Source organism: Burkholderia sp. Bp8984, assembly GCF_003853755.1.
Classification (GTDB): domain Bacteria; phylum Pseudomonadota; class Gammaproteobacteria; order Burkholderiales; family Burkholderiaceae; genus Burkholderia.
Genome location: NZ_QTQN01000028.1, coordinates 1 through 100,604, shown reverse-complemented (window position 1 = coordinate 100,604; position 100,604 = coordinate 1). Strand labels below are relative to the sequence as shown.

Below are 100,604 nucleotides of genomic sequence, written 5' to 3'. Positions count from 1 at the left end.
CCGAGATCTACCCGGTACATCCTTCTCCAGATCACACCAATCCGCCGTCTGTCAGCACCAGTCAATGTCGCGGCGTATGACGATGACGTCATACTGGCCGACGATGCGTGACGTTGGTCCGCAATTGTCTGGAAATGCCACTTTGCAGCGGAATCCCCCGGCTTGATCCATCCGTCCCTCGAAGTGTCACGTCGACCTGCTTGTGTGCACCATTCGGCCAACGCGGCGCAATATCGTCATAAAAATCTATGCGCATAAAGTCCATTCGCGCGACATGCCCGACAGAGCGGAAAATCAATCCTTCAGGGTAATATCGCCACTCGTCCCGATTACCGGCCTCGTCTGCACCTGCCGGAACTCGGCATCCTCGCATTCCGTCTCCTGTACCGTTCATGACTGACAGCCCTGCCCAAGGTGGTCGGACGACCGACTTCCTGCCGTACCTCGTCGCGGCAACGTTCTTCATGGAGTATCTCGACACGACCGTGATCGCGACCGCGTTGCCGCAGATGGCGCGCTCGTTCGGCGTCGGGCCGAACGCGTTGAGCCTCGGGATGACAGCCTACATGCTGGCGCTCGCGGTGTTCATCCCGATCAGCGGCTGGATCGCGGATCGCTATGGCTCGCGTACGGTGTTCGCCACGGCCATCTTCGTCTTTACCGGTGCGTCGGTGCTGTGCGGGCTGTCCGAGGGCGTGGTGACGTTCACGGCCGCGCGACTGCTGCAGGGTGTCGGCGGGGCGATGATGGTGCCGGTCGGACGGATGATCGTCGTGCGCAGCACTGAGAAGGCCAGGCTGATGCGTGCGATCGCGACGATTACGTGGCCGGGCATCGTCGCGCCGGTCGTCGGGCCGCCGATCGGTGGCTTCATCACGACCTACGCGTCATGGCGATGGATCTTCCTGTTGAATGTCCCGTTCGGCATCGCTGCGCTCGTCTGTACCTGGCTGATCGTCCGGAATACACGGGCCGATGAGCAACGGCCGCTTGACTGGGTCGGGTTCGTGCTGGCCGGCGGAGCGTTGACCTGTCTGCTGATCGGTACCGAAGCGGCCGGCCAGCAGGACGTCGACTTCACGCGCGCGGGCATTCTGGTGGGGGCGAGCGTGCTGTTCGGCATCGCCGCGTGGATGCACGCGCAACGCTGCGCGCACCCGCTGCTCGATTTCACGACGCTGAAGGTGCCGACGTTCTCGGTGACGGTGATCACCGGCTCGATCACGCGGATGGCGATCAACGCCGTGCCTTATCTGCTGCCGCTGCTGTTCCAGATCGGTTTCGGGCTGTCGCCGTTCCAGTCCGGCCTGCTGCTGCTCGCGAGCGCGCTCGGCAATCTCGGGATGAAGGCGGGAACGTCGTGGATCCTCGACCGCTTCGGTTTCCGGCGCGTTGCGCTCGTCGACGTGACGATCGTCGGAATCTTCACGATCGCGTGCGGCTGGCTGACCGCGTCGACGCCGCTGGCGATCACGCTGTTCGTCGTATTCGTCTACGGGCTCACGCGGTCGATGCAGTTCACGACGCTCGCGACGCTGGCGTATGCGGATATCCCGGCCCGGCAGACGAGCGCGGCCAGCACGCTGTGGAGCGCCGCGCAGCAGATGACGATCGGGATGGGGATCGCATTCGGTGCGTTGTCGCTGCGGCTCGCGGCGTTGGTACGTGGCGACGCGGCCGGCATGCACTACGTACTCGACGATTTTCGCTGGGCGTTCGTTGCGGCGGGCGTGCTCGCGCTGCTGACGCTGCCGGGCTATGCGCGGCTGGCTTCCGATGCTGGCGACCGCCTGCGGGCAAATGTGGCCCGAGGGTAGGCCGGATCTCGCGTTGCCTTGGCGTCGCGACAGGTGAGGGCGGCGGCTTTTCGTTGCTCACCTGAAACATCGATCGGTCGAGGCGACGATGGTCCGACGGGCGGCACAACCCGTTATCCGTTACCACGGCCGATGAGCGGACCGTACGGCGACGCCAGGGTACAACGAGCATCGAGCACCGACGTGCGGTGCCGGTTGCACGACCCTGCCCGCGTGCCGAATGGCGCGACAGCGTCATGTTTGTTCCGCGGGCCGTCACTGTGCGTCATGGAAGATGATGCCGACCGTGTGGCGGTGGCCGCTTCGAATTCTGCTCACACCATGGCGCAAGTTGACGCGGTAGACGCCGCGCGTTCCCTGCACGGGCCTGCCGTGCACGGCGAAGATCACCGCGTCGCCTTGCATGAGCGGCACCACTTCCGCGCGTGACTGCATGCGTGGCCGCTGTTCCGTCAGCACGAACTCGCCGCCCGTGAAATCCCGCCCGGGTGCCGACAACAGGATCGCGACCTGGAGCGGAAAGACATGCTCGCCATACAGGTCTTGATGGAGACAGTTGTAGTCGTCCGGCCCGTATTGCAGGATCAGCGGCGTCGGGCGTGTCTGCCCCGCCGCGTGGCAGCGATCGAGGAAGGTCCGGTGCTCTTTCGGATAGCGGACGTCGCTCCCGAGTGCCTGGTTCCAGCGATTCGCGATCGGCGCGAGATGCGGATAGAGCGTCGCACGCAACTCGGCGACGACCGCGGGCAGCGGGTACGCGAAGTATTTGTATTCGCCGCGCCCGAACCCGTGCCGTGCCATCACGACGCGTGAACGGTAGAGTGCATCCCGCGCATAGAGCGAGGCGAGCGCATCGCACTCGCTTGTGGAGATCAGGCCTGGTACCCGCGCACATCCGTAGCGATCGAGCTCGACATCGACGGTCGACCAGTCGATTGCGTCGACGCGTTGCGCGATGTCCGGCGATTCGACGGCAGGTTGCAGATCGGCGATATTCACGGGCATCCCTCGGTTCGTCAGCAGTGTGGCGCCGTACGGTCGCGCGAAATACTCGCCAGCGTCGCGTGCACGGTTGAAGCCACGATGAAAGTCGATGAACCCAGTCTAGCGGCGTCCGCGTGCTGGCGCGCTCCAGATCTTGCGCTTCAATTCGGAAGGGGGAGGGAAAGGTTGGGAATGCGGCACGGGCACATCGGTTGCCGCGATGTGTCGGAGCGCAGAAGCGCAGAAGCGCAGAAGCGCAGAAGCGGAGAAGCGACTGAGGAACCTTCCACGGCAGGCGACCGGTTTTCACCGGCCACGCGCCGCTTCCCCGATCAAGCCACCGACCGGAACAACCAGTAGAGCCCGCCAGCCAGTACGATCGACGCGGGCAGCGTCAGCACCCACGCGAGCGCGAGGCTGCGCACCGTGCTCCACTGCAACCCGGATCCGTTCGCCGCCATCGTGCCCGCGACACCCGACGACAGCACGTGCGTCGTCGACACGGGCAGCCCGTACACGTCGGCGGCGCCGATCGTCAGCATCGCGACGACTTCGGCCGACGCGCCCTGCCCATACGTCAAATGCTGCTTGCCGATTTTCTCGCCGACGGTCACGACGATCCGTTTCCAGCCGACCATCGTGCCGAGGCCCAGTGCGATCGCGACAGCCACCTTCACCCAGGTCGGAATGAACTTGGTCGCGTGGTCGAGCTGCTTGCGATAGTTGTCGATCGCGAGCTTGTCGTCGGCGGCGAACGCGGGCTGCCCCGACTTCTCGATCAGGCGAATGGCTTCGGACACCAGATACATCGTGTTGCGCACGTTGTCGACGTCGCGTTGCGGCACCGCCGCCATCGACCCCGACGCGCCGACCGCGTTCGCGAGCGACGCGGACAACTGCTGCACGGCCGGCAGCACCGCGGGCGTCAGTTCACGATGCTGCACGTAGTGTTCGACGTCGGCACGCGGGTTCGCGGACGGCGCGACGCCGTTCGTGTACTTCCCGAACGTCGCGGCAGCCTGGTTCGCGACGGCGACGAAGGTCTGCGTTTCGGCCGGCGTGACGGCCTTGTTCAGCGCATACGCGGTCGGCACCGTGCCGATCAGTATCAGCATGATGAGGCCCATCCCTTTCTGCCCGTCGTTCGACCCGTGCGCGAACGACACGCCCGTGCAGGTCAGGATCAGCAGGCAGCGAATCCAGAACGGCGGCGGCTGATCCTTCGGCGGCTCCTTGTACAACTCCGGAACCCGCACGAGCGCCTTCAGCACGAGCAGCAGCAGTGCCGCGCACAGGAAGCCGACGATCGGCGAGAACAGCAGCGACTTGCCGACGCCGAGCGCCTGGGCCCAGTCGACACCGCTCGTGCCCGACGGCCCGTGCATCAGCTGGTTCATCAGACCGACGCCGATGATCGACCCGATCAGCGTATGCGAGCTCGACGACGGCAATCCGAAATACCAGGTCGCGAGGTTCCACACGATCGCGGCGATCAGCAGCGCGAACACCATCGCGAAGCCTGCGCCGCTGCCGACCTGCAGGATCAGCTCGACCGGCAGCAACTGCAGGATGCCGAACGCGACGGCGCCGCTCGAGACCATCACGCCGAGGAAGTTCCACATGCCGGACCAGATCACCGCGACGTTCGGCGTCAGCGAGTGCGTATAGATCACGGTGGCGACCGCGTTTGCAGTGTCGTGGAAGCCGTTGACGAATTCGAAGCCGAGCGCGATCAGCAGCGCGGCGCCGAGCATCAGGTACGGAAACAGCGAGCCTTCGCGGACCGGCGACAGGTCGGCGATCAGGTGCGTGGCGATATAGAGGGCGCCGAACGCGAGCACCAGTAGAAAGACGGCATAGCCGACCTGCCTGGTGCGTTCGACGGAACCCGAATTGTTCGGTGCAGACGAAGCAGGTTGATTCATGACGGTATCTCGTAAGGGAACCGCGTCCGATCCTAGCTTTCGCTACCAGTCAGTTTGATGACAGTCGGGATGTCGAATCATCGTCTTACGGATGTGTAAGGGGAGGGTGCCGTGACGTCGAATTGCGACATGTCGTGCCGGCTCGCGTCGTCATCCATATCGTGAACAGGCCCGCGCACCGGCATGCGGGCCGCGGGAAGCGCGCACGGCGCGAGCGCCGCTAGCGCAGCATGCGCGGCGCGCTCCATGTCGATTCACGCGCCAGCGCGACGAATGCGGCCAGATAGTCGATCGACGCATCCGCCTCGCGGATGCCGAGGAAGATCTGTTTCGCGATCCCTTTCTTGCCGAGCTTGACCGGCACGACCGGCATCCGGTCCGCGTATTCATCTGCAAGCCATCTTGGCAGCGCGGCCACGCCGCGCCCGCTCGCCACCATCTGCAGCATGATGTCGGTCGTTTCGATCGACTTGTGACGCCGCGGCACGATGCCGGCCGGCGTCAGGAACTGGTTGTAGATGTCGAGCCGGTCGGTCTCGACCGGGTAGGTGATCAGGATCTCGTCGGTCAGCTGCTCGGGCGTCACGTAGTCGGCGTTCGCGAAACGGTGCGCGTCCGCGACCACCAGCACCTGTTCGTAATCGAACACGGGATCGAAGCGCAGGCCCGGCTTGTTCAGCGGGTCGGGCGTCACGAGCACGTCGATGTCATGGCCGAACAGCGCTCCGATGCCGCCGAACTGGAAGCGCTGCTTCACGTCGACGTCGACGTCCGGCCAGCGCGACAGGTACGGCGACACGACCTTCAGCAGCCACTGGTAGCACGGATGGCACTCCATCCCGATGCGCAGCGTGCCGCGCTCGCCCTTCGCGTACTGCTTCATGCGCTCCTCGGCGAGCTCGAACTGCGGCAGCAGCCGGTTCGCCAGCCTCAGCAGATACTGCCCGCCCTGCGTGAGCCGCAGGCCGCGGCCTTCGCGGTCCCAGATCGGCGTGCCGAGTTGCTGCTCGATTTTCCGGACGGTATGGCTGAGCGCCGATTGCGTGAGATGCAGCGCGTTGGCGGCCGCGGTCAACGAGCCCTGGCGCTCGACTTCGCGGATCACGACGAGATGGAATCGTTCCAGCATGGGTATCGCTTGCCCGACAGATACATGAACAGATTTAATGGATGAATGAAATAATGCCATTTTATTTCATGGGATGAAATCCCTATGATGGCTGCCGGATCGACTATTTCTTCAGGACGGCAGCTTCATGGTTACGACCCACAACCTCGGTTTTCCGCGCATCGGCGCGAAGCGCGAACTCAAATTCGGTCTCGAACGCTACTGGAAGGGCGAGTCGTCGCGCGACGCGCTGAAGGCACTCGGCGCCGAACTTCGCCAGCGCCACTGGAACGACCAGCGCGACCTCGATCTCGTGCCGATCGGCGATTTCGCGTTCTACGACCAGGTGCTCGACATGAGCTTCACGCTCGGCAACCTGCCGAAACGCGTGCAGGACTTCCATGGCGATGCGCTCGACAACTATTTCCGCGTCGCGCGCGGCCGCTCGGCGCAGTCGGCGGAAGAACACGCGGCATGCTGCGGCGGAGTCGCGGCCGGTGAAATGACGAAGTGGTTCGACACGAACTATCACTACATCGTCCCGGAATTCCATGCGGATACGAACTTCTCGCTCGATCCGTCGCGCCTGCTCCAGCAACTGGCGGAAGCGCAGGCGCAGGGCGTCGCCGCGAAGCCGGTGATCCTAGGCCCCGTCACGTATCTGTGGCTCGGCAAGGCGAAGGACGATTCCGATCGTCTCGCGCTGCTGCCGAAGCTGCTGCCGGTATATGGCGCGCTGCTCGACACGCTGACCGCGCAAGGCGTCGAATGGGTGCAGATCGACGAGCCGATCCTCGTGACCGAGCTCGACGCCGCCTGGCGCCAGGCGCTGCGCACGGCATACGACGCGCTCGAGACGCGCCGCATCAAGCTGCTGCTCGCGACGTATTTCGGCCAGCTGCAGGACAACCTGGCGCTCGCGGCCTCGCTGCCGGTCGACGGCCTGCATGTCGACGCGATCCACGCCCGCGACGAAATCGACGCACTCGTGCGCGAACTGCCGGCCGGGCGCGTGCTGTCGGTCGGCGCGATCAACGGACGCAACATCTGGAAGACGGACCTGAACGCGGCGCTCGACTGGCTCGAGCCGCTCGCGAAGCAACTGGGCGAGCGCCTGTGGCTCGCACCATCGTGCTCGCTGCTGCACGTGCCGGTCGATCTCGCGAGCGAGCAGACGCTCGACGAGGAGATCCGCTCGTGGCTCGCATTCGCGCTGCAGAAGCTCGACGAACTGAAGCTGCTCGCGACCGCGCTGAACGAAGGCCGCGACGAGGTGGCCGACGCGCTCGCCGCGAACGCGGCCGCGATCGGCTCGCGCCGTCGCTCGCCGCGCGTGAACAACCCGGCGGTGAAGGCCGCGATCGCGCGCATCGACGCGCAGCTCGGCAACCGTGCGAGCCCGTACCCGCAGCGTGCGCCGAAGCAGTCGGCGCGCCTGAACCTGCCGGCCTTCCCGACGACGACGATCGGCTCGTTCCCGCAGACTGCCGAGATCCGCCAGGCGCGCAGCCGGTTCAAGGCCGGCGCGCTGGATGAAGCCGGCTACCGCGCGGCGATGCAGGCGGAAATCGCGCGCAGCGTACGCGAACAGGAATCGCTCGAGCTCGACGTGCTCGTGCACGGCGAAGCCGAACGCAACGACATGGTCGAATACTTCGGCGAGCAGCTCGACGGCTACGCATTCAGCCAGTTCGGCTGGGTGCAGTCGTACGGTTCGCGCTGCGTGAAGCCGCCGATCCTGTTCGGCGACATCAGCCGCCCGAAGGCGATGACGGTCGAATGGATCACGTACGCGCAGTCGCTGACGAACAAGCCGATGAAGGGCATGCTGACCGGCCCGGTGACGATCCTGAACTGGTCGTTCGTGCGCGACGACCAGCCGCGTTCGGTGTCGTGCCATCAGCTCGCGCTCGCGATCCGGGACGAAGTGCTGGATCTCGAGCAGGCCGGCGTGCGCGTGATCCAGATCGACGAGGCCGCGCTGCGCGAAGGGCTGCCGCTGCGTCGCGCGCAATGGGGCGCGTACCTGAAGTGGGCGGTCGAGTCGTTCCGCATCGCCGCGAACGGTGTGCGGGACGATACGCAGATTCATACGCACATGTGCTATTCGGAGTTCAACGACATCATCGCGTCGATCGCCGACATGGATGCGGACGTGATCACGATCGAGACGTCGCGCTCGGACATGGAGCTGCTCGACGCGTTCGACAGCTTCAGGTATCCGAACGAGATCGGGCCGGGCGTGTACGACATCCATTCGCCGAACATCCCGACGCAGGATCACATCGTCGGCCTGATGAAGAAGGCGGCGGAGCGGATTCCGGCGGAGCGCCTGTGGGTGAACCCGGACTGCGGGCTGAAGACGCGTCAGTGGGCGGAAGTGCTTCCGGCGCTGACGAACATGGTCGCCGCGGCGAAGACGCTGCGCAGCAAGGTGCAATGACGCGCGAACGCTGCGCGCCGGCCGTCCCGATCGACGATCGGGCAGCAAACAAGCGGCCCGCATGTGCGGGCCGTTTGTCGCAATGAATGTTCGGGGCGAGGCGGGGGTAGCGGCGTATCGCCCGACGCCCGATGCAAACGGGCAGGCGATGTTGCCTGCCTCGTTTGCGTGAGGTTACGCGGTACGCGCACCGCGCGGCAGCGCTTCGTCCGCCCTGCCGGGCGCGCCGGCATCGTCGATGCTGACGCGGCGCGAGATCAGCCACACGCACACCGACGACAGCACGGCGGCGCTCGTGTACTGGATCGCGAGCGGCCACCATTGCGGCGCGGTGTTCTGCGCGATCAGCGTGGCGACGAGTGGCGTGAGACCGCCGGCGAGCGCGCCGCACACCTGGTACGCGATCGAAATCGCCGTGTAGCGGATGCGCGCGATGAAGATCCCGCTGACGAAACCCGCGACCACCGAGTAGTAGCCCGATTCCGCGAGCGTCGCGAGGCCGACGCCGACCGTGATCGACAGCGGCGTGCCCAGGTGCACGAGCGGCAGCATCACGAACGGCACGATTGCGGCCCATGCGCCGGTGATCAGCAGCACGCGCGTCGTGCCGAAGCGCTGCGCGAGGAACGCGGCGGCGAGCTGCACGACGAACTGCAGCACCGCGACGATCGTCATGCAATGCAGCACCATCGACCGGTCGAGCGACAGGAATTGCGTTGCATAGCTGATCATGAAGATGTTGCTGAAATACACGCCGGCGATGCCGTACACGTTCGCGCCGATCGCGAGCAGCAGCAGCGGCCAGTACTTGAGCGCTTCACGCAGCGGCTTTTGCGCGATGTTGCCGCTCTTCCTGACTTCCTCGAACTCGGGCGACTCGGACACGCTCGCGCGGATCACGAAGCCGACCGCCAGCAGCACGGCGCTCGCAAGGAACGGCACGCGCCAACCCCAGCTCATCATGTCGTCCTTCGACAGCGTGCTGATCGCCCCGAACGCGAGCATCGACAGGATCAGGCCGCTCGCGCTGCCGAGCTGCGCGAACGACGCGAAGAACGTGCGCTTGCCTTCGGGCGCATGCTCGCCGGCGAGCAGCACCGCGCCGCCCCATTCGCCGCCGACGGCGATGCCTTGCAGCACGCGCATCAGCACCAGCAGGATCGGCGCGATCACACCGGCCTGCGCATGGGTCGGCAGCAGGCCGATCGCGACCGTCGACACGGCCATCAGCATCAGCGTCGCGAGCAGCGAGCGCTTGCGGCCGAAGCGGTCGCCGAGATAGCCGAACATCACGCCGCCGAGCGGCCGCGCGAAGAAGCCGACCGCGAACGAGCCGAACGACGCGAGCAGGCTGACGAAACGGCTTTCACCGGGGAAGAACAGCGGCCCGAACACGATGGCGGCGGCGGTCGCGTAGCTATAGAAGTCGTACCACTCGATCGTGGTGCCGACGAACGAAGCGAGCGCCGCCCGCTTCGGTTGCTTGATGGCAGTCCCCATCTGTTATGTGCTCCTCTGTAATTCTCTGATTTGGAATGGGTCGCGTGCCGGGATCAGTCGCGATAGGCGACGCCGGGCAGCACGCACAGCAGCTCGTACGCGAGGTTCGCGCCGAGCAGGGCCGTGGTGCCGAACGGGTCGTACGGCGGCGCCACTTCGACGAGATCGCAGCCGACGATGTTCAGCCCCTTCGCGCCGCGGATGATCTCGAGCGCCTGCGGCACCGTGAGGCCCGCGATTTCCGGCGTGCCGGTGCCCGGTGCGTAGGCCGGGTCGATGCCGTCGATGTCGAAGCTGATGTAGACGGGCGTGTCGCCGATGCGCGCGCGCACTTCCTCCATCAGCGGCGCGAGCGACTTGTTCCAGCATTCCTCGGCCTGGACCACGCGGAAGCCCTGCTCGCGGCACCAGTCGAAATCCTCGGCCGCGTAGCCGGTGCCGCGCAGGCCGATTTGAGTGACCTTGTCGCCGTGCAGCAGGCCTTCCTCGACCGCGCGGCGGAACGGCGTGCCGTGCGCGATCTTTTCGCCCATCATCGTGTCGTTCACGTCGGCGTGTGCATCGACGTGGATCAATGCGACCTTGCCGTGCTTGCGGTGGATCGCGCGCAGGATCGGCAGCGCGATCGTATGGTCGCCGCCGAGTGTGACCGGCTTGCAGTCGTGCTCGAGAATCGCGTCGTATGCAGCCTCGATGCGCGCGATCGAATCGTGCAGGTTGTACGGGTTGATCGCGACGTCGCCGATATCGGCAACCTGCAGCGAATCGAAGGGCGCGGCGCGCGTGGCCATGTTGTACGGGCGCAGCAGCACGGATTCCGTGCGGATCTGGCGCGGGCCGAAGCGCGCGCCGGTGCGGTTGGAGGTGCCGAGGTCGAACGGCACGCCAACGAAACAGGCGTCGAGGCCGGCTGCGCTCGCCACGTGCGGCAGGCGCATCATCGTCGCGATGCCGCCGCTGCGCGGCATTTCATTGCCGCCGAGCGGCTGGAAATGGGTGTGGTCGTTCATGGGCTTGTCTCTTCCGATGTGGGGTTGCCGTATCATTCGACGCGGCCTGGCACATAGTTTTACGCGTCCGGCCGGAAAGAAGAATGCGAAGATATCGACGTAAACATCGATTTTCATCGATGTATGGAAGGGGAACAAAAGGGGAATAGCGTGCTGGGGAATCTGTCGACCCTCGATCTGCGGTTGATCCGCGTGTTTCTCGCGGTCACGGACGCGGGCGGCGTGTCGGCCGCGCAAGCGATCCTGAACGTCGGCCAGTCGACGATCAGCGCGCAGCTGTCGTCGCTCGAGACACGGCTCGGCTACCGGCTCTGCGAGCGCGGCCGCAGCGGCTTCCGGCTCACGCCGAAAGGCGAGCGGTTCCACGCGATGAGCCGCAAGCTGCTCGCCGCGCTCGACGAATTCGGGATCGCGGCGCGGCACATGGACCGCCAGCTGGTCGGCACGTTGCACATCGGCCTGATCGGCCATACGCCGGTCAGCCAGAACGCACGGATCGCCGAGGCGATCGCCGCGTTCCGCACGCGCGACGAGGCCGTGCGCTTCTCGATCTCGGTGCGCGCGCCGGGCGATCTCGAGGAAAAGCTGCTGAGCAACGAGATCCAGATCGCGGTCGGCTATTTCTGGCACCGCGTGCCGTCGCTGCACTACACGCCGCTGTTCATCGAGCGGCAGGTGGCGTACTGCGGGCGCGGCCATCCGCTGTTCGAACGCGCCGGCGCGCTGACGCCGGCCGACGTCGCGGGATTCGAATGGGCGTGGCGCTCGTATCCGCTGCCGGAGGCGCAGATGTCGACGACGCCCGATCGCGTGACGGCAACCGCCGACAACATGGAGGCCGTCGCGCTGCTGATCCTGTCAGGCCATCACCTCGGCTACCTGCCGCAGCACTTTGCGGCGCCGTATGTCGCGCAGGGGCTGCTTGCGCCGCTCAATCCGGACCAACTGCACTACGACGTCACGTTCCACATGGTCGTGGCGCGCGACGGGCGCGGCGATCCGCTCGTCGAAGCGTTTCTCGAGGATCTCGAGCGCGCGCATCAAAAGCCCGATGTCGTGTGAGGTCGCGTGAGGTCGCCTGAGGGCGGCAACGTGAACGAATGTCACGCCGGAGCGATCCACTGCCCGCATCACGGCACCGGCAACCCCGCATCGTGCTTCACCTCCCGCAACGACAACGCCGATTCGATCGACGTGACGCCCGGCAGCATCCGCAGCGAGTCGCGCAGGAACGTACCGTAGTCGTCGAGATCGCGCGCGACCACCTGCAGCAGGTAGTCGGCCGTGCCCGCGACGTTGTGGCACGCGAGGATCCGCTCGATGCCGAGCACTTCCCGTTCGAACCGGTCGGCGACCTTGCGGTCGTGCGTCGCGAACCGCACGAGCACGAATGCGACGACGCCGAAGCCGAGCGCCTGGCGCGACAGCTGCGCGCGGTAGCGCTCGATGTAGCCGTCGTTTTCGAGACGCTTCAGGCGCCGTGCGCAGGGCGTCTCGGACAGGCCGACGGAATCGGCGAGACGCGCGATCGGCAGGCGGCCGTCGCGCTGCACCGCGGCGAGGATCGCGCGATCGGTTTTGTCGAGTTCGGTCATGTTGGCGGAATCCTTGTCTAAATTCCGTGATTTTGGCGGATTCCGCTATGTATCGCCAATTTCGAGCCAAAGATGGCCAATAATCGCTCTCCCTTCAGCGGCAACATATCGTCACTGAAGAACGGGGGCAGACCATGATTTCCACGCATTTGCTGTTGATTTATCTCGCCGCGCTGGCGGCCATCTACGCGGTGCCCGGGCCCGACATGGCGCTCGTGCTGCAGACCAGCATCGGCCGCGGCGTGCGCCCGGGCATGGCGGCGGCGGCCGGCCTGTCGCTGTCGCGCACCGCGCACGTGACGCTGTCCGCCTGCGGCGTCGCGGCGCTGATCCGCAGCGCACCGTGGCTGTATGAAGTGATCCGCTACGGCGGCGCGCTTTATCTCGCTTACGTCGCGATCCAGGTGTTCCGCTCGCCGGTGTTCGCGCTCGGCGACGGCGATGGGGCGGCGCCGGGCGAACTGCGGCAGTCGTTCTTCAAGGGGCTGCTGACGAACCTGCTGAATCCGAAGGCACTGCTGTTCTGCTCGGTGCTGCTGCCGCAGTTCGTGCGCCCCGAGGCAGGGCCCGTCGTGTGGCAGATGTTCGAGCTCGGCGCGCTGCTCGTCGCCGCCGGCGTGTGTTTCGACCTCGCATGCGTGTTCGGCGCGTCGCGCATCGCGGCGTGGATGCGCGCGCATCCGCTCGCGCAGACGGTCCAGCGCTGGACGTTTTCCGCGGCGCTGATCGGGTTCGCGTTGCGCCTGTCGATGGATTGAGCTGCTGCATTGCATCACGGCCGCGCGGCTCGACTTGCCGCGCGGCCGCGATGCGCTGCCGAACGCGGGCCGCGCGCCATGCCGGGCTTCGCGCGCATGCGTTGGGGTGGAAGGGCGTGCGCGTAAATCGTCTGACTGATCTAAACTCCCTTCAGCTTCGCGCTTTCGCGAACCGACTGACCGAACGGAACCGACTTCCGCCGGCTATGTCCGATTTCCTGGCTGTTCCGTGCAACGCGGTACCAAGGAGGGTCTGAACATGGCAAGGCATCTTCACGCCGACCGTGAACCCCGAATCGTCGCCGAGTCGAAGTGTCTCGGCCCCTGCGATCCGGCAGAACGTATCCACGTCACGATCATGTTGCGGCGGCAGGAAGAAGGGCAACTCGACACGTTGGTCCAGCAGCTCGCCACCGGCGACGCACAGGCGAAACCGCTGTCGCGCGAAGCGTTCGCGCAGCGTTTCTCCGCCAATCCCGACGACATTCGCAAGACCGAGGACTTCGCGCGCCGTCACCAGCTCACGGTCGATCGCGTCGATCCGGTCGAAAGCGTCGTCGTGCTGTCCGGCTCGATCCAGCAGTTCGAAGCGGCATTCAGCGTGAAGCTCGAGCGTTTCGAGCATCGTTCGATCGGCCAGTACCGCGGCCGCTCGGGCCCGATCGCGCTGCCGGACGAGCTCGGCGATGCCGTCACGGCCGTGCTCGGCCTCGACAGCCGTCCGCAGGCGCGGCCGCATTTCCGGCTGCGTCCGCCGTTCCAGCCCGCGCGCGGCGCGCCCGCCGTCACGTTCACGCCGATCCAGCTCGCGTCGCTGTACGGCTTTCCGGCCGGCGACGGTGCAGGGCAATGCATCGCGATCGTCGAACTCGGCGGCGGCTATCGCGCAGCCGATATCCAGCAGTATTTCCGCGGGCTCGGCATCAAGACGCCGCCGACGCTCGTCGACGTGAACGTCGGCACCGGCCGCAATGCGCCGACCGGCGAGGCGAACGGCCCGGACGGCGAAGTCGCGCTCGACATCGAGATAGCCGGTGCGATCGCGCCCGCCGCGAAGCTCGCCGTCTATTTCGCGCCGAACAGCGACGCGGGCTTCATCCAGGCCGTCAACGCGGCCGTCACCGACAAGACCAACCGGCCGTCGGTGATCTCGATCAGCTGGGGCGGCCCGGAAGCGATCTGGCAGGCGCAGTCGGCGCATGCGTTCAACCGCGTGCTGCAGGCGGCCGCCGCGCAGGGGATCACGGTATGCGCGGCGTCGGGCGACAGCGGCTCGGGCGACGGGCTGCAGGACGGCACGGATCATGTCGACTTCCCGGCGTCGAGTCCGTACGTGCTCGGCTGCGGCGGCACGCAGCTCGATGCGCTGCCGGGGCAGGGCATTCGCAGCGAAGTCGCGTGGAACGACGAGGCGGCCGGCGGCGGCGCGGGCGGCGGCGGTGTCAGCACGCTGTTCGACCTGCCGGCGTGGCAGCAGGGATTGACCGTCACGCTCGCCGACGGCAGCACCACGCCGCTCACGAAGCGCGGCGTGCCGGACGTCGCCGCCGATGCATCGCCGCAGACGGGCTACGAGGTGTCGGTCGCCGGCACGGTCGCGGTGATGGGCGGCACGAGCGCGGTCGCGCCGTTGTGGGCCGCGCTGATCGCACGGATCAATGCGGCGGCGAGTGCGGCGGCCGGTGCGGCGGCGAGTGCATCGGCCGGCTGGATCAACCCGGCGCTGTACAAGAATCCTGGCGCGTTGCGTGACATCACGAAAGGCTCGAACGGCACGTATGCCGCCGCGTCCGGCTGGGATGCGTGCACGGGCCTCGGCAGCCCCGACGGCGCGAAACTCGCGGCGATCCTCGCGCGCAAGCCGTCGAGCTGACGCGCCGGCACCGGCCTTTCCAAGCGACGCGGGTTTCCTGCCCGCGTCTTTTTTCACCTCGAGGAGCAGCACGATGGGCATCGATTCCGCATCTTCCGGCGGCGTGTATCCGCTGCATCACGGCGACCACAATTCGCATGGCGTGCCGCCGACCATCAGTCCGGTCGCGCTGAGCCACGGCCGCGACCAGCCGTTCTTCGATCCGGTCGCGTACGGCAACGGTCCCGACGACTCGGTGACCGACACGACCGAAGCGGCCGCGATCACGCATCACACGATCCTGATCGATGGCAAGCGCATCGCGTACACGGCGACGGCCGGCCACCTCGTGACGGTCGACCCGAGCAGCTCGCTGCCGGCCGCGAAGCTCTTCTACGTCGCGTTCACGGCCGACGGCGCGAAGGAGGAAACGCGGCCCGTCACGTTCTTCTACAACGGCGGACCCGGGTCGTCGTCGGTGTTCGTGCTGCTCGGCTCGTTCGCGCCGAAGCGCATCAGGACGTCGATGCCGGGGTTCACGCCGCCCGCGCCGTATCAGATGGAAGACAATCCGGACAGCATGATCGACCACAGCGACCTGGTGTTCATCAACCCGGTCGGCACCGGTTATTCGGCGGCCGTCGCGCCGAACAAGAACCGCGATTTCTGGGGCGTCGACCAGGATGCGGATTCGCTGAAGCAGTTCATCAAGCGCTACCTGACGAAGAACAACCGCTGGAATTCGCCGAAGTACCTGTTCGGCGAGTCGTACGGCACCGCGCGCAGCTGCGTGCTCGCGTACAAGCTGCACGAGGACGGCGTCGACCTGAACGGCGTCACGCTGCAGTCGTCGATCCTCGACTACCGGCAGGCCGGCAACCCGGTCGGCGCGCTGCCGACCGCGGCGGCCGACGCGTGGTATCACAAGAAGCTCGGCGTCACGCCCGCGCCGACCGATCTCGGCGCGTTCGTCGAGGAAGTCGCGCAATTCGCGCGCACCGACTACCTGAAGGCGCTGCGCACGGTTCCGCATGCGGACCCGGCCGCCGTGCAGAAGCTGTCGCGATACACGGGTATCGATACGGCGACGCTGCAGTCGTGGAGCCTCGACATCGCGGGCTACGACACGCGCGGCAATTCGCTGTTCCTGACGACGCTGCTGCACGCGCAGGGGCTCGCGCTCGGGTCGTACGACGGCCGCGTGACCGGGATCTCGTCGGGCATCGCCGGCAAGATCGACCCGAACTCGGGCGGCAACGATCCGACGATGACGGCCGTGACGGGCGTCTACACGGCGATGTGGAACAGCTACCTGAACGAGCAGCTGAAGTTCACGTCGAATTCCGCGTTCACGGACCTGAACGACCAGGCGTTCCGGAACTGGGACTTCAGCCACATCGACCCGACCGGCGCGCAGCAGGGCATCGATGCGAAGGGGAACCTGATCCTCTACACGGCGGGCGATCTCGCCGCGGTGATGGCGCTGAACGTCGACCTGAAGGTGCTGTCGGCGAACGGCCTCTACGACTTCGTCACGCCGTTCTACCAGACCGTGATCGACCTGCAGCAGATGCCGCTCGAGGATCCGAAGGTGCGGCAGAACCTGTCCGCGCGTTTCTATCCGTCCGGGCACATGGTGTATCTCGACGGCGGTTCGCGCACCGCGCTCAAGCGCGATCTCGCGACGATGTACGACGCGACGGTCAGCGATACGGGCGCGCGGCTGCGGATTCGCGCGCTGCAGGCGAAGAAGGCGGGCGGGCACGCGTAGCGCTGCCCGTCGCGCAGGCGCCGCGCGTAACCGCCAGGGTTCGCGCGGCGCGGTGTTGCGGCTGAACGAGCCGGCTTACGCGGCCGGCCAGTCGAACGGCGTGTACGGCAGCGCGCGCTTGTGGCGCGAACCGTCGTAGAAGCGCAGCACCGTTTCGTACACGTTGTCGGCGACGGGTTTGCCTTCGAGGAAATCGTCGATTTCGTCGTAGGTGACGCCGTAGGCGTGCTCGTCGGGGCGCAGCGGACGCAGTTCCTCGAGGTCGGCCGTCGGCACCTTCATCACGATCAGTTCGTCGCCGCCGAGCGCGCGGGCGACCGCACGCACGCGGCGCTTGCTCAGGCCGGCGAGCGGCAGCACGTCCGCGCCGCCGTCGCCGAATTTCGTGAAGAAGCCCATCAGCGATTCGGCCGCGTGGTCGGTGCCGATCACGATGCCGCGCCGCGCGCCGGCCACCGCGTATTGCGCGATCATGCGCTCGCGCGCCTTGATGTTGCCGTGCACGAAGTCCTGCTGGGCCGGGTTTTCGAATGCGTGGCCGGACGCGACGAGCGATGCGAGCATCGCGTCGGCGGCGGGCTTGACGTCGACCGTGAACGTTTCGTCCGCGCGCACGAACGCGAGCGCGCGTTGCGCGTCGGCTTCGTCGTTCTGCACGCCGTTCGGCAAGCGCATCGCGATGAAGCGGGCGTCGTAGCCGCCGGCGCGCAGCTGTTCGACCGCCAGCTGCGCGAGCCGTCCGGCCGTCGACGAATCGACGCCGCCGCTGATGCCGAGCACGTAGGTCCGCAGGCCGGTCGAACGAAGGTACTGCGCGAGGAAATCGACGCGGCGGGCGATTTCGGCGTCGGCGTCGAAGTGCGGCGTGACGTTCAGTTCGGCAATGATCGCGCGTTGGCGGCTGGCGTAATCGGCGGATGTCATGAAGGTGGTTCCGGAACGAAATGCAAGGCGCCCATCATAAGCGCAATCGCGGCCCGGCGCCGCGCCGGGCATGCGATCCGGCGGCCGCGCGTTGCATCGGCGAGACGCGATGCATCGTCATGGTGCGGCGCGCGGGGCGGCGTCCCCCGGCGTGCGCGCGGATGCTTCGTTTCGAGGCATGGCGGGGCGCGCCACGACGAACCACGAGGCGCGGCGCCCGGCGGCGGGGCGACGCCGCGCATGGCGGGGCGCGGTGACGAACCCGCGCGCTCGCCCGCGTCAGCGCCGCGCGAGCACGACGCCCGCCAGCGCGAGCGCGAAGCCGGCGAGCTGGACGGTCGCGAGCGTTTCGCCGAACAGCAGGTAGCCCTGCAGCGCGGCGAGCGGCGGCGCGAGGAACAGCAACGACGTCGCGCGCGCGGCGTTGCCTCGCCGCAGCATCCACATCAGCATCGTGACCGCGCCGCCGGACAGGAACACGACGCCCCACACGAGCGAGATCCACAGCGCCGGTGCGCCGATCCAGCGCGTTTCGTGCAGCAGCACGACGAAGACGGCCGCGACGATCGCCGCGCCGAGGTTCTGCACGGCGACGGCCGTACGCAGGTCGTTCTGCGCGAGCTTGCCCTTCTGGTACAGCGAGCCCGCGGTGATCGAGCCGACCGACAGGATCGACACGGTCACGACGAACCACGCGGGCGCGGCGCCCGCCGGCGGCGCGACGCCGCCCGCGACCTTCGGTGCGAGGACGAGCGCGACGCCGGCGAGCCCGAGCGCCATCCCGAGCCAGCCGCGCGCGGGCAGCCGCTCGTTGAACAGCGGCACCGCGAGCACGGCGGTGGCAAGCGGCTGCAATGCGCCGAGCAGCGCCATCACGCCGGCGTTCAGCCCTTGCGCGACGGCCCAGTAGCTGGCGCCGAGATAGACGCCCTGCAGCAGCGCGCCCGCGATCAGGTGGCGCGGCCATTCGCGGCGCGCCGGCCACGGCGCGCGCGCGGCGAGCGCCACCGCGCCGAACAGCACGGCCGTGCCCGCGAAACGCGCGAGCAGGAACAGGTTCGGGTCGGCGTAGGGCTTGATTGCCCGGGCGACGATGAAGCCGGTGGACCACAGCGCGACGAAAGCCGCGGCGACGAGCGAGGTAAACATGCGTGGCGGGCCGCGATACGGCCGGACGAATCGTGAGCCGGCCAGTATCGGGTGAAGCGGCGTGGCCGTCTTGTCGGATTCTGCATTCGCGCGTGGCGCGTGCGGAACGCATGCAGCAGCGGTGCGCGGCACGTTGGCCGCGGGCGTGATCCGCCACGAGCACGGCAGCACGCCGGCCGTCCGGTTAGCGGCCGTCCGGGCGAAGGCGCCGCGGCATGAAAGCGCGCCGTGGCGCGCGCAGAGGAGCGGGGATCAGTCGAGCGAGAACGTGTCGAGCGGCTGGTTCGCGCGCGCATCGGTCGCGAAGCGTGCGGCGAGCTGTTCGTACAGCCGGCGGGCCTCGTCGAGCGTCAGGTCGATCCAGTACGGATCGCCGGCCCCGTCGTTGAGCCGTTCCGGCGAAAACTGGATTTCGAGCACACTGCCTTTGCGGTACATGACGCAAGCCCCTTGATGGTCTGTCGTTCGGCGAAACGCAGAGTGTAGCAACCGCTTGCCACGCCGATTCGCGCGCATCGGGCAATACAGAATTTCGCTTTCGTGAAACGTGGCCGCGGCCGGACGCACCGCCGTCAAATGGCGGTCAAACGGCCGTAATACAATGGTCGGCCTACCCATTACCAGTCGCCTCGGGCGCATTGCGATGCTGGCGGAACAACGTCATCAATACATTCTGTCGGAGCTCGGACGATCGGGCGCGCTGTCGGTCGCCGAACTCGTGCGCTCGCTCGACGTGTCGCGCGAGACGGTACGGCGCGACCTGAACGCGCTCGCGGCGCGCGGCCTGCTCGTGATGACGCACGGCGGCGCGCTGGCGGCGGATCGCCGCGAGCCGAGCCTGTCCGAGCGTGAGGCGGCGAATGCCGAAGCGAAGCGCACGATCGGGCGACGCGCGGCCGAATTCGTGCCCGACGACGCCTCGGTGCTGATCGACTCGGGCAGCACGCCGCATGCGGTCGCGCTCGCGCTGGCCGACCGGCACCGGCTGTCGATCTACACGAACGACTGGCGCACCGCGTTCGTGCTCGCGCGGCGCAACGGCAATCGCGTGACGCTGCTCGGCGGCGAACTGTCCGACGACGAGGATGCGACGTTCGGGCTCGATACGATCCAGCAGCTCGCGCAATACCACGTCGATTTCGCGTTCGTCGGCGCGGGCGGCATCACGGCCGATGGCGACTGCACCGACTACTCGCGGCTCGCCGCCGAAGTGCGCAGCCGGATGATCGCGGCGGCCGGCACCGCGATCATCGTCGCCGACCATTCGAAGTTCGGCCGCGTGACGCCGGTGCGGATCAACGGCGCCTCGGCCGCGCGCTATCTCGTCACCGAACGCGCGCCGGACAAGGCCGTGCGTCGCGCGCTGACCGCGCGCGGCATCGAGCTGCTCGTGTGCGACTGACGCGGCTTCGACATACAAGGTTCATCGAACGGTCATCGCACGGGAAGATGCGCCTTCGACACTGACTCATTCCTTTCGACCGGCCGCCGCGGCAGGAGCAAAGAATGACCGTCAGCGTACGCAGCTATCTTTCCCCGACCCTGGTTCTCCTCGCTTTCGACTGGCCCGACGCGGCCTCGCGCACCGACTTCCTCGGCTTCGCGATCCGACGCACGCCGGGCTTCTGGTCGGCCGACGGCAAGACGCGCGCGCCGAACAGCTGGCTGCCGAACCGGCTCACGTTCGACGGCCCGGCCGCCGGCACGCAGGGCGACGCGCCGACCGACCAGGCACCGATCCAGAAATTCATGTGGTGGGACGCGCGCATCGATCCGCAGGATCGCGATGCGTCGTTCCGCTATGACGTCTATCCGGTCGTCGGCACGCCGGAGAACCTGAAGGTGCTCGATGCGCAGGCCGGCGTGTGCGATGTCGTGCTGCCCGCGCACATCGTGGACGGCGTCGGCACGTGGTTCAATCGCGCGGTGGTCAGCTCGCAGGCGTTCGCGAAGCAGGTCGCGGCGCTGGGTCTCGCGCCGCATGCGGCGCCGAGCGCGGACCAGGCGTTGAAGCTGCGCACGTGGCTCGCGAACGACATGGAACAGGTGTTCGCGGAGATGCTCGACCCCGCGTCGCGCGCGGTCTCGGCCGTCTATCACCTGACGGACACGCTGTGGGCGTTGCCCGCATTCGAGGCGTTCGGACGGCAGCACGGCGAAGCGTCGCTCGCGATCGTCTACGACGCGCACCTGACCGCCCGCAAGGGCAAGCCGCCGCTGCCGTCGCCGAACCAGCCGGCCGTCGACGCGCTTCAGGGCCTCGCGACGCGCGCGCCGCGCGACAGGACGCACATCATGCACGACAAATTCATCGTGACCGACGCACCGGCGAACGGGACGACTGCGCCGACGCCGGCGCGCGTGCTGACCGGTTCAGCGAACTTCACGACCGAAGGGCTGACGGAGCAGGCGAACGTGCTGCACGCATTCGATTCGCCGGCGCTCGCGGCGCTGTACAACGCGCGTGCGCAGGCGCTGGCCGCGAATCCGACGATCGCGGAGACGGCGAAGTTGTCGCCGGGCTGGTCCGAGCCGCTGACGATCGGCAGCGCGCAGGTGCGCGTCGCGTTTTCGCCGGAGCCGGCGGGGCAGCGCACCGAGATCGATACGATCGTCGCCGCGATCGCGGCCGCGCAGCATTCGGTGTCGTTCTGCCTGTTCATGCCGACCGACGCGGCGCTGCGCGACGCATGCTTTGCCGCCGGCGACCGCGGCCTGATGATGTTCGGTCTGGTGAACCGCATCAACGCCGGCAGCGCGACGCAGGCCGATGCCGCGCAGCACGACGGCCGGCCGCTCGATGCGGCGACGCTCGCGAATCTCGAGCTTTACCATCGCCGGCGCGATCATCGCGACGTGATCGACGCCGCGTATTTTTCACCGGCGACGGTGCCGCAGGGTTTCGAGCCGGAACTGCGCCTCTTTCCGGGCGAGCCGGCGCCGGCCTATCCGCCGGTCGTGATCCACCACAAGTTCATCGTGATCGATGCGGAAGGCGCGAACCCGATCGTCTACACGGGTTCGGCGAACATGAGCCGCAATTCCGAGCAGTACAACGACGAGAACCTGCTGGAGATTCGCGACGCGCGGATCGCGGCGATCTATCTCGCGGAATTCCTGCGGCTCTACGAGCACTACCGCGCGCGGGCGCTGTCGATCGAGTCGCAACGGCAGGGCGCCGGTGCGCAACGGCACCTCGCGCTCGCACCGGATTCGAGCTGGGCGAAGAAGTATTACGTGGCGGGCAGCCCGGAAGAGAAGGCGCGGATCGCATTGGCGTCGGCGCCGACGGACTGGCGTGAGGCGGAAGTTCGGCCTGAGGCGGCCTGAGCGGCGCGAGCGGCTTGAAGGGACCCGCCGCGTGAATCCGGCTCATGCCGGTTGCAAGCGTCGTAGTGCCGGTCGGGAGAGGGCCGGGCGGCGGGTTCAGCGCTCGTCGCCGGCCTTCGGATGAAACCGCGCGATGCGCTTACGCGGCGACGTAGCGCAGCACGGAATCGGCGATCGTCTCGCGATGCCGCGCGCGCAGCCGCGGCGCCGACGGATCGCGGCCGAACGCGGCGCCGAACGTATAGCGGTTCGACACGCGGTGGAAGCAGAACGAGCTGATCAGCAGATGCAGGTCGAACGCGTCGATGTCCTTGCGGAACGCGCCGCTCGCCGCGCCGCGCTCGAGCAGTTCCTCGAGCGTCTTGATGATGCTGACGTTGCGGTTCTTGAACGACTTCAGCTGTTCGAGATACTTCGCGCCGTGGATGTTCTCGATCGACACGAGGCGGACGAAGTCGCGATGCTTGTCGTGATAGTCGAACGTGAATTCGACGAGCCGGCGCATGCCTTCGCGCGGCTCCATGTCGCCGACGTGCAGTTCCTGCTCGAGCGCGCGGATGTCGCCGTATACCTTCTCCAGCACGGCCTCGTACAGGCCTTCCTTGCTTTCGAAGTAGTAGTAGAGCATCCGCTTCGTCGTGTTGGTACGCTCGGCGATCGCGTCGACGCGCGCGCCGGCGAGGCCCATCGCGGAAAACTCCTGCGTGGCGACGTCGAGGATGTTGCGCTTGGTTTGCTCGGGATCGTATTTGCGCCGCGCATCGGTCGCAAGCGCGCGGCTTTCGGACGTGGCGGCCTTGCTTCCAGCTTTCATGTGACTTTGTTGTGGGTTCGCGGCGGCATGAAGAAATCATTCTAGCATGCGGGAAATCGCCGCCCGGCCGACCTTCTGCTCTAATCGGCCGCGCGGTTTCGGCGGCCGTCGCCGCTCAGCGCCGGCACGACGCGAGCGCGTCGCGGGCCTGGTACGCGGTGTACGTGAGCTGCGCGGCCGCGAGGCCGGCGAGACCGAACGTGCGCGTGAGCCCGAACGCGGCGAAGCCTTCCGGCACCGGCTGCTCCCCGGCCAGCGCGGCGGCGAGCGCTTCGCCGGCGACGGTGGTGGGCGCCATCCCGTGACCGCCGAATGCGATCGCGTGCCACACGCCGTCCGCATCGCGGCCGATCTGCGGCATCTTGTGCCGCGCGTAGCTCATCAGCCCGCCCCATGCGTACTCGACCTTCACGCCGTCGAGTTGCGGATACACGCGCAGCAGGTCGCGCCGCAGCAGCCGCGCGATCGCGTCGGGGCCGCGGTCGAGCACCGAGATCCGGCCGCCCCACAGAATCCGCGTGTCCTTCAGCGGCCGGTAGTAGTCGAACGCGAAACGCGTGTCGTAGATCGCGTACGGCGCGTCGATCGCGTCCGGCAGCCGCGTGCCGAGCGGCTCGGTCGCGATCACGTAGGTCGCGATCGGCAGCACCGCGCGCTCGATGCGCGGCGACACGCCGCGCGCGTAGCCGCCGCCGGCGAACACGACGTCCTTCGCGCGCACCGTGCCCTGCGCCGTGCGCACGACGTAGCCGGCGCCCTCGCGCGCGATGCCGAGCGCGGCCGAGCGTTCGTACACGCGTGCGCCGCCGCGCGAGGCGGCCGCCGCGACGCCGAGCACGTACTTGAGCGGATGGAAGTGGAACGCGTTCGGCTCGAACAGGCCGCCGTAATAGCGCTGGGTCTTCAGCCGCGCGCGCAGCGCGTCGGTCGCGACCGGTTCCCAGTCGACGTCGAATTCCTGCTTCATCAGCGTGCGCACGCCATCGAGCCGCGACGGATCGTCGAACCAGTTGGCGAGCATCACGCCCTCGTCGACGATGTCGCAGTCGATGCCGTAGCGGGCAATCCGCGCGCGGATCAGGTCGACCGCATCGACGGTGAGCCGGTACAGGCGGCGGCCTTCGTCGCGGCCGAGCGTGCGCAGCAGGTCCGCGTTGTCGAGGCTGTAGCCGCCGAACACGAAGCCGCCGTTGCGGCCGGACGCGCCGAAGCCGACCCGTTCGCCGTCGAGCACGACGACATCCCGCACGCCGCGCTCGACGAGGCCGAGCGCCGTGCACAGGCCGGCGAGGCCGCCGCCGACGATACAGACCTGCGTGTCGATCGTGCCGGTCAGTTGCGGGTAGGGCTGGCGGGTAACGGTGGCTTCGTAGAAGTTCTGCATGCGTTTTCGATGACTCGTGACGACGGAAAAACGGACGGCGCGCGTCGATCTTGCCTGAACGCGCGCGCCGCGTCGAATGGGGTGTTCAGCGCACCGGCCGCCGCGGTCGGGCGGCGGCCGGTGCGCGGCCGGGCATCATGCGCCCGGCGTCGGGTTGACCGGAGCGGCGATGTAGGCCGGATAGCCGGCGTCGGTCTTGACCGTGGCGTCGGGCGCCGCGTTGCGCTCGATCCACGGCGCGATCTCCATGTCCTCGTAGCGGACGAGGCGGCATTTGCGCACCAGCGCGTAGCCGAGCCAGATCGCGAGGAAGAACGGCAGGCCGATGTAGGTCGCGGCGATGCCGGCCCAGTCGATCCTGTCGGCGAGGAACGCCTGGTAGTCCTGGCCGAGCGCGACGATCGCGCACAGCGCGAACGCGAACAGCGGCCCGAACGGGAACCACTTCGACCGGTACGGCAGCTGGTCGAGCCGGTAGCCCTGCTTCAGGAAGCCCTTGCGGAACCGGTAGTGGCTGACCGCGATGCCGAGCCAGGTGATGAAGCCGGCCATGCCCGACGTGTTCAGCAGCCACAGGTAGACGGTCTTATCGCCATACAGCGACGTGAGGAAGCACAGCGCGCCGACGGCGGTCGTCGCGTACAGCGCGTTGCGCGGCACGCCGCCCGGCGACAGCTTCGCGAACAGCTTCGGCGCGCGGCCCTCGACCGCGAGGTTGTAGAGCATCCGGGTCGACTCGTACATGCCCGAGTTGCCGGCCGACAGCACGGCCGTCAGGATCACCGCGTTCATCACGCCGGCCGCGAACGCGAGGCCCGCGTGGCGGAACACGAGCGTAAACGGGCTCACGCCGACGTCGGTCACGTCGCTCTTCAGCAGGCTCGGGTCGGTGTACGGAATCAGCACGCCGATCACGAAGATCGCGAACACGTAGAAGAGCAGGATGCGCCAGAAGATCTGGCTGACCGCGCGCGGGATCGTCGTGCGCGGGTTCTCCGATTCGCCGGCCGCGACGCCGATCATTTCGGTGCCCTGGAACGAGAAGCCCGCGATCATCGCGACGCCGAGCATCGTGGCCCAGCCGCCCGCGAACGGCGCGTCGCCGATCGTGAAGTTGCCCCAGCCCGCGCTCGGGCCGCCCTGCATGATCCCGAAGATCATCAGCAGGCCGACGCCGACGAACGCGAGCACCGTCAGCACCTTGATCAGCGCGAACCAGTATTCGGCTTCGCCGAAGCCGCGCACCGACAGCGCGTTGAGCGCGAAGATCAAGGTGAGGAAGATCGCGCTCCACCAGACGCCCGGCACGTGCGGGAACCAGTAGTGCATCACGAGCTGCGCGGCGACGAGTTCCACCGCGAGCGTCACGGCCCAGCTGTACCAGTAGTTCCAGCCGAGTGCGAAGCCGAAGCCTTCGTCGACGAATTTCGCGCCGTAGGTCGCGAACGAGCCCGACACCGGCATGAACGCGGCCATTTCGCCGAGGCTCGTCATCAGGAAATAGACCATCAGGCCGATCAGCATGTACGCGACCAGCGCGCCGCCGGGGCCGGCCTGCGAGATCGAAGCGCCGGACGCGACGAACAGGCCGGTGCCGATCGAGCCGCCGATCGCGATCATCCGCAGATGGCGCGCCTGCAGGCTGCGGTGGAGGGACGGCTGCGCGGGCGGCGAGCCGGACGGACGGGGCGAGTCGGGGCGGGCATCTGAATGCATGGCGGGTGCTGGGCGCTGTCTCCGGGATTGTTTTTTGGTTACGAAGGGCGGCGCGTTGCCGGCCGCCGGCCGGGCGGCGGCACTGCTTCGCGGGGCTGGTCCGGATCGACCGGGACCGCCGGGCCGCGACGCGTGTTGCCTTCGTCTGTCGTCGGCCGCCCGTTGGGCGGCCGTCGGCGCGCCGGGTGCGGTGCACCTCGACGCCGCCCCGATTGTGGGTGCCGGCCGCAAGCGCCGCAAACGATATTTCCGCACAGGGTGATGCAACTTTGTCATCAACTTGCCGCGCATCGGGACCGCCGCGGCGGCCCGGCCATCGGCCTTGGATACGTCCCATGCCGGTGCCGAAACGGGCGGATTCGTCCTGCTGGGTTGTTGCGTTTTGGGAATGAAGTCGTGAGTTAATATCAATAGCGGCCGGACTTGTGGCCATCGACAATGTGTCTCATGGATCGTGCCTCGCGAGGCGGGGGCGCGCCGCCCGGCCGGGTTTCCGGCGGCGGCGCTGCGCGATGCGCCGTGCGGCGCACCGGGCCTGCCGAGCTGCGCATCCGCTTGCACAGGGCGCACGAACGCGCTCCAATCGAATCACGCGGGCGGCGTCGCCGCCGCACCGATCAATCTGTCCCTGAAGAGGAAGTGATGCAATTCAACGACATTCTTGCTGCGCTCGACATCGATCTCGCCCAGTGGAAAGGCAATGCGCTGACCGCGCGTTCGCCGCTCGACGGCGCGACGCTCGCGACGCTGGCGGTCGACTCGCCCGCCGACGCCGAGCGCAAGATCGACGCCGCGCACGACGCATTCCTCAAGTGGCGCACGGTGCCGGCGCCGGTGCGCGGCGAGCTCGTGCGCGTGTTCGGCAACGTGCTGCGCGAGCACAAGGCCGAGCTCGGCCGCCTCGTCACGCTCGAGGCCGGCAAGATCACGTCGGAAGGCCTTGGCGAAGTGCAGGAAATGATCGACATCTGCGATTTCGCGGTCGGCCTGTCGCGCCAGCTTTACGGCCTGACGATCGCGTCCGAGCGCCCGGGCCACCGGATGATGGAAACGTGGCACCCGATCGGCGTGTGCGGCGTGATCTCGGCGTTCAACTTCCCGGTCGCGGTGTGGGCGTGGAATGCGGCGCTCGCATTCGTATGCGGCGATTCGGTCGTGTGGAAGCCGTCCGAGAAGACGCCACTCACGGCAATCGCGTGCCACGTGCTGCTCCAGAAGGCGATCCGCGAATTCGACAAGACGCATCCGGGTGTCGCGCCGGCGGAGCTGAGCCAGCTGGTGCTCGGCATGCGCGATGTCGGCGAGGTGCTGACGGCGTCGAAGAAGGTGCCGGTCGTCAGCGCGACGGGCAGCGTGCGGATGGGCCAGGAAGTCGCGAAGGTGCTGAGCCAGCGTCTCGCGCGCGGCATCCTCGAACTCGGCGGCAACAACGGGATGATCGTCGCGCCGAGCGCGGATCTGGATCTCGTCGTGCGTGCAGTTACGTTCGCGGCGGTCGGCACGGCCGGCCAGCGCTGCACGACGCTGCGCCGCCTGATCGTGCATCGCAGCCTGGTCGAGCAATTGCTGCCGCGCATCGAGAAGGCCTACGCGTCGGTGAAGGTCGGCAACCCGCTTGAAGAAGGCACGCTGGTCGGCCCGCTGGTCGATCGCGCGTCGTTCGATGCGATGCAGAAGGCGCTGGGCGACGCACGCGAGCAGGGCGGCGAGGTGAAGGGCGGCGAGCGCGTCGACGTCGGTCACGCGGATGCGTACTACGTGCGCCCGGCCATCGTACGGATGCCGAAGCAATCGGCCGTGGTCGAGCGCGAGACGTTCGCGCCGATCCTGTACGTGATGGTCTACGACAACTTCGACGATGCGATCGAACTGCACAACGCGGTGCCGCAAGGCCTGTCGTCGGCGATCTTCACGAACGACATGCGCGAGGCCGAGCAGTTCATGTCGGCAGCGGGCAGCGACTGCGGGATCGTCAACGTGAACATCGGCACGAGCGGCGCGGAGATCGGCGGCGCGTTCGGCGGCGAGAAGGAAACGGGCGGCGGCCGCGAGTCGGGTTCGGATGCGTGGAAGGCGTATATGCGCCGGGCGACGAACACGATCAACTACAGCCGTCAGTTGCCGCTGGCGCAGGGCGTGAAGTTCGACGTCTGACGGAGCGCGTCCGGGAGGGCGCCGCGACGGTCGAATCGATCGAATGACAAGGGCCGGTTGCCGCGAAAGCGGTAACCGGCCCTTGTCGCTTGCGGCGATGCGTGCGCGCCGATGCCCGATCGGCGCATGCCCGCTCGATCGCTTACTCGTGCGGGGCGGAAGCGTCGCTTGCCGGCATGTTCTGCACGACCAGCATCTGCGGCGTCGACAGCGTGATCTGCGCCGCCCGCAACTGCTTGAGGATCTCGAACAGCAGGTCGCTCTTCGTCGAGCTGGCGATCCGCGGGCTCGCCACGTAGCCCGTGACGCTCAGCGTGATCCCGTCCGGCGCGAGCTGGCTGAACGTGACCGACGGCGCCGGCTTGTCGAGAATCGCCGGGTGCTCGCGATACGCGTCGAGCAGCAGGTCGCGCACCTGCTCGGGGTCGGTGTTCAGCGGGAACGTGAGCATCAGCGTCGCGACGCCCTGCGTGCTGTTGCCCATCGTCACGTTGCGCACGTTCTGCGAGATCAGTTGCGAGTTCGGCACGATGACGGTCGAGCGGTCGCTGAGCTGGATCTCGGTCGCGCGCACGTTGATGCGGCGGATGTCGCCTTCGACGCCCGCGATGCTGACCATGTCGCCCACCTTCACCGGCCGCTCGGTCAGCAGGATCAGCCCCGACACGAAGTTCTTCACGATCTCCTGCAGGCCGAAACCGATACCGACCGACAGCGCGCTGACGATCCACGCGAGGTTGCTCCACCTGACGCCGAGCAGCCCCAGCGTCATCAGCACGAGCAGCACGTAGCCGACGTTGGTGAACAGCGTGATCAGCGACACGCGCATCCCCGCGTCCATGCCGAGCGCCGGCATGAACTCGCCGTCGAGCCAGCGGCGCACCGAGCGCAGCAGGTAGAAGCCGATCGCGAACCCGATCACCGCGTTGAGGATCCGGTCGGGCATGATGTTCAGGCTCTGCAGCCGCTGGCCGCCGATCATCGCGACCGCGCTGTCGAGCAGGTCGCTCGGCGTCGTGCCGAAGCCGCCCGTCAGCAGCGCGATCGCCGCGATCAGCATCAGCAGGCTCGTGCCGAGGCCGGACACGACGGTGTGGGCCTGGTCGAGATGCCGGTCGTCGAGCGCGAACAGGTGCTTGATCTGCTTGCCGGTCGACAGGTTCGCGGAGAACAGGCTTTCGCTCGCGTCGCGCGTCAGCTGCGTCAGGATGTAGACGCTGCACACCACGATCTCGAACCAGACGAGCTCGTACGTGATGAAGCGCGCGACCGTGATGTAGCCGATCAGCAGCGCGACCAGCGACACGACGATCGCCAGCGTGACGCCGGCGTGAATCAGCCCGGCGAGCGTCGAGCGTTGCTCGGGCGCCTCGCCGGATGCCGCCAGCGCGGTGCGGACGCGATTCGCGCGCAGGATCGACGCGCCGACGGTCAGCGCGACGACGAGCGAGACGATGCCGCGGCCGAACAGCGTGACGGACAGGCTGGTATCGACGATCCGGTTGATCGACTCGAGCGTGCCGGACATCAGCAGCAGCGCGGCCAGCACGCCGGGGAACGGCTTCATCGCGAGCGCGACGGGATCGGCGAGCGCCGGCAGCCGCCATGACGGATGCTTCGTGCAGAGCAGCGCGCGGCCGAGGCCGGCGATCAGCGCGCAGGTCACGGCGAGCTTCGCGAACTGGTCCCACAGATCGGTCATCGAAGACGTGAGTTCGGAGTGGCGGGCGAGCGCGAGATAGAGGATCTGTACGGCGACCGCGGTCGCGAGCAGTGTCGAGAACGCCGTCGCCAGCGCCAGCGCGCTGCGGCGCAGCCGGGTGGGCGGCAGGCGGTTCAGGCAGAACCACGCGAGCCCGCGTTCGACGACGCGGCGGCCGCCGAGCCAGGCAGCGAGCGCGGCGATCAGCAGCAGCGTGGTGATGGCGCGCTGGCCGGGTGTCCAGGACGAGCGCAGCATGTCGCGCAGTTCGTCGTTGAAGTCCTCGAGCCGCTGGACGTCGTCCGGCGACAGGTGGAACAGCGGCAGCCAGAACTGCGCGCCGAAGATGCTGCCCGAACGGAACGCGAGCTGGTTCTTCAGCAGGCTGCGGTGCAGCTTCGCGAACTGGTCGTTCAGGTTCGCGAGGTTGGTCTTCTGGTCGGCGGCCTGTTTCAGCGCCGCGTCGATCTGCGCCTTGCGCGCGTTCAGCGTCTCCCGCTGCTGTTCGACGGCAGGTGTTTCGGGCGATGCGCCCGGCGCCGGCGGCGGGCCGAGGACGTCGAGCTGCGCCTGGACTTGCGTGCGCTGCGGCGCGAGCTGGCTCTGCAGCTTGTCGACGTCGGCGCTCAGTTCCTGGGTCGCGTCGCCGAGCTCGTCGAGCTCCTTGCTGTTGGTCGCGTTCGATGTCTGCTGCTTGATGCGGTCCTGTTGCACCTGCATCTGCTTGAGCCGCGCAACCGCGTCGTTCAGCGAAATGGTCGGCACGGGGACGCCGACGCCGCTCGCGCCCGGTGCGGACGCAGCCGTCGGAAACGCCGACGCGGTCGCGATCGCCGCGAACTGCAGCAGTGCGAACAGCGCGATCCGGCGTGCGTACGTGGAGAGTCGTTGTATGAACATGGAATGCTTACGTTTTGCCGACAATGCCGGGTGCCGAAAGGCGCCCGGAAGCCGGGAGTTGGCCCGGTAGCATGTTACCGGGGCGTGGCGGCGGCGGCGCTGCCGGTTGCGCACGTTGCCTGGCGTGTCTCGCGGTGCCGGCGCGAGCGCGCGACGGCCCGGCAGCCCCTTGCAGACGGGGCCGTGCCGGTTTCGGATGCGCGCGAGTGGCAGACGATCGCGATGCCTTCGAACCTTACGGATTCGACAGACGGTTACGCAAGTTACACATGGTCCGGCGCGAAAGTGGGGTGTCGGAACCGGTTCGCCACGCGACGCGGCGCGCGCGGCGTGCCGGTACAATGCGACGAATCGCCCGACGGCGGCCGGGCCGATCGGCCGCCGGACAACAACACACGACACGATCAGGAGACACGACCCAGATGGTCTCAACGGACAGCTTTCCCCAGGCAGCCACCTCGTCCTCTTCCATCGACGCCGGCTCGATTTCAGCCCGCCTCGACCGCCTGCCGCCGACCCGCAGCGTCTGGAAGCTCGTCGTGCTGCTGAGCCTCGGCTTCTTCTTCGAACTCTACGATCTGCTGTACAGCGGCTACGTTGCGCCGGGCCTCGTGAAAAGCGGGATCCTGTCCGCGACGACGCACGGCCTGTTCGGCACCACGGGCGTCGCGAGTTTCATCGCCGCGCTGTTCTCCGGCCTCTTCATCGGCACGATCGCATGCGGCTTCCTCGCGGACCGCTTCGGCCGCCGCGCGATCTTCACGTGGTCGCTGCTGTGGTACACGGCCGCCAACGTCGTGATGGCGTTCCAGGACACGGCAGGCGGGCTGAACTTCTGGCGTTTCGTCGTCGGCCTAGGGCTCGGCGTCGAGATGGTGACGATCGGCACGTACATCTCCGAACTCGTGCCGAAGCAGATCCGCGGCCGCGCGTTCGCGTGCGAGCAGGCGGTCGGCTTCGTCGCGGTGCCGGTGGTCGCGTTCCTCGCGTACCTGCTCGTGCCGCACGCACCGTTCGGCCTCGACGGCTGGCGCTGGGTCGTGCTGATCGGCGCGCACGGCGCGCTGTTCGTGTGGTGGATTCGCCGCGCGCTGCCGGAGAGCCCGCGCTGGCTCGCGCAGCAGGGCCGCGTCGACGAAGCCGACCGCATCATGCGCGCGCTCGAGGCGAAGGTCGAAGCCGAATACGGCCGGCCGCTGCCGCCGCCCGCGCCCTCCGAGCCGGTGCCGCCGCGCGGCAGCTTCCGCGACATGTGGGTGCCGCCGTATCGCAGCCGCACGATCATGATGACGATCTTCAACGTGTTCCAGACGGTCGGCTTCTATGGCTTCGCGAACTGGGTGCCGACGCTGCTGATCAAGCAGGGCATCACGATCACGTCGAGTCTCATGTATTCGAGCGTGATCGCGCTCGCGGCGCCACTCGGCCCACTGATCGGCCTCGTGATCGCCGACCGCTTCGAGCGCAAGTCGGTGATCGTCGCGATGGCGGCGGCGATCGTCGTCTGCGGGCTGCTGTTCAGCCAGACGACGGTGGGCGCGTTCCTGATCGTGCTCGGCATCGGCCTCACGCTCGCGAGCAACATCATGTCGTACAGCTTCCACGCGTATCAGGCCGAGCTGTTCCCGACGTCGATCCGCGCGCGCGCGGTGGGCTTCGTCTACTCGTGGAGCCGCTTCTCGGCGATCTTCTCGTCGTTCGTGATCGCGGCCGTGCTGAAGGGTTTCGGCACGTTCGGCGTGTTCGCGTTCATCGCCGGCGCGATGGTGATCGTGATGGCCGCGATCGGGTTCATGGGGCCGCGTACCAGGGGCATCGCGCTCGAAACCATTTCGAAGTAGTCGGGGGTTGCGCGTTCGCGTGTCGTATGCCGCATGCGCGTGAATTTCCGGGCGTTTCGGTTTTGTCTTGCCGGACACGCCCGGCGAAGCAACCTGCCGTGCAGCGGCGCATCAAGCGGCAATGAGTTGAAACAAAGTGTGACGAAGCGCAAAACCGCGGCGAAACCGGGGAAGCGGCCCTGCCGATTCGTGTCCGCGCGGGTAGAATGAAAGACCTGACGACTCATTAGCCGCCATTGGACCGAACGCGTTGTACTGCGAACGACTCCACCGCGAAGAGGCGTCGGCGCCGGGCACATGCGTGCGGCCGGCGTGTCGATGGCTCGCGCGGGAGATGCGCCGTTCGCAACGTGCGGCGGCCGGTTCGGCCGATGGTTTCGATCGCATGATGCTCTCCGACCTGACGCGGCGGTTGTACAAGCCGCGTTGCCGTACTCTCGCGGTCGCCACCCATGTGTGGCTCGCGGCCGTTCTCCCGATCTCCGTGCTTGTCGCGCGGCCCGCCTTTGCCGCGTCCGACGTGCCGTCGGCAACTGCTACGTCATCCTCATCAACGGCTTCGGCCGCGCATTCGGCTTCGCCGGCGCATGTGTCGTCGGGCGTCGCGTCGTCATCCGCGGCTTCGGCCGCGCATTCGGCTTCGCCGGCGCATGTGTCGTCCGGAGTCGCGCCGTCATCCGCGGCATCCGCCGCGCATCATGCGTCGCCCGCCAGCGGGGCATCCCCGGCTTCCGCCGCATCGGCAGCATCGGAGGCATCGCCTACATCGGCAGCATCCGGCACGCCGGCAAGCGAAGCCGAAGCACCCGCACCGACGCCGCCGCGCCGGCACCCGCCGCTGTCGGCCGACGAAGCGAAGAGCGCAACCGCGCGTGCGATCGACATGCGCAAGCGCTTCACGCAGGAAGTCACGCGACGCCTGAACGTGCCCGCGAGCGAGCAGCGCGCGTATGGCGTCCGCCTTCAGCAGGCGCTCGCCGATGCAGACCTCGGCGACCTGGCCGGCGAATACGTCGCGATCGTCGACCGCGCGCCGAACGTGCAGGCGCTGTTCATCTACTTCCGCGCGACGCCGACCAATGCGTGGCTGATGATCGGCGCGTCGCCGGTCGGCACCGGCTGGCCCGGCAAATACGATCACTTCCTGACGCCGCTCGGCGTGTTCCACCACTCGCCCGACAACATGGACTTCCGCGCGGAAGGCACGACGAACGACAACGGTATTCGCGGCTACGGCAAGCGCGACATGCGCATCTACGACTTCGGCTGGGTGGACGGCGAGCGCGGCTGGGGCAAGGGCGGCAAGTCGCCGATGCGCTTCCAGATGCACGCGACCGATCCCGATCGCCTCGAGCCGCTGCTCGGCATCCGGCACTCGAAAGGCTGCGTGCGGATTCCTGCTTCGCTGAACGCGTTCATCGACCAGCACGGCATCCTCGACGACGACTACGAGGCGCGCGTCGAGGACGGCAAGTCGTTGTGGGTGCTGCGCCGCGATCGCGACGTCACGCCGATCGCCGGGCGCTACCTGGTCGTGATCGACAGCGCGCGCAAGACACGTCCGGCATGGTCGCCGGCGCCGGGACGCAACGCATGGTCGAAGCTGCCGAAGAGCGGCGACACGGCGGACTGACGACAGCCGGTCCGCCGGCGCGACGAAGGCCGCGCGGCGTGGGCGCCGCAGTTCGACGCACTGGCCGCGACGCTCGCGGCGGCCTGAGCGCGTTGCCGGCCGTGTTCGCCGGCCGGCGCGTCAAGCGGCCGGCGCATCGTTCAGGTGGCGACGCAGGTCGCCCGCGAAATCGAACAGCGTGTAGTCGCGGAACGCGAAACGCCATGCGCCGTCGACGCGCTCGAACGCGTCGTGATAGCGGCCCGCCGCGATCGGCTGCAGCGCAAGGCCGTCGACGGCCTGCAGCACCGTGTAGTACGAGCGAGCCGTCGCGCGATGCGCGGCTTCGTCGATCTCGATGAGCGGATTCGTGATTACATGCTTCGTGCGCGGCGTGCCGCACGCGTAGCGCTTCACGCGCGCGTCGAACAGCGCGAGCAATTCATCGGCGCCGATCGTCGGCGCCGCTTCCTCGACCTTGATCTGCGCATGCCGGAACAGCGCCGCCATCCCCGGCAGGTCACCGGCGTCGAGCAGCTCCGCGTACCGGTACAGCAGGTTCGCGATTTGGACGGCGCTGTGGGTCATGCGGCCTCCGGCATCGATGGACGGGTTGCGTCGATGATGCGCGGTGCGGGCCGGGATCGCTTCGTCCGGGTGGACGAAGCGTCTTAGTCGTGCCGCGCTCAGCGGAAAATCTTCAGCCAGTCGAACAGGCCCGGATGCGGACGCCGCCTCGGTGCCGGCGCTGGCGCGCTGCGCGGCCGGAAGTCGGGCGAGAACTGCACATGCGGGTCGATCGCACGCGCACGCAGCGCCGCATCGTAGAACGAGCCGACGATCGGCAGCGCGCTGTGCGCGCCCGCGCCCCAGTAGTCGCTGCGCAGCGTCACGTTGCCGTCGTCGAAGCCGACCCACGCGCCGGCCACCAGTTGCGGATGCATCAGGATGAACCAGCCGTCCGTGTTGTCCTGCGTCGTGCCGGTCTTGCCCGCGACGTCGATGCGAATCCCGTAGCGCGAGCGGATGTCGGCACCGGTTCCGTAATCGACGACGCCACGCATCACGTCGACCAGCGTCTGTGCCGCGGCCACCGGCATCGCGCGTTCGGGCGGCGCGCTGCCGAACGCGGCGAGCACCTTGCCATCGCGATCCTCGATGCGCGTGATCATCTGCGGCGCGACGTACACGCCGCGGTTCGCGATCGTCCCGTACGCGGACACCATTTCCTTCAGCGTGACGGGGCTCGTACCGAGCGCGAGCGACGGCACCGCGTCGAGCGGGCTTTCGCGCACGCCCATCGCACGTGCGAGCTGTGCGACCCTGGCCGCGCCTTCGCGCTGCATCACCTGCGCGGTGATGCGATTGCGCGACAGGGCGAGCGCGTCGCGCAGCGTCATCGGCGCGTCCGTCGGCGGTTCGGCATCGGTCGGGCGCCACACCGCGTGCGCGCCGATCGGGATCGCCACCGGGCGATCGACGAACGTATCGTCCGGCCGCATGCCGTCCGCGAACGCGGCGCCATAGACGAACGGCTTGAATGTCGAGCCCGGCTGGCGCCGCGCCTGCACGACGTGATCGAACGGCTCGCTGCCGAAATCGGGGCTGCCGACCCACGCGCGAATCGCGCCGTTGCGCGGATCGAGCGCGACGAAGCCGGCCTGTACCTGCGTCTTGCGCTCGCATAACGCGCGCACGAACGCGCGATTCGCGCCGAGCTGCTTCAGCGCCGCCGCGTCGGCGAGCCCGGCGGCGCGCGCGTCGCGATAGTCGGGCGTCTGCCGGATGAAGCCGCGGAACAGGTCGTTGCGCAGCCCGCAGCCGGACGGGTTGTGCCACGCGTCATCGGCGATCGCCTGCAGGCGATCGGTTTGCTGCGTCAGCGCTCGCGTCGCCATCTCCTGCAATTGCGCATCGAGCGTCGTGCGCACGACGAGGCCGTCCGAGTAGAGGTCGTAGTTGTTGCGGTCGGCCCAGGCGATCAGCCACTTGCGCAGCTGCACCGCGAAGTGCGGGGCGGGGCCGGGTTGCGCGGTTTGCGGCTCGAAGTCGACGCGCAGCGGGCGGCGCTGCAGTTGCGCGAGCTGCCGCGGCGACAGCATGCCCATCGCGGCCATCCGCGCGAGCACGATGTTGCGGCGCTGGACCGCGCGCTCCGGATTCAGCACCGGGTTGTAGTAGCTGTTGCCCTTCAGCATCCCGACGAGCGTCGCGCTTTCGACGATGTCGAGCTGGTCCGCCGATTTGCCGAAATAGGTGCGCGCAGCCATTTCGACGCCGTACGCGTTGTACAGGAACGGCACGGTGTTCAGGTAAGTCTCGAGAATCTCGTCCTTGCTGTACACCGCCTCGATCTTGAACGCGGTGATCAGCTCCTTCACCTTGCGCGTGAGCGTCGGCGCGCGGCCGACTTCGTCCGGATACAGGTTGCGGGCGAGCTGCTGCGTGATCGTCGAGCCGCCCTGGCGGCTGCCCGAGAATGTATGCAGCCCCGCCGCGAGCGTGCGGCGCCAGTCGATGCCGTGATGCGCGTAGAAACGATGGTCCTCGGTCGCGATCAGTGCGTCGACCATGTGCGGCGAGATCTGCTTGAGCGGCACCCATTCGCGGTTCACGGGCCGGAACTCGGCGATCAGCTGGCCGTCGGCCGACAGCACGCGCGCGGGACGGTCGATGCGCGCCTTACGGATGTCGCCGATGCTCGGCGTGAACGGCACGAACGCGAGCAGGACCAGCAGGCCGAGCACGGGGATCGCGGCGAGCGTCAGCGCGACGCCGCGGCGCGTCGGATGGCGCAGGCGATGCCACGCGCCGGCGCCGAGCGCGCGGGCGCCGGTACGGCAGCGAAGCCACAGATCTCGAAGATACGGCACGAAGCGATTCACGGCGGCAGGAGCGCGAGCGGAAAAGGCGCGATCCTAGCAAACCGCGCAGCGTCACCTGTGGCCAAAACGCCGGTTTTCCTGCAGGCGTTACAGACGATTACGTTTGTTGCCCGCGGACAACTTTTCGTCGCATGCGTCGCCGCGATTCCTCCGACGAATCGACGCCGGCGGCTTCGCCGACCACGTCCGCGAGCCGCTGCGCGGCCGCTTCCATCCGTGCGCGATCGAACCCGCCGAAGCCGAGCACGAGGCCCGGACGCGCGGTGCCCGGCGCGAACATCGGCGACACCGCGCGCACCGCCACGCCTGCCTGCGCGGCGCGCGCCACCACGTCGAGATCGTCGATCCCGTCCGCGAGCCACAGCACGACGTGCATCCCCTGATCGCCCGGCTGCACCCAGGCGCGCTCGCGCGGCAGCCGCGCGCCGAGCGTGTCGATCAGCAGCGCGCGCTGTTCCGCGTAGACGCCGCGCACGCGGCGGATGTGGCGGTCGAGATGGCCTTCCGCGATGAAGGCGGCGAGCACGTGCTGATCGGCGGTCGGCGCGTGGCGATCCATCAGCACGCGCGCGCCGCAGAACGCGGGCACGAGCTCGGCGGGCGCGACCACGTAGCCGAGCCGCAGCGACGGGAACAGGATCTTGCTGAACGTGCCGAGATAGATCACGTGTTCCGGATCCAGGCCTTGCAGCGACGGGAACGGATAGCCTTCGTAGCGCAGCTCGCTGTCGTAGTCGTCCTCGACCACCCATGCGCGATGCGCGCGCGCCCAGCCGAGTAGCGCGTTGCGGCGTGCCATGCTCATCGGCATCCCGAGCGGATACTGGTGCGACGGCGTGACGAACGCCGCGCGCGCGTCCGGCGCGAGACGGATGCCGGCCTCGACCTCGATGCCGTCCGCGTCGACCGGCACGCGGACCATCGCGTCGCGCCGCCCGGTGCTCTCGAGCAGCGCGGTGATGCCGCGATAGGCGGGATTCTCGACCCACGCGCGATCGTTCGGGCCGAGCAGGATCTGGCTCGCGAGGTGCAGCCCCTGTTGCGTGCCGCTCGTGATGACGACCTGCTCGGCGCTGCAGCGCACCGAGCGCGAGCGGCGCACGTAATCGGCGATCGCTTCGCGCAGCGGCAGCGCGCCTTGCGGATCCGCATAACCGGACGGCGCGCCGGCGCCGCGGGCGCGCAGGCGGTTGCCGAGCCGGCGCCAGATGTCGTCGGGCGCGGTGAGCCCGACCGGCACCGAGATCGCGAACGGCACGGCCGGCAGCGGGCGGAATTCGCGGGCGATCCGCGCAAACGTCGCGGCCGGTTCGGGCAGGCCGGCGTGGGTGGCACGCTCGCGGGCGCCGGGCCGTGCGCCAGCCGGCGGCGACGGCTCGGCCAGCGCGTTCGCGACCCGCGTGCCGGCGCCGCCGCGCGACTCCAGGAAGCCTTCGGCGACGAGTTGCGCATACGCGTCGACGACGGTGCCGCGCGCGACCTGCAGCGATGCCGCGAGCAGCCGCGTGGACGGCAGCGTGTCGCCGGGCCGCACGTCGCCGCGGCGCACTGCGTCCCGCAACGCCTGCGCGAGCTGGCGGCTCAGGTCGCCGGCCGCGCGGTCGAGCGCGCCGAGCGACGGGATTTCGACGATCCGGGCGGTCCTGGCCATGATTCTGGTCTGCTGAAAATGTTCTAAACCGGCTCTACAGCATAAACCAGTTAGCGATCACAATCGGGGCATGACGGGCCGGTTCCGACCCGTTCCCTCCCAACCCTGTCTGACCGTGGAGCCGCCATGTATGTCCCCGCCGATTTCGCCGAATCCCGTCCCGACGTGCTGCGCGAACTGATCGTCCAGCATCCGTTCGGCACCCTGGTCACGCGCGGGAACAGCGGGCTCGACGCGAACCACCTTCCGTTCGAACTGCTGCCGGGCGACGGCGGCCTCGGCGAACTGCATGCGCACGTCGCGCGCGCGAATCCGGTCTGGCAGGACGTCGCGGATGGCGACGAGGTGCTCGTGATCTTCCGCGCCGGCGACGCGTACATCTCGCCGAACTGGTACCCGAGCAAGCACGTCGCGCATCGGCAGGTGCCGACGTGGAACTACGTGGTCGTGCATGCGCACGGCCGCATCACCGTGCGCGACGACGAGAAGTTCGTGCGCGGCGTGGTCGCGCGGCTGACGCGCACGCACGAGGCGTCGCAGCCGGCGCCGTGGAAGATGGCCGACGCGCCGAAGGACTATCTCGACACGATGCTGCAGTCGATCGTCGGGCTGCAGATCGAGATCACGCGGCTCGTCGGCAAGCGCAAGCTCGGGCAGAACAAGGCGGTCGACGACATTCGCGGCGCGGGCGACGCGCTGATCGCGGACGGGAATCTCGCGATCGGGGAGGCGATGCTGGCGGAAGCCGACGCGAAGCGCGGGTGAGTCACGGTGAATCGCACGGGGGCGCATGTGGCACCCCCGCCGGCGCACGCTACTGCGTACGCGTCGCGCCCTTCGTTCCCATTGTCCCTTCTGCCGCCTGCGCCAGCGCCCCCCGAATCGCCGCTTCCGTCTTGTCATACCCGCCCTCGCCATACCGCGTATAGACGACCTTGCCGTTCGCGTCGATCAGGTACAGCGCGGGCCAGTACTGGTTGCCGTACGCGCGCCACGTGTCGTAACGGTTGTCCTGCGCGACCGGATACTGGATGCCGAAGCGCTTGACCGCATCGGCGACGTTCTTCGCATCGCGTTCGAACGGATACTCGGGCGTATGAACGCCGACCACGACGAGCCCCTGGTCGCGATACTTCCGGTACCAGTCGTTCACGTACGGAATCGTATGAATGCAGTTGATGCACGAGTACGTCCAGAAATCGACCAGCACGACCTTGCCGCGCAGCTGGTCGAGCTTGAGCGGCGCGCTGTTGTGCCATTGCTCGATGCCGGTGAAGTCGGGCGCCGGCGTGCCGGCCAGCGAGGCGGGCATGCCCGCGTCGTCGCGGGTGCCGGCGAACGCGGCGAGCCCGGCCGTGGCGGCGAGGGCGATCACGAGGGCGGCGGTCTTGAGTCTGGTCGGCATGGCGGTTCTCCGGTTCGGCCGGCCGCCGCGCGGGGGCGGCGGCCGGACAGGTTTCGACAGCCCTCATTGGGCCGCGCCGACGTATCTGCGATGTGTCCGGCAAGCCGCGTGTGTGCAATGTTGTGTGTCGTCACGGCGGCGCGATACATTGGGATACAAACGGGTGCCCGCGGTGGGGTATAAAAGCGGACATCGCCAGCCGGAACATCACGCCAACGACACCGCCCATGGACAAGATCGACCACGTACTGATCGTCGACGACGATCGCGCGATCCGCGAACTGATCGCGGACTACCTGGAGAAGAACGGCATGCGCGTGTCGCTCGCCGCGAACGGCCGCGAGATGCGCAACGCGCTCGACGACGGCGCGCCCGACCTGATCGTGCTCGACCTGATGATGCCCGGCGAGGACGGCCTCACGCTGTGCCGCGATCTGCGCGCGGGCAAGTTCCGGACGGTGCCGGTGCTGATGCTGACCGCGCGTGGCGAGGAAACCGACCGCATCATCGGTCTGGAGATGGGCGCCGACGACTATCTCGCGAAGCCGTTCGCGGTGCGCGAGCTACTCGCGCGGATCCGCTCGGTGCTGCGCCGCGCGCGCATGCTGCCGCCCGGCATGCAGGTGACGGAGTCGGCCGCGATGCTCGCGTTCGGCGAATGGCGGCTCGACACGACGGGGCGTCACCTGCTCGACGCCGAAGGCACGCTGGTCGCGTTGAGCGGCGCCGAATACCGGCTGTTGCGCGTGTTCCTCGACAATCCGCAGCGCGTGCTGACGCGCGACCAGCTGCTCAACCTCACGCAGGGCCGGCAGTCCGATCCGTTCGACCGGTCGATCGACCTGCTCGTGAGCCGGCTGCGCCAGCGCCTGCGCGACGGCGCGCGCGAGCCGCGCTACATCAAGACGCTGCGCAACGAGGGCTACGTGTTCTCGTCGGCGGTGACCGCGGTCGAAGGCGACGCATGAGCGCGCGCACCCCGTGGCACTGGCCGCGCTCGCTGTTCGCGCGGCTCGCGCTGATCCTGTGCGTGGGCCTCGCGCTCGCGCAGACGCTGTCGTTCTGGCTCACCGTCACCGAGCGCGACCAGGCGACCACCAACCTGATGATGGGCTACATCGAACGCGAGGTCGCGAGTTCGGTCGCGCTGCTCGATCACCTGCCGCCCGACCAGCGTGCCGCGTGGCTGCCGCGTCTCGCACGGCGCAGCTACGCGTTCATCCTCGGGCCCGGCGAGACGGGCACGCCGCCGGAGGCGCGGCTCTCGGCGCGCGTCGAGCGCTCGATCTCGGACGGCATCGGCGGCGACTATCCGCTGACGGCGAACGCGATCCCCGGCGATCGCGAACATCTGCAGGTGCATCTGCGCCTGACCGACGGCTCGCCGCTGACGATCGACATCCACCCGATGTCGACGGTGCCGCTGTCGGGCTGGCTGCCCGTCGTGCTCGCGCTGCAGCTCGCGGTGCTGGCCGGGTGCTGCTGGCTCGCGGTGCGGCTCGCGACGCGGCCGCTGAAGCAGCTCGCGCAGGCGGCCGACGCGCTCGGCCCCGACCTGAAAGGCGAACGCCTGAACGAGGACGGGCCGTCCGAAGTCGCGCGTGCCGCGCGGGCGTTCAACGCGATGCAGGACCGCATCGCGCAATACATGGCCGAGCGCATGCAGATCCTCGCGTCGATCTCGCACGACCTGCAGACGCCGATCACGCGGATGCGGCTGCGCGTCGACGTGATGGACGACGACGCGCAGGGCGCGAAGCTGCGCCAGGACCTGCTCGAGATGGAGCATCTGGTGAAGGAAGGCGTCGCGTATGCGCGCACGCTGCACGGCACGGAAGAGGCCGCGCGCCGGATCGATCTCGATGCGCTGCTCGACAGCATCGTGTGCGACTACACGGATGCGGGGCAGGACGTCGCGCTGCATGGCGGCGGCCCGCTCGCGCTCGTCACGCGGCCGAAGGCGCTGCGCCGGATCGTCGGCAACCTCGTCGACAACGCGCTGAAGTTCGCGGGCGCGGCCGAGATCGACGTGCAGGCGGCGCCGGGCGGCGGCGCGGTCATTGCGGTGCTCGACCGCGGGCCGGGCATTCCGGACGATCAGCTCGATGCGGTGTTCGAACCGTTCCGGCGCGTGGAGACGTCGCGCAATCGCGAGACGGGCGGCACGGGGCTCGGCCTCGCGATCGCGCGGCAGCTTGCGCTCGCGATGAGCGGCACGCTCACGTTGCGCAACCGGCCGGACGGCGGCGGACTCGAAGCGCGGTTGACGCTGGTGAACGCGACCTGACGGGGCGCCCCGAGATGCGGCGTCGAGCGCGTCGCGGGCTTCTGGGTCGAAGCGGGCTGCGTCACACGCGCTGCAGATGCGCGTCGACGAGCGGCGCGAGCGTTTCGGCATGCACGGCCGCGAGATCGTGCCGGCCGCCCGGCACCACGTGCAGCCGTGCATCGGGCAGCCGTTCGAGCAGGCGTTTGCCGGCCGCGACCGGGCTGATCGGATCGTCGTCGCCCCACAGCAGCAGCGTCGGCTGCGCGATGCGGCCGATGCCCTGCGACAGGTCGGCGCGCAACGTCAGGAACCAGTCGGGCAATTGCGGGTTCGCTTGCGCGAAGCCGGCGCGCCAGTCCTGCGCGCCGAGCCCCTGCATGTCGAGGCCGCCCGACGTGACCGTCAGCACCAGGTGCGTGACGAGCGGTGCACGTTCGAGTGCCGCGCGCATCGCGATCACGCCGCCCATCGATTGCGCGATCACGGCGGTCGGCCGGTCGATCGCGCTCAGCACATGGCGCACGAGACCGTCGAAGTCGTCGACGGCCGGATCGCGCGGCGTGTCGCCGAAGCCCGGATAGCCGACGATCCGACGCTCGGCCGGATGCGCGAGGCGGCTCGCGAGCGGTTGCCAGAAGGCGGTGCTGCCCGACGCGCCGGGCAGGAACAGCAGTTGTGACGGAACGGGCATGACGGATCGGCTTTCTGGTGAACGAAGCGGGTGAATGGAAGGCGGCGATGCGTCAGCACCGGCCGGTGCGCAGCGCGACGGTCCAGTCGTCGCGGCCGCGCGATGCCGCGGTGGCGGCGGCCGTATGCCAGTCGTATTCGACCGCATGGAATTCGGCGTGCCAGCCGGCCGGCGTGCGCGACACCATCGCGTAGCGCGCATGCGGCGAACCCGTTTCGATCCGGTGCGGGTGCGGTAGATCGTCCGCGTACGCTTGCAGCCCGACACTGCCGGGGTTGACGATCAGCCGGCCGTCGTCGAGTTTCGCGAGGCGCGGCACATGCGTATGGCCGCACAGAATCAGCGAGGCCGTCTCGTCGCCCGCGCGCTGCGCGATTTCATCGGGCGTCGCCGCACGGCAGCCGTCGGGCGTGACCGTTTCGAGGAAGTAGACGAGGTCGCTGGCGGGCGTGCCGTGCACCATCAGTACATCGTCGCCGAGCGTCAGGCGCTCGGGCAGCGCGGCGATCCATGCGCGATGGTCGTCGCGCAGCGTGTCGTGCGCCCAGCGGTCGGACAGCCGCATCGTGTCGCGATCGCCGGTCAGCAGTTGCCGTTCGTGATTGCCCTTGATGGTCGGCAGGTCGAGCGCGATCAGGCGGTCGGCCGTTGCGGCAGGATGGAGCGCGCCCGACACGATGTCGCCGAGGTTGACGATCACGTCGGCGCCGCGGCGGCGCACGTCGTCGAGCACCGCGTCGAGCGCGGCGAGGTTGCCGTGGATGTCGGACAGCGCGGCGATTTTCATGGCGAAGGAGTCGAGGCGGGGAACGGCGATTGTCGCGAATTCGCCGCGGGTCGTCCATTCGCGTCGACGGCGTGCGGATCGGCGCGTCGCGCGTCGCGTCGACCCGTCAGTCGGTCGCGAGGCGCGCGTACAGCGCGAAATCGCCCGGCATGCCGCGCACCATCCGGTATGCGCGCAGCAATCCTTCGTACCGGTAGCCGCATTTCTGCAGCACGCGCGCGGAGCCGGCATTGCTGGTCAGCACGACGCCCTGGATCCGCATGAAGCCGCCTTCGGCGAACGCCCATGCGGTGACGCTCGCGCACAGCGCGCTCGCGATGCCGCGCCCCCAGTGCGACGGCGCGAGGTCGTACGCGATCTCGGCCGAGCGGTTCGCGGTGGATACCGTATGCAGCCCGATGGTCCCGGCGAGCGCGCCCGACGCGTCGTCGACGATCGCGAGGCGGCGGATCGAATCCGGATGAGCCGATTCGATGCCGTCGAACAGCGGCAGCAGATCGTCGCGCGCATGCAGGTTCCAGCTCGTGTGGCGGACGACGTCGGGATTCGACAGGTATGCGTACCACGTGTCGAGATCCGCGCGGTCGAGCTGGCGCAGCGACAGGCCGGGGAAACCGGAGCGGGGCGGGACGTCGATTCTCATCGCGAGCCCGTTGAGAACGTTGCGGGTAATGCGACCCGCGCGAACGGCGCGCCTGAAGCGCTCGAAGCGCCCGAAGCACCGCGCATGCCGATGCTCCTACGCAGCATGCCGCCGATACAGCGCGAGCGATCCCGCCAGCGCGAGCAGCATCGCGCCGCACGTGCGTTCGAGCCACAGCGCGCCCGAGCGCTTCAGCAGCCGCATAGCGCGCGCGCCGAGCAGCGCGTAGCCGAACATCACGGCGCCGTCGAGCAGCGCGAACGTGACCGCGAGCGCAACGTATTGCGGTGCCAGCGGGGCGGCCGGATCGAGGAACTGCGGCAGGAACGCGGAGAAGAACAGATAGCCCTTCGGATTCGTCACCGCGGTCAGGAAGCTCTTCGCGAAGATCGACGCGTTGCGTTCGTACGCCGCGCCGCCATGCGCGACGGCGACGTCGAGCGAGCCCTTCGACGTGAGCAGCCGGATGCCGACGTACGCGAGATAGGCGGCGCCGAGCCATTTCACCACCGAGAACCAGAACGCCGAGGCCATCAGCAGCGCGCCGAGGCCGAGCGCGACCGCGACGATCAGCACGAAGTCGGACAGCATCGCGCCGGCGAAGCCGTAGGCCGCGCGGCGCGCGCCGTAGCGCGAGCCGTTGGTCAGTGCGAGCAGCACGGTCGGGCCGGGCGTCGCGATCCCGACGAACGCGACGGCGGCGAAGATCAGCAGGGTCGATTGATGCATGCCGAAGACTCCCGGTGGAAGGCGGGTGCCCGATTATCGGGCGCGCGGCCTCGCGCTGTACAGGGACGTCCGCCGCGCGGCTGATTATCTCGATTTTGGCAAGAAGCTGTTTTCATTATTGCGCTATCGACCGGAACCGGTTCCAACTACCATGGCGGCCGCGGCGGGCATGCTGGCCGCGACGTCGCGCGCGCGTTTCGCATGCGCGCGTTCCCGTGTGCGGACGCTGCCGGCCTCGCCATGCCGGCGGATCTCGCCGACCGCACGCGCTACTCGCATAGAACAACGGGCTCACCGCCCGGAGACGCTAAAAAATCATGAACAAGCAACTGATCGCAGCACCGCTGCTGCTCTCGCTCGCGGGCATCGCCTCCGCGCAAAGCTCCGTCACGCTGTACGGCATCGTCGATGCGGGCGTGACCTATCGCAGCAACGAACGGGTCGGCTCGCCGGGCGCCTATACGGGGCGCTCGGACGTCGCCCTGACTACCGGCAACCTGTCCGGCAGCCGCTGGGGCATCAAGGGCGCCGAGGATCTCGGCGGCGGGATGCGCGCGCTGTTCGTGCTCGAGAACGGCTTCGACATCACCAACGGCACGTCGGGCCAGGGCGGCCGCCAGTTCGGCCGGCAGGCGTTCGTCGGCGTCGGCAGCGACCGCTACGGCACGGTCACGCTCGGCCGCCAGTACACGTCGCTCGACGACTTCGTGAGCCCGGTCGGCCCGTCGTCGTTCATCGGCGGCTTCGGCGCGCATCCGGGCGACATCGACGACCTCGACCAGACCGCGCGCGTCGACAGCTCGATCAAGTACACGAGCGCGAACTACGCGGGCTTCACGTTCGGCGCGCTGTACGGCTTCGGCAGCCAGCCGGGCAGCATGAAGCAGCGCAACACGTGGAGCGTCGGCGCGGCGTACGCGGCAGGGCCGCTGCGTGTGGGCGTCGGCTACGAGCATTCGGACAACAGCAAGACGGGCGCGACCGACCCGACCGCCGGCAAATGGCGGAGCACCGACGACGGCCTGTTCAACTCGTCGATCAACGAAGGCTATGCGAGCGCGCAGTCGCAGCAGATCATCGCGACCGGCGCGACGTACGACTTCGGCCCGGCCGTGGTCGGCGTGAACTACAGCAACGTGCAGTACCGCAGCGGTGCCCAGTCGCTGTTCAGCGGCCATGCGACGTTCAACGTCGCGGGCGTGTTCACGCGCTGGAACGTGCAGCCGCAGACGCAACTGTTCGCGGGCTACAGCTACACGCGCGGCAGCGAAGTCGACGGCATCGACAACCGTGCGCAGTATCACAACGTCACGCTCGGTGCGGTCTACGACCTGTCGAAGCGCACCAGCGTGTACCTGCTCGGTGCGTACCAGCATGCGTCGGGCACGACGCTCGACGCGCTCGGCCGGCCGGTGGCGGCGACCGCGTCGGTGTCGGACAAGGCGAACGGCCACTCGTCCGACTCGCGATCGCAGGCGATCGTCAGCCTCGGGCTGCGTCAGAAGTTCTGATGGCATGCGCATGACCGGGGGCTCGCGTTCGATGCGGGCCGCCGGTTGCGTGGATGCATCTGTTCCACCGGCAGCGCGTGATTGACGTCGTCGATGCGCTGCCCAAGTACCTCGACGGCCGGGACGGCCCGACGCTCGACAGCGCGAGCTGACCTTAACCGGCCGCCACCCGCCGGCGTGCGGCCGTGCTCATTCACCGCCGCCCACTTCCCTTCGCCGCACGCGCGGTACATCCCGGACCTCGTCCGCATCTTCATCGGCAACGGCATTCCGCCGCACACTGCCTTATTTCATATATTCACGATTTACCCGGCAAGGCTGCGTGCGCCGGATAATATTTTTTCTCTTTCATTTTTATTTCGATTTGTAATAATCGAATCGGTTTCCTGGAAATGAAAATCAATGCTCGCATGTCAGAAAAAATGACGTGCGAGCATTAGGAAATCCGGAACAAAGTGCCGGTAATGACGGATCGCAACGGCGTTGGTTGACGGGTTTCACGGTGGTGACCCCGGCATGCCCCATCGCTGGTCAATTCGCGTCGTGCGGTAAGGGAACGTAATGAATCGCTTGCACGGTAATTGAACCGGTTCTTGAAAAAATCACCGATATTTCATACGCGGCGAATTAGAGTGTCGAAAAACGATCGTCCGGGAGCATCATTCATGTTATCGAAACAAATTCGCGCGGCATTGCTTGGATTGTGCATGGCAATGCTGGCGCCGGTCAGTCACGCACAAGCGCAATACACGACGGACTGGCTCGCGAACACGTTCGGCACGCTCGCCGCGCACGTCGGCAACGGCGCGCGCTCGCTGTGGGTCGCCCCCGAGGGCGTGATCTATACGGCTTCGCGCTGGGACGAGAACGCGGGCGGCGTCGCGATCTACCAGAACGGGCAGACGCTCGGCACGATCGGCATCCACGACGAATTCCAGGGCGGCGCGATCACCGGCAATGCGAACGCGCTGTTCGTCGCGCTCGGCTACAACCGCACGTTCGGCAGCGGCTCGGTCGGCCGCTACAACCGCAGCACGAACCAGCGCGACCTGCGCATTCCGGTCAGCACGTGGACGGGCATCCAGTACGCGGACGTGATCACGGGCCTCGCGACGGCCGGCAACCTGCTGTACGCGAGCGACTTCTATGGCAATCGCGTGCGCGTCTACACGACGGACGGCGTGTGGCAGCGCGACATCGGCGTATCGGGGCCCGGCGCGCTGGCGCTCGACGCGGCCGGCAACCTGTGGGTCGCGCGCAAGAGTGCGGGCGTCGTCGCGCAGTTCAGCCCGACGGGCACGGCGATGAGCACGATCCAGATGGCGGCCCGTGCGCGGCCGGCATCGCTGTATTTCGATGCGCCGCGCGGGCAGTTGCTGGTGGGCGACGAAGGCCCCGACATGAACATCAAGATCTACGCGCTCGTGGGCCAGCCCGTGCAGCTCGGCACGTTCGGCGTGCAGGGCGGCTATCTCGACACGACGTCGGGCATCAAGGGGCAGGTCGGCGACAAGCGCTTCACGCGCGTCGCAGGCATCGGCAAGGACGCGGCCGGCAACCTGTACGTGCTGAACAACGCGTGGGGCGGCGGCTGGGATCTCGGGCGCAACGGCAGCACCGACCTGCATTCGTACAACCCGACGGGCGCGCTGCAATGGAAGCTGCAGGCGCTGAACTTCGAGGGTGCCGCCGCGCCCGATCCGGCGACCGACGGCGCGTTCTTCTACAGCGGCAACAACGTGTACACCGGCACCGCGGGCGGCACGTTCGTCGCGAACACGATCGATCCGTTCAGCTATCCGAAGGACCCGCGCCTCGACATGAACGACTACCAGCGCGGCCAGCATTTCGGCCAGCTGGCGCTGGTAAAGGGCACCCGGATGCTCGTCGCGACCGGGCAGAACCCGGGCAACTACAACCTCTATCACTTCAACGGCGCGAGCGGCTACATCGCGATTCCGGACGGCTCGATTCCCGGCAAGCCGTTCAACACGACGCTGCAGGTAACGGCAGGTTTCTCGCTCGACGACAACGGCGACGTGTGGGCCGGGCTCGATCGCACCAACAACATCTCCCACTATCCGATGACGGGTTTCGACGCGGCCGGGAAGCCGACATGGGGCAAGCCGGTGCAGATTCCGATTCCGCGCACCGTGCTGCCGCTCACGCGGATCATCTACCAGGCCGACAGCGACACGATGATCCTCGCGCAGGGCATCTCGGGCAGCTGGGACTGGACCGCGATGAACGGGCACATCGAGGTCTATCGCGGCTGGATGGCCGGCAACACGAGCACGCCGAACGTGGCGATCAACCTGACGAGCGCGAATCCGAAATCGATGGCTGCGGCCGGCCACTACCTGTTCGTCGGCTACGTGCACACGGTGCCGAACGTCGACGTGTTCGACCTGAACACCGGCAGCCTCGTCACCACGCTGACGAACTCGAACACGTCGGCGATGGACGTCGGCAACGACGTCGACTCGATGTACGGCATCCGTGCGTACCTGCGCTCGACCGGCGAATACGTGATCACGAAGGACAACTACAACGGGTCGAGCCTCGTCGTGTATCGCTGGCGTCCGTGATGGTGCAAGCGGCGCCGCCCGGGCCGGCCAGGTCTCATGGCGCGCCGGGCACGCGGCCGTTCACCTCGCGTCCGTACATCGAGTCGGGCGTGTCGTGGAATTTCGCGCGGGTGTCCTGCACCGAGCCGGTGAAGCGCGGGTCCTGCGGGCGTTCGTGGCTGTCCATGAAGGTCGCGACGTCCCACGCTTCCTGATCGGTCAGCGTGCCGCCGAGCCCGAGCGGCATGTTGGCCTTCACGAAGCCGGCCGCGTTGCGGATGTCGCCCATCCCCGCGCCCCAGTTGAACGAGCGTGCGCCCCAGAGCGCCGGAAAGACCGGCTTGCCGCCGCTCGATTGTCCCTGGCCGTCCGCGCCGTGACACAGCGCGCAGTGCTGCGTGTAGACGGCGGCGCCGCGCGCGTAGTCGGCTTTTTGTGCGGGCGGCGGCAGTTTCGGGAAACCCTGGCCGGGCAGTTTCGTGCCGACTGGCGCGCCCTTCGCGAGCCAGTACGAATAGGTTTCGAGCGCAACGAGAATCGGATCGCCGGCCGGCGGCGCCTTGCCGTTCATGCTGTATCTGAAGCAACCCTGCAGGCGTTCGGCGAACGTGTTCACGTGGCCGTTCTTGATGCGGTAGGCCGGGTACAGCAGGTAGGCGGCCCACATTGGGCTCGAATCGGGCCGGCGGCCCGCGTCGAGGTGGCAGCTCGCGCAGGTCAGCTTGTTGCCGACGTACTTGCCCGCGAGCTCGGGTGTGTGCAGGAAGATCTGCTCGCCGAGCTTCACGGTCTTGCCGAAGTCGTCGGCGGGTATCGCGGATTCGGGCGGCGGCGTGAACGGCTTCGCCGTCGTCGTCGTCGCGGGAACGGTGGCTGTGGCGGAGGCGGAAGCGGCGGAGGCGGAAGCGGAAGCGGCGGCCGGGGCGTCCTGCGGCGCGGCCGCGCACGCGAGCGCGGGCAGCCAGGCCGTACCGAGCAGCGCGGCACGCGCGCCGCGGACCACCACCGAGCGGTCGATCATCGTTGTTCTCCGTTCGCGGCGCCGCCGCGCGCATAGTAGGCGGCCACCGCGTCGATATCGGCGTCGGACAGCTTGCCGGCAATCATCGGCATCAGCGCCATCGGGCCGGGCGCGCGCGTGCCGCGCTTCCAGCCGTTCAGCTGGCTCGCGATGTACGCGGCCGGCTGGCCGGCGAGCGGCGGAAACGCGGTGCCTACGCCGAGGCCGCCCGCGCCGTGGCATTGCGCACAGGCGGGCAGGCCCTGCGACCAGCGTCCGCGCGTCGCGAGCCACGCGCCGGTGTTCGCCGGGTCGATCGACGCGGCGTCGGAAGCGGCAATGGCGGGCGGCACGGGCAGGCTCGCGAAGTACGCGGAGACCGCGTCGCGATCGCGCGGCGACAGCAGTTTCGCGAGCGGCTGCATGACCGGATTCTGGCGGCTGCCGTCGGCGAACGCGGCGAGTTGAGCCGAAAGATAGGCGGCATGTGTGCCGGCGAGCCGCGGAAAGCCGGCGGCCGCGTTGCCTTCGCCCTGGGCACCGTGGCAGCCGATGCATGCAGCCACGCCCGTCGTCGTGCCCCGGGTGGCGATGGTCTTGCCGAGCGCGACGTCGTCCGCGCGCGCGTTGCCGGCCAGGAGCGCTGCCGCGGCGAGCAGCAGCGGCGCGAACCGGCGTCGCGGTGTGTCGCCCGAATCGTTCACGGGTCCCCTCCTCATTGTCTGTCTTGTGGCGTGCGCAATTGCGCGATCAACCCGCGTCGGGCCGGTCCTGCCGTGGCGCAAGCTGCGGTGTCGGTGCCGTCGCGTCATATTGCCCGAAGCCGTAGCGCGCGAAAATCCGGAACGCCTCGGGCGACTGGATGTACGCGAGCCACGCGCGTGCGGCGTCCGGATGCGGCGCGTGCTTCACCATCGCGCCTGCATAGATCGCCGTCGTATTGTGCGCGGCCGGAATGTCGATGTGCATCAGCGGATGCCCGACCTGTTCCTGGAACGCCGCTTCCGATTGCCACAGCACGCCGGCGTCGGCGCGTCCCTGCATCAGGAACAGCGCGGTTTCCCGATGATGAATGTGCGTGAGTTCGGTCGTGCCGGCGCGCGCCTTGTCGTCGTAGACGGTGCGCGCGAGCGTATCGCCGCCGCCGGCTTTCACGAGCGATGCGCGGATCTGCCGCGCGACGCCTTCGAACGCCGGGTTCGGCATCGCGAGCTTCACGTCGGGCCGCGCGAGATCGCTCAGCGACGCGATGTGCTTCGGATTGCCCGCGCGCACCATGATCGTCAACTGGTTGGTCACGTAGGGTACGGCCGGACCGTCGGGCGTGCCGTCCGCGATCAGTTCGTCGATCTTGCCGAGCCCGGCGAAATACGCTTCGGGCTCGACCGTCCACGTCATGTTGCCGACGGTGATCGTACCGCCCGCGTGAATCTGCTTCACGAGCAGGCCGGGCGGGGTCGTTTCCGAGTAGATGCGGCCGCGGTATTCCGGAATCAACTTTTGGAATGGAGTTCAATCACGTCGCCGGGGCAGGGCGGCGACACATGACGAAATTTGCGTGACCAGTAATTTCTGACAGTTGCTTATTTTTCGCCGTTATATTTTTCGAAAAATTGAATAACTCAACGCGATTGTGCGGAGGTCCATTTGGTGCGCATTTTTTAGAATGTGAGCGCCCTCACGCCATGAAGGACGATACGCGCGGGAACTGTTCGCTTTTATCACAGATGGTACTGGGCGATTGCTGTACGTTGGGGTGATGTAAAAAATACCAATGCTCCCGAGGAGAGAGATTGCGGTGCATTGACTCGGAAAATATTGCAGGCTTGCTGTTTTTACGTTTGTTATCAAATCGGGAAGGTCGTTGTGTCAAAATCTCGTCTGACCTTTTGTCCTTTCGATTTATGTGCATGTTAATTTCCCGAGGAGATATTCGATATGGGTAGGTTGCCCAACGCGTTGATGCTCGACGCGGGTATCGAGCAGACGAACCGGACGCTCATCCTGGACACTCCTCTCGGGGCAAGAGTGCTTTTGCCGCAGCGCGTTATCGGTGAATCTCGCGTGGGCCGGGATTTCGAGCTCACAGTCGACGTCGTTTCCCGGGAGCAAGCGCTCCAGTTGAAGAACCTGATGGCGCAACCTGTCACGTTATGGGTGCGTCAAGCCGACGAGTCTTACCTGCCCTGGCACGGCTACGTTTATGCCACGCGACGCCTCGGCGCGGACGGGGGACTCGTTTACTACCAGCTTTCCTTTTCATCGTGGATGCGCTTTCTGCAGTACCGCAAGGATGCGCGCATCTTCCAGGACCTGACGACTGCCGACATCCTGACTGAAGTGTTCAGCGGCCACATGCAGGCAAAGGGCCACTTCCGTGTTGACACGAAAGACCCGGGCGCAGTGCGGTCTTATTGCACCCAGTACGAAACCGACCACAATTTCGTCCATCGGCTGATGGAGTCAGAGGGGTGGTTCACGTACGTGGAGTATGCCGAGGACGGTAAGTCCCATACGGTTGTCGTGACCGACGACCTCTTCAATTGCAAGGCGCTCGCTACCCAGCGAGTACCGTTCTACCGCGGCGACCAAGACGGTCAGGCCGGCACACTCGTCGAATGGAGCGGCGAGCGTACGACGCAAAGCGTCGGATATGCGTTCAGCACGGCGGATTACAAACGTCCAACGCGCGCTTTGCAGCGGGCGGACCGGTCTACGGTCGACCAAGGCGATATCCCGCAGCAGTTGGAAGTCTACGAATACGCGGGCCACTATAGCTTTCCGGTTACCGGCGAGTCCTACGACCGTGGCGAGCGCGCTATGCGAATTCGACTTGAAGAGATGGCCTCGCGCAGCAAACGGTTTTTCGGGGTGGGCAGTGTGCCGTGCATGGACGCCGGTCGATGGTTCACGCTCGAAGACCATCCCGAGCACGAAGCAGACAAGCCTGAGGACCGCGAGTTCGCGATTCTCGGCGTGCGTTGGGCTATCCAGAACAATCTGCCGCTGGGCAACAGCCGTCCCTTCCCGGGTAGCCTGCAGCGGCGCCTGTCGCGTCTGCGTGCCGAATACAAGGACCGGCAGGCCGCATTCGTGTCCAAAGACCCGTTAGGTAATGAAAGCTTCGTGCTGGCCGAAATCGAGGTCCAGCGCCGCTCGGTGCCATTCCGCAGCCCGTTCGAGCACAGAAAGCCGGTCATGCACATGCAGACGGCCACTATCGTGGGACCGGCGGGTGAGGAGGTGTACACGGACGAGTTGAACCGGGTGAAGGCGCAGATGCACTGGGACCGTCTGGGTAGCAATAACGAGACGTCATCGTGCTGGATGCGGGTGATACTGCCGCACGCCGGCAAAGGGTTCGGCGGTGTGTTTGTTCCGCGAATCGGGCAGGAAGTGGCCGTCAATTACCTCGACGGGGATTGCGACCGCCCGGTCGTCAGCGGAGTGCTCTTTCACGCTGTCAACACGCCACATTGGCATTCGAACGGCCTGCTGTCCGGTTTCAAGTCGCAGGAGTACAGCGGGCAGGGTTTCAATCAACTCGTCTTCGACGATTCCACGTCGCAGAACCGGGCGCAGCTTTTCAGCTCGACGGCGAATTCGTATCTGCACATCGGCTATCTCATCGACCACAGCGGCAATACGCGCGGCAACTACCTTGGAGCGGGATTCGAACTGAAGACCGAGGCGTCAGGCGCACTGCGGGCCGGACGCGGGCTCTACGTGTCGACCTACGCCCGCGGCGGTACGTCGAGTCAGCCGCTGGATGTGAAGGAAGCCACGCAACACCTTATCGATTCGAGCGGCGTGATTCAGCATCGCTCACTCGCGGCAGCTGACGGCAAGGCCGAGACCCTGGACGACGCACAGGACGCCATCAAGGACTTCGCTGCGACGACGCAGAGCGATGCGCAGGGCTCTATGGCGGGCGGCAGGACAGCGGGTGGCGGCACCGGAAGCGCCAACGCATTTTCGCAACCCGTCATGCTGCTCGCGAGCCCGGCTGACATGGGACTGTCGACGCAGAAATCACTCCACGCAGCAGCCACCCAGCACGTCAATCTGGTCAGCGGCGAGAGCACCTATGTGTCGGCGGCCAAGTCATGGATTGCCAGCATTGGCGAGAAACTGAGCTTCTTTGTGCAGAACGCCGGTATCAAGCTGTTTGCCGGCAAAGGCAAGGTCGAAGTGCAGGCGCAGTCGGACAACATCGAACTTACGGCAGACAAAACCGTGAAGGTCGTGTCCACGTCCGATTCGGTGAATGTTACGGCCCAGAAGGAAATCACCCTCACCGCCGGCGGCGCAACGATTCGCATCGCCGACGGCAAAATCTTCATCCATGCGCCGGGATTGGTCGAGGTCAAGGGCAGTCCACTCGTCTTCGATGGCCCGGGGGGCGATAACGCATCGGCGCAGCTTGCGCCTTCAAAGTCGTGCGCCCAGCAGTTCGCAGCCGCAGCGCAGGCCGGCTCGGCACTCGTGTAGGGCGGTCAGCATGGTTCACTACGTTATCGTTGAAGTCGTCAACGGGAAGCTCGAGCTGCTTGGCGTGCCGCCGGTCTATGAAGTCGGTGAGTTGGTTCCCGCGGCTCGTCCCGAGCTCGAGGGCGTGGCTCCCGTGCTGTACTGCGCCGAGCATCCCGAACTGCAATTGCCAGCGTTGAGAGAGCGCGCCGAATCGGACCTGGAGAATGGCTTGCCGCCGGTCGTTTGCGCCATTGTCGAATGCGGCAAGGCGACGGGCCGGCTACAGCACCATCTGGCGGACCGGTTGATACTGCGGGCGCCAACTTCGGGCGATGCGGTCTTCCGCTACTACGACCCGCGCGTGTTTCCGCACTTGGGTCGCATCTTGAAGGCTGAGCAGATGGGTGCTCTTCTGGGGCCGGTTGCATCGTGGACGTACCTCGACCCCATGAGCGGTTGGACGGTGGTCAACGGCGCCGCCGAACTGGACGCAGCCTTCGCTGTTACGGCGGACCAGCACGCACGAATCGCGCGCATCGAGCTGGTTCAGCGCGCGCTTGACTTGCTCCGGCGCAATGGTACGGCGCCGCGTCCCGAAATTCCGGCACTGCTCGATGCGCAGCTTGCAAAAGGCGAAGCTCATGGACTCGCTGGCGGGGACCTGCTTGCTTTTGCACTTCACGGCACACTCGTCTCCCCGTACTTCGACCGTCACCCGCGTGTTCGGGCCGTTCTGCAGGCGCCGCGGAAAGGCCCGTATGCTGAAGCGGTGGCGAACTGGAGCGCAGCAGACTGGGAAGCGATTGCGCGCGAGAGCATCCAATATCAATAAGCCCGAGTGGGGGCACGAGAGAGATACAGAATGGCACTCGACACGAACTTTGCGAGTATTTCCCAGCTCACGCAGTCCGCGATGCAGACAAGCTCGCGCGCGCCCAATTCATGCAATATGTGCAAGAAGAAGGGATTGCCGATTCTGCCCGTCCGCTACGGGGCCGTGGCCAACTCGAAGGCCCACAGCTCTGCTGGCGCGATGTCGCTCATGGGCGGCAAGTTTGGCGACGGCGTTGTCAGCATTGCGCTCAAGAAGGCAAAGTACACGCTGCGCACTTTGCGCTATGGCTACGTGTATATCTTCTATCCGAAAACACAGCGGTGGCAGATATATGCCGTTACGGCGGAAGGATACTTGTACGACTATCCGGTCGGCATCAAGCTCGACCGTAGTTTCGAGAAGCCGTTCAGCTGTCATCAACCCGGGCATGCGCAACTGGCCCAATGCATCACCATTGAAGACGCTGAACATGCCGGAGCCGTGTATCTGGCGTTCAGCGATGAGCTTTGGACGCAGAAGGTCCGCGACACCTATGCGAAGAATTTCATGGGCTGTCGTGACAAGCGGATGCAGAAGTTCGATGCGACCGCCTGGTATAACGGCAGCATGAACCAGCCGCACGCGGATAGCCTGGACCATCTCGAGGGGCTGCTGAGCGAATACCAGGGCGGCCGTCCCGATGCGCTCGTTACCGGTTGCTTTCCGTACCATGACCGTGCCGGGCAGCAGCCGGCCCTGAAAAAGGCGATGGATACCATCCTGCCGGACAAGGGGCTGTTCTTCGCATTGTGGGACCCGGTCGGTATCACGCAGGAGCTCAACTTCGAGCAGCGCGTCGCTTTCGGCGCTGCGCTTGCACCGTATGAACACGGCATCTGGGCCGCCAGCGCAATCGGTGCGCTGCAAAAAGCGGTCGCGGTATCGGCGAAAGAGGACGTTGAACGTGGCGCCAGTATGTTAGAAGCCAATGCCTATGAGGGTATGAGCCTCGGAGCGCTGTTCGATGGTGGCAAGGCGCTTGAGAAGCAACTCAAAAGCATTGAGGCGAAGAAGACGGCGGAGCTTGCAACGGCCGGACCGGAGGCATGGAAGCCCTATACGACCCACTATCGGCAGCAGGCCATCGTCGACTTTCGGCAAAAGATGGCAAACGACATGAGGCAGGAGCAAACTAGTACGCTTGTGCCGCTATCGCAAGACCATCAGGTATGGCTTTCCAGTCCCGCGCTTCTCAATGTGTTCGAATTCGACTACGAGTCGGGAAGCTGGCGTTGCGGGCTGAACTATACCAACACATTTACTCGGTGCATCGAAGGCTCGGCGGACCGCAAAGAAACCATTGACGTGCTCGTCAAGTGGGCCCAAGGAAGCGTATCCGATACCCGCAACCCGCTGCTGCGCGCGTTCGTCTTAAATAGCCCGGTGCTGGCCGAGAAGGTCAAGGAAGCGTCCAGTTACCCGTACATGGAACTGAGGGAGTTTGTGGCGAAGCTCATCGAGTCCTACAGCAAGATAGAGCAGGTGGAGGATTCGAAGGACAAGGGCATTAAGGTTGCCGTCGCGAAATCCCTGGCGCGACTGTTGCACGAGACCGGTGGGCCAGTCGTTCAAGCGGTCAGTACGGGCGTGGAGACTGCGGCGGCGAAGACGTTGTATGTCACGTTGTGCATGCGGACGAAACAGCTGTTCGAGTTTAAGGCCGTATACGGGTCGGTAAACCAGTGGGTGAATTACGTCGCCCGCCAGATGCAGGAAATGATGCCGGGTCGGCAGAAAATTAGCGTGCAGGACCTGAAGAAACAGCTTCAGGACAAGGCCACCGTAGGAGGAAGTGCCGAGCCGGAAATTAAGGCGAAGCAATTCGTGCTAGTCGAAAGCCCTGCGACGGAGGCCGCCGCCCTGGCAAACGTTAAGGCCAAACCCGGCTTCGAGAAGTTGGCCGGTGCGACGCTGACGTCTGAAGTGGTCGAGACGATTTACATGCCGAAGTTCCGGCTTATGACGAAGGGAGAACCCGGGTTTGCGGGTATTGGTGCGATATTCGGTGCAATCAATCTTCGTTTCGCTCGTGAGGAGTTGAAGAAAGCGAATCGGTTCAATCAGACGGAAGCTGGCATCAAGTTCGACAATGCAGTCGGTGGGCTCGTAGCGGGCGTCGCACAATATGGTTCATCCGCGCTTGAGCAGATGGAGAAGGTGGGCGTCAAGCTTTCCGAGAGCTTGGCCAAGGTTGGGCGGTTCCTAGCCATCGTGGGCAGGTTCGGTGGGGCTATAGTCGGGTTAGTATCGGCGGCTATCGATGCATACCATGCCTACGACGAACTGGAGCACGGAAATATTCTTATGTTTGCGCTCTACACCACGTCGGCACTTATCGGAGGAGCCTTGGTCGTTGCCGCGTTTTTGGGAAGTGTTCTGACGTTGCCGTTGCTCCTTCTCGCTGCTCTTATCGGTGTATTGATTAATTATTTCAAAAGTCGCGAAGTGGACGATTGGCTAGAGCAATGCTATTTCGGTATCAAGGCGACTAGTGAAAGATTTGAGCGCCTTGAAGAAGATCGGAAGGCGTTTACAGCAATTTTTTCTTGAATGGAACCAGTATGGCTTTCGACGGACACTCCCGGTACAAACTAAATCGACCGGTAACGGATACGGAGTCATCAGCACGACTGTATGTCAACGAACGGTGCACTGATAGTGCAAAGAGTGTTGGGACGGCCTTCAAAGCAACCGATTCCTACCTTGAGGTGTGTGATGGCCTTTATCGTGAAAAAGGCTGGGGGTTACTGGCATTCTCTACCGCTGGTCTCCTCTTCTTGTGCCTAGTCGCGATGTTTATGTGGATAGCGACACACATGCCAATCGCTGTCCGGGAAAAAGGGCAGGAGGGTATTGTTTACTTCCTGCTGACCATTTTCACATTGGCTGGCATTGGAGGGCTCGCAATAACAGTGCGAGCGCTTCTCGTCGATTGCTTTAATTACACTCGCAAGCCGATACGGTTTAACCGCCTGGACCGCACGATATACGCCTTCCGTCACAATGGGCCAGGCGGCGTCTTCTCAGTTCCGTGGGATAGCGCATTTTTGTATATTGAACGCAAGCCAAAAGCTGGGCTCGCGGCAACCGCGCCTCGTGTGGTCCGTTGCCTTGTGCTTAACGACAAGGGGGTGGTTGTCGGGACGTTCTCCGTCGGAAAATACGTAGAGCTGGCATTTGACGAGAACAGCCCGGCTGGACAGCAGGCGATGGAAGAACTCTATCAAGACTTTGAATACTATCGGCGTTTCATGGAAGAGGGGCCATCTGCCGTACCTCCGGTAGCCGAGTTTCTCAGTACGGAAGTCTCGTTTCGAAATTCGCTAAAGTTGCAGTTCGACGGCGCATCGGACCTGTTGAAGTCGGGGAGTCTGGTTATGTCTCTGATGACGGTTATTGCAGCGGTACCGACACTCGCCCTGGCTGTTGCCTACTACATCGCGCAACTGACCTGTCGCGAACCGGTGTGGCCCGAGGAAGTCGAGCGGGCGTGCAACGCTGTGACGCCATCCAACGGGCTTACAGCATGAGCCGACGGTTCATTCGTCAGAGCGATAAGACCGACCGGAGTGGGGCTGTGATTGACGGTATCGCAGGGACCTCGTTTCAAGGTCAACCTTTCTCATATCTGGGCGCCACACGTTCAGTGTCCGGCCTGCGGCACAACTACTTCAAAGGAAAGAAAGTGGATGAGTAGCTCGAACGATGTTTTATAAGTTGAAAGAGGCGAAAGACCGGTTTCCGACTCTGGCCGAAGACCAAAAGGCATTTGCGGCAATGCTTTCGTGATGGAGAAAAGAGATGGCATTTGATGGACTCTCGTGGTACCGCCTGAATCGGCCGGTCAGCGAGGAAGAACAGGGTGCTCGTCTCGCAATCGGACAGCCTGCATCTGACACGCCCAAGGACGACCGTTCCGTATTCTCGATGAGCGATACCTGTCTTGAGGTCCGCGATGGAACCTACTCGGAGAAGGGCTGGGGGGTTTTTGCCTTTATGCTGCCAGGGCTCGGTTCGTTGGCATTCACGGCGGCCCTACTTTGGATGCTGACTCATGTACCTCCAATCTACGAGCAGCGAGGACAACAGGGCTTCATGTACGGTGCGCTGGGCTTTTTCCTGTTTGTCGGGCTTTGCTTCTCGGGGATTGGCATTTGGGCATTGACGCGCGACTGTTTCAACTACATCAGCAAACCCGTCCGTTTTGACCGGCGCAACCGGATGATTTATGCGTTCAGGCACAATGGCCCTGGCGGGGTTGTGTCAGTACCTTGGGATAGTGCTTTCCTGTACGTTGAACGCAAACCCAGACAGGGCCTCGCGCGTACCACGCCGCGTATGGTTCGCTGCCTTGTTCTTGACGACAAGGGACTGGTTAGGGACACTTTTTCGATAGGAACACGAGTCGTCATGGCATTCGATGAGAGCAGTGTGGGAGGCCGGGAGGTCATGAAAATCCTTTACCAAGACTTCGAGTTTTATCGGCGGTTTATGGAGGAAGGTCCCGCTTCCGTGCCGCCCGTGACAGAGTTTCTGCCGAGGGGAGCCTCCCTGCGCAATTCGCTTAGGTTGAATTTTGAAGGCTGGTCTGCCCTGACTAACTCGCGCAATCCGATGGTGTGGCTGGTAATGGGTATTGGCGCACTTCCAGCATTCATTTTCTCCCTGATGCAGTGGTTCGCCCAACTGACTTGCCGCGAACCGGTGTGGCCCGCAAATATCGAACGTGCGTGCAATGCCGAGGCTTCGTCCACGGGGCTTCCGGTATGAGCCGACGGTTCATTCGTCAGGGCGATAAGACTGACCGCAACGGTGTCGTGGTTGACGGTATCGCTGGGACCTCGTTGCAAGGCCAACCTTTCGCTTATCTGGGCGCCCCTGTTCAGTGCCCCGCCTGTGGTACGACGGGCGTCATCATAAGCGGCGGCTCACCGCGCACGATGACGATGATGGGTAAGCAGGTCGCATTGGAGAACGATTTGTGCCAATGCAAATGTGAGCCACTGCCGAAGCTGGTGGCGTCACAGACTCTTGGCTCAATAAAGGCATGACGGGGCGTCGCTGCCTGTTGCAGGACAACGGGCGTGGTCGTTGAAACGTCTCAACGACGGGCCCGTTGCCGCTCGCGATGAGCTTTACGGTCATTTCCTATCAGCGTGCGAACGACTGAGGGGTTGGCTTGAGAAAGATGTTCGATTTCCGCGCGATAGCCATATAGCTGGTGGAGCGCCAAGGCGATGGTACATGAACGCGAGCAACCTCCTTCGCAGTGGACGACCACCGACACGACTTCGTCAGGCAGGGCCTCGACGAACGCGCGAATCGTCTGAGCCTGCTCTGCGGTGAACGCCTCCCCCAGCTTTTCCCGCGCCTTCTCCGAGAGACTCGGACTCAGGAAATCGACGTCCGCGAAGCTCAGGCGAAGCAGATGGGCGAAGCCATCGAGGCTGGCGGGCGGGCGCTCCGGTGCGGTGACCGAGATGATGGCAACCGACGGTAGCCGCGGCAGTTTCTCGGCGTCGCGGCGCGACAGCGCAAACACCTGGCGTGCACCGTCCGCCGGTGGCTTGTACAGCTTGCCCACCACCTCCTGCAGTCGCTGGACCATCGGCTGGATGCTAGGAACTCAAGGGTGGATGCACTTCGACCAGCCACTCCCGGATGCGCTGCTGGACTTGCGCGTCGCCAATTCCGCGCTGGGCGTCGAGCAAGACCAGGTGCGGACTCAGGTCGAGGAAATCGGTGCTCAGGTGATATGCACCGTAGACTGAGTCGTCAATCGCCAGTCAATTTTTCAGGCGTTTCGCGAACACGTAAAACCTGATGATATAGGTCCGTGCCGACCCGTCCATCAGATACCCAAAGCGCGCTTTGATGCCGCAAGTTGTGCCCACGACCCGTCTGGCAAGCGCAGCCGGCAGGTACGAGACGACCTGGTCGAGCGGTAGTGTGTCGAGCCAAGACGTTGTCAGGACAATCTGTACGTCCGGGTACGGCTCGAGCATTTCCGCCAGCAAAGGAGCAAATTCGAACAGCGGATGTCCCGAATCCAGTAACACATCGCCGTTCTGGTCGAGAGCGGCGTGTCCCCGGTGGAGCGTGCCGTCATAGTCGACGAAGAGGGTAGGTGTCGGCTGGTCGAGCACGAGCACGGTGTACCTACTATCACTCACCATAATTGTCGTTCCCGCTATGGCTAGGAAGATTCGAGTCTGGTTCGAGGGATTTGTCGCCGGCTGTGGCGGTCGACAGCAACATGCGGGTACGGTCGACGGTCCAGCACTTGGACGGCGCAGATGTACAACATACCGCACATGCTGGTTTAGCAAGCGAGTTTACGCGCGAATGCGCGCCCAGATATCCGTGCGGCGAGCGCCGGCTGGATGTTATTGAGCTATGTAGCTGGTGTGAGGTTTTGGACATTACAGCCAGCCAGTTCGTCGCTGAACTTGAGCAGAAGTTTTGACCGATTGAGTGCGCTCCTCGAGAACGAGCAGCATCATCTGTAACAATGGCCGTTGTCATGATGACGGTGCACTGCAAGGTCCCCGTATGCACAACTCTGCTGCCCACACCACAAGGGTGTGGACAGCCGCCCTGCGGGCGGTACCACAGTTGCACACACTCGAACGTCTGACGCGCCGGCTTTGGCAACTCGCCCCTATCTGTAAAAAGAGGAATGGAAAACCCGAGAGGGTTGCTGTCGGTCGATTCGGATCTGTTGCCTAACGCTCGTAGGCTGGGCCGGGACCGCCGTTACTCGTCTGTCACAAAGACATACGCTCGCGGCCGACGTCCATACGCTTCCGATTCCGGGGTGAACGTCCATACCTGCTTATGTGCGGGTGAGCTACAGACTTCAATCTATGGTCTTTAACCTGTCTGTATAACGAAGAAGTAGTTGCCGCCGACGTACAGCACGAGCTTCGGCGCGGTGAGGTCGCCGTGGAAATCGGCGAGCACGTCGACCTGCGGCACCGTGAATTCGAGGCCGCGGTTCGTCGCGTCGTTGTTGCGGCCGTCCTGCCACGGCGGAAAGACGCTGTTTGAAGCATCGGCCGGGGCAGCGAGCGACAGCGCCGACGTGCAGCAGAGCGCGGCCAGCGTGGCGGACAGCGCCGTGAGCCACCGGCGTCGCCACGGAGAACGCGTGCGGATCGATGTCATCGGGCGCCTCACTTCGCGTAAGTGAAACCGGCGTGCTGCAGCTCGGGCAGCGTACCGACCACGCCCGGCGTGACGATCGCCGACGGAATCACGTGGTTGGTCAGGTCGGCGGCGAGCGCGTCGAGCGGGAGCTTGTCCGGATTTGCATTCGCGCGGTCGAGCCGTTCCGCGAGCTCCCAGATCGCGTTGTGGCATGCCAGGAACACGACGCCGCGCTGCTGCAGCGCGGCGATGCTGTTGTCGTGCGACGAGAACGCGCCATCAGGTAGTTCGTGATCCTGCGCGTCTTTCGACTGCGCGGGTTCCGCGGCGAGCAGCGTGTTGGTCGCGAACGCGGCGCCGGCGAATGTCGCGAGGCCGTATTTGTCCCACGCGGCCGGGTCGAACAGCGCGAGATGCGCGGCGCCGTGCGTGGCCGACACGACGAGGAAGTCCGGATGACCGAATCCCCAGACCTGCGCGTTCAGCGCATTGCGCATCAGGTTCAGCCACGGGCCGCGAGCTCGGTGTTGTCCCACACCTGCTTCGGGCCGCCGCGATAGCCGATCACTTCCATGAGCGCCGCGTGATCCCATTGATCGGGGCGCTCGACGATCATCGGCACCGTCTTGAAGTCGCGTCGTCTCGGCGTGGCCGCGAGGCGGCGGGTGAGGTCGGCGAGGCGCGTCGCGCCGCCGGCCAGCAGCGCGCCGGATTCGGGCGTCGCAGCCTGAGCGGTGCGCGCGGCGCCGAGCAGCGCCGTGGCGGCCGCGAGGCCGAGTGTCTTGAGCGCGCCGCGGCGCGCATCCCGGTCGGACATCGAACTCTCCCATATCGTTTTCGTGGGGGCGTGCCGCTGCGCAGCGTCGCCATCGCGTAGCCAGTCTAGAGGCGCGCGATCGACAGCGGAAATCGCGATATCGGATGGGAGATATTCGAGGGTGCGATGATTGGATGAAACGACAAGGCCGCGCGGTGCTGACTCATGCGGCGCCGCGCGGCCTTCGTCAGCCTTGAAAGGTCAGTGTGCGGTGCGTTCGCGCAGCACTTCCGACGGCCGTGCGTTGCGCACGAACACGCCGGCCAGCACCGCGCCCGCGAGTGCGATCGCGCCGGCCAGCACGAACGCGGACGCGAACGAGCCGCTGCGCTCGACGATGAAGCCGGTCACCGCCGGCCCGATCACGCCCGACAGGCTGCCCATGCAATGCAGGAAGCCGCTGACGCCGCCGACGCGCGCCGGGTGCACGACGTCCTGCACGATCGCCCAATAGATCGCACCCGTCACGTACAGGAAGAACAGCGACACGGACATCAGCGCGACCGCGCCTTGCGTCGACTGCACGGCGCCCGCGACGGCCACGCACGCGCCGGCGCCGAGCAGGCAGGTGACGAGCACGATCCGGCGCGACAGCAGCAGGTTGCCGGTGAGCCGGTACAGCGCATCCGAGATCGCGCCGCCGCACGCGAGGCCGACCGTGCCGACGAGCCAGGGCACGACGGTGGCGACGCTCATCTCCTTGATGTTCAGATGGTGCGCACGCACGAGGTAGCTCGGGAACCAGCTCAAGAAGAAGAACAGCACGTAGTTGTAGCTGAAGAACGCGGCGGCCGTCGCGAGGATGCGCGGCTGGCGCACGTAGTGCGACAGCGTGTGTGCGGGCGTTGCGGGGCCGGCGGCGGCACCTGCGTGGGGGGGCGCAGCGGCGGGTGTCGCTGCGGGCGCACCCGCTGCGCCGCCGACCGGCGTGGCCGGACGGTCCGAGGTCGACATCATCCACACGACGACCCACACGAGCCCGATCGCACATACGATCCAGAACGCCGGTCGCCAGCCGAACTGCGCGGCCAGCAGGCCGACGATCGGCCCGGCGATCGCGCCGCCGAGCGGCGAGCCGGCGCTGAGCAGGCCCATCGCGGTCGCGGCGGCGTCGCGCGGCAGCCAGTTGTTGACCATCTTGTTCGCGGCCGAGCACAGCGGCCCTTCGGCCATGCCGAACAGCAGCCGCACGATCAGCAGGCTCACGAAGCCGACGGTGAGCGCGGTCATTCCGCAGAACACTGACCACAGCCCGACCGACAGCACGTATACGAGCTTCGGCCCGAGCCGGTCGGACGCGAGCCCGCCGATGAAATTGAACAGCGCGTAGCCGATGAAGAACGTGCTGAAGACGAGGCCCATCTGCGCGGCGTCGATGCCGAGATCGGTCTGCACGATCGGCGCGACGATCGACAGCGCGACGCGGTCGAGATAGTTGATGCCATACACGAGGAACAGCAGGAATACCGTGAACCACGCCTGCGACTTCTGCTTCATGTCCGTCTCCTTCGTGCCGGTGGGCCGGCTGTCATGGTTGTCTTGTCGATCGTTTGCCGCGTCGGCATGTGCGTCGGCGGGCAGGGCACTGCGCGGTTCGATCAGGAGTCCAGCGAACCGGGGTAAGCGGTCGTTCAGCGCGCGTACAACGGTGCGAGCAGCCCATCGGTGCCGCTCGCGCGAAGCGTCGCGAGATGGGCACCGATGCGCGTGATCACTGCATCGGGCCATGCCGCCGAACCGGCGAGCGCGAGGCTGCCGAGGGCAGCCCGAACCGCGCGGGTGGCATCGCCGGCTGCCGACAGCGCCGCGCCGAGTGCGGCCGCGCCCGGATCGCTGACCGCGAGCGCGCGGCCCGATTCGTCGCGCGCGTTGGCGAGGTAGTGCAGCCAGAGCGCGAGCGCGCGTTCCAGATAGGGCCGCTCGACGCCGGCCCGCGCGCTTTCGGCGAGCGCGGGAAGCCAGCGCAGCGGCACCTTCTGCGTGCCGTCCATCGCGATCTGTTCGGTGCGATGCGCGAGAGTCGGATTGCGGAAGCGCTGCACGAGCGTCGCGCAATAGCCGTGCGCGTCATAGCCGGACGGCACGTCGACGGTCGCGAGCAGGTCGCGCGTCATCACGCCGTCGACGAGCGCCGCGATCGCCGGATCGGCCATCGCGTCGGACACCGTCGCGCGGCCGCGCAACTGTCCCGCATACGCGATCGCCGAATGCGAGCCGTTCAGCAGCCGCAGCTTCATCGTTTCGTAGGGCCGCACGTCGCCGACGAGGTGCGCGCCGGCGTCTTCCCAGCGCGGGCGCGGGCCGGCGAAGCGATCCTCGATCACCCATTGCGAGAACGGCTCGCAGACGATCGCAGCCGCATCGCGCGCGCCGAGATGGGCGTGCGCCCAGTCGAGAGATTCGGGCGTCGCGGCCGGCACGATCCGGTCGACCATGCTGTTCGGGAACGCGACGTCGTCGCGGATGCGCCGCGCGAGCGCGCCGTCGATGCGTTCCGCGTAGTCGATCAGCAGCGCGCGCAGCGTGTCGCCGTTCGATGTCATGTTGTCGCAGCAGACGACGGTCAGCGGCGCATGGGCCGGCCGCAGGCGCAGGCCGGCCGCGATCACGCCGAGCGCGGTGCGCGGCGTGCCGGGCGTCGCGAGATCTTGCCGGATCGCAGGATCGTCGGTATCGAGACCGCCGCCGGGGCGGCGGCAATAGCCTTTCTCGGTGACGGTCAGGCTGACGATCGACACGGCCGGATCGGCGATCAGCGCCAGTAGCGCGGGCAGCGATTCGGGCGCGAACAGCGCGTCGTGCACCGCACCGACGATGCGCGCGCGCGCGCCTTGGCCATCGCGTTCGATCACCGTATACAGGTGATCCTGCGCGGCGAGCAGGTCGACGGTATGCCGCCGCCGCAGTTCGACGCCGACGATGCCCCAGCGCAGGTCGCCCTGTTCGAGCACCGTCTCCGTATGCAGCGCCTGGTGCGCGCGATGGAACGCGCCGAGGCCGAGATGGACGATACCCGTGCGAACCGCCTGCCGGTCATAACCGGGACGGCCCGTGCCGGGCGGCGCAGTGCGCAGAAAATCGGGGGCAGATAGCATGACGGTCGGTAACGGTTTGTACCATGGTAGATGATGGAATGCGTGCAGGTTATTTCGAGTTTTAGCGCGAAGTTATCGGTGTAAACGCTAGATCGCCTGAAATCGACTGCTTATGTACCATGGTAGGCATCGATATCAAGTCGGATCCATCGCAACCATGAGCGAAACGGCAGCACTGGAAGAAGCGGACGTCGTGGTCACGGCGTTGCAGGGGTTCTCGCTGGACGAGAGCCGGTCGTATACGGAGCAGGTGCATGCGCTGCTGCGCCACGCGATCGTGCGCGGTGCGCTGCCGCCGCGCACCGCGCTGTCGGAGGCGGTGATCTCCACGACGATCAAGGTCAGCCGCACGCCGGTGCGCGAAGCGTTCGCGCAGCTCGCCGACGAGCGGCTCGTGCAGATCATCCGGAAGGTCGGCACGCTGGTCGCGCCGATTCCGGTGTCGATCCTCGAGGAAGGGCGCTTCGCGCGCAGCACGCTCGAATGCGCGAACCATGTCGAGCTCGCGCAGAAGATCACGCCGGCGCAGCTCGCGGAGCTGTCGCGGATCATCGACGCGCAGCGCGAGGCGGTGGCCGCGGGCGACGTCGAAGCGTTCTTCGATCTCGACGAGGCAATGCACGGCCGGATGTTCGCGTTCGCGGGTCGGCCGCACGTGTGGGAAATGCTGCAGCCGATGAAGCGCCAGTTCGACCGTGTGCGCTGGCTGCTGCTCGACCGCGTCGAGGATCACGCGCGCCGCGCGCTGCAGGAACACGAACAGATCCTTGCGCACATCGCGTCGCGCAACATGGCGCTGCTCGGCGCATCGGTCGCGTCGCACGTCGACCGGATCGGCTCGCATCTGCCGGAAGTGCGCAGCCGCGCGCCCCATTACTTTGTCGACTGAAACGCCCGCTGGAGGAGCGCAGTGAAAATCGAACGCTTGCAGACCATCGTCACGTGTCCGGGCCGGAATTTCGTGACGGTGAAGATCGTGACCGACGAAGGCGTCTACGGCCTGGGCGACGCGACGCTCAACGGGCGTGAGCTCGCGGTGCGCGCGTACCTGGAAGACCACGTGTTTCCGTGCCTCGTCGGACGCGACCCGCGCAACATCGAGGACATCTGGCAATACCTATATCGCGGCGCGTACTGGCGGCGCGGGCCCGTGACGATGGCGGCGATCGCCGCGATCGACATGGCGCTGTGGGACATCCTGGGCAAGCTCGCGGGCATGCCCGTCTATCAGTTGCTCGGCGGCAAGAGCCGCGACGGCCTGATGGTATACGGCCACGCGAACGGGCGCGATCACGAGGAAGCGGTCGACGCGGTGCGCGCGCACATCGACGCCGGCTACCGCGCGATCCGCGTGCAGTCCGGTGTGCCGGGGCTCGACAAGGTGTACGGCGTCGGCAAGACGGCCGGCGCGTACGAGCCCGCCGAGAAGGGGCTGCCGCCCGAGGAGCCGTGGGACACCGCGCTCTACCTGCGCCACACGCCGGAACTGTTCCGCAAGGTGCGCGACGCGGTCGGCGATGCGCCGCACCTGCTCCACGACGCACATCACCGGCTCACGCCGATCGAAGCCGCGCGGCTCGGCCGCGATCTCGAGCCGTATCGCCTGCTCTGGCTCGAGGACGCGACACCCGCGGAGAACCAGGACGCGTTCCGCCTGATTCGCCAGCACACGACGACGCCGCTCGCGGTCGGCGAGGTATTCAACTCGATCTGGGATTGCAAGGACCTGATCCGCGACCAGCTGATCGACTACATCCGCGCGACCATCGTGCACGCTGGCGGCATCACGCACGTACGGCGCATCGCCGACTACGCGGCGATGTACCAGGTGCGCACCGGTTTCCACGGCGCGACCGACCTGTCGCCCGTCTGCATGGCGGCGGCCGTGAACTTCGGGCTGTGGGCGCCGAACTTCGGCATCCAGGAACTGATGCCGCACAGCGCGCTGACCGACGAAGTGTTTCCGCACAGCTACCGCTTCGAGGACGGCTATCTCGTGATGGACGACGTGCCGGGCCTCGGCGTCGACATCGACGAGACACTGGCCGCGAAATACCCGTACGAGCGCGCGTACCTGCCGGTCGCCCGGTTGCGCGACGGATCGATGTGGAACTGGTAAGCGCCGAAGACCGGAAGGAGAGAACCGAAATGTTGAGCGTCGTTGTCGATCGTCCGAACAGCATGGGCGTGCGCGAAGTGCCGCTGCCCGTACCCGCAGCCGGCGAAGTGCGCGTGAAGGTGCGCTATGCGGGCATCTGCGGGTCGGACCTGCACATCTTTCACGGCAAGAATCCGTTCGTGTCGTATCCGCGCATCATCGGCCACGAGTTCGTCGGCACGATCGAGTCGGTCGGCGCGGGCGTCGACGCCGCGCGGCTCGGCGAGACCGTCGCGGTCGATCCGGTGATCAGCTGCGGGCATTGCCACGCGTGCACGATCGGCCGGCGCAACGTCTGCCGGCACCTGACCGTGCTCGGCGTGCATCGCGACGGCGGCTTCAGCCAGTACACGTGTGTGCCGGCCGGCAATGCGTACCGGATTCCGGACGCGATCGCCGAACCCTGCGCGGCGATCGTTGAACCGTTCGCGGTGGCCGCGAACGCGACGTCGCGCACCGGCGTGCTGCCGGGCGACGTCGCGTTGATCTATGGCGCCGGCACGGTCGGGCTGACGATCCTGCAGGTGCTCAAGCGCGTGTACGGCATTCGCGCATTCATTACCGACCGGCTCGATGCACGGCTTCAGCTCGCGCGCAAGTGCGGCGCGGCCGAGGACGAAATCATCGACACGAGCGTCGAGTCGTTGCCCGACGCGCTGGAAAAGCGCGGCGTCGACGGCGGCCCGACGCTGATCTTCGATGCGGTCTGCCATCCGTCGATTCTCGAGGAGGCCGTGCGGATCGCCGCGCCGGCCGGCCGGATCGGCGTGCTCGGGTTTTCGTCGGAACCGTCGGCGATCGTGCAGGCGGAGCTGACGAAGAAGGAGTTGACGCTCGCGGCATCGCGGCTGAACTGCGCGATGTTCCCGCAGGTGATCGACTGGATTGCTCGCGGGCTGATCCAGCCGGAGCACATCGTTACGCACAAGGTGGGCTTTCGCGACATCGCGCAGGCGTTCGAGATGGCCGAGCGCAATCCCGAGAAAAGCTGCAAGATCCTGCTCGATTTCGCGGGCGGGTGAGATCGGCTCGTGTCGCCGGCGGGGGCGCGTGGCACGGCCCCAGCCCCGGCCACCCGGCGCAAAGATGCGTCAGAACGACACCGTCGTCGTCAGCGTGACGAGCCGCGGCTCGCCGACCGCGACGATCAGGTTGCTGTTGCTCGACGGGTAGTAGGTCTTGTCGAGCAGGTTCTTCACGTTGAGCTGGATGCGCGTCGGGAACTTGCCGATCGTCGTTTCGTAGGCCGCGAACGCATCGACGGTCACGTAGCCGGGCAGCGTGAAGCTGTTCGCGGTGTCGCCGGGCCGTGCGCCGACGAGCCGCGCGCCGCCGCCGAAGCGCCAGCGCCCCGGGAGGTTCGCGATCGCCGTGTCGTACACCGCGAACACGCTGCCGGTGTGGCGCGCGACGTTGACGAGCGACGTGTTGCTGTCGCGGTCGTTCGCGTTCGTGTACGCATAGCTGCCGATCAGGCTCAGGTGCCGCGTGAGCTGCCCCGCGACGTCGAGTTCGATGCCGCGCGAGCGCGCGGTGCCGATCGTCGACGTGATGTCGTTGACCGTGACCGCGACGTTGCGCTTGTCGATCTGATAGGCCGCGAGCGTGCCGGTGATGCCCGGCTTCAGGCTGAACTTCAAGCCGGCTTCCAGCACGCGGCCGAATTCCGGCGCGAGCGGCGCGGCCACGTTGGACGCGACGTTCGGCTTGAACGAACGGCTCACGTTCGCATACGCGGTCAGCGACGGCGTGAGCGCATACGCGAGCCCGAACTGCGGCAGCCACACGTTGCCGTGCGAGCGGTCGGCGAACACGAACGGCCGCCCCATTCCCGATTCCTGCTGCCAGTCCTCCCAGCGCAGCCCGCCGACCGCGGTGAGCCGGTCGGTGATCTTCACCGAGTCCTGCACGATCATCGAGTACGTGTGGACCTTCGAGAGCGAATCGCTCTGCTTCGCGCTCACCGTGCCGCCGGGCGCGAGCAGGCCGTAGACGGGATCGTAGAGATCGAAGCCCTTCGTCGCGGTGCCGCGGATCGTGTCGCCGCGGAAGCTGCGCTGCCGCTCGTATTCGCCGCCGACATAGAGCGCGTGGCTCATCCCCGCGAGCGTCAGGTTGCCGAGCAGGCCGAGCGTCGCGATCTGGTCGGAGTCGTTGCGTCCGAGGTTCGCGTCGGACGAGCGCGATAGCGCGCCGGTCGTGCTGTTGAAGGCGGTCGCGCGGGCGATGTATTGATCGTAGCGGTCGCGGCCCCAGCCGTAGGTCGCGCGCATGCGCCATGCGTCGGAGAAGCGGTGCTCGACGCGCGCGCGCAGCGTTTCCTGGATGCCGCTGCTTTGCGCCCACGCTTCCTCGTAGCGGCGATAGCGCAGCGCATCGTCGGGGCGGCCGTTCACGAGCACCGTGCCGCGATCGAACGGCATCGTGTAGTCGACGTACTGGTAGCTGACGTCGATCGACGTGTTCGCGTCGTGCCACGACAGCGCGGGCGCGATCAGCGCATTGCGCTCGCGGCCGAAGCTGCGCCAGTAGCGGCTCGTGTCGTATTCGCCGGTGAGCCGGAATGCGAGCGTGCCGCCCGCGACCTGGCCCGGCTTGCCGAGCGGGCCGGTCAGGTCGAACTGCGCGCTGCTGCCGCCGTGGCTCGTGCGCGAGGCCGAGATCGAGCCGCCGAACGTGTCCTCCGGCTTGCGCGTGACGAGGTTGATCACGCCGCCCGGGTCCTGCATCCCGTACAGCAGCGAAGCCGGGCCCTTCAGCACTTCGACGCGGTCGATCGTCGCGAGGTAGCTGTGCAGCACCGGCGTGCGCACGCCGTCGACGAGCACGGAGCCGTCGTTGTTCGAGCCGAAGCCGCGCTTGATGAACGCATCGCGCGTGCCGCCGAGCGTGTTGGTCTGCGTGACGCCGCTGATGTTGCCGAGCACGTCGTCGAGCGAGCGCGCCTGCTGGTCCTGCATCACGCTGCTGCTGACCACGGCGACCGATTGCGGAATCTCCCTGAGCGGGCGATCGTCGCCGCCGGCGACGCTGCTCGTGCGCGGCTGGTAGCCGACGGTCGGATCGACTGCTGACGATGCGCTGACGCTGATCGTCGGCAGTTCGCGTTCGGGGCGCGCGGGCGTCGACGAGGGCGAGGGCGTGGCCGCCGAAGCCGTGGCGGCAGGTTCGGCATCCGCATGCGCGCCGCTTGCGACGCAAAGCGTGATCAGGGCAGGCAGGCTCGCGCGCCACGGACGAAGCGTCCGGGCGCGGTGGGGCGTTCGGCGGGATGGCATGAATCGATGAATGGACGGAGTGCTAAGGACGATGACGCGGGCCGCAGCGCCTTTACTGCGTCGCGCGGAGGATGTGCATGATATACGTAATGAGAATCGTTTGCAATTGTAAAGAGGCCGATTCGGACCGGGCATCGTGATTGCCGGGCCGCCGGCCGTCTGCTACCGTAGCGCCCAAAAACAGACGCAGTGAAATTCAATGAGAGCCGGGGGCCGCACCATGTCATCTTCCTGTCACGTCGCGTGCCGCGCGACGTCGCGCACCGCAGCCGACCACGCGGGTGCTGAAGTGATTGCAGCCGTGTTCCACGATTCGAACGATTGACGCAACGGCCGCACGTCATTCCCTGGTGTTTCGCCGGGCAGCCGGCGAAGCGCCGCGATCGATTACTTCAACCACCACGCTTGACGGGAGACCACCCAATGAAAAAGAGTTCCGCGCCGTTCATGACGGCCGCGCTGGCTGCCTGCGCGATGCTGGCGGGCGTTCCCCAGAGCGGCTACGCTGCGCCGGCCGCCGAGCCCGCGATCGACGCGCACTACGCCACCGTGATCGAGGCCTACACGCAGGACATGGCCGCCGCGAAGACGAAATACGACGGCAGGCGCCTCGCGTTCGTCGGCGCGGTGATGCGGATGGGCAGCGACCCGGGCGGCACGTACTTCGGTGCGTTGACGGCCGACGGCGAGCAGTTCGACACGCATTTCGACGCGGCCGACCAGGCCGCGTTGAAACCGAAATTCCCGGGCGGCGAGATCAAGCCGTTCACGGCGTCCGCGAATTTCCGCTTCAGCTGCGTGAACGAAGGTTATATCGACGCGCCGGTGCTGCCCGGGCTGAAGCTGTCGCATTGCCGGCTCGCCGATTGATCGAGGTGCGGTGTCCGGCGTTCAGAACTTCTGCTGGATGCCGGCCATCACGCCGAGCTGATTCATCCCGGTGCCGACCGTCCCGCCGGCCGCGACCGCGTTCGCGGCCAGCGCGCTGTTGAACATGTAGCCCACCGACGTATACACGGTCGTCCGCTTCGACAGGAAATAGTTTGCGCGCCCGACGACCAGCGTCGCGTTCGTGCCTTCCTTGTTTTCGCGGCGTTGCAGGTAGCGCACGCCCTGCAGGTCGAGCGCGAGGTAGGGCGTCGCGTAGTACGTGCCGCCCGCGAACACGATGTCGGCTTGCAGATGTTCGGCCGCCGCGAGGTTGCGGCGGATCCACCCGGCGCCGAGTTTCGCGGGGCCGATCTTCACGTAGCCCGCGACGATGTCGCGCGTGTCGGTGTAGGCCGGATTGTTCAGCGGCGCGAGCGCGCCGCCGCCGCCGCGCATCACGTCGTGCGACGCGGCCAGCCCGAAATTGCTCGCGTCATACGCGAGCATCGCCGTGTATTGGCGGCACGCGACGATGTCGCCGGGCACCTGTCCGGCGCAGCCCGTCGCCGACGGCCCCGCCGGCCCGGCCGCGTCGCGGCCGAAGCTGTAGGTCGCGCCGAGCGTCACGCCGTGGAACGTGCCCTTGTAGCCGATCGCATTGTCGCTGCGCGCGTTCGGCAGATACGAGTCGAAATCCGCCATCGAATGAATCGACGGGCCGATCACGTCGGCATTGGTCAGCACGATCATCGACATGTTCATCTGACGGCCGAGGGTCAGCGCGCCGAACGGGCTGTTTACGCCCACGTTGGCCTGCCGCCCGAACAGGCGCCCGCCGTAGTTCAGCGCGCCGGTGCCCGGCTGGAAGCCGTTTTCGAGCACGAAGAAGGCCTGGTAGCCGCCGCCGAGATCCTCCGTGCCTCTCAGGCCCCAGCGTGACGGCACTTCGCCGGTCAGCGTCGGCATCCCGGTGAAAGACCCGCCGCGCGCGGCGTTGTTGTAGTAGGACACGCCGGTATCGATGATCCCGTACAGCGTGACGCTGCTTTGCGCACAGGCCGGCCCGGCCAGCGCCATCGCCGTCGCGAGTGCAACGCCCAGTTTCGTTTTCATGGCTGTCTCCAAACAGTATGCAGATGTACTTATCGATTTTTTTATTGCCCCGGACCTGCCCGGGATGCCGACGGGTATCGGCAGGACTGCGGGTGTCGCGTGTTACGAGATCGCCGGATCGCGTTGCCGGTGCGGCGCCGCGACACGCGCGCCCGCCACGGCGACGGCGATCGCCGCGCCGGCCATCGGCACGAGGAACGCGAAATAGAGATGGGGCACGGACCAGCCGTCGTCCAGCAGCGCGCCGACCGTCATTGGCGACAGGATCGCGCCGAGGCGGCCGATGCCGACCGCGAGACCGATGCCGGTCGTGCGGATCTCGGCGGGATAGGGCGTTGGCGACAGCGCGTACATGCCGGCCACGCACGCGTTGATCACGGCGCCGAGGAACACCGCGACGATCATCCCGGTGCCGAGCGAGCCGGTGTTCGCGCCGAACGCGACCATCAGTGCGCCGCCCAGCAACAGCGTCGCGCCCAGCAGGCTGCGCAGGCCGAACCGGGTCGACAGCAGGCTGAACAGCGACGCGCCCGCGATGCCGCCGAGGTTGAGCAGCACGCCGCCGGTCACACCCTGCGAGGCCGACAGGCCGGCCTGGACCAGCAGCTTCGGCGTCCAGCTGACGACGAAATAGAAACTGCCCATCACGAGGAAGAATGCGATCCAAAGCGCGATCGTGCGACGCGTGAGCGGCGCGCGCAGCACGGCTGTCCAACTTGAGGCGGGGCTCGCCGTGTCGATGGATGCGCTCGCGGCCGGCAGCGCATCGATCGGCGCGCGCTTCATTCTCGCGAGGATGCGGTTGATCTTCTGCAGCGCGTCGTCCGGACGTCGCGCCAGCAGGAAGTCGAGCGATTCCGGCAGCAGTGCGAGCACCATCGGGATCGCCATCAAGGTCAGGATGCCGCCGAACGCGAACACGCTGCGCCATCCCCATACCGACAGCAGGTAACCGGCGAGAACGCCGCCCGCGGTGGCGCCGATCGCGTAGCCGGTCGACTGCATGCCGATCGCGGCGCTGCGCCATTTGTTCGATGCGTATTCGCCGCTGATGACGGTCAGGCTTGCGAGCATCCCGCCGATGCCGAGCCCCGTATAGGCACGCGCGACGGCGAGTTGCAACGTGCTGTGCGTGGCCGCACAGGCCAGCATGCCGGTCGAGATCACGGCGAGGCAGAGCAGGATGATGCGGCGGCGGCCGACGCGGTCGGCCAGCGGGGCGATCAGCACCGAGCCGATCCCCATGCCGGCCAGCCCGGCGCTCAGCAGCAGGCCGATTTCCTTTCCGCTCAGTTTCCACTCGGCCGCCAGGTGCGGCGCGGCAAACGCGATGGCCAGCACGTCGAAGCCGTCGAGCATGTTCAGCACGACGCAGGCCGTGACCGCCATCGTCTGGAACGCGCTCATCGGGGACGCGTCGATCGTATTGCGGATGTTTTCGCTCACGTCAGAGATCCTTGATAAAAATAGTATGACTAATCGAATGGGATGAAATCGAAGGCGGCAGCAGCGAAATGGGACGAAAGCGAATGCGTGGATTGACGGGCAATCCGGGGAACGTCCGTCGCGGCCGGCTCGCGTCGTTCGCGCGCCGGGGCGAGGGTTACGCGGGGTCGGGCTGCAGCAGCAGCCGCTCGATCACGCGCCGCGCGCGATTGGGGCCCGCGTCGACATGAATGTCGATCTGGCGGCAGTCCGGAAACCGCAACTGATTCCGGTATTGCGCTTCGATCACTGTCTTGTCTTCGTCGAACGTCGCCGCGGATTGCTCGATGACGGTTTGCGCGATGCGTTCGACGTCGTGTTGCGGATTGGTCGCGACGGTCCAGAAGTAGTGCGTCGTCGTTTCCGTCTCGGGCGTGATGCCGTGGAAGCCGCGCATGTGAAAACCGCCGCGCGCCGGGTCGTGAAGGTCGCCGGTGCCTGCGTCCATCGCGCCGGTCCAGATCCGGATATGCGACACGTGGAATTCGATTTCCTGCCAGCGGTCGACGCGGCCCGCGAACGGCCACGCTGCCGTGTAGGTCGGCGGCGGGTCGGACGCCGGCATCCGGCGGACCAGCGTCACCGTGTCGCCTTCGCTGCTGACGCGGGTTTCCGCGCCCATATGCAGCGGCGCGTTACCGCCGATCGTTTTCAGATGAACGTAGCCGAGGTGGCTCAGGTCCATCAGGTTGTCGTGAATCAGCTGATACGGCGCGTCGTAATGGTAGTGGCCGCCGCCGAACCGGTATTGCGGATCCGTGTGGAACGCATAGCGCGGCGGCGCGCAGGTCGGTTGGGCGTGCGCGTCGGCGCCGATCCAGATCCATACGATCGCGTCCTGCTCCTGCACCGGATACGACGCCACGCACGCCTTCGCCGGAATGCGTTCCTGGCCGGGAATCTCCACGCAGGTGCCGCCGCGGTCGAACAGCAGCCCGTGATAGCCGCAGCGCAGGCCGCGCGCCTCGAGCGAGCCGCACGACAGCGGTAGCGACTTGTGGCAGCAGCGATCCTCCAGCGCGCCGACTTCCCCGGACGGCAAACGGAACAGCACGACCGGACGGCCGAGCAGCGTGCGGGCGACGGGGCGGTCCGTCAGTTCGGATGACAGCGCGGCGACCCACCATCGGTCGACCGGGAATTGAGCAGTACTGATGGGTGCCTGGGCAGGTCGTTCCATTGATCGTCTCCAGTATTGTGGTTGGCCGCCGCGTATCGGGCGGTCCGTCTACAGATCGAGGACCAGCAGGTCGCTTCGCGATCGGGAGCAGCACGGCATGAACTGGTCGCCGGCCGCTTGTTCCGCTTCCGTCAGATACGAATCGCGATGATCGGGCTCGCCTTCGAGCACGCGCGTCATGCAGGTGCCGCATACGCCTTGTTCGCACGACGTCAGAACGTCGATGCCGTTGGCCGCCAGCGCCGCGATGACCGTGCATTCGGCCGGCACGTCGATCACCTTGCCGCTGCTCGCGATCCGGACCTGGAACGCGCGATCCGCGCCGGACGACTCGACCGCGCCGCCGAAGAACTCGTAGTGCAGCCGCGCTTCGGCCCAGTTGCGCTCGCGCGCGGCGTTCAGCACCGCATCCATGAAGCCGCGCGGGCCGCATACGTACAGGTGCGTGCCTTCCGGCGCGGCGGCGAGCACCGCGGCGAGGTCGAAGCGTTGCGCGGGGTCGCCGTCGTCGACGTGGAAGCGGACGCGGTCATGGAACCCGGCGGCGTTGATCCGCTCGACGAAGGCCATGCGATCGGTCGAACGCGCGCAGTAGTGCATGTCGAACGGCAGGCCGGACGAGAACAGCCGTTCGGCCATGCTGAGGATCGGCGTGACGCCGATTCCGCCGGCGAGCAACAGGTGGTGCGGGGCGTCGGGCGCGAGCGGGAATTGATTGCGCGGCATGCCGATCCGCACGGTATCGCCTTGCCGGACTTCGTCGTGAATCGCGCGCGACCCGCCGCGGCCCTCGGCATCGCGCAGCACCGCGATCTGGTAGCGATCGCCGTGCTCCGGGTGGTTGCACAGCGAGTACTGGCGCACGAGCCCGCCCGGCAGATGCACGTCGATATGGGCGCCGGCGTCGAAGCGCGGCAGGGGCGAACCGTCGTCGCTGATGAATTCGAAGCCGCAGATGTCGCGCGCTTCCTGCCACTTGCGGGCCACGCGGACCGTCAGCGTCGCGGCGCTCATGACGCCTCCTTGATCTGCGCGACCGGAATCACGGGCCGCTGCGGGCTCGCCGCATTTTCCTCGGCGAGCAGCCGCTCGATCACCTTGCGCGACAGCACGCCGCCGGCGTCGATGTTGAGCTTGAGCAGGTTGCGCTCCGGCCACTGCTCGAGGTTGCGCTGCTGGCGCTCGAGCATCTCGAGGTCCTCGGCGAAGATCTTGCCCTGGCCTTCGCGGATCTCGGCGGTCAGCGCGTGATCGTCGGGCCGGAAGTTGCGCGCCATCCCCCAGAAGTACCAGATCGAGGTGTCCGTCTCCGGTGTGATGAAGTCGACCACGATCGACGACGCCTTCAGCTCCGCCGGCGCGTCGTAGCCGCCGTGGCCCGCATGCGCGACGCCCACTTCGATCATCACGTGGCTCGGCGGCGTGAAGCGGCAGATCTGCCAGCGGTCGACCGGCACGTCGTCGGCAAGGCCGTTGCCGCGCAGCGCCATCCGCCAGAACGGCGGCGGCATCACGTTCTCCATGAAGCGGCTGGTGACGACTTCGTCGCCATTGCTGGTGGTCTTCGGCGCGGCTTCGTCGATTTCCTTCTGGCCGATGCTCGTCGCATGCACGTAGGTCTCGTGCGTGAGGTCCATCAGGTTGTCGATCATCAGCCGGTAGTCGCAACGGATGTGATACAGGCCGCCGCCGTGCGCCCAGGCCGGATCTTCGGCCCATTGCAGCGCGGGCAGCCTGGCGGGATCGGCTTCGGACGCGTCGCCCGGCCAGACCCACACGAATCCGTACCGTTCGACCACCGGAAAGCTGCGGATCGGCGGGAAGCCGCCGACGCGCTGGCCCGGCATGCCGGCCGTCTTGCCGTTGCAGCCCATTTCGAGCCCGTGATAGCCGCACACGAGCACGCCGTCACGCACGAAGCCCAGCGACAGCGGCGCACCGCGGTGCGGGCAGAAATCCTCGAGCGCGGCGACCTGGCCGTCCGCCGCGCGGTAGAACACCATCGATTCGTTGCAAATCTTGCGTCCCAGCGGCTTGCCGTCGATCTCGTCGGGCGTGCAGGCCACATACCAAGCGTTCTTGAGAAACACGTTGTTCGTCTCCTTCAGGGCGGTGCCGCCGGTACGCGGCAACTCGTCATTCCGTGTACTGAATGTGATTCAGTGTACTCATTGAGATTGGCTGGAGCAAGGCGAGCGGTATACTGGTTTTCCCGGGAAATGGCGCGAGGCAGCGCCATGCCGTCGGCGCACGCAACGGCGTGCGCCGCCTATGTCATCGACTCATTCATGGAAAAAACGAATCCCGCCGACACGCCGGTTTTCCCGCTCGACCTGTACGACGAGCCCGGGCATCTGATCCGGCGCGCGCACCAGATCGCGGTCGCGATGTTCTACGAGAAGCTGGGCCGGGACGTGACGCCGGTGCAGTACGCGGTCCTGCGGATGCTCTACGAGTGCCCGGGGCTCGATCAGGTGACGCTCGCGCAGCGGGTGGCGCTCGACACGTCGACGACTGCCGATCTCGCGGTCCGGCTCGAGGCGAAAGGATTGATCGTCCGCGAAGTGCTGCCGCGGCGTCAGCGGCGCCTGCTGCTGACGCCGGCGGGCGTCGAGCTGCTCACGCACCTGATTCCGTCGGTGAAGGAATTGCGCGCCGGCCTGTTCGACGGCATGGGCGAGGACGATTCGCAGGAACTGATGCGCCTGTTGCGCAAGTTCGTCCATCTGAACAACGAGCAGAGCCGCGCGCCGCTGCGGGTGAGCGAGGAATCGTAGCGGTTGGACTCGGCTCGATGGAGCAGGTGATGCGGCAAGGCGCCAGGCGCGCCGCACCGCCTGCCGGCGTCACGCGCGTGACGCTTCGCCTTCCAGCCGCCGCACCGCTTCCGCGACTTCGTTCCTGAAGCGCACCAGCGCCGCCTGCTCCGGCGCGGGCGGCTGCACGGCCGCCCACAGCATGTCGATCAGCTGCGTGGCCGTCGTTTCCGTATCGAGCTTGCGGTGCCCGAGGATCGCATCCCACAGCACGTGCTCGATCGGCCCGAACACCATCGAGCGCAGCAGGCTCAGCGGCATGTCGCGGCGCACCTGCCCGGCCGCCTGGCCGCGCGCGAGCACGTCCATCAGCGGCGCCGTGTAGCGGCGCTGCAGCGCGGTGAGCTCGTCGCTCAGCGCATGCTGCTTCGCACGCCCCTCCGACAGCACCAGTGCGCACAGTCCCGTGCCGTTCACCAGCATCAGCCGCAGGTGCGTGCGCACGATGAACGCGAACTGCTGTTGCACCGGCGCGTCCTGCGGCATCCCGAGTTCGAACGCGGCAATGATTTCGTCATACCAGTCGGCGATCACACGCGCGCACAGCTCGCGCTTGCCGCGGAAGTAGCTGAACACCGTCGCCTCCGACACGCCGACGCGCTGCGCGATCTCGGCGGCCGTCGCATGCTCGTAGCCCTTTTCGGCGAACACTTCACGGCCGGCGCGCAGGATGTCCTGCACGCGCTGCTGGGACTTGCGCCCGGCGGGTGCGCGCGACGGCTCGGCGCGGTCGGCTTTGGCGGTGGCGGTCATGGTGTCGGCGGTAGCGGCTGTCATCTCGCAATGATATCTGAGTGTCACTCAAAAAACTATTGACGGCAAGCCGGACGAGGCGCGAAACTGTGCAAAATTTCCGCTGTATTGGCTTAATGAATCGACGCATTGATCCGATTTGAGCGAAACTCAGAAATCGGCGCGTGCGACCCACTTTCTGGAGACGGAGGAGACATGATCAACCTGCCCGGTGTGCAATTCATGCTCGGTGAGGACATCGAGATGCTGCGCGACGCCGTCGCGACGTTCGCGGCGAAGGAAATCACGCCGCGCGCGGCGGAGGTCGACCGCACCGACCAGTTTCCGATGGATCTGTGGAAGAAGTTCGGCGATCTCGGCGTGCTCGGCATGACGGTCGCCGAGGAATACGGCGGCGCGAACATGGGCTATACCGCGCACATGGTCGCGATGGAGGAGATCTCGCGCGCATCGGCATCGATCGGCCTGTCGTACGGCGCGCACTCGAACCTGTGCGTGAACCAGATCCACCGCAACGGCACCGACGCGCAAAAGCAGAAGTACCTGCCGAAGCTCGTGTCGGGCGAACACATCGGCGCGCTCGCGATGAGCGAGCCGAACGCGGGCTCCGACGTCGTCAGCATGAAGCTGCGCGCGGACAAGCGCGGCGACCGTTACGTGCTCAACGGCACGAAGATGTGGATCACCAACGGCCCCGATTGCGACACGCTCGTCGTCTACGCGAAGACGGACCTCGACGCCGGCCCGCGCGGCATCACCGCATTCATCGTCGAGAAGGGGATGAAGGGCTTCTCGGTCGCGCAGAAGCTCGACAAGCTCGGCATGCGCGGGTCGCACACGGGCGAACTCGTGTTCCAGGACGTCGAGGTGCCGGAGGAGAACATCCTCGGGCAGCTCAACGGCGGCGTGAAGGTGCTGATGAGCGGCCTCGACTACGAACGCGCGGTGCTGTCGGGCGGCCCGACGGGCATCATGGCCGCGTGTCTCGACGCGGTGGTGCCGTATATCCACGACCGCAAGCAGTTCGGCCAGTCGATCGGCGAATTCCAGCTGATCCAGGGCAAGGTCGCCGACATGTACACCACGTTCCAGGCGTGCCGCGCGTACCTGTACGCGGTCGGCCGCCATCTCGACTCGGCGGGCAGCGACCATATTCGCCAGGTGCGCAAGGACTGCGCGGGCGTGATCCTCTACACGGCCGAGAAGGCGACGTGGATGGCCGGCGAGGCGATCCAGATCCTCGGCGGCAACGGCTACATCAACGAATATCCGGTCGGGCGCCTGTGGCGCGACGCGAAGCTCTACGAGATCGGCGCCGGCACGAGCGAGATCCGCCGGATGCTGATCGGCCGCGAGCTGTTCGCGGAAACGATGTAACGCCCCACGTCACGCGAACGGAGCCCCGTCGATGCCGATCATCGAATCGAAACTGAACCCGCGTTCGGAAGAATTCCGCGCGAACGCCGCGGCGCTGGAGGCGGTCGTCGCCGACCTGCGCGCGAAGATCGAACAGCTCGCGCAAGGCGGCGGCCCGGCCGCGCGCGACAAGCACCTGTCGCGCGGCAAGCTGCTGCCGCGCGACCGCATCGCGCAACTGCTCGATCCGGGTGCGCCGTTCCTCGAGCTGTCGCAGCTCGCGGCGAACGGCATGTACAACGACGACGCGCCGGGCGCGGGCGTGATCACCGGCATCGGCCGGATCGCGGGCCGCGAGTGCGTGATCGTGTGCAACGACGCGACGGTCAAGGGCGGCACCTACTACCCGATGACCGTGAAGAAGCACGTGCGCGCGCAGGAAATCGCCGCGGAAAACCGGCTGCCGTGCGTGTATCTCGTCGATTCGGGCGGCGCGAACCTGCCGAACCAGGACGACGTGTTTCCCGATCGCGATCACTTCGGCCGCATCTTCTTCAACCAGGCGACGATGTCCGCCGCGGGGATCGCGCAGATCGCGGTCGTGATGGGCTCGTGCACGGCGGGCGGCGCGTATGTGCCGGCGATGAGCGACGAGTCGATCATCGTGAAGAACCAGGGCACGATTTTCCTCGGCGGCCCGCCGCTCGTGAAGGCCGCGACCGGCGAGGAAGTGAGCGCCGAGGACCTCGGCGGCGGCGACGTGCACACGCGCCTGTCGGGCGTGGCCGACCACCTCGCGCAGAACGACGCGCATGCGCTGTCGATCGCGCGCAACATCGTCGGTCACCTCGCGCCGAAGATCGCGTCGCCGGTGGCGCTGCGCGAACCGAAGCCGCCGCGCTACGACGCGAAGAGCCTGTACGGCGTGATTCCGGTCGACACGCGCAAGCCGTTCGACGTGCGCGAGGTGATCGCGCGCATCGTCGATGATTCGGAGTTCGACGAATTCAAGGCGCGCTTCGGCACGACGCTCGTCACGGGCTTCGCGCACATCTGGGGCCATCCGGTCGGGATCGTCGCGAACAACGGCATCCTGTTCTCCGAATCGGCCGTGAAGGGCGCGCATTTCATCGAGCTGTGCTGCCAGCGCAAGATTCCGCTCGTGTTCCTGCAGAACATCACGGGCTTCATGGTCGGCCGCAAGTACGAGAACGAAGGCATCGCGCGGCATGGCGCGAAGATGGTGACGGCCGTGTCGAACGCGAAGGTGCCGAAGTTCACCGTGATCATCGGCGGTTCGTTCGGCGCCGGCAACTACGGGATGTGCGGCCGCGCATTCGGCCCGCGTTTCCTGTGGATGTGGCCGAACGCGCGGATCTCGGTGATGGGCGGCGAGCAGGCGGCGTCGGTGCTCGCGACCGTGCGCCGCGACGGCATCGAGGCAAAGGGCGGCGCGTGGTCGGCCGAGGACGAAGAGGCATTCAAGCAGCCGATCCGCGACCAGTACGAGCGCCAGGGGCATCCGTACTACGCGAGTGCGCGCTTGTGGGACGACGGCGTGATCGACCCCGCGCAGACGCGCGACGTGCTGGGCCTCGGCCTCGCCGCGTCGATGAACGCGCCGATCGACGACACGCGCTTCGGCGTGTTCCGCATGTAACGGCCGGGAGGGCTGACCGATGCGATACGAAACGATCAAGGTAAGCGAAGCCGGCCGCGTGGCGACCGTCACGCTCGCGCGGCCCGACGTGCGCAACGCGTTCAACGAGACGACGATCGCCGAGCTGACCACCGCGTTCGAATGGCTCGACGCGCACGCCGGCGTGCGTGCGATCGTGCTCGCCGCGGAAGGCGTGGCGTTCTGCGCGGGCGCGGACCTGAACTGGATGAAGAAGATGGCCGGTTACTCGGACGACGAGAACCGCGCCGACGCGCGCAAGCTCGCGCGCATGCTCGAGGCGATCCATCGCTGCGGCAAGCCGGTGATCGCGCGCGTGCACGGCGATGCGTATGCGGGCGGCGTGGGTCTCGTCGCGGCGGCCGACATCGCGATCGCCGCCGACGGCGTGAAGTTTTGCCTGTCCGAAGCGCGGCTCGGGCTGATTCCCGCGACGATCGCGCCGTACGTCGTGCGGGCGATGGGCGAGCGCGCGGCGCGCCGCTACTTCACGACGGCCGAGGTGTTCGACAGCGCGCGCGCCGCGTCGCTCGGCTTCATTCACGACGCGGTGCCGGCCGATGCGCTCGACGAAACGGTCGCGAAGCTGGCCGCGACGCTCGTCGCGAACGGCCCCGACGCCGTGCAGGCGTGCAAGCGGCTCGTCGCCGACGTGGCCGGCCGGCCGCTCGACGCGACGCTGATCGAGCAGACGGCCGACTGGATCGCGCGCACCCGCGCCGGCGCGGAAGCGCGCGAAGGGATCGCGTCCTTCCTCGAGAAACGCACGCCTTCGTGGCGTGAATGACGGCGTGCCCCTAACTTTCCGGACGACATCGAAGCCATGTTCGACAAGATTCTGATCGCCAACCGCGGTGAAATCGCCTGCCGCGTCGCCGCGACGTGCAAACGTCTCGGGATCGCGAGCGTCGCCGTCTATTCCGACGCGGACGCGAACGCGAAGCACGTCGCCGCATGCGACGAAGCCGTGCACATCGGCGGCGCGGCGGCCGCGGACAGCTACCTGCGCATCGAGCGCATCATCGAGGCCGCGCGCGCGACCGGTGCGCAGGCCATCCACCCGGGCTACGGCTTCCTGTCGGAGAACGAGGATTTCGCGCATGCCTGCGAGGCGGCCGGCATCGCGTTCATCGGGCCGCCGGTCGACGCGATCGCGGCGATGGGCTCGAAGGCTGCCGCCAAGGCGCTGATGCACGCGGCCGCGGTACCGCTCGTGCCCGGCTATCACGGCGACGACCAGGACGCGGCGAACCTGCATCTCGAAGCCGACGAGATCGGCTACCCGGTGCTGCTGAAGGCGAGCGCGGGCGGCGGCGGCAAGGGCATGCGCGTGGTCGAGCGCTCCGAGGACTTCCCGGCGGCGCTCGCGTCGTGCCAGCGCGAGGCCGCGAGCAGCTTCGGCAACGACCGCGTGCTGATCGAGAAATACCTGACGCGCCCGCGTCACGTCGAAGTGCAGGTGTTCGGCGACACGCACGGCAACACCGTCTACCTGTTCGATCGCGACTGCTCGGTGCAGCGCCGTCACCAGAAGGTGCTCGAGGAAGCGCCGGCGCCGGGGCTGCATGAAGACGTGCGCCAGGCGATGGGCGAGGCGGCCGTCGCGGCCGCGCGCGCGGTGAATTACGTCGGTGCGGGCACCGTCGAGTTCATCATGACGGGCGAAGCGTTCTACTTCATGGAAATGAACACGCGCCTGCAGGTCGAGCATCCGGTCACCGAGATGGTCACGGGGCTCGATCTCGTCGAATGGCAGCTGCGCGTCGCAGCGGGCGAGCCGCTGCCGCTGAAGCAGGACGAACTGCGCGTGCAGGGTCATGCGATCGAGGCGCGTCTTTACGCGGAGAATCCGGCGCGCGGCTTCCTGCCGTCCACCGGCACGCTGAAGCACCTGCGGCTGCCGGAAGGCGTCGAGTTCGCGATCGGCGCGCCGGTGCGAGTCGACAGCGGCGTGCGCGAGGGCGACGCGATCACGCCGTTCTACGATCCGATGATCGCGAAGCTGATCGTGCACGGCGCGGACCGCGCGGAAGCGCTCGGCCGGATGCTGCGCGCGCTGCGGGCCTGCGAGGTGGTGGGCCTGCACACGAATGCCGCGTTCCTGCAGCGGATCGTCACCTGCGGGCCGTTTGCGAGCGCCGATCTCGACACGGGCCTGATCGAGCGCAACCACGATGCGCTGTTCGCACCGCAACAGCCGCCGCGCGCGACGCTCGCGCTGGCCTGCGCGGCACTGCTCGCGCGCGAACGCGGCGCGGCCGCACGGGAAGGCGCGTCGCCGTGGGGCGCGCTGCCGGACTGGCGGCTGAACGGCGGCTATCGCCGCACGCTCGAATGGCATGCGCCCGATCGCGAAGCGGACGTGACGGTCACCTACGAGGACGACGGCGGCAGCACGCGCCTCGCCACCGGCGACGCGGCCGCGCAGCCGTTCGCGTGGACGCGCGGCGCGACGCCGCTCGACTTCGACGTGACGCTCGACGGCGTGCGCAGCAGCGGCCGCGTGTATGCGGACGGCGACAGTTTCCACGTGTTCACGCAGGGTGTCGCCGAGACCTTCGAATGGCGCAACGTGCTCGCGCACGCGGGCGATGCCGAGCATGGCGGCGGCCGCCTCACTGCGCCGATGCCCGGCAAGGTGATCGCGGTGCTGGTCGAGCCGGGCCAGAAGGTCGAGGCCGGCACGCCGCTGATCGTGATGGAGGCGATGAAGATGGAGCACACGATCGGCGCGCCCGGCGCGGGTGTCGTCGCGGAAGTGCTGTACGGCGTCGGCGACCAGGTCGCGGATGGCGCGCAGTTGCTGATGATGGCGGAAGATTGAGTGACGTGTGTGCGTGAGAGCCGCTGCCGACTCTCACGGATGGCGCAAGCTCCGCGCTTCGATGCAGAAAAAGGCCCGGCGTCGCAGCGGTGACCGACGCCGGCCATCGTGGCTCGTGCTGCTGAATCGTTACGGCAGCATCCTGTAGCGGGATGTCCGACGCAAATGCATCAGGACGATATCCGCATTTCGCGTTGACGGTCGCTTTCGTTGCCTGCAGAAAAAAACAATGATACGCACGCAACGCTGTCGAGGCTTTTGACAATTCAACTGTTTCCAACTGTTGACCGGCGGCACAGCGGCACCGTTTCGCACTGGTCGTTTGCTGCAACGGTTGTTGAAGAATTGACAGCCGGCTTGTCCGGGCTGCTTCGTCAAGCCAAGCCGGCTTCTTCCTCTTGTAAATGAAGGGGGGCGAGCCACAGTAACCATCGTTTGCAAGCGTCAAAAAGGTCAGGCCGGCTCGAGAAGTGGTCGCATCTTCCTGCCCGCGTTCGAGTGATTAGGCTACGGTAACAGCCGGGGTGCAGCATGTGCGCTGCACACTCATCAAATGAGCGTTGCCGAGAGACGAATCGAGATGACGAAGAAATATAATTACGGGGTGCATGGAAACCTTACGCCACCAGAACTTTTTTTCCTGATTGTTATCGACGTAGCCTGCGATGAATTGGGTATCGACGACGCGGTCGGGATCGCAATGATTTTGCTGGGGCAACGATTCGTGCCGACAAGGGGAAAGTTTGGCGGAGCGGTCAAGGGAACCTCGATCGCATCGCGGGTTTCGCGGAGATTGCTGCCTTATGAGGTCAAGCACAAAATTTTGCCGACGGTGACGTCATTCAAGAGTCTTGTGCTTCTGAAGGTCAAATTTACCAGGGAACTCGGTGTATTTGTCGGGCGGGCCGTGCCGGTGGTTGGATGGGTTATTACCGCTGCCGACATATCGATCATAATGTATCGTTCTGCAGTCAAGTACAATGACTTGGTCAAGCCGGAGGATCGCATCTAATGGATGCTCGTCTAATCGAGATGGTGCGGGATGAAGCTGACTCACCATTGTGGGGCGAGCTCGAAATTTCTCCGGAAACAGATCTCTGTGTCGATCTCGAAATTTCCGATCGGGCTATGTTGCGGCTAATGAGAAGGCTTTCGGATGAATTCGGTGTTGATATGTCGGACTTCGATATAGATTATTACTATCCGTCGAGAAAAATGCGATTCGGTCAGTTTTTGATGGAGGTGCTGAGATCTCCGTTCAGTGCCGGCGCCAGGGATAAAATACTGGAGCGTCCGCTGACCATTAAAATGATGGAGTCTGCAATCGAGACCGGACGATGGAGGATATAACCGGTGCGAAAGCATCGCGTGTTGCGTCGGTACTTTCCAAAAGCGAAAAGGAGCCTGGAAGAAGAGAAGTTCCTGGGGGACGATCGTTAAAGGGAGCTCTGGCGCGGGAGCCCGGTGCACGGCGATGATGTCCTCATCGGTTTAGCGACGGGCGAAGGCATTCGCCGGCGTGCCCTTCAGCCACGCGAGCCTTGGCCCTTGAACCCAGCGCTGTACCAGCAGTGTCATGTGAGCTCGGCTGAAACCGCTAAAGCGTCGCAGATAGCGCAGCACGAGCCCGCGGTGAGGCCGCTTGAGCTGATCGTAGCGAAAGCGCCGCAGCACGGACGCGACCCATTCGCGACGTTCGTGAGGGCACGCGGCGGGTGCAAAGTCGAGCGTCCGTGTGCCGTCGAGGACGGCGCGCACTTGGTCCAGGGCGCGGATTTGCGATTCGTTCAAATTGATGATCATCCGCCCTGGTGCTCCAGTGTCGGTCAATTCGCGCGTGTCGGGCCAACAACCGGCTCCTGTTCCATTGTAAACGCTGCCGCATCGCGTATGACCATGCCTGACAGTCTGGCGGCCGGCGCTCCGCTAGACTGGCGGATTGCTCACGTGGCCATTGCCGTGAGCTACACTGCATCCATTCAATCACCACCCCGCCGACGAGATGAAGTCTCCTGCCCTGAACGGCCTGCGCATCGGTATCACGATCGGCCTGCGCGCCCCCGACGAAAGCCTGTGGATCAACGGCATCAAGCAGAACGCGTTGTTTCTCGCGAAGTTGTTGATGGCGTCGCCGCATGGGTATCGCGTGACGCTGGTCAACACGACCGACGTGGCGCTTACCGACGCGCTGCCTTGGGATCGCCGCGTATACGACACGCGCGCGTTCGCCGACATGAAGGATGCGCTCGACGTGGTGATCGAGCTGGGCGGTCAGATCGACGGCGAGCAGACGGCCTACCTGAAGGCGCGCGGCGCGAAGATCGTCAGCTACTGCTGCGGCTTCGAGTACATCACCTCGATGGAATCGATACTGTTCGGCCGCCGCATGTGGGATTCGCTGTTCATCAACCGCGGCTACGACGAATTGTGGGCCATTCCGCAGATCGCGGAGTCGTCGCTGCCGTTCCTGCAGTCGCTGCGCCGTTGCCCGGGGCGCGTCGTGCCGTTCGTGTGGGACCCGATGTGTCTGGAGGCGCGTGCGCAATCGCTGCCGGAGCGTGGCGAATACCGGCCGCGCAGCGAACCGGGCAAGCGGCTGACGGTGATGGAGCCGAACCACAACGTCGTGAAGTTCTGCATGTATCCGATGCTGATCATCGACGAGGCGTATCGCCGCGACCCCGACGCGATCTGCTTCACGCACGTGACGAACGCCGATCGCCTCGCGCACAACAGCCCCGAGTTCGTGACGCTGATGAACTACCTGGACATCGTGCGCGCGGGTAAGGCGAGCTTCGTCGGGCGTTTCGACACGCCGTTGTTCCTGGCCGACATGACCGACATCGTCGTGTCGCATCAATGGGCGAACCCGCTCAACTATTTCTATTTCGACGTGTGCTGGCAGGGTTATCCGCTCGTGCACAACGCGAGCCTCGTGCCGGACCTCGGCTACTACTATCCTGGCAACGATGTGCAGAAGGGCACCGAGGCGCTGCTGCACGTGCTGCATACGCACGACGACGACTGGCAAGGGTATGCGCGGCGGCAGCGCGAGATCCTGCGCCGCTATACGTCGGCGAACCCCGCGCTCGTCGCCGACTACGACGCGCTGCTCGCGAACCTGATCGGCGCGACGGCGGCATAAGGCTGCACGACGCGGCACGCGCCGCCGCCTGCGGCCAGCGGCCAGCGGGTGCATTCGATCGCGATTTGCGCGATCGAGGCGGTCGGCTCGATTTCGCCGCCTGCCGTCAACCGGATTGACCCGGGTTAATGTCTGAAGAAATGAGCCGTTAAAAAAGAAACCGCCGAACCGGGGAGATTCGACGGTTTTTGAAGGCACGAATTTGACGGCTCCGAGGGAAGTCCGTCAAAAATAATTTTATAGGTTAACTAGTCGGAAAGATTGTTAAATATCTTTCGATGGATGGTTGTCGTATAATTCGACTTAATTATTGTCGTTCAAATCAGCCGGATTATCATTCAAATATTTTCAATATCGTTTGAAACGGCAAAATTGAATTCTGTGGAGACCGAATGCGTCGTCGCAATGCAATGGCTGCACGGTTTGCCAGCAGTTGCGAGGAATCCGGCCGTCGGGTCCGGGTCGCGTTTCGCTGGCGCGCATTTGTCATATGATATTTCAAACATCCGATTTTTGAAACGGGTCTTGCGATAAATCGATTCACCCGAAGATGTTCGGATGGGGCAAATAACCAGTATCGATCGGAGTATCGTCGACGTTTTTGTGTAACCTGTCGCACTGTTGTCGACGTGCGCGTGTGGTGTATTTTCGGTGTTTGAATATCATTGACAATATCTGATTTGACGGCACGCCGGAATAAAAAGTACGCTCCCGAAAAAGATCGAAAAAGAGGTTGGGCCGGGTAGGCGGTGGTGCGCGTCGTGGTCGGCTCGCGCCACATGTATCGAGAGCGCGGGCCGTCATCGGCGGTCCGACAATTGCCGGAGCGCCGGATGAATGCGGTCGAACCTCGCCTGGAGGCGAACAGCGTAGCGAATCGGGACGAGATCGATCTCGTATTCGGCGCGCCTGACGATCACCCCGACCTTGCGTCGGTACGCAGTTTCGTCGAAAGCCGGCTCGGATTCGCGCGAGAGCCGGTTTGCCGCGCCGATTTGTCGGGCGGCGTGCTGTATCACGAATGCCTCGCGCGGCTGCGCTGGGGCGCGCGCGATGTCTTGCCGCCGCTCGCGTTCCTGCCGCGCCTCGAATCGCTCGGGCTGATGCGCTGGTTCGACCGGCTCGTGGTGGGCCGGACGATCGACGCGCTGCGCGCCGATCCGAAGGCCGTGTACGGCTGCAACGTCACGGCGACGAGCGCGGTCGTGGACGACGCGTGGCTCGCGCTGTTCAGGCGGCTCGAGCGCGAGCCGTCGGTCGCGGCGCGGCTGGTCGTCGAAATCACCGAGACGGGGCCGCTGAACCCCGTCGCGGGCCGGTCGTTCGTGAACCGGTTCCGCCAGGCCGGGTGCCGCGTCGCGATCGACGATTTCGGCGTCGGCTTCAGCGCGCTGAACAACCTGGTGGTCGGCAATCCCGACATCGTGAAGCTCGACAGGTCGGTCCTGTCGCTGATCAAGCGCAACGCGATCGGGCGCTACCAGTTTCGCCGGCTGATCGCGTTCGCGCACGAAAGCGCGCGGCACGTCGTCGTCGAAGGCGTGGAGAACGAGATCGACCGGCAGATCATCCTGGATTCCGGCGTCTCATGGGCGCAGGGCATCCGCTTTACATGGCGGTCACCGGCCGCCGCATGACGCTGCGGCGCGGGCGCGGCGCGCCGGCATCGGACAACGAAGAATTGAATAGGGGCGTGGGCATGGCGGCGACGAAGAAGGCCGGGCACGGAACGGGCACGCAGGCGGCCGATGCGCGCGAGCTCGTCGCGATCGCCGAACTGGCCGAGATGCTGGAGCAACTCGGCGCCGACGCGATTGACGCGACCGTTGCACCGGTCGACGTCATGCCGTTTCTCCACGGCCTGAAGGACGTCTCGCAACACATTCACCGGATGAAGCCGCTCGATGCCGACGGTCGCGAGCGCGCGGCGCGACACTATTTCGCCGGTGTGTTCGCGGGCGCTTGCGGCGACGATTCGGCGATCGCGTGCGGTGTATCGGGCAGCCTGGCGCAACAGGCCGGCGCTGTCGGTCCCGCGGCGGCACGTTGTTTCGCGAGGCTTGCGCGCATCGGCCGGCGACATGGCCGTGCGTTCGCCGAGCGACGGGGCCAGCGTGTTCCGGCTTGACGCCGGTTCGCGCATCAAGTCCTCGTCGGGCTCTTATCACGCTAATCAGGAGCACTACCGCCCGGCGTCGCGCGGCAAGGTCACTCGTCAATCCTTCCCGAAGCCACCCAGCACGAGCGCCAGCGCACGGTCGGCCGTATCGTCCCAGCGGCCCGGATGCGCGGCGCGCACGATCCGGATGCCCGGGTACAGCGCGGTACGCGAGCCGGTTTCCCAGCGCGCATCGGCTTTCGGGCTCAGCAGCAGGACGGCCGGCACGCCCAGCGCGCCGGCCAGGTGGATGTGCGCGGTGCAGGTGGTGACCACGGCGTCCATCGCGAGCATCAGTGCGGCCAGATCGCTGAAATCGCCGATCGCGTGATGCGGGAACGTGACCGGCAGATCCGACGGCTCGGACTGCGCGGCAATATCGCGGTTGATGCAGTATGCGGCATGGCCGCGCAGCCGCGCGAGCGGCGCGAGGTCGCGCAGGCTGGCCGCGCGCAGGAAGCGCGCATCGCTTTCGTCGCGGCCGCGCCAGTTGAGGCCGATGCGGCGCGTGCCCGGCGCGTTGCCGTCGCGCGCGACGCGTTCGCGCCATGCCGCCGCCCGTTCGGGCGGGCACGACAGGTAGGCGGCCGGCGCGCCGGCCGGTGCCGGCGCGTAGCCGAACTGCGCGGCCAGCACCAGGAACGAACACCAGTAGTCGTGAGCGATCTGCGACGTGTCGACCCACGCGCCGTGTGCGGCGACGACTTCGATGCGCGGGAACGTATGGCGCATCAGGTCGGCCAGCGCGGCGGGGACGATGACCGTCACCGCCACGCCGTCGAGCGCGTCGAGCGCATGCAGGTAGCGCGCGTACTGGAGCTGGTCGCCGACCCCGCCGTAGCTGATCACGAGCAGCCGCTTGCCGTGCAGCGGCTGGCCGTCGTAGAGCCGTTCCGTCGGCAGCCCGAACCGTGCGGCCGTCAGCACGTTCTCGCTGGCGATGGTCGCGCGCGCGGCTTCGTCGCGTCGGCCGGCACGCAGCAGCAGCGCCGAGCGCGCGAGTTCGACGCGCCCGCGCAGCGCGTCGGGCAGCGCGGCCGGTTCGCCGATGCGTTCGAGTGCCGCGAGCCCGGCGTCGGGCGCGCCGGCGAAGCCGTAGCACGACGCGAGCTGGAACGCGATCGCATCGTCGTCGAGGCCCCGGCCGCGCGCGCACAGCCAGCGGGCGATCGCGTGGCCCCATTCGCAGCGGGATTCGTGGTCGAGCGCGCGGTTCCAGTGCGTTTCGGGCGCGTCGTCGGCCTCGGCTGACACGGCGGCATTCGCGTCATCGTCTGCCCGGGCGGATACGCGGCCGACGGGCTCGCCCGAGATGAACAGGCGTTGCCGGTCCCAGCGCGGGTTCGGCACGCACAACAGATTCGGCCCGTCGAACCGGTAGAACGTGTAATCGAGGCCGGCGAACGTATCGATGACGCGTGCGTCATCCGCGTTCCGGCAGGCGATCCAGCACCACGGCAGATGCGTTTCGATCAGCAGGCGCGCGCCGTGCAGCGCGTCGACCTCCATCCCGTCGATGTCGAGCTTCAGGAAATCGAGGCGCGGCAGGCCGAGCGAATCGAGCCTGACGGTCGGGGCGGGCGTGCCGTCGGCCGCGTGCGCGTCGACGCGTGCGGCCGGTTCGGCGCCGGCGGGGTGCCCGCCGTCTACGTCGGGCACCGTCATCGTGCCGTTGCGGCTCGCGAGCCCCATGTTCAGCAGATGAAGGTTGTCGAGCTGGTTGAGCGCAACGGTGCCGCCGAGCGCATGGAACAGCGTGCGCCGCGGCTCGAACGCGTGGACGTGGCCGCCGCGATCGCGCAAGCGCTGCGCGATCGGCACGCAGACGAGTCCCGCATTGGCCCCGCCGTCCACCGCGAGCGCGCCGTCGGGCAACTGGTCGATCACCTGCATGATCGTGTCGAGCTCGCCCTGGTTGTGCGGCCGGCCGGTCTCCAGCAGCGCGTCGGCCTGCCGCGTGCTGTGCCGGTCGATGACGAACGGGCCGTGGATCGAATCGATCACGACGAAGTGGCGGACGGTGTGCTTCATGAACGGATGGCGAACGGGCGCGGTCAGCCGAGCGCGCGCCCGGCGAACAGGCGCTGGATCTGCCCGGAATACGCGCGGACGTTGTGGTCGGCGAGCGTGTCGACCTGCTGCAGGCAGCGGCGGGCCGCTGCCGCGTAGTCGTCGAGCCGCGCGTCGTGCGTCTGCGCGGCGGTCGCGATCGCGCGTGCCGCGTCGAAGATCTCGAAGTCCGGGTAGTAATAGCCGACGTCGCGCAGGAACGGCGAGTTGTGCACGAGCGGATAGTTGCCGTACAGCGCGTCGTACAGCAGGTAGTTCAGGCCGTTTTCCCAATGGTGCGACACGACGATGTCGGTGTGATGCGCGGCCCACGCGACGAACGGCGCGCGCACGTCGGCCGTCGCTTTGCCGTCGCGCACCATCTCGAGCCCGAGCGCGAGATGCTTGAAGGCGACGTTTTCCTTCTTGTCGAACGTGTTGGTCATGTACACGTGTTCGACGAGCTCCGGATGCTCGACGTAGCACGCGTTCGCGGCCAGCATCGGCACGATCGAACTCTTCACGACGTTCAGGTTCGGCTCGAAGAACGCGATGCGCTTGGCCGGACCGTGGTTGCGGTAGCCGAAGCGCGCCTTCAGCTCGGGGTCGGCGTCGAGGCTGCGTTCGATGAAGTACGGCGACCAGATGTGCGGCAGCTCGATCACCGGCGCGCGATATACGGCCTGGAAGTAGGCCGCGCACGTGTGCATGTGCTGCGGGTTGGTCCAGATCTCGTCGAACTGCACGCGGTTCGGGTTCGGCCGCCAGTTGTTCTTCTCGAAATTGATCGTCTCGACCGCGATCACGTAGTCGTTGCCGAAGCGGTACGACACGCACTTGCCGCCGCGCCGGCGCACCGCGTCCGTGTGCGACGGGTCGACGAACGCGTTCATCTCGATCAGCAGGTCGGTCTGGTGGACGATCGCCGACAACGGCCGCAGCGCGTCGCCGAACGCGTCCATCATCAGCGCCTGCGGGTAGTCGGTGATGCCGTCGTCGTGCGCGAGCCACACTTCGCCGATCAGCGGCGAACGCTTCAGCAGCATGTACAGGTACACGCAATGCTGGTTCGCGCCGTTGTACCAGATCGACTGCGTCGCGTCGCGCTGCACGTTCATCGTAATCGCGACATTGATTTTCATCGGCGGCTCCGGGCGGACGGTGCGCGTCAAGCGTCGCGATAGAGCGACGCGATCGCGTCGGAATACGCGGCGACGTTGTCGGGGTTGTAGATGCTGACCGAGTCGAGCACGTGCTTCGATTGCTCGCGGTATGCATCCAGATTCGCGTCGTGTTCGGCAAATGCCCGCAGCAGCGCGCGGCCGCCGGCCTGGCAGTCGAAGTCCGGATAGAAATACCCGGCATTGCCGAGGAACGGCGAGTTGTGGATCAGCGGATAGTCGCCGTACAGCAGTTCGTAGTACAGGTAGTTCTGCGCGTTTTCCCACGTGTGCGACACCACCGCGTCGCCGTAGGCGGCCATGAACTCGTACACCGCGTAGCGGCTTTCGAACGTCGTGATCCCGTGGTTCACGATGTCGAGACTCTTCGCGAAATGGACGAACGTCGTATGTTCCTTCAGGTGCAGCGTATTGCACACGCGCACGAATTCGACGAAATCGGGCTTCGCGCGATATGCTTCCTCGGTCACCAGCATCGGGATGATGCTCGTCTTCACCATGCAGATGTTCGGCTCGAACATCGTCACGCGCCAGCGCGGCTTGCCGGGCTGATAGCCGAACGACAAACCGGCGCCGAGCGTTGCGCGTGCCTTGTCGAACAGCATCGGATGCCAGATGTGCGGGACGATCGTCACCGGCGCGCGCAGGCCCGTCTGGTAATAGTGCAGGCACGAGCGCTCGAATTCCGGAATCGTCCATACCGCGTCGTACGGCGCGCCCGAGAACAGGAAGCCCGACGGCTTGTCGAACATCGCCCGCTCGATGTCGATCACGTAGTCGTTGCCGACCCGCATCGTGACGACCTTGCCGCCGCGGTCGCGGAACGCGCGCAGGTAATCGGCGCCGAACTGCGCGCTCATTTCGATCAGCACGTCGCAGCGCTCGAGCGCTTCGTCCATCGACAGCAGCGGCACGTCCCATTCGCCGAGCATCATCTGCGGATCGGCGAGCTGTTCGCCGCCGTTCACCATCACGGCTTCAGCGACGAGCGGCGACTGGCGCAGCAACAGGATCAGCAGCAGGCAGTTCTGGAAGATGCCGTTTTCCCACAGCGACTGGCCGGCGCCGCGCACGAACAGCGACACGCCGACGACGAGACGCTTGCCCTCGCCGGGCGCTTGACGGGCATTGGAGTCCGACATGCGTATTCTCCGGTTCAGGCGACCAGACGCGAGACGAACGCGTCGAGGTTCGCGGGGTTGTCGATCGAGACCGACCGCAGCAGCCGGTCGGCTTTCGCGCGGTAGTCGTCGAGCTGGTCGTCGTGATGCAGCCAGGCATCGAGCAGCACGCGGCCGCCCGCGGCGGAATCGAAGTCCGGGTAGTAGTAGCCGGCGTCGCCGATCAGCGTCGAGTTGTGGATCAGCGGATAACCGCCATACAGCACGTCGTAGTACAGATAGTTCTGCGCGTTTTCCCAGTGATGGGACACGACGGCGTCCGCGTGGCGCGCCATGAAGCCCGGCAGGTCGATGCGCGGCTCGAACGTCGCCTTGTGATGGCGCACGAGGTCGAGGCTGTTCGCGAAGTGCACGAAGGTCGGATGGGCCTTCATGTGCATCGAGTTGACGACGAACAGATGCTGCACGGCGTCCGGATGCGCGCGGTAGAGTTCGTCGCACGCGAGCATCGGGTAGTGGCAGGACTTCACGACCGAGATGTTCGGCTCGAGCGTGGCGAGATTCCACGGGCGACGGCCGGGCCGATAGCCGAACGTCAGGCCTTCGCTCGCCAGCGCGGCGATGCGGCGATCGAGGAAATACGGCGACCAGATATGCGGCATCAGGTGCACCGGCGCGCGCAACAGGGTTTGCAGCATCGGTGCGCCGGTCTTCTCGTACTGCGGCAGCAGCCATACTTCGTCGAACGGCGTGTCGTTGAAGATGTGTCCCGACGGCTTGCCGAAGATCGGTGTTTCACCCAGGCCGGCGTAGACGTGTCCGCAGAAGAAGGCGACCAGTTTCTTGCCGAGCGCCTTCATGTGCCTGCGCCATTCGAGCGGCAATTGCGCGCCCATCTCGATCACGACGTCGAGGTCGTGCGTGACGTCGGAAGGCTTCACGAGCGGCACGTCGAGGCCGTCGAGATCGAGCCCGGCCGGAAACGCGTTGGCGTCGCCGCCGTTCAGGAAATAGACGGGGCCGACGCGATCGGAGCGCTTGAGCATCATCGCGAGGAACGCGATGTTCTGGTGAATGCCGTTTTCCCAGATCGCCTGGCCGTCCCGCGCAAACAGCGAGATGCCGACGGCCGGCCGTTGCTTGCGGGTGCCGCCCGAGGCGGCTTGATTGATGTCCGTCACCGGTTGGTTTCCTCTGCGGCGTCGTGCGTTCGGCCGTGGCCGCGAAACGGCGCGCCGTGGATTGTCGTGGTTGTGTTCGCGCCGGCACGCGCCGGAATATGCGTCGAGCGGCGCGGATCGCGGGGCGGCCGCCGGATTCCGGTGTGTCGTCGGGCGGGTCACGGCGCGCGACGCGGGCGGAACGCCTCGGCAGCTGTCTGCGGCGATTGTGGCACGGAAGGCGCCGTCTTGTGGAGGGGGCCTGACGAACTTTGACATAGCCGCCCGCGCGGGAGCCGGGGCCCCGGCGAAGCGGGGTCGGTGCGGTCGGGCGGGGTGGCGGCGGGGCGGCTGCGCGTTGCCGGTCGAGGCCGTCGCGTGCGGGCGCGGGGTGCGCCGGGGCCGCGACGGCCGGCTGCTCAGCGCTGCAGCGAGATCTCGACGCGGCGGTTGCTCGCGCGGCCTTCGGCCGTCGCGTTGGACGCGACCGGATCGGCACTGCCGCGGCCCGTGACCGACACGGCCTGCGCTTTCAGTCCGTGTGCCTTCAGGTAGCTTGCGACGGTTTCCGCGCGGCGCTTCGACAGCGCGAGATTGGCGGCGTCGTTGCCGACCGAATCCGTATGGCCGGTGACCGTCACATGCGTGTACGTGCGGTCTTCGCGTTCGTTCAGCAACTTGTCGAGCGACGCACGCGCGGCCGGCGTGAGCGTGGCCATGCCCGTCGCGAACAGCGCGTCGCCCGCGAGGTTGACGTGTTCGACCGCGGCCGGCGCGGGGGCCGGCTCGGCCGTCGACGCAGCTTGGGCCGGTGCGGCGCCGCACTGGAACACCAGCGTCGCGGGATCGGAATTGTCGCGCAGCGCGCGGGCGGAATCGACGGTGCGCACCGGCTGGTCGCCGCAGATCTTGCGGGCGGCCTTCATGCAGGTCTGCGGGCCCGACAGCAGGCCGTGGCAGTCCACCTGGAAGGTGCGCACGCCGTCGCGCGGCTGCAGTTCGGAGGCACTGAAGGTCGGGCCGGATGCGGTCGAGCACGCGGCGAGGGCCAGCGCGGAAAGCGCGAGCGCAAGAGCGAGTTTGTTCACGGTTACGTCCTCAATACTTGGGTTGACTGAAGCCCGCCGCGCGTTGCGCGGCGGGCTCGTCCTGCCGTCGGGGCCCCCTGGCGCCGCCGGCTCGCGAGCCGGCGGCGTGGCGGCGCGACGGGTTACTTCCACTGGTACAGCATGCCGGCGCCGATCACCTTCTGACCGCCGCTGAAGCCGCCGTTGATCGACGCCTTCAGGTTCTCCGTGATGCGCGCCTGCATGTTGACCGCCATCGCCTTCTGGCCGAGGAAGGTCGACGTGCCGATACCCATCCCGAAGTTGGCGTCGCGATCGAGCTGCGGGATCGACGCCATCGCGCCGACGGCCGCGATACCCTGCTTCGCCATCTGGTCGGTCTGCTGCAGTTGCGAACCCAGCGCGTTGATCTGCCCTTGCTGGCCGGACAAGGCGGTCGACAGCGTCGTCTGCACCTGCGTCAGCTGGTTCACGTTCACCGCGTCGGTGCCTTGCGTACCCGGCGCGACGTTCGTGATCTGGCGCTGCTGCGTGTCGCTGCCGACCGACACCACGTTCGAGCGACCGCCGTCGTTCGAATTCGCGCCGATCGCCACCGAGTTCGAGCCGGCGGTGACGGTCGGCCGGTCGTTGCCGGTGCCGTTCATGTCGGCCGCGATGCCGGTGTTGTTCGCCGCACGTGTCGTGTTGTTGTTGATCGTGGTCGACAACTGGTTCACCTGATCGCCAAGATTCGTCACGCCGGTCGACAGCGAAGCCACCGTGCTGTTCGTCGTGCTCAGGCCGGTCGACAGCGAGCCGATGCCGGTCGAGGTCGACGTCGACAACGACGTGAGGTTGCTGTTCGTCGAGCTGAGGCCCGTCGACAGCGAGTTGATCGCCGTCGAGGTCGACGTGGACAACGACGTGAGGTTGCTGTTGGTCGAGCTGAGGCCCGTGGACAGCGAACCGATACCGGTCGACAGCGACGCGATATTCGACGCGGTCGACGTGGACAGGCTGTTGACCGCCTGGTTCGTCGCGTTGAGCTGGCTGCCGTTGATCGCGTCCGTGCTGGTGGCCGATACCCGGCCTGCCGCGACGTTCGTGATCTGGCGTTCCGCACCCGGTGCGCCGACGCTGAAGACGCCCACTGGCGAGGTGCCGTAGACCGGGTACGTGATGCCGCCCACCGTGACGCTCGATACGCCGACGGCGTTGCCCGTGGTCGAGTTCGCGCCCATCGCGATCGAGTTGGCGACATTGGCCTGCGCGTTCGTGCCGAAGGCGAGGGCGTCGGTTGCCGTGGCCTTCGCATTCGAGCCGTAGGCCTGGGCGCCGATCGCGCTGGCCGTCGCCTGATTGCCGAGCGCGATCGTGTTGTCCGCGGTGGCCTGGTTTGCGCTGCCGAGGGCGAGCGCGCTGTTGCCGGTTGCCGTGTTCGCGTTGCCGAGTGCCACTGCGCCGGTGCCGGTCGCCGTGTCGTTCGCGCCCAGCGCCACTGCGCCGGTGCCCGTCGCGATGCTCGGGTCGCCGATCGCGACCGCGCCGTCGCCGCTCGCGGTGTTGCCGGAGCCGATCGACACCGCCTTGCCGCCGGTGGCCGATGCGTTCTGGCCGATGGCGACTGCGCCCGCCGTCTGCGCGTTCGAGCCGTCGCCGACTGCCACGCTGCTGGCGCCTGCCGCGCTGGCGTTCACGCCGGCTGCCAGCGAGTTGACGCCCGTCGCGCCGTCGTTGGCGTAGTTGCCTTGCTGCGTGCCGTTGTCGTTGACGCTGTAGTAGTGCGTCTTCGCGGCTTCGATCGCGGTCGAGGTCGAGGTGGACAGCGACGTGATCGAGCTGGTGGCCGTCGAGAGACCCGTCGAGGTCGACGTGGACAGCGACAGGATCGTGCTGGTGGCCGTCGAGAGACCGGTCGAGGTCGACGTGGACAACGAGTTGATCGAGCTGGTTGCCGACGACAGGCCGGTCGAGGTCGACGTGGACAGCGAGCTGATCGAGCTGGTCGCCGACGAGAGGCCGGTCGACGTCGAGGTGGACAGCGACGCCACCGAGCTGTCGGTCGAGCTCAGGCCCGTGGACAGCGACGTGACGCTGCTTGCGGTCGACGTGGACAACGACGTCAGCGAGCTGTTGGTCGAGCTGAGGCTGGTGGACAGCGAGCCGATCGAGCTGGTCGCGGACGACAGGCCCGTCGAGGTCGAGGTCGACAGCGAGCTGATCGAGCTGGTTGCCGAGGACAGGCCGGTCGACGTGGAGGTCGAGAGCGATGCGACGGTGCTATCGGTCGAACTCAGGCCCGTGGACAACGAGTTGATGCCCGTCGAAGTCGAGGTCGAGAGCGAGCTGATCGAGCTGGTCGCCGACGAGAGGCCGGTCGACGTGGAGGTCGACA

At 66.6% G+C, this 100,604-nt stretch carries 78 protein-coding genes and 4 pseudogenes; 38 read left to right on the top strand and 44 right to left on the bottom strand.

Annotation, left to right across the window (positions count from 1 at the left end):
* The first annotated feature begins 392 nt into the window (after positions 1 to 392).
* The gene (locus tag DID98_RS25645; protein ID WP_124488700.1) at positions 393 to 1,817 is read left to right on the top strand and encodes a DHA2 family efflux MFS transporter permease subunit; all 1,425 of its coding nucleotides are present in this window, start codon (positions 393 to 395) and stop codon (positions 1,815 to 1,817) included.
* 255 nt (positions 1,818 to 2,072) lie between these two features.
* Here the strand turns inward: DID98_RS25645 and DID98_RS25640 are convergent, their stop codons facing one another.
* The 3 genes from DID98_RS25640 to DID98_RS25630 form a co-directional block, all read right to left on the bottom strand.
* On the bottom strand, positions 2,073 to 2,816 hold the full coding sequence (locus DID98_RS25640) for a 2OG-Fe(II) oxygenase (protein WP_185500328.1): 744 nt from the start codon (positions 2,814 to 2,816) through the stop codon (positions 2,073 to 2,075).
* 317 nt (positions 2,817 to 3,133) lie between these two features.
* Positions 3,134 to 4,726: an inorganic phosphate transporter gene (locus DID98_RS25635; RefSeq protein ID WP_124488698.1), complete on the bottom strand. Its 1,593-nt coding sequence runs from the start codon at positions 4,724 to 4,726 to the stop codon at positions 3,134 to 3,136.
* A gap of 220 nt (positions 4,727 to 4,946) precedes the next feature.
* Positions 4,947 to 5,855, bottom strand: coding sequence for a LysR family transcriptional regulator (locus tag DID98_RS25630; protein WP_124523339.1), 909 nt, complete (start codon positions 5,853 to 5,855; stop codon positions 4,947 to 4,949).
* Between the two features lie 127 nt (positions 5,856 to 5,982).
* Here DID98_RS25630 and metE point away from each other — a divergent pair, with 127 nt between their 5' ends.
* The gene (metE, locus tag DID98_RS25625) at positions 5,983 to 8,277 is read left to right on the top strand and encodes a 5-methyltetrahydropteroyltriglutamate--homocysteine S-methyltransferase (protein WP_124523337.1); all 2,295 of its coding nucleotides are present in this window, start codon (positions 5,983 to 5,985) and stop codon (positions 8,275 to 8,277) included.
* A gap of 174 nt (positions 8,278 to 8,451) precedes the next feature.
* Here metE and DID98_RS25620 read toward each other — a convergent pair whose 3' ends face one another.
* The gene (locus tag DID98_RS25620; RefSeq protein WP_124523335.1) at positions 8,452 to 9,777 is read right to left on the bottom strand and encodes an MFS transporter; all 1,326 of its coding nucleotides are present in this window, start codon (positions 9,775 to 9,777) and stop codon (positions 8,452 to 8,454) included.
* A gap of 53 nt (positions 9,778 to 9,830) precedes the next feature.
* Positions 9,831 to 10,787, bottom strand: coding sequence for an agmatinase (gene speB / locus DID98_RS25615; RefSeq protein WP_124488694.1), 957 nt, complete (start codon positions 10,785 to 10,787; stop codon positions 9,831 to 9,833).
* 150 nt (positions 10,788 to 10,937) lie between these two features.
* On the opposite strand from speB, the gene DID98_RS25610 reads away from it, so the two are divergent.
* Positions 10,938 to 11,849, top strand: coding sequence for a LysR family transcriptional regulator (locus tag DID98_RS25610; protein WP_124523321.1), 912 nt, complete (start codon positions 10,938 to 10,940; stop codon positions 11,847 to 11,849).
* Positions 11,850 to 11,917: 68 nt separating this feature from the next.
* Here DID98_RS25610 and DID98_RS25605 read toward each other — a convergent pair whose 3' ends face one another.
* On the bottom strand, positions 11,918 to 12,382 hold the full coding sequence (locus tag DID98_RS25605; RefSeq protein ID WP_044848788.1) for an Lrp/AsnC family transcriptional regulator: 465 nt from the start codon (positions 12,380 to 12,382) through the stop codon (positions 11,918 to 11,920).
* A 134-nt stretch (positions 12,383 to 12,516) separates the two neighbouring features.
* Between DID98_RS25605 and DID98_RS25600 the strand changes: the two genes are divergently transcribed.
* The 3 genes from DID98_RS25600 (at position 12,517) to DID98_RS25590 (ending at position 16,763) form a co-directional block, all read left to right on the top strand.
* On the top strand, positions 12,517 to 13,140 hold the full coding sequence (locus tag DID98_RS25600) for a LysE family translocator (RefSeq protein WP_124488692.1): 624 nt from the start codon (positions 12,517 to 12,519) through the stop codon (positions 13,138 to 13,140).
* A 259-nt stretch (positions 13,141 to 13,399) separates the two neighbouring features.
* Positions 13,400 to 15,013 (top strand): protease pro-enzyme activation domain-containing protein, encoded by a 1,614-nt coding sequence (locus DID98_RS25595; RefSeq protein ID WP_124523319.1) that lies wholly within the window; start codon positions 13,400 to 13,402, stop codon positions 15,011 to 15,013.
* A 73-nt stretch (positions 15,014 to 15,086) separates the two neighbouring features.
* Positions 15,087 to 16,763 carry a S10 family peptidase gene (locus DID98_RS25590; RefSeq protein WP_124488690.1) on the top strand — a complete coding sequence of 559 codons (1,677 nt, stop codon included), beginning with the start codon at positions 15,087 to 15,089 and terminating at the stop codon, positions 16,761 to 16,763.
* Between the two features lie 75 nt (positions 16,764 to 16,838).
* On the opposite strand, the gene nadE is transcribed toward DID98_RS25590, so the two are convergent.
* The 3 genes from nadE to DID98_RS25575 all read right to left on the bottom strand — a co-directional run bounded on the left by nadE (position 16,839) and on the right by DID98_RS25575 (position 19,274).
* Positions 16,839 to 17,687 carry an ammonia-dependent NAD(+) synthetase gene (gene nadE, locus DID98_RS25585; protein WP_124488689.1) on the bottom strand — a complete coding sequence of 283 codons (849 nt, stop codon included), beginning with the start codon at positions 17,685 to 17,687 and terminating at the stop codon, positions 16,839 to 16,841.
* 279 nt (positions 17,688 to 17,966) lie between these two features.
* Positions 17,967 to 18,836 carry a DMT family transporter gene (locus DID98_RS25580; RefSeq protein WP_124488688.1) on the bottom strand — a complete coding sequence of 290 codons (870 nt, stop codon included), beginning with the start codon at positions 18,834 to 18,836 and terminating at the stop codon, positions 17,967 to 17,969.
* Positions 18,837 to 19,088: 252 nt separating this feature from the next.
* Complete coding sequence (locus DID98_RS25575) at positions 19,089 to 19,274, bottom strand: hypothetical protein (RefSeq protein WP_006752380.1); 186 nt, start codon at positions 19,272 to 19,274, stop codon at positions 19,089 to 19,091.
* Positions 19,275 to 19,479: 205 nt separating this feature from the next.
* Here DID98_RS25575 and DID98_RS25570 point away from each other — a divergent pair, with 205 nt between their 5' ends.
* Both DID98_RS25570 and DID98_RS25565 read left to right on the top strand, forming a co-directional pair.
* Positions 19,480 to 20,238, top strand: coding sequence for a DeoR/GlpR family DNA-binding transcription regulator (locus tag DID98_RS25570; RefSeq protein ID WP_124523317.1), 759 nt, complete (start codon positions 19,480 to 19,482; stop codon positions 20,236 to 20,238).
* Between the two features lie 104 nt (positions 20,239 to 20,342).
* Complete coding sequence (locus tag DID98_RS25565; RefSeq protein ID WP_124523315.1) at positions 20,343 to 22,166, top strand: phospholipase D-like domain-containing protein; 1,824 nt, start codon at positions 20,343 to 20,345, stop codon at positions 22,164 to 22,166.
* Between the two features lie 139 nt (positions 22,167 to 22,305).
* Here the strand turns inward: DID98_RS25565 and DID98_RS25560 are convergent, their stop codons facing one another.
* The 3 genes from DID98_RS25560 to DID98_RS25550 form a co-directional block, all read right to left on the bottom strand.
* Positions 22,306 to 22,980, bottom strand: coding sequence for a TetR family transcriptional regulator (locus DID98_RS25560; RefSeq protein ID WP_044848780.1), 675 nt, complete (start codon positions 22,978 to 22,980; stop codon positions 22,306 to 22,308).
* 115 nt (positions 22,981 to 23,095) lie between these two features.
* The gene (locus tag DID98_RS25555) at positions 23,096 to 24,364 is read right to left on the bottom strand and encodes an FAD-binding oxidoreductase (RefSeq protein WP_124488686.1); all 1,269 of its coding nucleotides are present in this window, start codon (positions 24,362 to 24,364) and stop codon (positions 23,096 to 23,098) included.
* Between the two features lie 135 nt (positions 24,365 to 24,499).
* A complete protein-coding gene (locus DID98_RS25550) occupies positions 24,500 to 26,080 on the bottom strand; it encodes an amino acid permease (RefSeq protein ID WP_124571632.1) in 1,581 nt (526 codons plus the stop codon).
* A gap of 642 nt (positions 26,081 to 26,722) precedes the next feature.
* On the opposite strand from DID98_RS25550, the gene DID98_RS25545 reads away from it, so the two are divergent.
* A complete protein-coding gene (locus DID98_RS25545; protein WP_044848776.1) occupies positions 26,723 to 28,234 on the top strand; it encodes an aldehyde dehydrogenase family protein in 1,512 nt (503 codons plus the stop codon).
* A 142-nt stretch (positions 28,235 to 28,376) separates the two neighbouring features.
* Here DID98_RS25545 and DID98_RS25540 read toward each other — a convergent pair whose 3' ends face one another.
* A complete protein-coding gene (locus DID98_RS25540; protein ID WP_124488684.1) occupies positions 28,377 to 30,836 on the bottom strand; it encodes a DUF3772 domain-containing protein in 2,460 nt (819 codons plus the stop codon).
* 422 nt (positions 30,837 to 31,258) lie between these two features.
* On the opposite strand from DID98_RS25540, the gene DID98_RS25535 reads away from it, so the two are divergent.
* Together DID98_RS25535 and DID98_RS25530 are read left to right on the top strand one after the other, a co-directional pair.
* Positions 31,259 to 32,677, top strand: coding sequence for an MFS transporter (locus DID98_RS25535; RefSeq protein ID WP_124523313.1), 1,419 nt, complete (start codon positions 31,259 to 31,261; stop codon positions 32,675 to 32,677).
* 334 nt (positions 32,678 to 33,011) lie between these two features.
* Positions 33,012 to 34,310 (top strand): hypothetical protein, encoded by a 1,299-nt coding sequence (locus DID98_RS25530; RefSeq protein ID WP_185500323.1) that lies wholly within the window; start codon positions 33,012 to 33,014, stop codon positions 34,308 to 34,310.
* 120 nt (positions 34,311 to 34,430) lie between these two features.
* On the opposite strand, the gene DID98_RS25525 is transcribed toward DID98_RS25530, so the two are convergent.
* The 3 genes from DID98_RS25525 to DID98_RS25515 form a co-directional block, all read right to left on the bottom strand.
* Positions 34,431 to 34,877, bottom strand: coding sequence for a nuclear transport factor 2 family protein (locus DID98_RS25525; RefSeq protein WP_124523311.1), 447 nt, complete (start codon positions 34,875 to 34,877; stop codon positions 34,431 to 34,433).
* 98 nt (positions 34,878 to 34,975) lie between these two features.
* Positions 34,976 to 37,174 carry a penicillin-binding protein 1A gene (locus tag DID98_RS25520; protein WP_124523309.1) on the bottom strand — a complete coding sequence of 733 codons (2,199 nt, stop codon included), beginning with the start codon at positions 37,172 to 37,174 and terminating at the stop codon, positions 34,976 to 34,978.
* A 97-nt stretch (positions 37,175 to 37,271) separates the two neighbouring features.
* Positions 37,272 to 38,825 carry a PLP-dependent aminotransferase family protein gene (locus tag DID98_RS25515; protein ID WP_124523307.1) on the bottom strand — a complete coding sequence of 518 codons (1,554 nt, stop codon included), beginning with the start codon at positions 38,823 to 38,825 and terminating at the stop codon, positions 37,272 to 37,274.
* Positions 38,826 to 38,951: 126 nt separating this feature from the next.
* Here DID98_RS25515 and DID98_RS25510 point away from each other — a divergent pair, with 126 nt between their 5' ends.
* Positions 38,952 to 39,590: an FMN-binding negative transcriptional regulator gene (locus DID98_RS25510; protein ID WP_124523305.1), complete on the top strand. Its 639-nt coding sequence runs from the start codon at positions 38,952 to 38,954 to the stop codon at positions 39,588 to 39,590.
* A gap of 49 nt (positions 39,591 to 39,639) precedes the next feature.
* Here the strand turns inward: DID98_RS25510 and DID98_RS25505 are convergent, their stop codons facing one another.
* On the bottom strand, positions 39,640 to 40,230 hold the full coding sequence (locus tag DID98_RS25505) for a thioredoxin family protein (protein WP_124523303.1): 591 nt from the start codon (positions 40,228 to 40,230) through the stop codon (positions 39,640 to 39,642).
* Between the two features lie 227 nt (positions 40,231 to 40,457).
* Between DID98_RS25505 and DID98_RS25495 the strand changes: the two genes are divergently transcribed.
* Positions 40,458 to 41,198, top strand: coding sequence for a response regulator (locus DID98_RS25495; protein WP_044847429.1), 741 nt, complete (start codon positions 40,458 to 40,460; stop codon positions 41,196 to 41,198).
* Positions 41,195 to 42,517 carry an ATP-binding protein gene (locus DID98_RS25490; protein WP_124571631.1) on the top strand — a complete coding sequence of 441 codons (1,323 nt, stop codon included), beginning with the start codon at positions 41,195 to 41,197 and terminating at the stop codon, positions 42,515 to 42,517. Before DID98_RS25495 ends, DID98_RS25490 begins: the two co-directional genes overlap by 4 nt.
* A gap of 61 nt (positions 42,518 to 42,578) precedes the next feature.
* On the opposite strand, the gene DID98_RS25485 is transcribed toward DID98_RS25490, so the two are convergent.
* The 4 genes from DID98_RS25485 to DID98_RS25470 all read right to left on the bottom strand — a co-directional run bounded on the left by DID98_RS25485 (position 42,579) and on the right by DID98_RS25470 (position 45,349).
* Positions 42,579 to 43,190: an alpha/beta fold hydrolase gene (locus tag DID98_RS25485; RefSeq protein WP_044847427.1), complete on the bottom strand. Its 612-nt coding sequence runs from the start codon at positions 43,188 to 43,190 to the stop codon at positions 42,579 to 42,581.
* Positions 43,191 to 43,242: 52 nt separating this feature from the next.
* Complete coding sequence (locus tag DID98_RS25480; RefSeq protein WP_124488675.1) at positions 43,243 to 43,977, bottom strand: metallophosphoesterase; 735 nt, start codon at positions 43,975 to 43,977, stop codon at positions 43,243 to 43,245.
* Positions 43,978 to 44,083: 106 nt separating this feature from the next.
* Positions 44,084 to 44,620, bottom strand: a complete 537-nt coding sequence (locus DID98_RS25475; protein ID WP_124488674.1) for a GNAT family N-acetyltransferase — start codon at positions 44,618 to 44,620, stop codon at positions 44,084 to 44,086.
* A gap of 96 nt (positions 44,621 to 44,716) precedes the next feature.
* The gene (locus tag DID98_RS25470) at positions 44,717 to 45,349 is read right to left on the bottom strand and encodes a LysE family translocator (protein ID WP_124488673.1); all 633 of its coding nucleotides are present in this window, start codon (positions 45,347 to 45,349) and stop codon (positions 44,717 to 44,719) included.
* Positions 45,350 to 45,666: 317 nt separating this feature from the next.
* On the opposite strand from DID98_RS25470, the gene DID98_RS25465 reads away from it, so the two are divergent.
* From DID98_RS25465 to DID98_RS25455, 3 genes and pseudogenes are all read left to right on the top strand, one after another.
* Positions 45,667 to 46,860, top strand: a complete 1,194-nt coding sequence (locus DID98_RS25465; RefSeq protein ID WP_124523296.1) for a porin — start codon at positions 45,667 to 45,669, stop codon at positions 46,858 to 46,860.
* Between the two features lie 53 nt (positions 46,861 to 46,913).
* Positions 46,914 to 47,012: pseudogene (locus DID98_RS25460) on the top strand (aldehyde-activating protein); the annotation flags it as partial.
* Positions 47,013 to 47,525: 513 nt separating this feature from the next.
* A complete protein-coding gene (locus DID98_RS25455; protein WP_124523294.1) occupies positions 47,526 to 49,448 on the top strand; it encodes an SMP-30/gluconolactonase/LRE family protein in 1,923 nt (640 codons plus the stop codon).
* Positions 49,449 to 49,482: 34 nt separating this feature from the next.
* On the opposite strand, the gene DID98_RS25450 is transcribed toward DID98_RS25455, so the two are convergent.
* The 3 genes and pseudogenes from DID98_RS25450 to DID98_RS25440 form a co-directional block, all read right to left on the bottom strand.
* The gene (locus DID98_RS25450; RefSeq protein ID WP_124488670.1) at positions 49,483 to 50,448 is read right to left on the bottom strand and encodes a c-type cytochrome; all 966 of its coding nucleotides are present in this window, start codon (positions 50,446 to 50,448) and stop codon (positions 49,483 to 49,485) included.
* Positions 50,445 to 51,131, bottom strand: a complete 687-nt coding sequence (locus DID98_RS25445; RefSeq protein ID WP_185500324.1) for a c-type cytochrome — start codon at positions 51,129 to 51,131, stop codon at positions 50,445 to 50,447. Before DID98_RS25445 ends, DID98_RS25450 begins: the two co-directional genes overlap by 4 nt.
* 46 nt (positions 51,132 to 51,177) lie before the next feature.
* Positions 51,178 to 51,918: pseudogene (locus DID98_RS25440) on the bottom strand (substrate-binding domain-containing protein); the annotation flags it as partial.
* Between the two features lie 447 nt (positions 51,919 to 52,365).
* On the opposite strand from DID98_RS25440, the gene DID98_RS25435 reads away from it, so the two are divergent.
* The 6 genes from DID98_RS25435 to DID98_RS25405 all read left to right on the top strand — a co-directional run bounded on the left by DID98_RS25435 (position 52,366) and on the right by DID98_RS25405 (position 60,825).
* Positions 52,366 to 54,918, top strand: a complete 2,553-nt coding sequence (locus DID98_RS25435) for a type VI secretion system Vgr family protein (RefSeq protein ID WP_124488668.1) — start codon at positions 52,366 to 52,368, stop codon at positions 54,916 to 54,918.
* A 10-nt stretch (positions 54,919 to 54,928) separates the two neighbouring features.
* Positions 54,929 to 55,732, top strand: a complete 804-nt coding sequence (locus DID98_RS25430; RefSeq protein ID WP_124523290.1) for a DUF4123 domain-containing protein — start codon at positions 54,929 to 54,931, stop codon at positions 55,730 to 55,732.
* Positions 55,733 to 55,762: 30 nt separating this feature from the next.
* On the top strand, positions 55,763 to 58,324 hold the full coding sequence (locus DID98_RS25425; RefSeq protein ID WP_124488666.1) for a T6SS effector BTH_I2691 family protein: 2,562 nt from the start codon (positions 55,763 to 55,765) through the stop codon (positions 58,322 to 58,324).
* A gap of 266 nt (positions 58,325 to 58,590) precedes the next feature.
* The gene (locus DID98_RS25420; RefSeq protein WP_260426201.1) at positions 58,591 to 59,304 is read left to right on the top strand and encodes a DUF6708 domain-containing protein; all 714 of its coding nucleotides are present in this window, start codon (positions 58,591 to 58,593) and stop codon (positions 59,302 to 59,304) included.
* 271 nt (positions 59,305 to 59,575) lie between these two features.
* Positions 59,576 to 60,544 carry a DUF6708 domain-containing protein gene (locus DID98_RS25410; RefSeq protein ID WP_124488664.1) on the top strand — a complete coding sequence of 323 codons (969 nt, stop codon included), beginning with the start codon at positions 59,576 to 59,578 and terminating at the stop codon, positions 60,542 to 60,544.
* Positions 60,541 to 60,825, top strand: a complete 285-nt coding sequence (locus tag DID98_RS25405; protein WP_124488663.1) for a PAAR domain-containing protein — start codon at positions 60,541 to 60,543, stop codon at positions 60,823 to 60,825. Before DID98_RS25410 ends, DID98_RS25405 begins: the two co-directional genes overlap by 4 nt.
* A gap of 50 nt (positions 60,826 to 60,875) precedes the next feature.
* On the opposite strand, the gene DID98_RS25400 is transcribed toward DID98_RS25405, so the two are convergent.
* Entirely contained in the window at positions 60,876 to 61,382 is a 507-nt protein-coding gene (locus DID98_RS25400; protein WP_124488662.1) for a hypothetical protein, read from the bottom strand.
* A 28-nt stretch (positions 61,383 to 61,410) separates the two neighbouring features.
* Here DID98_RS25400 and DID98_RS36375 point away from each other — a divergent pair, with 28 nt between their 5' ends.
* Positions 61,411 to 61,545, top strand: a complete 135-nt coding sequence (locus DID98_RS36375; RefSeq protein ID WP_259645653.1) for a hypothetical protein — start codon at positions 61,411 to 61,413, stop codon at positions 61,543 to 61,545.
* Between the two features lie 15 nt (positions 61,546 to 61,560).
* Here the strand turns inward: DID98_RS36375 and DID98_RS25395 are convergent, their stop codons facing one another.
* From DID98_RS25395 to DID98_RS25375, 5 genes and pseudogenes are all read right to left on the bottom strand, one after another.
* Complete coding sequence (locus DID98_RS25395; RefSeq protein ID WP_124488661.1) at positions 61,561 to 61,926, bottom strand: HAD domain-containing protein; 366 nt, start codon at positions 61,924 to 61,926, stop codon at positions 61,561 to 61,563.
* Between the two features lie 733 nt (positions 61,927 to 62,659).
* Positions 62,660 to 62,941 (bottom strand): annotated as a pseudogene (locus DID98_RS25390) (ABC transporter substrate-binding protein); the annotation flags it as partial.
* Positions 62,942 to 62,949: 8 nt separating this feature from the next.
* A pseudogene (locus tag DID98_RS36660) lies at positions 62,950 to 63,740 on the bottom strand (transcriptional initiation protein Tat).
* 201 nt (positions 63,741 to 63,941) lie between these two features.
* Positions 63,942 to 65,237: an MFS transporter gene (locus DID98_RS25380; protein WP_124488660.1), complete on the bottom strand. Its 1,296-nt coding sequence runs from the start codon at positions 65,235 to 65,237 to the stop codon at positions 63,942 to 63,944.
* A gap of 134 nt (positions 65,238 to 65,371) precedes the next feature.
* Positions 65,372 to 66,835 carry a mannitol dehydrogenase family protein gene (locus DID98_RS25375; protein WP_124488659.1) on the bottom strand — a complete coding sequence of 488 codons (1,464 nt, stop codon included), beginning with the start codon at positions 66,833 to 66,835 and terminating at the stop codon, positions 65,372 to 65,374.
* Positions 66,836 to 66,992: 157 nt separating this feature from the next.
* Here DID98_RS25375 and DID98_RS25370 point away from each other — a divergent pair, with 157 nt between their 5' ends.
* Genes DID98_RS25370 through DID98_RS25360 form a run of 3 tightly spaced genes read left to right on the top strand, consistent with a single transcriptional unit; the run spans position 66,993 to position 70,015 of the window.
* Positions 66,993 to 67,724, top strand: coding sequence for a GntR family transcriptional regulator (locus DID98_RS25370; RefSeq protein ID WP_124488658.1), 732 nt, complete (start codon positions 66,993 to 66,995; stop codon positions 67,722 to 67,724).
* Positions 67,725 to 67,745: 21 nt separating this feature from the next.
* Positions 67,746 to 68,954: a D-mannonate dehydratase ManD gene (manD, locus tag DID98_RS25365; RefSeq protein ID WP_124488657.1), complete on the top strand. Its 1,209-nt coding sequence runs from the start codon at positions 67,746 to 67,748 to the stop codon at positions 68,952 to 68,954.
* A gap of 29 nt (positions 68,955 to 68,983) precedes the next feature.
* Positions 68,984 to 70,015, top strand: coding sequence for a Zn-dependent oxidoreductase (locus tag DID98_RS25360; RefSeq protein ID WP_124488656.1), 1,032 nt, complete (start codon positions 68,984 to 68,986; stop codon positions 70,013 to 70,015).
* A gap of 69 nt (positions 70,016 to 70,084) precedes the next feature.
* On the opposite strand, the gene DID98_RS25355 is transcribed toward DID98_RS25360, so the two are convergent.
* A complete protein-coding gene (locus tag DID98_RS25355) occupies positions 70,085 to 72,271 on the bottom strand; it encodes a TonB-dependent siderophore receptor (RefSeq protein WP_124488655.1) in 2,187 nt (728 codons plus the stop codon).
* Positions 72,272 to 72,694: 423 nt separating this feature from the next.
* On the opposite strand from DID98_RS25355, the gene DID98_RS25350 reads away from it, so the two are divergent.
* Positions 72,695 to 73,141, top strand: a complete 447-nt coding sequence (locus tag DID98_RS25350; protein ID WP_124488654.1) for a hypothetical protein — start codon at positions 72,695 to 72,697, stop codon at positions 73,139 to 73,141.
* 21 nt (positions 73,142 to 73,162) lie between these two features.
* Here the strand turns inward: DID98_RS25350 and DID98_RS25345 are convergent, their stop codons facing one another.
* From DID98_RS25345 to DID98_RS25325, 5 genes are all read right to left on the bottom strand, one after another.
* Positions 73,163 to 74,254, bottom strand: coding sequence for a porin (locus DID98_RS25345; RefSeq protein WP_059834828.1), 1,092 nt, complete (start codon positions 74,252 to 74,254; stop codon positions 73,163 to 73,165).
* A gap of 102 nt (positions 74,255 to 74,356) precedes the next feature.
* Positions 74,357 to 75,700: an MFS transporter gene (locus tag DID98_RS25340; protein ID WP_124488653.1), complete on the bottom strand. Its 1,344-nt coding sequence runs from the start codon at positions 75,698 to 75,700 to the stop codon at positions 74,357 to 74,359.
* Positions 75,701 to 75,857: 157 nt separating this feature from the next.
* Complete coding sequence (locus DID98_RS25335; RefSeq protein ID WP_124488652.1) at positions 75,858 to 76,919, bottom strand: aromatic ring-hydroxylating dioxygenase subunit alpha; 1,062 nt, start codon at positions 76,917 to 76,919, stop codon at positions 75,858 to 75,860.
* Between the two features lie 48 nt (positions 76,920 to 76,967).
* The gene (locus DID98_RS25330) at positions 76,968 to 77,933 is read right to left on the bottom strand and encodes a PDR/VanB family oxidoreductase (protein WP_124488651.1); all 966 of its coding nucleotides are present in this window, start codon (positions 77,931 to 77,933) and stop codon (positions 76,968 to 76,970) included.
* A complete protein-coding gene (locus DID98_RS25325; RefSeq protein ID WP_124488650.1) occupies positions 77,930 to 79,009 on the bottom strand; it encodes an aromatic ring-hydroxylating dioxygenase subunit alpha in 1,080 nt (359 codons plus the stop codon). The genes DID98_RS25330 and DID98_RS25325 overlap by 4 nt, the downstream gene beginning before the upstream one ends.
* Before the next feature lie 198 nt (positions 79,010 to 79,207).
* On the opposite strand from DID98_RS25325, the gene DID98_RS25320 reads away from it, so the two are divergent.
* Entirely contained in the window at positions 79,208 to 79,696 is a 489-nt protein-coding gene (locus DID98_RS25320) for a MarR family winged helix-turn-helix transcriptional regulator (protein WP_044847436.1), read from the top strand.
* A 69-nt stretch (positions 79,697 to 79,765) separates the two neighbouring features.
* Here DID98_RS25320 and DID98_RS25315 read toward each other — a convergent pair whose 3' ends face one another.
* The gene (locus tag DID98_RS25315) at positions 79,766 to 80,512 is read right to left on the bottom strand and encodes a TetR/AcrR family transcriptional regulator (RefSeq protein ID WP_124488649.1); all 747 of its coding nucleotides are present in this window, start codon (positions 80,510 to 80,512) and stop codon (positions 79,766 to 79,768) included.
* Between the two features lie 171 nt (positions 80,513 to 80,683).
* On the opposite strand from DID98_RS25315, the gene DID98_RS25310 reads away from it, so the two are divergent.
* The 6 genes from DID98_RS25310 (at position 80,684) to DID98_RS25285 (ending at position 87,696) form a co-directional block, all read left to right on the top strand.
* Positions 80,684 to 81,865 (top strand): isovaleryl-CoA dehydrogenase, encoded by a 1,182-nt coding sequence (locus DID98_RS25310; RefSeq protein ID WP_044847409.1) that lies wholly within the window; start codon positions 80,684 to 80,686, stop codon positions 81,863 to 81,865.
* Positions 81,866 to 81,896: 31 nt separating this feature from the next.
* On the top strand, positions 81,897 to 83,504 hold the full coding sequence (locus DID98_RS25305) for a carboxyl transferase domain-containing protein (RefSeq protein ID WP_124488648.1): 1,608 nt from the start codon (positions 81,897 to 81,899) through the stop codon (positions 83,502 to 83,504).
* Between the two features lie 19 nt (positions 83,505 to 83,523).
* Positions 83,524 to 84,309, top strand: a complete 786-nt coding sequence (locus DID98_RS25300; protein WP_124488647.1) for an enoyl-CoA hydratase/isomerase family protein — start codon at positions 83,524 to 83,526, stop codon at positions 84,307 to 84,309.
* 36 nt (positions 84,310 to 84,345) lie between these two features.
* Positions 84,346 to 86,346: an acetyl/propionyl/methylcrotonyl-CoA carboxylase subunit alpha gene (locus DID98_RS25295; protein WP_124488646.1), complete on the top strand. Its 2,001-nt coding sequence runs from the start codon at positions 84,346 to 84,348 to the stop codon at positions 86,344 to 86,346.
* 580 nt (positions 86,347 to 86,926) lie between these two features.
* Positions 86,927 to 87,358, top strand: coding sequence for an STM2901 family protein (locus tag DID98_RS25290; RefSeq protein ID WP_124488645.1), 432 nt, complete (start codon positions 86,927 to 86,929; stop codon positions 87,356 to 87,358).
* A complete protein-coding gene (locus tag DID98_RS25285) occupies positions 87,358 to 87,696 on the top strand; it encodes a DUF1493 family protein (protein WP_124488644.1) in 339 nt (112 codons plus the stop codon). Before DID98_RS25290 ends, DID98_RS25285 begins: the two co-directional genes overlap by 1 nt.
* 141 nt (positions 87,697 to 87,837) lie before the next feature.
* Here DID98_RS25285 and DID98_RS25280 read toward each other — a convergent pair whose 3' ends face one another.
* Positions 87,838 to 88,149, bottom strand: coding sequence for a hypothetical protein (locus DID98_RS25280; protein WP_124488643.1), 312 nt, complete (start codon positions 88,147 to 88,149; stop codon positions 87,838 to 87,840).
* A 199-nt stretch (positions 88,150 to 88,348) separates the two neighbouring features.
* Here DID98_RS25280 and DID98_RS25275 point away from each other — a divergent pair, with 199 nt between their 5' ends.
* From DID98_RS25275 to DID98_RS25265, 3 genes are all read left to right on the top strand, one after another.
* On the top strand, positions 88,349 to 89,491 hold the full coding sequence (locus DID98_RS25275; protein ID WP_124488642.1) for a DUF2827 domain-containing protein: 1,143 nt from the start codon (positions 88,349 to 88,351) through the stop codon (positions 89,489 to 89,491).
* Between the two features lie 833 nt (positions 89,492 to 90,324).
* Positions 90,325 to 91,128: an EAL domain-containing protein gene (locus DID98_RS25270; RefSeq protein WP_044847404.1), complete on the top strand. Its 804-nt coding sequence runs from the start codon at positions 90,325 to 90,327 to the stop codon at positions 91,126 to 91,128.
* A gap of 62 nt (positions 91,129 to 91,190) precedes the next feature.
* Complete coding sequence (locus tag DID98_RS25265; RefSeq protein ID WP_124523341.1) at positions 91,191 to 91,619, top strand: hypothetical protein; 429 nt, start codon at positions 91,191 to 91,193, stop codon at positions 91,617 to 91,619.
* A gap of 87 nt (positions 91,620 to 91,706) precedes the next feature.
* Here DID98_RS25265 and DID98_RS25260 read toward each other — a convergent pair whose 3' ends face one another.
* From DID98_RS25260 to DID98_RS25235, 6 genes are all read right to left on the bottom strand, one after another.
* Positions 91,707 to 93,680, bottom strand: coding sequence for an FkbM family methyltransferase (locus tag DID98_RS25260; RefSeq protein WP_124523288.1), 1,974 nt, complete (start codon positions 93,678 to 93,680; stop codon positions 91,707 to 91,709).
* Between the two features lie 23 nt (positions 93,681 to 93,703).
* Positions 93,704 to 94,840 (bottom strand): DUF2827 family protein, encoded by a 1,137-nt coding sequence (locus tag DID98_RS25255; RefSeq protein ID WP_044847402.1) that lies wholly within the window; start codon positions 94,838 to 94,840, stop codon positions 93,704 to 93,706.
* A gap of 26 nt (positions 94,841 to 94,866) precedes the next feature.
* The gene (locus tag DID98_RS25250) at positions 94,867 to 96,021 is read right to left on the bottom strand and encodes a DUF2827 domain-containing protein (RefSeq protein WP_124523286.1); all 1,155 of its coding nucleotides are present in this window, start codon (positions 96,019 to 96,021) and stop codon (positions 94,867 to 94,869) included.
* Positions 96,022 to 96,035: 14 nt separating this feature from the next.
* Positions 96,036 to 97,181 carry a DUF2827 domain-containing protein gene (locus DID98_RS25245; protein ID WP_124488637.1) on the bottom strand — a complete coding sequence of 382 codons (1,146 nt, stop codon included), beginning with the start codon at positions 97,179 to 97,181 and terminating at the stop codon, positions 96,036 to 96,038.
* Positions 97,182 to 97,579: 398 nt separating this feature from the next.
* Positions 97,580 to 98,248 (bottom strand): OmpA family protein, encoded by a 669-nt coding sequence (locus DID98_RS25240; RefSeq protein WP_124488636.1) that lies wholly within the window; start codon positions 98,246 to 98,248, stop codon positions 97,580 to 97,582.
* Positions 98,249 to 98,370: 122 nt separating this feature from the next.
* Positions 98,371 to 100,604 (bottom strand): YadA family autotransporter adhesin (locus DID98_RS25235; RefSeq protein WP_185640890.1); only part of this gene is annotated, 2,234 nt, incomplete at its 5' end.

Coding starts and splice junctions, on each gene's coding strand:
- DID98_RS25645 (WP_124488700.1), top strand. CDS start 393: ATGACTGACAGCCCTGCCCAAGGTGGTCGGACGACCGACTTCCTGCCG.
- DID98_RS25635 (WP_124488698.1), bottom strand. CDS start 4,726: ATGAATCAACCTGCTTCGTCTGCACCGAACAATTCGGGTTCCGTCGAA.
- DID98_RS25630 (WP_124523339.1), bottom strand. CDS start 5,855: ATGCTGGAACGATTCCATCTCGTCGTGATCCGCGAAGTCGAGCGCCAG.
- metE (WP_124523337.1), top strand. CDS start 5,983: ATGGTTACGACCCACAACCTCGGTTTTCCGCGCATCGGCGCGAAGCGC.
- DID98_RS25620 (WP_124523335.1), bottom strand. CDS start 9,777: ATGGGGACTGCCATCAAGCAACCGAAGCGGGCGGCGCTCGCTTCGTTC.
- speB (WP_124488694.1), bottom strand. CDS start 10,787: ATGAACGACCACACCCATTTCCAGCCGCTCGGCGGCAATGAAATGCCG.
- DID98_RS25605 (WP_044848788.1), bottom strand. CDS start 12,382: ATGACCGAACTCGACAAAACCGATCGCGCGATCCTCGCCGCGGTGCAG.
- DID98_RS25600 (WP_124488692.1), top strand. CDS start 12,517: ATGATTTCCACGCATTTGCTGTTGATTTATCTCGCCGCGCTGGCGGCC.
- DID98_RS25595 (WP_124523319.1), top strand. CDS start 13,400: ATGGCAAGGCATCTTCACGCCGACCGTGAACCCCGAATCGTCGCCGAG.
- DID98_RS25590 (WP_124488690.1), top strand. CDS start 15,087: ATGGGCATCGATTCCGCATCTTCCGGCGGCGTGTATCCGCTGCATCAC.
- nadE (WP_124488689.1), bottom strand. CDS start 17,687: ATGACATCCGCCGATTACGCCAGCCGCCAACGCGCGATCATTGCCGAA.
- DID98_RS25580 (WP_124488688.1), bottom strand. CDS start 18,836: ATGTTTACCTCGCTCGTCGCCGCGGCTTTCGTCGCGCTGTGGTCCACC.
- DID98_RS25575 (WP_006752380.1), bottom strand. CDS start 19,274: ATGTACCGCAAAGGCAGTGTGCTCGAAATCCAGTTTTCGCCGGAACGG.
- DID98_RS25570 (WP_124523317.1), top strand. CDS start 19,480: ATGCTGGCGGAACAACGTCATCAATACATTCTGTCGGAGCTCGGACGA.
- DID98_RS25565 (WP_124523315.1), top strand. CDS start 20,343: ATGACCGTCAGCGTACGCAGCTATCTTTCCCCGACCCTGGTTCTCCTC.
- DID98_RS25560 (WP_044848780.1), bottom strand. CDS start 22,980: ATGAAAGCTGGAAGCAAGGCCGCCACGTCCGAAAGCCGCGCGCTTGCG.
- DID98_RS25555 (WP_124488686.1), bottom strand. CDS start 24,364: ATGCAGAACTTCTACGAAGCCACCGTTACCCGCCAGCCCTACCCGCAA.
- DID98_RS25550 (WP_124571632.1), bottom strand. CDS start 26,080: ATGCATTCAGATGCCCGCCCCGACTCGCCCCGTCCGTCCGGCTCGCCG.
- DID98_RS25545 (WP_044848776.1), top strand. CDS start 26,723: ATGCAATTCAACGACATTCTTGCTGCGCTCGACATCGATCTCGCCCAG.
- DID98_RS25540 (WP_124488684.1), bottom strand. CDS start 30,836: ATGTTCATACAACGACTCTCCACGTACGCACGCCGGATCGCGCTGTTC.
- DID98_RS25535 (WP_124523313.1), top strand. CDS start 31,259: ATGGTCTCAACGGACAGCTTTCCCCAGGCAGCCACCTCGTCCTCTTCC.
- DID98_RS25530 (WP_185500323.1), top strand. CDS start 33,012: ATGCGCCGTTCGCAACGTGCGGCGGCCGGTTCGGCCGATGGTTTCGAT.
- DID98_RS25525 (WP_124523311.1), bottom strand. CDS start 34,877: ATGACCCACAGCGCCGTCCAAATCGCGAACCTGCTGTACCGGTACGCG.
- DID98_RS25515 (WP_124523307.1), bottom strand. CDS start 38,825: ATGGCCAGGACCGCCCGGATCGTCGAAATCCCGTCGCTCGGCGCGCTC.
- DID98_RS25510 (WP_124523305.1), top strand. CDS start 38,952: ATGTATGTCCCCGCCGATTTCGCCGAATCCCGTCCCGACGTGCTGCGC.
- DID98_RS25505 (WP_124523303.1), bottom strand. CDS start 40,230: ATGCCGACCAGACTCAAGACCGCCGCCCTCGTGATCGCCCTCGCCGCC.
- DID98_RS25495 (WP_044847429.1), top strand. CDS start 40,458: ATGGACAAGATCGACCACGTACTGATCGTCGACGACGATCGCGCGATC.
- DID98_RS25490 (WP_124571631.1), top strand. CDS start 41,195: ATGAGCGCGCGCACCCCGTGGCACTGGCCGCGCTCGCTGTTCGCGCGG.
- DID98_RS25485 (WP_044847427.1), bottom strand. CDS start 43,190: ATGCCCGTTCCGTCACAACTGCTGTTCCTGCCCGGCGCGTCGGGCAGC.
- DID98_RS25480 (WP_124488675.1), bottom strand. CDS start 43,977: ATGAAAATCGCCGCGCTGTCCGACATCCACGGCAACCTCGCCGCGCTC.
- DID98_RS25475 (WP_124488674.1), bottom strand. CDS start 44,620: ATGAGAATCGACGTCCCGCCCCGCTCCGGTTTCCCCGGCCTGTCGCTG.
- DID98_RS25470 (WP_124488673.1), bottom strand. CDS start 45,349: ATGCATCAATCGACCCTGCTGATCTTCGCCGCCGTCGCGTTCGTCGGG.
- DID98_RS25465 (WP_124523296.1), top strand. CDS start 45,667: ATGAACAAGCAACTGATCGCAGCACCGCTGCTGCTCTCGCTCGCGGGC.
- DID98_RS25455 (WP_124523294.1), top strand. CDS start 47,526: ATGTTATCGAAACAAATTCGCGCGGCATTGCTTGGATTGTGCATGGCA.
- DID98_RS25450 (WP_124488670.1), bottom strand. CDS start 50,448: ATGATCGACCGCTCGGTGGTGGTCCGCGGCGCGCGTGCCGCGCTGCTC.
- DID98_RS25435 (WP_124488668.1), top strand. CDS start 52,366: ATGGGTAGGTTGCCCAACGCGTTGATGCTCGACGCGGGTATCGAGCAG.
- DID98_RS25430 (WP_124523290.1), top strand. CDS start 54,929: ATGGTTCACTACGTTATCGTTGAAGTCGTCAACGGGAAGCTCGAGCTG.
- DID98_RS25425 (WP_124488666.1), top strand. CDS start 55,763: ATGGCACTCGACACGAACTTTGCGAGTATTTCCCAGCTCACGCAGTCC.
- DID98_RS25420 (WP_260426201.1), top strand. CDS start 58,591: ATGCCAATCGCTGTCCGGGAAAAAGGGCAGGAGGGTATTGTTTACTTC.
- DID98_RS25410 (WP_124488664.1), top strand. CDS start 59,576: ATGGCATTTGATGGACTCTCGTGGTACCGCCTGAATCGGCCGGTCAGC.
- DID98_RS25405 (WP_124488663.1), top strand. CDS start 60,541: ATGAGCCGACGGTTCATTCGTCAGGGCGATAAGACTGACCGCAACGGT.
- DID98_RS25400 (WP_124488662.1), bottom strand. CDS start 61,382: ATGGTCCAGCGACTGCAGGAGGTGGTGGGCAAGCTGTACAAGCCACCG.
- DID98_RS36375 (WP_259645653.1), top strand. CDS start 61,411: ATGCACTTCGACCAGCCACTCCCGGATGCGCTGCTGGACTTGCGCGTC.
- DID98_RS25380 (WP_124488660.1), bottom strand. CDS start 65,237: ATGAAGCAGAAGTCGCAGGCGTGGTTCACGGTATTCCTGCTGTTCCTC.
- DID98_RS25375 (WP_124488659.1), bottom strand. CDS start 66,835: ATGCTATCTGCCCCCGATTTTCTGCGCACTGCGCCGCCCGGCACGGGC.
- DID98_RS25370 (WP_124488658.1), top strand. CDS start 66,993: ATGAGCGAAACGGCAGCACTGGAAGAAGCGGACGTCGTGGTCACGGCG.
- DID98_RS25360 (WP_124488656.1), top strand. CDS start 68,984: ATGTTGAGCGTCGTTGTCGATCGTCCGAACAGCATGGGCGTGCGCGAA.
- DID98_RS25355 (WP_124488655.1), bottom strand. CDS start 72,271: ATGCCATCCCGCCGAACGCCCCACCGCGCCCGGACGCTTCGTCCGTGG.
- DID98_RS25350 (WP_124488654.1), top strand. CDS start 72,695: ATGAAAAAGAGTTCCGCGCCGTTCATGACGGCCGCGCTGGCTGCCTGC.
- DID98_RS25345 (WP_059834828.1), bottom strand. CDS start 74,254: ATGAAAACGAAACTGGGCGTTGCACTCGCGACGGCGATGGCGCTGGCC.
- DID98_RS25335 (WP_124488652.1), bottom strand. CDS start 76,919: ATGGAACGACCTGCCCAGGCACCCATCAGTACTGCTCAATTCCCGGTC.
- DID98_RS25330 (WP_124488651.1), bottom strand. CDS start 77,933: ATGAGCGCCGCGACGCTGACGGTCCGCGTGGCCCGCAAGTGGCAGGAA.
- DID98_RS25320 (WP_044847436.1), top strand. CDS start 79,208: ATGGAAAAAACGAATCCCGCCGACACGCCGGTTTTCCCGCTCGACCTG.
- DID98_RS25315 (WP_124488649.1), bottom strand. CDS start 80,512: ATGACAGCCGCTACCGCCGACACCATGACCGCCACCGCCAAAGCCGAC.
- DID98_RS25310 (WP_044847409.1), top strand. CDS start 80,684: ATGATCAACCTGCCCGGTGTGCAATTCATGCTCGGTGAGGACATCGAG.
- DID98_RS25305 (WP_124488648.1), top strand. CDS start 81,897: ATGCCGATCATCGAATCGAAACTGAACCCGCGTTCGGAAGAATTCCGC.
- DID98_RS25300 (WP_124488647.1), top strand. CDS start 83,524: ATGCGATACGAAACGATCAAGGTAAGCGAAGCCGGCCGCGTGGCGACC.
- DID98_RS25295 (WP_124488646.1), top strand. CDS start 84,346: ATGTTCGACAAGATTCTGATCGCCAACCGCGGTGAAATCGCCTGCCGC.
- DID98_RS25290 (WP_124488645.1), top strand. CDS start 86,927: ATGACGAAGAAATATAATTACGGGGTGCATGGAAACCTTACGCCACCA.
- DID98_RS25285 (WP_124488644.1), top strand. CDS start 87,358: ATGGATGCTCGTCTAATCGAGATGGTGCGGGATGAAGCTGACTCACCA.
- DID98_RS25280 (WP_124488643.1), bottom strand. CDS start 88,149: ATGATCATCAATTTGAACGAATCGCAAATCCGCGCCCTGGACCAAGTG.
- DID98_RS25275 (WP_124488642.1), top strand. CDS start 88,349: ATGAAGTCTCCTGCCCTGAACGGCCTGCGCATCGGTATCACGATCGGC.
- DID98_RS25270 (WP_044847404.1), top strand. CDS start 90,325: ATGAATGCGGTCGAACCTCGCCTGGAGGCGAACAGCGTAGCGAATCGG.
- DID98_RS25265 (WP_124523341.1), top strand. CDS start 91,191: ATGGCGGCGACGAAGAAGGCCGGGCACGGAACGGGCACGCAGGCGGCC.
- DID98_RS25260 (WP_124523288.1), bottom strand. CDS start 93,680: ATGAAGCACACCGTCCGCCACTTCGTCGTGATCGATTCGATCCACGGC.
- DID98_RS25255 (WP_044847402.1), bottom strand. CDS start 94,840: ATGAAAATCAATGTCGCGATTACGATGAACGTGCAGCGCGACGCGACG.
- DID98_RS25250 (WP_124523286.1), bottom strand. CDS start 96,021: ATGTCGGACTCCAATGCCCGTCAAGCGCCCGGCGAGGGCAAGCGTCTC.